This is a genomic window from Anoxybacillus sp. FSL W8-0382, from assembly GCF_038003845.1.
GTDB classification, from domain to species: domain Bacteria; phylum Bacillota; class Bacilli; order Bacillales; family Anoxybacillaceae; genus Anoxybacillus; species Anoxybacillus flavithermus_G.
Genome location: NZ_JBBOPX010000001.1, coordinates 225,001 through 340,343, shown reverse-complemented (window position 1 = coordinate 340,343; position 115,343 = coordinate 225,001). Strand labels below are relative to the sequence as shown.

Annotated in this window: 95 protein-coding genes, 2 tRNA genes, 2 rRNA genes, 13 pseudogenes and 2 riboswitches (2 of these 114 only partly in view); of the genes and pseudogenes, 34 read left to right on the top strand and 78 right to left on the bottom strand. The window is 41.8% G+C overall.

The genetic code is table 11. From position 1 onward, the window contains the following. Positions 1–10, bottom strand: the 5' portion of a protein-coding gene (locus tag NSS60_RS01830; protein WP_064214051.1) for an arginase family protein. Its footprint begins 707 nt before the window's first position; only the first 10 of its 717 coding nucleotides appear in the window; its start codon is at positions 8–10; the stop codon falls past the left edge of the window. Between the two features lie 162 nt (positions 11–172). On the opposite strand from NSS60_RS01830, the pseudogene NSS60_RS01825 reads away from it, so the two are divergent. Beyond that, positions 173–1,216, top strand: a pseudogene (locus NSS60_RS01825) (DsrE/DsrF/DrsH-like family protein); the annotation flags it as partial. A 128-nt stretch (positions 1,217–1,344) separates the two neighbouring features. On the opposite strand, the gene NSS60_RS01820 reads toward NSS60_RS01825, so the two are convergent. Next, positions 1,345–2,034, bottom strand: coding sequence for a TerC family protein (locus NSS60_RS01820; RefSeq protein ID WP_004888842.1), 690 nt, complete (start codon positions 2,032–2,034; stop codon positions 1,345–1,347). 225 nt (positions 2,035–2,259) lie between these two features. On the opposite strand from NSS60_RS01820, the pseudogene NSS60_RS01815 reads away from it, so the two are divergent. After that, positions 2,260–2,705: pseudogene (locus NSS60_RS01815) on the top strand (C40 family peptidase). 167 nt (positions 2,706–2,872) lie between these two features. Here NSS60_RS01815 and NSS60_RS01810 read toward each other — a convergent pair. Both NSS60_RS01810 and NSS60_RS01805 read right to left on the bottom strand, forming a co-directional pair. Next, entirely contained in the window at positions 2,873–4,354 is a 1,482-nt protein-coding gene (locus NSS60_RS01810) for a methyl-accepting chemotaxis protein (protein WP_340720599.1), read from the bottom strand. 106 nt (positions 4,355–4,460) lie between these two features. Beyond that, the gene (locus NSS60_RS01805) at positions 4,461–5,534 is read right to left on the bottom strand and encodes a nitric oxide synthase oxygenase (RefSeq protein WP_004888840.1); all 1,074 of its coding nucleotides are present in this window, start codon (positions 5,532–5,534) and stop codon (positions 4,461–4,463) included. Between the two features lie 227 nt (positions 5,535–5,761). On the opposite strand from NSS60_RS01805, the gene NSS60_RS01800 reads away from it, so the two are divergent. Next, entirely contained in the window at positions 5,762–6,013 is a 252-nt protein-coding gene (locus tag NSS60_RS01800; protein WP_128356909.1) for a hypothetical protein, read from the top strand. A 135-nt stretch (positions 6,014–6,148) separates the two neighbouring features. On the opposite strand, the gene NSS60_RS01795 is transcribed toward NSS60_RS01800, so the two are convergent. The 6 genes from NSS60_RS01795 to NSS60_RS01770 form a co-directional block, all read right to left on the bottom strand. Beyond that, positions 6,149–7,813, bottom strand: coding sequence for an L-lactate permease (locus NSS60_RS01795; RefSeq protein WP_004888838.1), 1,665 nt, complete (start codon positions 7,811–7,813; stop codon positions 6,149–6,151). A gap of 239 nt (positions 7,814–8,052) precedes the next feature. After that, complete coding sequence (locus NSS60_RS01790; protein WP_088223632.1) at positions 8,053–9,522, bottom strand: alanine/glycine:cation symporter family protein; 1,470 nt, start codon at positions 9,520–9,522, stop codon at positions 8,053–8,055. Positions 9,523–9,887: 365 nt separating this feature from the next. Further along, complete coding sequence (locus NSS60_RS01785) at positions 9,888–10,052, bottom strand: hypothetical protein (protein WP_015373875.1); 165 nt, start codon at positions 10,050–10,052, stop codon at positions 9,888–9,890. Between the two features lie 123 nt (positions 10,053–10,175). After that, positions 10,176–13,517, bottom strand: coding sequence for a DEAD/DEAH box helicase family protein (locus tag NSS60_RS01780; RefSeq protein ID WP_340720598.1), 3,342 nt, complete (start codon positions 13,515–13,517; stop codon positions 10,176–10,178). Between the two features lie 48 nt (positions 13,518–13,565). Continuing rightward, positions 13,566–14,738, bottom strand: coding sequence for a restriction endonuclease subunit S (locus tag NSS60_RS01775; protein WP_192948612.1), 1,173 nt, complete (start codon positions 14,736–14,738; stop codon positions 13,566–13,568). Positions 14,739–14,749: 11 nt separating this feature from the next. Next, on the bottom strand, positions 14,750–16,207 hold the full coding sequence (locus tag NSS60_RS01770) for a type I restriction-modification system subunit M (protein WP_340720597.1): 1,458 nt from the start codon (positions 16,205–16,207) through the stop codon (positions 14,750–14,752). A 133-nt stretch (positions 16,208–16,340) separates the two neighbouring features. Here NSS60_RS01770 and NSS60_RS01765 point away from each other — a divergent pair, with 133 nt between their 5' ends. Both NSS60_RS01765 and NSS60_RS01760 read left to right on the top strand, forming a co-directional pair. Then, positions 16,341–17,714, top strand: a complete 1,374-nt coding sequence (locus NSS60_RS01765) for an IS1380 family transposase (RefSeq protein ID WP_088223251.1) — start codon at positions 16,341–16,343, stop codon at positions 17,712–17,714. 491 nt (positions 17,715–18,205) lie between these two features. Beyond that, a pseudogene (locus NSS60_RS01760) lies at positions 18,206–18,643 on the top strand (IS66 family transposase); the annotation flags it as partial. 201 nt (positions 18,644–18,844) lie between these two features. Here NSS60_RS01760 and rlmD read toward each other — a convergent pair. From rlmD to NSS60_RS01730, 6 genes are all read right to left on the bottom strand, one after another. After that, positions 18,845–20,209 (bottom strand): 23S rRNA (uracil(1939)-C(5))-methyltransferase RlmD, encoded by a 1,365-nt coding sequence (gene rlmD / locus NSS60_RS01755; RefSeq protein ID WP_004888831.1) that lies wholly within the window; start codon positions 20,207–20,209, stop codon positions 18,845–18,847. A gap of 64 nt (positions 20,210–20,273) precedes the next feature. Beyond that, positions 20,274–20,471: a LiaF transmembrane domain-containing protein gene (locus tag NSS60_RS01750; RefSeq protein ID WP_035018405.1), complete on the bottom strand. Its 198-nt coding sequence runs from the start codon at positions 20,469–20,471 to the stop codon at positions 20,274–20,276. Further along, complete coding sequence (locus NSS60_RS01745; protein WP_340720596.1) at positions 20,468–21,538, bottom strand: hypothetical protein; 1,071 nt, start codon at positions 21,536–21,538, stop codon at positions 20,468–20,470. The genes NSS60_RS01750 and NSS60_RS01745 overlap by 4 nt, the downstream gene beginning before the upstream one ends. Then, complete coding sequence (locus NSS60_RS01740; RefSeq protein WP_064214461.1) at positions 21,535–21,987, bottom strand: hypothetical protein; 453 nt, start codon at positions 21,985–21,987, stop codon at positions 21,535–21,537. The genes NSS60_RS01745 and NSS60_RS01740 overlap by 4 nt, the downstream gene beginning before the upstream one ends. Further along, on the bottom strand, positions 21,984–22,547 hold the full coding sequence (locus tag NSS60_RS01735; RefSeq protein ID WP_004888828.1) for an RNA polymerase sigma factor: 564 nt from the start codon (positions 22,545–22,547) through the stop codon (positions 21,984–21,986). The genes NSS60_RS01740 and NSS60_RS01735 overlap by 4 nt, the downstream gene beginning before the upstream one ends. A 232-nt stretch (positions 22,548–22,779) precedes the next feature. After that, entirely contained in the window at positions 22,780–23,706 is a 927-nt protein-coding gene (locus NSS60_RS01730; RefSeq protein ID WP_340720595.1) for a diacylglycerol kinase, read from the bottom strand. Positions 23,707–23,998: 292 nt separating this feature from the next. Here NSS60_RS01730 and NSS60_RS01725 point away from each other — a divergent pair, with 292 nt between their 5' ends. From NSS60_RS01725 to NSS60_RS01710, 4 genes are all read left to right on the top strand, one after another. Next, positions 23,999–24,670: a response regulator transcription factor gene (locus tag NSS60_RS01725; RefSeq protein ID WP_064214464.1), complete on the top strand. Its 672-nt coding sequence runs from the start codon at positions 23,999–24,001 to the stop codon at positions 24,668–24,670. Further along, a complete protein-coding gene (locus NSS60_RS01720; RefSeq protein ID WP_064214465.1) occupies positions 24,660–26,033 on the top strand; it encodes a sensor histidine kinase in 1,374 nt (457 codons plus the stop codon). Before NSS60_RS01725 ends, NSS60_RS01720 begins: the two co-directional genes overlap by 11 nt. A gap of 87 nt (positions 26,034–26,120) precedes the next feature. After that, a complete protein-coding gene (locus NSS60_RS01715; protein ID WP_064214466.1) occupies positions 26,121–26,603 on the top strand; it encodes a hypothetical protein in 483 nt (160 codons plus the stop codon). After that, positions 26,604–27,236, top strand: coding sequence for a PspA/IM30 family protein (locus NSS60_RS01710; protein WP_088223619.1), 633 nt, complete (start codon positions 26,604–26,606; stop codon positions 27,234–27,236). It abuts the gene before it with no gap. A gap of 12 nt (positions 27,237–27,248) precedes the next feature. Here the strand turns inward: NSS60_RS01710 and NSS60_RS01705 are convergent, their stop codons facing one another. The 3 genes from NSS60_RS01705 to NSS60_RS01695 all read right to left on the bottom strand — a co-directional run bounded on the left by NSS60_RS01705 (position 27,249) and on the right by NSS60_RS01695 (position 29,948). Further along, positions 27,249–28,382 (bottom strand): IS4 family transposase, encoded by a 1,134-nt coding sequence (locus NSS60_RS01705; protein ID WP_064214037.1) that lies wholly within the window; start codon positions 28,380–28,382, stop codon positions 27,249–27,251. A gap of 688 nt (positions 28,383–29,070) precedes the next feature. Next, entirely contained in the window at positions 29,071–29,784 is a 714-nt protein-coding gene (locus NSS60_RS01700; protein ID WP_088223618.1) for a hypothetical protein, read from the bottom strand. A gap of 93 nt (positions 29,785–29,877) precedes the next feature. Then, positions 29,878–29,948, bottom strand: a tRNA-Cys gene (locus NSS60_RS01695). A 143-nt stretch (positions 29,949–30,091) separates the two neighbouring features. Between NSS60_RS01695 and NSS60_RS14950 the strand changes: the two are divergent. Then, a pseudogene (locus NSS60_RS14950) lies at positions 30,092–30,486 on the top strand (pre-toxin TG domain-containing protein); the annotation flags it as partial. A gap of 10 nt (positions 30,487–30,496) precedes the next feature. Then, positions 30,497–30,628: pseudogene (locus tag NSS60_RS01690) on the top strand (Imm70 family immunity protein); the annotation flags it as partial. A 70-nt stretch (positions 30,629–30,698) separates the two neighbouring features. On the opposite strand, the gene tnpC (NSS60_RS01685) reads toward NSS60_RS01690, so the two are convergent. Continuing rightward, positions 30,699–32,147, bottom strand: a complete 1,449-nt coding sequence (gene tnpC / locus NSS60_RS01685) for an IS66 family transposase (protein ID WP_088223283.1) — start codon at positions 32,145–32,147, stop codon at positions 30,699–30,701. A gap of 102 nt (positions 32,148–32,249) precedes the next feature. Between tnpC (NSS60_RS01685) and NSS60_RS01680 the strand changes: the two are divergent. After that, positions 32,250–32,534: pseudogene (locus NSS60_RS01680) on the top strand (Imm70 family immunity protein); the annotation flags it as partial. Between the two features lie 81 nt (positions 32,535–32,615). Further along, positions 32,616–32,800: pseudogene (locus NSS60_RS14945) on the top strand (pre-toxin TG domain-containing protein); the annotation flags it as partial. 481 nt (positions 32,801–33,281) lie between these two features. Here the strand turns inward: NSS60_RS14945 and NSS60_RS01675 are convergent. The 4 genes from NSS60_RS01675 to NSS60_RS01660 form a co-directional block, all read right to left on the bottom strand. Continuing rightward, positions 33,282–34,346: an anti-sigma factor gene (locus tag NSS60_RS01675; RefSeq protein ID WP_088223616.1), complete on the bottom strand. Its 1,065-nt coding sequence runs from the start codon at positions 34,344–34,346 to the stop codon at positions 33,282–33,284. Next, complete coding sequence (locus tag NSS60_RS01670; protein ID WP_232467173.1) at positions 34,343–34,867, bottom strand: sigma-70 family RNA polymerase sigma factor; 525 nt, start codon at positions 34,865–34,867, stop codon at positions 34,343–34,345. Before NSS60_RS01670 ends, NSS60_RS01675 begins: the two co-directional genes overlap by 4 nt. A 92-nt stretch (positions 34,868–34,959) precedes the next feature. Further along, the gene (locus NSS60_RS01665; protein WP_064214037.1) at positions 34,960–36,093 is read right to left on the bottom strand and encodes an IS4 family transposase; all 1,134 of its coding nucleotides are present in this window, start codon (positions 36,091–36,093) and stop codon (positions 34,960–34,962) included. Between the two features lie 372 nt (positions 36,094–36,465). Continuing rightward, complete coding sequence (locus tag NSS60_RS01660) at positions 36,466–37,275, bottom strand: dicarboxylate/amino acid:cation symporter (RefSeq protein WP_445290614.1); 810 nt, start codon at positions 37,273–37,275, stop codon at positions 36,466–36,468. 79 nt (positions 37,276–37,354) lie between these two features. Between NSS60_RS01660 and istA the strand changes: the two genes are divergently transcribed. Both istA and istB read left to right on the top strand, forming a co-directional pair. Further along, entirely contained in the window at positions 37,355–38,557 is a 1,203-nt protein-coding gene (istA, locus tag NSS60_RS01655) for an IS21 family transposase (RefSeq protein ID WP_088223614.1), read from the top strand. After that, complete coding sequence (gene istB / locus NSS60_RS01650; protein ID WP_088223613.1) at positions 38,554–39,306, top strand: IS21-like element IS5376 family helper ATPase IstB; 753 nt, start codon at positions 38,554–38,556, stop codon at positions 39,304–39,306. Before istA ends, istB begins: the two co-directional genes overlap by 4 nt. On the opposite strand, the gene NSS60_RS01645 is transcribed toward istB, so the two are convergent. Further along, a complete protein-coding gene (locus tag NSS60_RS01645; protein WP_192954241.1) occupies positions 39,265–39,846 on the bottom strand; it encodes a cation:dicarboxylate symporter family transporter in 582 nt (193 codons plus the stop codon). The two genes, istB and NSS60_RS01645, sit on opposite strands and share 42 nt — an antisense overlap. A 159-nt stretch (positions 39,847–40,005) precedes the next feature. On the opposite strand from NSS60_RS01645, the gene NSS60_RS01640 reads away from it, so the two are divergent. Further along, the gene (locus NSS60_RS01640; protein ID WP_340720942.1) at positions 40,006–41,172 is read left to right on the top strand and encodes an IS256 family transposase; all 1,167 of its coding nucleotides are present in this window, start codon (positions 40,006–40,008) and stop codon (positions 41,170–41,172) included. A gap of 245 nt (positions 41,173–41,417) precedes the next feature. On the opposite strand, the gene NSS60_RS01635 is transcribed toward NSS60_RS01640, so the two are convergent. Then, complete coding sequence (locus tag NSS60_RS01635; RefSeq protein WP_088223610.1) at positions 41,418–41,657, bottom strand: hypothetical protein; 240 nt, start codon at positions 41,655–41,657, stop codon at positions 41,418–41,420. A gap of 237 nt (positions 41,658–41,894) precedes the next feature. Here NSS60_RS01635 and NSS60_RS01630 point away from each other — a divergent pair, with 237 nt between their 5' ends. From NSS60_RS01630 to NSS60_RS01615, 4 genes are all read left to right on the top strand, one after another. Continuing rightward, positions 41,895–42,287: a hypothetical protein gene (locus NSS60_RS01630; protein WP_088223609.1), complete on the top strand. Its 393-nt coding sequence runs from the start codon at positions 41,895–41,897 to the stop codon at positions 42,285–42,287. Positions 42,288–42,541: 254 nt separating this feature from the next. After that, positions 42,542–44,464 carry a hypothetical protein gene (locus NSS60_RS01625; protein WP_340720594.1) on the top strand — a complete coding sequence of 641 codons (1,923 nt, stop codon included), beginning with the start codon at positions 42,542–42,544 and terminating at the stop codon, positions 44,462–44,464. Then, positions 44,445–45,308, top strand: coding sequence for an ABC transporter ATP-binding protein (locus NSS60_RS01620; RefSeq protein ID WP_088223607.1), 864 nt, complete (start codon positions 44,445–44,447; stop codon positions 45,306–45,308). Before NSS60_RS01625 ends, NSS60_RS01620 begins: the two co-directional genes overlap by 20 nt. Continuing rightward, on the top strand, positions 45,305–45,949 hold the full coding sequence (locus NSS60_RS01615) for a hypothetical protein (protein WP_088223606.1): 645 nt from the start codon (positions 45,305–45,307) through the stop codon (positions 45,947–45,949). The genes NSS60_RS01620 and NSS60_RS01615 overlap by 4 nt, the downstream gene beginning before the upstream one ends. A gap of 1,460 nt (positions 45,950–47,409) precedes the next feature. On the opposite strand, the gene NSS60_RS01610 is transcribed toward NSS60_RS01615, so the two are convergent. Together NSS60_RS01610 and NSS60_RS01605 are read right to left on the bottom strand one after the other, a co-directional pair. Further along, positions 47,410–48,123, bottom strand: coding sequence for a hypothetical protein (locus tag NSS60_RS01610; protein WP_088223605.1), 714 nt, complete (start codon positions 48,121–48,123; stop codon positions 47,410–47,412). Between the two features lie 94 nt (positions 48,124–48,217). Further along, a tRNA-Cys gene (locus NSS60_RS01605) sits at positions 48,218–48,288 on the bottom strand. A gap of 182 nt (positions 48,289–48,470) precedes the next feature. On the opposite strand from NSS60_RS01605, the gene NSS60_RS01600 reads away from it, so the two are divergent. Both NSS60_RS01600 and NSS60_RS01595 read left to right on the top strand, forming a co-directional pair. Then, positions 48,471–48,734: a transposase gene (locus tag NSS60_RS01600; RefSeq protein ID WP_222936946.1), complete on the top strand. Its 264-nt coding sequence runs from the start codon at positions 48,471–48,473 to the stop codon at positions 48,732–48,734. Positions 48,735–48,771: 37 nt separating this feature from the next. Beyond that, positions 48,772–49,653 carry an IS3 family transposase gene (locus tag NSS60_RS01595; RefSeq protein WP_157667404.1) on the top strand — a complete coding sequence of 294 codons (882 nt, stop codon included), beginning with the start codon at positions 48,772–48,774 and terminating at the stop codon, positions 49,651–49,653. 42 nt (positions 49,654–49,695) lie between these two features. On the opposite strand, the pseudogene NSS60_RS01585 reads toward NSS60_RS01595, so the two are convergent. The 6 genes and pseudogenes from NSS60_RS01585 to NSS60_RS01560 all read right to left on the bottom strand — a co-directional run. After that, positions 49,696–50,741 (bottom strand): annotated as a pseudogene (locus NSS60_RS01585) (transposase); the annotation flags it as partial. A 161-nt stretch (positions 50,742–50,902) separates the two neighbouring features. Then, positions 50,903–51,145 (bottom strand): hypothetical protein, encoded by a 243-nt coding sequence (locus NSS60_RS01580; RefSeq protein ID WP_088223604.1) that lies wholly within the window; start codon positions 51,143–51,145, stop codon positions 50,903–50,905. Between the two features lie 131 nt (positions 51,146–51,276). Then, positions 51,277–52,533, bottom strand: coding sequence for a group II intron reverse transcriptase/maturase (gene ltrA / locus NSS60_RS01575; protein WP_088223603.1), 1,257 nt, complete (start codon positions 52,531–52,533; stop codon positions 51,277–51,279). Between the two features lie 791 nt (positions 52,534–53,324). Then, on the bottom strand, positions 53,325–53,882 hold the full coding sequence (locus NSS60_RS01570) for a hypothetical protein (RefSeq protein ID WP_088223601.1): 558 nt from the start codon (positions 53,880–53,882) through the stop codon (positions 53,325–53,327). A gap of 105 nt (positions 53,883–53,987) precedes the next feature. Further along, the gene (tnpC, locus tag NSS60_RS01565) at positions 53,988–55,436 is read right to left on the bottom strand and encodes an IS66 family transposase (protein ID WP_340720593.1); all 1,449 of its coding nucleotides are present in this window, start codon (positions 55,434–55,436) and stop codon (positions 53,988–53,990) included. A gap of 430 nt (positions 55,437–55,866) precedes the next feature. Next, positions 55,867–57,096 (bottom strand): IS110 family transposase, encoded by a 1,230-nt coding sequence (locus NSS60_RS01560; protein ID WP_064214420.1) that lies wholly within the window; start codon positions 57,094–57,096, stop codon positions 55,867–55,869. Between the two features lie 432 nt (positions 57,097–57,528). On the opposite strand from NSS60_RS01560, the pseudogene NSS60_RS01555 reads away from it, so the two are divergent. Both NSS60_RS01555 and NSS60_RS01550 read left to right on the top strand, forming a co-directional pair. Then, positions 57,529–58,400, top strand: a pseudogene (locus tag NSS60_RS01555) (IS982 family transposase). Positions 58,401–58,617: 217 nt separating this feature from the next. Further along, complete coding sequence (locus NSS60_RS01550; protein ID WP_157667403.1) at positions 58,618–58,794, top strand: hypothetical protein; 177 nt, start codon at positions 58,618–58,620, stop codon at positions 58,792–58,794. Positions 58,795–59,123: 329 nt separating this feature from the next. On the opposite strand, the gene NSS60_RS01545 is transcribed toward NSS60_RS01550, so the two are convergent. The 5 genes and pseudogenes from NSS60_RS01545 to NSS60_RS01525 all read right to left on the bottom strand — a co-directional run. After that, positions 59,124–59,366, bottom strand: a complete 243-nt coding sequence (locus NSS60_RS01545; protein ID WP_064220778.1) for a glutaredoxin family protein — start codon at positions 59,364–59,366, stop codon at positions 59,124–59,126. A gap of 64 nt (positions 59,367–59,430) precedes the next feature. Further along, positions 59,431–59,670, bottom strand: a complete 240-nt coding sequence (locus tag NSS60_RS01540; RefSeq protein ID WP_064220777.1) for a helix-turn-helix domain-containing protein — start codon at positions 59,668–59,670, stop codon at positions 59,431–59,433. A gap of 10 nt (positions 59,671–59,680) precedes the next feature. Further along, positions 59,681–59,845, bottom strand: a complete 165-nt coding sequence (locus NSS60_RS01535; protein ID WP_088223598.1) for a YvrJ family protein — start codon at positions 59,843–59,845, stop codon at positions 59,681–59,683. Positions 59,846–59,848: 3 nt separating this feature from the next. Further along, entirely contained in the window at positions 59,849–60,463 is a 615-nt protein-coding gene (locus NSS60_RS01530) for a sigma-70 family RNA polymerase sigma factor (RefSeq protein ID WP_340720592.1), read from the bottom strand. A 413-nt stretch (positions 60,464–60,876) separates the two neighbouring features. Then, a pseudogene (locus NSS60_RS01525) lies at positions 60,877–61,755 on the bottom strand (S8 family peptidase); the annotation flags it as partial. A 125-nt stretch (positions 61,756–61,880) separates the two neighbouring features. Between NSS60_RS01525 and NSS60_RS14940 the strand changes: the two are divergent. From NSS60_RS14940 to NSS60_RS01515, 4 genes and pseudogenes are all read left to right on the top strand, one after another. Then, a pseudogene (locus NSS60_RS14940) lies at positions 61,881–62,048 on the top strand (helix-turn-helix domain-containing protein); the annotation flags it as partial. A 727-nt stretch (positions 62,049–62,775) separates the two neighbouring features. Then, positions 62,776–63,252 (top strand): helix-turn-helix domain-containing protein, encoded by a 477-nt coding sequence (locus tag NSS60_RS14935; protein WP_232467170.1) that lies wholly within the window; start codon positions 62,776–62,778, stop codon positions 63,250–63,252. Further along, on the top strand, positions 63,158–63,829 hold the full coding sequence (locus NSS60_RS14930; protein WP_232467168.1) for an IS630 family transposase: 672 nt from the start codon (positions 63,158–63,160) through the stop codon (positions 63,827–63,829). Before NSS60_RS14935 ends, NSS60_RS14930 begins: the two co-directional genes overlap by 95 nt. Positions 63,830–63,854: 25 nt before the next feature. Beyond that, complete coding sequence (locus NSS60_RS01515; protein ID WP_232467167.1) at positions 63,855–64,187, top strand: PspA/IM30 family protein; 333 nt, start codon at positions 63,855–63,857, stop codon at positions 64,185–64,187. A 269-nt stretch (positions 64,188–64,456) separates the two neighbouring features. Here NSS60_RS01515 and qoxD read toward each other — a convergent pair whose 3' ends face one another. From qoxD to NSS60_RS01465, 10 genes are all read right to left on the bottom strand, one after another. Then, positions 64,457–64,756, bottom strand: a complete 300-nt coding sequence (qoxD, locus tag NSS60_RS01510) for a cytochrome aa3 quinol oxidase subunit IV (RefSeq protein ID WP_004888823.1) — start codon at positions 64,754–64,756, stop codon at positions 64,457–64,459. After that, on the bottom strand, positions 64,757–65,362 hold the full coding sequence (qoxC, locus tag NSS60_RS01505; RefSeq protein WP_004888822.1) for a cytochrome aa3 quinol oxidase subunit III: 606 nt from the start codon (positions 65,360–65,362) through the stop codon (positions 64,757–64,759). Next, complete coding sequence (gene qoxB / locus NSS60_RS01500; protein WP_004888821.1) at positions 65,352–67,328, bottom strand: cytochrome aa3 quinol oxidase subunit I; 1,977 nt, start codon at positions 67,326–67,328, stop codon at positions 65,352–65,354. Before qoxB ends, qoxC begins: the two co-directional genes overlap by 11 nt. After that, positions 67,318–68,286, bottom strand: coding sequence for a cytochrome aa3 quinol oxidase subunit II (qoxA, locus tag NSS60_RS01495; protein WP_004888820.1), 969 nt, complete (start codon positions 68,284–68,286; stop codon positions 67,318–67,320). The genes qoxB and qoxA overlap by 11 nt, the downstream gene beginning before the upstream one ends. A gap of 657 nt (positions 68,287–68,943) precedes the next feature. Continuing rightward, the gene (locus tag NSS60_RS01490) at positions 68,944–70,068 is read right to left on the bottom strand and encodes an IS4 family transposase (RefSeq protein ID WP_064214406.1); all 1,125 of its coding nucleotides are present in this window, start codon (positions 70,066–70,068) and stop codon (positions 68,944–68,946) included. Positions 70,069–70,251: 183 nt separating this feature from the next. Beyond that, positions 70,252–70,554: an ArsR/SmtB family transcription factor gene (locus tag NSS60_RS01485; protein WP_003398862.1), complete on the bottom strand. Its 303-nt coding sequence runs from the start codon at positions 70,552–70,554 to the stop codon at positions 70,252–70,254. Positions 70,555–70,655: 101 nt separating this feature from the next. Continuing rightward, complete coding sequence (locus tag NSS60_RS01480; RefSeq protein ID WP_340720591.1) at positions 70,656–71,888, bottom strand: TIGR02679 family protein; 1,233 nt, start codon at positions 71,886–71,888, stop codon at positions 70,656–70,658. Beyond that, positions 71,885–76,024 carry a TIGR02680 family protein gene (locus NSS60_RS01475; protein WP_004888817.1) on the bottom strand — a complete coding sequence of 1,380 codons (4,140 nt, stop codon included), beginning with the start codon at positions 76,022–76,024 and terminating at the stop codon, positions 71,885–71,887. Before NSS60_RS01475 ends, NSS60_RS01480 begins: the two co-directional genes overlap by 4 nt. After that, on the bottom strand, positions 76,014–77,180 hold the full coding sequence (locus NSS60_RS01470; protein ID WP_004888816.1) for a TIGR02678 family protein: 1,167 nt from the start codon (positions 77,178–77,180) through the stop codon (positions 76,014–76,016). The genes NSS60_RS01475 and NSS60_RS01470 overlap by 11 nt, the downstream gene beginning before the upstream one ends. 11 nt (positions 77,181–77,191) lie before the next feature. Next, on the bottom strand, positions 77,192–78,673 hold the full coding sequence (locus NSS60_RS01465) for a TIGR02677 family protein (protein ID WP_004888815.1): 1,482 nt from the start codon (positions 78,671–78,673) through the stop codon (positions 77,192–77,194). 177 nt (positions 78,674–78,850) lie between these two features. Here NSS60_RS01465 and NSS60_RS01460 point away from each other — a divergent pair, with 177 nt between their 5' ends. After that, positions 78,851–79,312, top strand: a complete 462-nt coding sequence (locus NSS60_RS01460; protein ID WP_004888814.1) for a hypothetical protein — start codon at positions 78,851–78,853, stop codon at positions 79,310–79,312. A 40-nt stretch (positions 79,313–79,352) separates the two neighbouring features. Here the strand turns inward: NSS60_RS01460 and gatB are convergent, their stop codons facing one another. Genes gatB through gatC form a run of 3 tightly spaced genes read right to left on the bottom strand, consistent with a single transcriptional unit; the run spans position 79,353 to position 82,558 of the window. Beyond that, positions 79,353–80,783 carry an Asp-tRNA(Asn)/Glu-tRNA(Gln) amidotransferase subunit GatB gene (gene gatB / locus NSS60_RS01455; RefSeq protein WP_192948590.1) on the bottom strand — a complete coding sequence of 477 codons (1,431 nt, stop codon included), beginning with the start codon at positions 80,781–80,783 and terminating at the stop codon, positions 79,353–79,355. A 14-nt stretch (positions 80,784–80,797) separates the two neighbouring features. After that, a complete protein-coding gene (gatA, locus tag NSS60_RS01450; protein ID WP_004888804.1) occupies positions 80,798–82,255 on the bottom strand; it encodes an Asp-tRNA(Asn)/Glu-tRNA(Gln) amidotransferase subunit GatA in 1,458 nt (485 codons plus the stop codon). A 12-nt stretch (positions 82,256–82,267) separates the two neighbouring features. After that, positions 82,268–82,558, bottom strand: coding sequence for an Asp-tRNA(Asn)/Glu-tRNA(Gln) amidotransferase subunit GatC (gene gatC, locus NSS60_RS01445; RefSeq protein WP_004888803.1), 291 nt, complete (start codon positions 82,556–82,558; stop codon positions 82,268–82,270). A 283-nt stretch (positions 82,559–82,841) separates the two neighbouring features. Next, positions 82,842–82,943, top strand: a riboswitch (purine riboswitch). A 22-nt stretch (positions 82,944–82,965) separates the two neighbouring features. Between gatC and ade the strand changes: the two genes are divergently transcribed. Together ade and NSS60_RS01435 are read left to right on the top strand one after the other, a co-directional pair. Continuing rightward, on the top strand, positions 82,966–84,678 hold the full coding sequence (gene ade / locus NSS60_RS01440) for an adenine deaminase (RefSeq protein ID WP_004888801.1): 1,713 nt from the start codon (positions 82,966–82,968) through the stop codon (positions 84,676–84,678). A gap of 42 nt (positions 84,679–84,720) precedes the next feature. Then, positions 84,721–85,227 (top strand): hypothetical protein, encoded by a 507-nt coding sequence (locus tag NSS60_RS01435; RefSeq protein ID WP_004888800.1) that lies wholly within the window; start codon positions 84,721–84,723, stop codon positions 85,225–85,227. 82 nt (positions 85,228–85,309) lie between these two features. Here the strand turns inward: NSS60_RS01435 and NSS60_RS01430 are convergent, their stop codons facing one another. From NSS60_RS01430 to NSS60_RS01375, 12 genes and pseudogenes are all read right to left on the bottom strand, one after another. Beyond that, complete coding sequence (locus NSS60_RS01430; protein WP_340720590.1) at positions 85,310–85,615, bottom strand: hypothetical protein; 306 nt, start codon at positions 85,613–85,615, stop codon at positions 85,310–85,312. A gap of 11 nt (positions 85,616–85,626) precedes the next feature. Beyond that, positions 85,627–86,358, bottom strand: coding sequence for an HI0074 family nucleotidyltransferase substrate-binding subunit (locus NSS60_RS01425; RefSeq protein ID WP_035019098.1), 732 nt, complete (start codon positions 86,356–86,358; stop codon positions 85,627–85,629). Between the two features lie 114 nt (positions 86,359–86,472). Beyond that, positions 86,473–88,020 (bottom strand): L-glutamate gamma-semialdehyde dehydrogenase, encoded by a 1,548-nt coding sequence (gene pruA / locus NSS60_RS01420; RefSeq protein WP_004888785.1) that lies wholly within the window; start codon positions 88,018–88,020, stop codon positions 86,473–86,475. An 84-nt stretch (positions 88,021–88,104) separates the two neighbouring features. Continuing rightward, complete coding sequence (locus tag NSS60_RS01415; RefSeq protein ID WP_004888784.1) at positions 88,105–89,238, bottom strand: CamS family sex pheromone protein; 1,134 nt, start codon at positions 89,236–89,238, stop codon at positions 88,105–88,107. Positions 89,239–89,241: 3 nt separating this feature from the next. Continuing rightward, the gene (ligA, locus tag NSS60_RS01410; protein ID WP_035018398.1) at positions 89,242–91,260 is read right to left on the bottom strand and encodes an NAD-dependent DNA ligase LigA; all 2,019 of its coding nucleotides are present in this window, start codon (positions 91,258–91,260) and stop codon (positions 89,242–89,244) included. A 5-nt stretch (positions 91,261–91,265) separates the two neighbouring features. Further along, a pseudogene (locus NSS60_RS01405) lies at positions 91,266–91,400 on the bottom strand (hypothetical protein); the annotation flags it as partial. Positions 91,401–91,611: 211 nt separating this feature from the next. Continuing rightward, positions 91,612–92,985, bottom strand: a complete 1,374-nt coding sequence (locus tag NSS60_RS01400; RefSeq protein ID WP_088223330.1) for an IS1380 family transposase — start codon at positions 92,983–92,985, stop codon at positions 91,612–91,614. A 172-nt stretch (positions 92,986–93,157) separates the two neighbouring features. Beyond that, positions 93,158–95,113, bottom strand: a pseudogene (gene pcrA, locus NSS60_RS01395) (DNA helicase PcrA); the annotation flags it as partial. 43 nt (positions 95,114–95,156) lie between these two features. Further along, complete coding sequence (locus NSS60_RS01390) at positions 95,157–95,852, bottom strand: heptaprenylglyceryl phosphate synthase (RefSeq protein ID WP_004888781.1); 696 nt, start codon at positions 95,850–95,852, stop codon at positions 95,157–95,159. A gap of 62 nt (positions 95,853–95,914) precedes the next feature. Further along, on the bottom strand, positions 95,915–96,232 hold the full coding sequence (locus NSS60_RS01385) for a YerC/YecD family TrpR-related protein (protein ID WP_004888780.1): 318 nt from the start codon (positions 96,230–96,232) through the stop codon (positions 95,915–95,917). A gap of 10 nt (positions 96,233–96,242) precedes the next feature. Next, the gene (locus NSS60_RS01380; protein ID WP_064214580.1) at positions 96,243–97,265 is read right to left on the bottom strand and encodes a DUF3048 domain-containing protein; all 1,023 of its coding nucleotides are present in this window, start codon (positions 97,263–97,265) and stop codon (positions 96,243–96,245) included. A 34-nt stretch (positions 97,266–97,299) separates the two neighbouring features. Beyond that, complete coding sequence (locus tag NSS60_RS01375) at positions 97,300–99,042, bottom strand: adenine deaminase C-terminal domain-containing protein (protein ID WP_004888778.1); 1,743 nt, start codon at positions 99,040–99,042, stop codon at positions 97,300–97,302. 85 nt (positions 99,043–99,127) lie between these two features. Between NSS60_RS01375 and NSS60_RS01370 the strand changes: the two genes are divergently transcribed. After that, entirely contained in the window at positions 99,128–99,391 is a 264-nt protein-coding gene (locus NSS60_RS01370) for a YgaP family membrane protein (RefSeq protein ID WP_004888777.1), read from the top strand. 15 nt (positions 99,392–99,406) lie between these two features. After that, entirely contained in the window at positions 99,407–99,541 is a 135-nt protein-coding gene (locus NSS60_RS01365; RefSeq protein WP_329401973.1) for an EYxxD motif small membrane protein, read from the top strand. On the opposite strand, the gene purD is transcribed toward NSS60_RS01365, so the two are convergent. From purD to purE, 12 genes are all read right to left on the bottom strand, one after another. Beyond that, entirely contained in the window at positions 99,504–100,784 is a 1,281-nt protein-coding gene (gene purD, locus NSS60_RS01360) for a phosphoribosylamine--glycine ligase (RefSeq protein WP_004888775.1), read from the bottom strand. The two genes, NSS60_RS01365 and purD, sit on opposite strands and share 38 nt — an antisense overlap. 14 nt (positions 100,785–100,798) lie before the next feature. Further along, the gene (gene purH / locus NSS60_RS01355) at positions 100,799–102,334 is read right to left on the bottom strand and encodes a bifunctional phosphoribosylaminoimidazolecarboxamide formyltransferase/IMP cyclohydrolase (RefSeq protein ID WP_004888774.1); all 1,536 of its coding nucleotides are present in this window, start codon (positions 102,332–102,334) and stop codon (positions 100,799–100,801) included. Then, on the bottom strand, positions 102,312–102,914 hold the full coding sequence (gene purN, locus NSS60_RS01350; protein WP_064214578.1) for a phosphoribosylglycinamide formyltransferase: 603 nt from the start codon (positions 102,912–102,914) through the stop codon (positions 102,312–102,314). The genes purH and purN overlap by 23 nt, the downstream gene beginning before the upstream one ends. Further along, entirely contained in the window at positions 102,911–103,948 is a 1,038-nt protein-coding gene (gene purM / locus NSS60_RS01345; protein WP_004888772.1) for a phosphoribosylformylglycinamidine cyclo-ligase, read from the bottom strand. Before purM ends, purN begins: the two co-directional genes overlap by 4 nt. Then, positions 103,911–105,338, bottom strand: a complete 1,428-nt coding sequence (gene purF / locus NSS60_RS01340) for an amidophosphoribosyltransferase (RefSeq protein WP_004888771.1) — start codon at positions 105,336–105,338, stop codon at positions 103,911–103,913. The genes purM and purF overlap by 38 nt, the downstream gene beginning before the upstream one ends. Then, positions 105,314–107,536, bottom strand: a complete 2,223-nt coding sequence (gene purL / locus NSS60_RS01335; RefSeq protein WP_004888770.1) for a phosphoribosylformylglycinamidine synthase subunit PurL — start codon at positions 107,534–107,536, stop codon at positions 105,314–105,316. Before purL ends, purF begins: the two co-directional genes overlap by 25 nt. Beyond that, positions 107,520–108,206: a phosphoribosylformylglycinamidine synthase subunit PurQ gene (gene purQ / locus NSS60_RS01330; protein WP_004888769.1), complete on the bottom strand. Its 687-nt coding sequence runs from the start codon at positions 108,204–108,206 to the stop codon at positions 107,520–107,522. The genes purL and purQ overlap by 17 nt, the downstream gene beginning before the upstream one ends. Beyond that, on the bottom strand, positions 108,203–108,457 hold the full coding sequence (gene purS, locus NSS60_RS01325) for a phosphoribosylformylglycinamidine synthase subunit PurS (protein WP_003398656.1): 255 nt from the start codon (positions 108,455–108,457) through the stop codon (positions 108,203–108,205). Before purS ends, purQ begins: the two co-directional genes overlap by 4 nt. After that, positions 108,445–109,167: a phosphoribosylaminoimidazolesuccinocarboxamide synthase gene (gene purC, locus NSS60_RS01320; RefSeq protein ID WP_004888768.1), complete on the bottom strand. Its 723-nt coding sequence runs from the start codon at positions 109,165–109,167 to the stop codon at positions 108,445–108,447. Before purC ends, purS begins: the two co-directional genes overlap by 13 nt. A 65-nt stretch (positions 109,168–109,232) precedes the next feature. Further along, positions 109,233–110,528: an adenylosuccinate lyase gene (purB, locus tag NSS60_RS01315; RefSeq protein ID WP_004888767.1), complete on the bottom strand. Its 1,296-nt coding sequence runs from the start codon at positions 110,526–110,528 to the stop codon at positions 109,233–109,235. Beyond that, complete coding sequence (gene purK, locus NSS60_RS01310) at positions 110,525–111,673, bottom strand: 5-(carboxyamino)imidazole ribonucleotide synthase (protein WP_004888766.1); 1,149 nt, start codon at positions 111,671–111,673, stop codon at positions 110,525–110,527. Before purK ends, purB begins: the two co-directional genes overlap by 4 nt. Further along, positions 111,657–112,145 (bottom strand): 5-(carboxyamino)imidazole ribonucleotide mutase, encoded by a 489-nt coding sequence (purE, locus tag NSS60_RS01305; RefSeq protein ID WP_004888765.1) that lies wholly within the window; start codon positions 112,143–112,145, stop codon positions 111,657–111,659. Before purE ends, purK begins: the two co-directional genes overlap by 17 nt. Before the next feature lie 106 nt (positions 112,146–112,251). Beyond that, positions 112,252–112,353: riboswitch (purine riboswitch) on the bottom strand. 153 nt (positions 112,354–112,506) lie between these two features. Here purE and NSS60_RS01300 point away from each other — a divergent pair. Beyond that, entirely contained in the window at positions 112,507–112,896 is a 390-nt protein-coding gene (locus NSS60_RS01300) for an Hsp20/alpha crystallin family protein (RefSeq protein ID WP_004888764.1), read from the top strand. A 129-nt stretch (positions 112,897–113,025) separates the two neighbouring features. On the opposite strand, the gene rrf is transcribed toward NSS60_RS01300, so the two are convergent. Beyond that, positions 113,026–113,142: ribosomal RNA gene (rrf, locus tag NSS60_RS01295) — 5S ribosomal RNA — on the bottom strand. A 344-nt stretch (positions 113,143–113,486) separates the two neighbouring features. Beyond that, positions 113,487–115,343: ribosomal RNA gene (locus NSS60_RS01290) — 23S ribosomal RNA — on the bottom strand (it continues 1,069 nt past the right edge of the window).

Here is a 115,343-nt window from a genome sequence, read left to right as displayed (position 1 = left end):
TTGGATGCATATTTCTTCCCACCCTTGTGCAAGTTTTCTCTTCAACAAAATTATACAAACATCTTATCAATACATACAACGACGTTTTTGGAGAAAGTATTAACATATTCGTCACAAGTAAATACTAGTACCCCTTTATCTATTTAGTTACTTGTGATACAATTCACAACATGAATTAATCAAAAACGGGGCGTGTTTTGTGGATGTGCGTGAAGAAGTCGAACGCGATATGGGCTTCATTCCGGACTCAATCAACATCCCACTCGGACAATTGCGCAAACGACTTCATGAGCTTCCTAAAGATGAAACGATCTACGTTTATTGTCAAGTTGGATTACGCGGTTACTTAGCCGCACGCATATTGTCCCAACATGTCTTCCGTGTGAAAAACTTAGACGGTGGGTATAAAACATACGCAGCCGTTTATGGTGAACAACACGAACAGCAAAAGGAAGAAGAAAAACCATTGGAGAGTGGCGACGTCATGCATGTTCAAGCAACAACTACGCTAGATGCATGCGGACTACAATGTCCGGGACCAATTATGAAAGTATATCAAACAATGGAACAATTGAAAGACGGCGATGTATTACAGGTGAAAGCAACAGATCCAGGATTTGCTCGCGACATTCAATCATGGTGTAAAAAAACAGGCAACACGCTATTAAAAACGACGTTCGAAAATAAAATGTTTGTCGCCTACATTCGAAAAGGAACGGAAATAACTAACGGAACAGAAACGAAAAAAGATGGGGCAACAATCGTCGTTTTCAGCGGTGATTTAGATAAAGCAATCGCCTCGTTTATTATCGCATCTGGCGCTGCTGCAATGGGGAAAAAAGTGACAATGTTCTTTACGTTCTGGGGGCTAAATATTTTGCGAAGAAAAGACGCACCTCCTGTTCAAAAAGATATGCTTGAAAAAATGTTCGGCATGATGATGCCAAAAGGCGTTCATGATCTACCGTTATCAAAAATGAACATGGCAGGCATGGGACGAAAAATGATTCAATACGTCATGGAGAAAAAACATGTAGACGATATTGAAACATTAATGAAAAACGCCATGGCTGCAGGTGTAAAACTCGTCGCTTGCTCGATGTCGATGGACATTATGGGCATTAAAAAGGAAGAATTAATTGACGGAATCGAAATTGGTGGCGTCGCAACATATTTAGGAGATGCTGAAGAAGCAGGATTAAACTTGTTTATTTAAAAAAATCGGGCTATCTCGTCGTGGAGATAGCCCTTTCAAGTATATTCACAGGGGGATCGGGGGAATACACTTAGCATTATCCATTATGACCGTTATTTTTGATTTTATACGTGCATGCATGAAATTTTTTATGCTATTTTTCGCTTATCGATCTTTTTATTTTTCACATAGCCCGCTAGTAAAATCAATGCGGTGACAACAATAAGAAATACGAGCGATTGCGAACCATGTGAAACAGCGATCCATTTTTGTAACTGTTCATCCTTTAATAACATTTCCCCTGCTGTCCATGCTAAAATACCTGAGCCAACGTACGGAATCCACTTATATTTTTCCATCGCCAACACAATGGCCTTTGATCCGAAAATCATAATCGGAATGCTGATCGCGACACCAAAAGCAATCATGCCAATATGCCCACCAGATGCACCAGCAATCGCAACGACGTTATCTAAACTCATGATAGCATCGGCAACGATAATGGTCCAAACGGCTTTCCATAACCGATCTGCCGCTTGTACATTTGCTTCCTCTTCCTCGTTAATTAACACTTTATATGCAATCCAAAGCAACAATAATCCCCCGGCAAGATGGACGAACGGAATTTGTAATAACAATACAATGACTGCGGCAAATAATACGCGTAAAATAACCGCTCCAGCTGTACCAAATAAAATGGCTCGATTGCGTTGTTTTTCTGGCAACCGACGTGTAGCCATCGCAATCACAATGGCGTTATCCCCAGATAAAATAATATCGATCGCAATAATTTTTAACAAAGCGACAATCGCTTCTGACGAAATGATCCAATCACCCATTACAGTTCCCCTTTTTCAATGTACTTCTCCCCTATCTTATCGCGAAGCTCGTCTACATTCAACTTTTGTATTCCGACATATATGTTAAATTCTCTCTCTATTTTTACAAAAACTGATCGTTGTAATGTATTTGTAACATAATTTAATGGCTATGTAACAATTTTTCGACATCTTTTTTGCTATAATGTACTCGTCCATGGAACAAGTCTTTTGGAGGTTCAAGCAATGAAAAAAGTTCTGGTCACTACCGCTCTCTTCATGTTGCTATGTTTCACGTTTTTTGCAAACCCTTTCAAAACAGAAGCTGCCTTCTCAGCTAAAACGCTTATCGCTGAAGCACATAAAGTTATTGGCACACCGTATCGTACAGGAGGAACGACACCGAAAGGATTTGACTGCTCTGGTTTTGTTAGCTATACATATAAAAAATAGGTGTATCGCTTCCACGTTCTTCTGGCGCGATGTATACGAAAGGGCGTCCTGTTTCTCTGAACCAATTAGCACCGGGAGACTTACTATTTTTCAAAACATCGAAACATAAAGGAATCTCACACGTTGCCATTTATATTGGAAAAAATCGTATGATTCATGCTACGTCCAAAGGAGTTAAAGTAGACTCGATTCACCAATCTTACTGGAAACAACGTTTTGTTGGCGCTAAACGATTATAATGCGAAGGCGAGCACTTCATGCCGAACGTCTTTTCGACGCGGAGTGCTTGCTCTCGACAGTAAAGCAGGGAATGTTCCCTGCTTTTTTTCATGATTTTTTCATTTTCCCCCCGCATTTTTTCGATATATAATGTATGTAACATGGGGATGATGGAGGTGCTTTTTGTTTACATCATTTGTTGTTGAATGGCCGCGGCACGATGGGCTGTTTCTGTTACATACGCTGCCATTTGTTCATTCGCATCTTTTAAATGTTCTACTGTTGCACTCACCTCTTCAAGCGAAGCGCTTGATTGTTGAATGAAAACTGAAAAATCGCTGATGGAACGGTCCATTTTTTCTCCTTGTTTCTCTAACTTTTCGCTAATGATAAAAAAGTGTGATAGCTGCTCTTGTAAGTAAGTTAGCGATTGATATAGCTTTTCGAAGTAAGCGTTGACTTCACTTGTCAACGTCTCATTTTTTGTCAGTTGTTCGCTCGTTTCATCCATCCGCTCCAGCAACTCATTATTGCTTTCATTCACTTCTGACAAATTGTGAACGATTTGTTGTGTCGTCTCCTCCGTCAACACAGCTAGCTTGCGAATTTCTTCAGCGACAACCGCAAATCCTTTTCCATATTCCCCTGCGCGTGCTGCCTCGATTGTCGCATTTAATGCCAATAAGTTCGTCTGATTTGTAATTTGATTAATTTTTTTTGTTAACTCATTTGTACTCGCAATTTTGCTCGTTAACGCATTTAATGTTGCCCTTGTGGCATGAATGACTTCGCGAAACTTTTCTGTATGCATCAATAACAAATGCATTTTTTGTATGCCCGCTTGCGCCATCTCGCTCGATTGCGAGGAATGCTCCTTTAATTGTTTAGACGTTTCATAAATTTGCTCACCCATCGCTTTCGCTTCCGCTACTTCATTGTGTATATCGATGACTTGCTCGCTCTGCGCCTGACCCGCTACCGCAGCTTGACGAATCGCTTCTTTCATTTCTTCTTGCGCTTGCACATTTTGAAGTACTTTTTGGTGAATATGTTCGACGTTTTCAATAATATGCTTTACTTGTTGTTCGAGCTCATGTCTTCTTGCTGTTTGTTTTTCTTTTTCCTCGTGCGCCTGCCCAACGTGTTCAACAAGTTGATGAAATTGCTTACGGCTTAGATATAGCAGCACAGAAAGCGCGATACCGATCACCACATAAACAATAAAAACCGTATGTCCTGTCTTTTGAAATACTTGCTGAAAAGAAGATGGAACAAGTGCACCGACAACTAAAATGATAATGCCAAGCAGAAGTCCTGTTACAAACAACGTGCGATTCAAATGCAATACAGATAACACAACTAAACAAAAAGCGAGTGCGATCGTTCCTAAACTTCCCCCTGTCGTAAATAAACTACCTAATGTCGCAGAAAATAATATAAAAATAATAAAATATGGATAGATGTGTTCGTACTTTTTCATCTTTTTTAACGCCATATACACGAGGGCATTTAGAACAAGACTGCCACCATAAAAGGCAATCTTCTCAACTTTCTCTCCAATCAAAATAGGCCCGACTACACCTGTTACTGCACTAAGCGTGTAAATAAGAAACAAGAAAAAATTTTTCTTCCTCAGTTCTTCCATTTTGAGTTGCTCGATGAAATCCACACAACCTTCCCCCTTCTTCTTTTTTCTATAAATATATCAAAAAAATAAGAATATAGTAAGTATTATTCTGAAAATTAGGAATATGTCCATATAAAAAAACATCGCATCAATGACGGTGCCTTTCATAAGGACGTTCTTGGTAAAAATAATTCGGTTTTACAATTGTATTATCATAATATTGGTGAAAAATGTGCGTCGTCGCTGGGGATAGTGGTGGAATAAGCCAAGTCCAACTGCCCGTTACTTTCCTTCCTGCTTCTTGCTCTTGCTGTTCAAAACGTTTAAACTGCTGAGCCGCTGTATGATGATCGACAATACTTACCCCTGCTTTTTTATATGAGTATAGAACAGCGATATTTAACTCGACAAGCGCTTGATCTTTCCATAATGTACTATTTCTTGACGTATCAAGCCCCATGCATGAAGCAATTTTCGGAAGCATGTTGTATCGGTAATCGTCAGCGAAATTGCGCGCACCAATTTCTGTTCCCATATACCATCCGTTAAATGGAGCCGCTGTATAACGGATGCCGCCAATCTCCAAACACATATCTGAAATAATCGGCACAGCATACCATTTAAGCTGTAAATCACGAAACCACGAAAACGTCGGATGCTCAATCGGCACTTCCAGCACAATATCCTTTGGAATCGGAAATAACTTCGGCTCGCGACCATCGACTTGGATGACAAGCGGTAAAATATCAAAGTGCGTTCGATCCCCTCTCCATCCTAGCTGTTCACACGCTTTCGTGAATGAAATGGACGATGAATCACCGATCATTCCATGCTCTGTTTCGTAACCAGCATAGCGAATTAACTGATGATTCCAAATGCGCACTCGCTCAGGACGAAAAATCGTAATGGTCGGACGGATTTTCCCACCGTTTGTCGCAAATTCGATGTGATAAAACAGCCGCTCAACAACATCCTCTTCCCGCTCAATCGTACGCGCATCAAACACGTGAAGCGTTTGCCAAAATAGACGCCCGATACAACGATTGCTATTGCGCCATGCCATACGCGCTCCGTGCTCAAGTTCTTCGTACGTATGTTCATACGTCCCTGTTTGTTCAATTTCTCGCTTCACTTGTTGCAACCGCTCATATATTTCATCATCGTTTTTTCCTAGTTCTGTATAACATAACGTAATAAATTGTTCCGCCTCTTTCCATAACATATGCCATCACTCCATGTTCGTATCTTCTTATACAATACACCATGTATGAAGAAAATGAAAAGAAGGAGCATGTCGTTTCCTGTTTCGCTCTTCATTCTTATCATTTATAATAGTACTGGGGAACGGTCTTTATCTGTACTGCCACATCAAATAAAGCCTCTCTTCGACACACGACATGCCACACAGCTGTTTCCCTTTCTAATTTCCCACAAGAAAGGAGGAAAACGATGGAGCAAATGCTACAACGCATTTTGGACAAGCTTGAAAACATAGAAGCAGAACTCGCAGAAGTTAAAGCGAACATGGCAACAAAGCAAGACTTAGCGCTTGTCCAACAAGCAGTAATTGAAACAAATGAAATCGTTAAAAAAATAGAAAGTAGAAGCGACAACCATGAGAAACTATTGACTTTTCTTTCGCATCGCTCTCTTGAACATGAGGCGGCTATTTGTAGCAGTCGTTCCATTTTAACGAAATAAACGAGGGAAGCTCCCTCGTCTATTCAATATGATTTAAAACATATTCATCTCCTTTTCGAACGATAACGACATAAAAAGGAACTTCCGGTGCAGAGAAATATATATTCCTCTGCATCCGAATGTCCCTTCCATTCATTAAGGAACCATCCATGAAAGTACATTTGACTGTAAGAACGTTAAAATGCCAATTAAAATGATTAAGAAAATACTATGCTTCACAGTAAAGCGGAATAGATCGGATTCTTTGCCAGCTAATCCTACCGCAGCACAGGCAACTGCAATTGATTGTGGAGAAATCATTTTTCCGACAACCCCACCAGATGAGTTCGCTGCTACCGCAAGCACTGGATCCATGCCGAGCGACGTCGCTGTTACTTTTTGCAAGTTTCCAAACAACAAGTTTGATGATGTATCTGAGCCGGTAATAAATACACCAAGCCAACCTAAAAACGGCGAGAAGAAAGCAAAGAGAGAGCCTGTTTTCGCCAATGTCATCCCGAGTGTTGTGCTCATGCCAGAGGCGTTTGTCACATAGGCAAAGCCGACAACCGAAGCAATAGTGACAATCGGGAATCTTAATTCATTAAGCGTTTCACCAAACGTCGCAAACCATTCACGCCAAGAAATACGAACGATAAATTTCGTAACAATCGCTGCAAATAAAATTGCTGTTCCTGCTGCTCCAAGCAACTCTAGTTTATAAACAGCTAAAATCGGTTGGCCGCTCGCGTTCACAATTTTATTGCTTAATCCAGGCACTTCCGGCATAAATGTTAACGAAGAACCTAATGTATTAAGCGCTTTCAATAACGCGTTCGTTCCTTCGTAATGTCCTGTTAGCGCCGCTTTTACTTGTGGAATTCCCCAGATAGAGATAAACGCTGTTAATACTAAAAATGGAGACCACGCCTTAAATACTTCACCACTTGTATGTTTTGTTGATGTGGCGAATGTAGCACGCGTTTCACTCTCAAAACGATACACGCTTTTTGGCTTCCAAACTTTTAAAAACACAGCTAAGGCAACTAGTGAAACAAGTGCCGATAAAATATCTGGTAATTCTGGCCCTAAAAAGTTTGAGCTTGCATATTGAGTAAGCGCAAACGAGATACCAGATACTAAAACAGCTGGCAATACTTCGACTGTCTTTTTCCATCCAGCCATAATTAATACGAGATAAAACGGAATAAATAACGACAAAAATGGCAACTGGCGACCGACCATTTTCGAGATTTCCATCGCTGGAATGCCCGTCGGACCAGCAACAGCAGTAATCGGAATTCCAATGGCTCCAAACGCAACTGGCGCTGTATTAGCAATTAAACAAATACCAGCTGCATATAAGGGATTAAACCCTAATCCGACAAGCAATGCCGCAGAAATCGCGACCGGTGCCCCAAATCCAGCAGCTCCTTCCAAAAATGCCCCAAACGAAAAAGCAATCAACAACGCTTGCAATCGACGATCTTCCGTAATCGACAAGACCGAGTCGCGAATCGTATCAAACTGTCCTGTTTTCACAGTCAGTTTATATAAAAAGACAGATGTAATAATAATCCAACCGATTGGCAATAACCCGTATACTGCTCCTTGCGTTGCCGACATCACTGCCATACTAACCGGCATTTTGTAAGCGATTACAGCAATGACCAAAGCAACGGCTAGCGTCGTCACTCCCGCTATATGTCCTTTCATTCGCTTCACTGCCAACGCCCAAAAGAAATATAAAATCGGAATGAGCGCAACAACCGCTGACAGTGCCAATTGATCAGCAACCGGCGTAAAATCTTGCTTCCACATAAAAACCTCCCCTTTCTGTTTTCACCGATTTCTCCCATGATAAAACTGATTACTTAGTCGTCTGATGACCATATGACTGCTGTTGATTCAAATTATAGAAGCAACGCCTAAAAAAAACAAGACAAAAAAGAAATTTTTTCGAAATTTCTTTTAGCGAACAGTGCCAGGCACTATTCGCATCTCAAAAAAAGGGTGTCCCGCTGCATCCAGGACACCATCGACTCCAACCAATCAACCTGTTACAATGCCTTCTCTTTCTTTTCTTCCCATCTCTTATATCCATTTTCCCAGAATTCCGCGTTCTTGATTCCGTATTTCGACGCGTTGAACTCCGGATCTTTCCCTTGCTTCAGCTGTTCTTCGTAATCTTTCAAGGCCATATAGGCCGGTTTAAACAACAACAAGATCGCAATCAAGTTGAGCCACACCATGATACCAAGCCCGATGTCGCCCATCGCCCACGCCGTCGTCGCCGTTTTGACCGTTCCATAGAACGTGGCCGCCAAAAAGACGAGCTTCAAGGCAAAGAAGGCCGTTCCCCTCTTTTCACTGCGCACCAAATAGGCGAGGTTCGTCTCGGCAATATAGTAATACGCGTATATCGTCGTAAACGCGAAGAAGAACAGAGCGATCGCAATAAAGGCCGACCCGAATCCCGGGAAGAGCGTGTCCACCGCCGCCTGCGTATACCCTGCGCCTGGTTCCACCCCTTTCAAATTCTCGACAATCGTCTCTCCCGTTTTTTCATTGATCACATTGTATTGACCTGTAAACAAAATCATCAGCGCCGTCGCCGTCACGATCAAGAACACGTCCAAATAGATCGAAAATGCCTGCACAAGCCCCTGCTTCGCCGGGTGGGACACTTCCGCCGCCGCTGCCGGGTGGGCGCCCGTCCCTTGCCCCGCTTCATTCGCATAAAGGCCGCGTTTGACCCCCCACATCACCGCCGAACCAAGAATGCCGCCAAACACTTGATCAGCGCCAAACGCGCTTTTGAAAATCAAACCAAACACATCCGGGACTTTTTCAATATTGGCCGCAATAATGGCAATCGCGACCAACAAATAGCTAACTGCCATAAACGGCACGACAATTTCCGCCGTTTTCGCGATCCGCTTCACTCCGCCAAAAATCGTAAAGCCAAGAACGGCAATCACGAAAATTCCCGTCACCAATTTCGGAATGCCAAACGCATTCGAAAAGCTGTCGGCAATCGAGTTTGCTTGAATTCCCGGCATCAGCACCGCCATCGAGAGAATAATCGCCGCGGCGATCACCACCGCAAACCATTTCCAGCCAAGGCCTTTTTCAATGTAGAACGCCGGACCGCCGCGGTATTGTCCGTCTTGTTCCTCTTTATAAATTTGCGCTAGCGTCGACTCGACATACGCGGTCGCCGCTCCGATAAAGGTGATCACCCACATCCAAAAGACCGCGCCCGGCCCTCCATAAGCAATCCCCGTCGCCGTCCCGGCCACGTTCCCGACGCCAATGCGGCCGGACAACGACATCGTCAACGCCTGGAAAGAAGACACCCCGGCCTCAGAGCTTTTCCCCATCGTCACAAGCCGGATCATCTCTTTCACATGGCGGATTTGCAGGAAACGGGTGCGAATGCTAAAATACAAACCGCAACAAACAATGAATGCAATCAAAAAAGGACTCCATAGCCACCCGTTCACCGTTTCTACAAGCTTTTCAATCAACCCAACCCCTCCTATGCAAGCTGATTATTTTTGTTGTACAACACACAACTTGAATAATATTATAAATATTACACATTTCAGCTTCAATAATTTTTTCATATATCATTCTTTTTTGCATTTTCTTTATATTTCCTGCGCTTGTCCTCGTATAGAAAAATGAACGACTTTCTTCGCTTTTTTTAAAAATAACTTTGAAGCCCAAAAATGATAGATGAGGCAAGACAGAGAAATCCGCCTCGAACGGTCCCCTAATGCCAGTCCTTGAGGCCTTGAGCGCGAGCCCCATCTCCCCCAATGATCCCCATCTGAATCGCCGCAAACGCAAAGCCGAACATACAGAACAGCGTGTTCGTCTTTGGCTGTTGTTACATATAGCCGATGAGAAACACGACAAAACCCGCTAATCCGACCGATGCGACGAAGAGGCCAAAGGCGATCCGTTTCGCGGCTTTGCTCTTTTGGACAACACCATACACGAACAACACGATCGACATGACCAACAAAAGCAAAATGAGAGACGAAATGCTCACGTTCAGCGCTCCTCCTTATCGTGCACTGCCCCTAGGAAAGACAGCGTTTTTCCATCCGTGCCATCATGGCCGTGATTCATCCATCCCCAATAGAACCACTTCTCGGTTGATGACATCCACCGCTCACGCCCCCACAATATCTTCTGAATTTCTGTTAATCTCATCGATAATGCTAATGATCCTCCGCGCGTCGTCCATGTTGTCTTTAAAGAGTTCAACAATGCTGCCGACGGTTTTGAACGGTTCTTCCTGCAGCACCCGCTTGTCCATGACCCCGTTTTTCACAAAGTAATCGACGATCAATTTGACAAAACGGCTTTGTTGGATGTTCAACCGTTCGCTTGATAAAAATTCGGAAAACGCCTCGTTGGCGGCCTGCGGGTCAAGGCCGACAATTTGACGGACAAGCTTTGTAATCGGTGTGTCTCCGAATTCTCTTTTATAATCTTCCTGTGTGCCAAGCTCATTCCAAAGAATATGCTCCAACGTTTTTAAGTCTTGGACGGCTAGCTTTTTATTATTTCGCAACTTGTAAATGGCCATCTGGTCGCGGTGTTCGTGCAGATAATGTTCAACCTTTTTCCGATAATTTTTCAGATCATTGACATTAAACATCGGGCCGTTTTCTTTGACTTCTAAAACTTGGTCTTTAAAGTTCGTATAGTAAATTTTTTGCGTTTCTTTTTCAAGGAATTTGACTAAACCACGCAACGCTTCGCGAACGGCTTCCAATTCGAAAATATCGACTTCGCTCCAAAACTCTTCCGTCTGTACTTTTTCAATAATGTATTTTTGTTCCATCACTTGAGGAATCGAACCTAGTTTCGATAATGCCTCTGCAGTACGAATCACACTCCGAATCGGCTTTGTGGCATTTTTCGTTTGCAGTTTTGCCAACTCAATCGTGTACATGAGCAAATCAAAACGTTTCGCAAATTCATCATCATTCAACGGAACAATCAGCGGCGAAATATGTTCTTTAATTTCATTGACATCCATCGCTGTTAAGGAATCCCACTTGGCTCGATTTTTAAACTTATGCACATATTGAATATGTTGGCGTACACGGAAGTTTTCTTCGTTTAACTTATTGATTTCCGCCAGCACCTCGTCAATTAATTCATTGCGATGGGCAATATACTCTTCTTCTTGATATTGTAAATGCTGCAGTTCTTTAATGATTTCAATTTTGGCGTTAAATAGACGCTCCGTTAAGCTTTCCACCGCTTTTCCTTCGATTCCTTTTGGATTTTCGCGGAAAAACTCGAAGTTGCCGCAATAGTCAAAAATAAGGAAATGCGTTTTATCTTGTCCGACTCCGAATAAGTCTTTGCATAAACGGGTTCCGCGCCCGATCATTTGCCAAAACTTTGATTTGGATCGTACTTTCTTGAAGAACACAAGGTTGACGACTTCCGGAATATCGACTCCAGTATCGAGCATATCGACCGATACCGCAATTTGCGGCCATTTGTTGCGGTCGGAAAAATCATCGATTAATGTTTGGTAGTAGTTCACGCTGTAATCAATGACCCGTGCAAAGCCGCCCCTGTATTCAGGGAACAATTGATCAAAGCGCTCCACAATCCGTTCCGCATGGCGATGGTTTTTCGCAAAAATAATCGTTTTGCCGAGTTTGTCTCCTCCTTCGACGCGAATTCCTTTTTCCATTAAATCTCTGAGTACCGTATCAATCGTATCGTCATTAAACAGCCATTCATTTAACGCGGCACTGTCAATATCCTCGCCTACTTCCTCATCAAATGTTTCTTCATATCGTTCTTTTTCTTCATCCGATAACTCATCGTAATGAATGCCTTCTTCAAGAAATTTAAGCTTTGTTTCAATCGTCCGATAATCGACTAAATAGCCGTCCTGAACGGCTTGATCTAACTCATAGGCATAGGTCGGCACACCGTTTTCTAAATCAAACACTTCATACGTATTGCGGTCAATTTCGTCTTTTGGTGTGGCGGTAAGCCCAAGCAATATCGCGTCAAAATAGTCAAAAATTGCTCGGTACTTCTTATAAATACTGCGATGGGATTCATCGACGATAATTAAATCAAAATGCCCGACGGTAAAGAGGCGTTTGCCGTCTTTTCGTTTCGCTTCGTCAATCGCGTTCATCATTGTCGGATACGTCGAAAACACCATCCGGCTTTCCTCTGGATTATCTTTGTTATCGAGCAAATTGCAAAGCGTCAAATTCGGAAGCAAATGGCTAAAGCTATTTTTCGCTTGCGTTACCAGTGTTTTGCGGTCTGCTAAAAACAAAATATTTTTTACCCAATTGTGGCGAGTGAGAACATCGACAATCGAAATCGCCGTCCGGGTTTTGCCGCTCCCTGTTGCCATGACAAGCAACGCTTTGCGCCGTTTGTTCTCGAGCGCGTCGCAGACTGCTAACACCGCTTCTTTTTGGTAATAGCGGTTTGTAATGTTGTCATTGATTTGCACATTTTTTAGCGGCTTCTTCATCGTCCGACGATCAATAAGCAAGCTTAATTCTTCCTTATTGTAAAAGCCGGAAACTCTCCGCGCCGGATAGTTAAGGTCGTCCCAAATATACGTTTCAAAACCGTTTGTGTAAAAAATGATTGGACGTTGGCCGTGCATCTTCTCAATGCAGTCGGCGTATAGTTTGGCTTGTTGCTTTCCTTTGTTCGGATCAGCGGTTGTCCGTTTCGCTTCGATGACCGCCAACGGCTTCCCGTTGTCGCCAAAAAGGACGTAATCGACATAGCCGACTCCTTCTTGATTCGGCATGCCAACCACAGGATATTCCACAACAACATCCTTTTTAAATTCCCAACCCGCCAGCTTCAAATCTAAATCAATATATTTCTTTCTTGTTTCCCATTCGCTTAGTTCATCGACTTGGAAGTGATATTCTTTTGTATTCGCTTCCCGTTTGGCGGTGAGAAGAGCGCGGAGCTGTTCATTTTCTTTCATCATTTCCTCAAGACGCTTGTCTTTCGAACTTAGCCGTTCGTATAAATCTTTTAATTCTTCCGGACGCTCGCGCTTTTCCTCTCCGATTGGCAATAACGATTCATCAAAATCCATAGCCGTATATTCATCTGAATAACAATAATCAATCCAAGACACAAACTGATGAAGATGATGCAGGGAAAGAATCGCTTCTTCCCTCGTAATCATCGAGTTCGTATGAACGGCGACATTTCCCAGTTTGACAATGTAACGCAACAACGGCAATAAATCTTCATCAATAATGGACAAAAAGCCGTTGTCATGAATCAAACTGGAAAGATTATCTTGATACGGAACTTTCAAAGCGCTGTCAAAGCTGTACACCCACTTAACGGCAAGCTCCAGCGCACGGCGCGTCAAAATCGCGCACGTCGCCGGACTCACAACTAAACTTTTCTCCGCCTCTAAACACGCATTCGTAAAGTTCTCATAATGAGGTTTTCCTATTAGAAAACTAAAGTTGGATAACAACAAACACCCCTCCCCTGATCAAACCGATATGAATTTCCTTTACATGCATTAATCGTTGAATAATTCTCCCTTAAATGCACGTTGCATGAGGGAGTTGAAATTTTTTTCTAGCTCTCTCAAGCTTTTGTGAAGAATTGACTTCTGGGAATCAATTTTTTTTACTATTTCAGAAAATTTGTCTTGCAAATCTCTTGGCGGCAACGGAATTTCCATATTTCTTATATCCGTTAAAGACAAGAACTTTTGTGTTCCCCCACGTTTATTTTTATTGAGAATATAATCAAGATAATGTGAATCCAGTAAATATTTTAGGTATATATTGACCACAAGAGGATTATTAAATTTTATTAATGCTACATTCTTTATCGCAAAATTTGGCTGTTCATCAACAATAATTGGATTTCCGATTGTACCAATCATCGGCATAATAATATCTCCCACATCAACCTTAGACCTCTTATTAATATTTATAAAGTCTTCTTCCGAGATGTAGTTTACATTACTTAAATCTATTTTCCCGTTTTTAATATTTTTAGAAGTTACTAAAGGATAACCGTTTGGAACATACTTAGGCGAATCGTGTGTTCCATCCCTTACATCTGCAATATCTTTAAGTGGTCGTCTTTCCCATGTTTTATTGGCAACAGGATCGCCAAACATTTCCAAAAACACACTTTTTGTTAACTGATCTAACGCTTCAATTTGGGCTTTTCGTTTGTCAATGAGTTCTTGGGCTTTGTCTAAAACGTCAACAACTTTGAGTTGATAATCTATCGGAGGTATCTCAATTTGGAAGTCTGAAAATTGCCTTTTATTAATAATTGGAACTACAGGTGCATTTGCTATACGCTGAAGTTTTTTCCTATAATCCCATATTTTATAAGCTAAGTACTTTTCATTGACTATATTTTTATTAGGGACAATAGCATTTATTTGTTGATTAAATGCAGCTATTTCTTGTTTTAGTATACCAACTTTACCTATAATTCCAATACATGTAACTAACACGCTGCCTTGTGGCAAAATGCGAGCATGTTCAGCACCTTTATTAGATAAGTACTCTTTCGATTCGTTTAACATTGTTATTCTATCTATATACAAATCATCGGGTTTGATAAACATAACATCCTTTGAATCATAAAACTCACTATTACTTTTACTAGGTGTATTTCCTGTAATTACTTCACCTATATCTTTTAACTTATATGTTCTAAAATTCATAGAACTTCACACTACCCTCTAATCATCTTTTTCAACTCTTGTAATCCTTGCATAATCTCTTTTTCCAACGTCTCCACTTTTTCAAGTATCACACTTGGCGCTTCATACTGTACCTCTTCATACTCAATCTCTTTATATTTGTTAATCGAAAGGTCATAGTCGTTTTCACGAATTTCTTCCACCGGCACAAAGAACGATTGCTCTGTCCGTTTCCGATCTTTTTCTGCTTCACGGTTATGGAAGCGCGCAATGATGTCCGGAATATCGTTTTCTTCAACCGGGGTGCGCTTGTCGTCCAATGAGTAGCCATCGGCTTTCATGTCATAGAACCATACTTGATCCGTTCCGCCGACTCCTGTTTTCGTAAAAATCATAATCGCCGTTGAAACACCCGCGTATGGTTTAAACACACCGCTTGGCATGGAAATAATCGCTTCTAATTTATGATTTTCCACAATCTCTTTGCGGATATCTTTATGCGCTTTCGAGCTGCCGAACAATACCCCATCTGGCACGATGCAGGCACAGCGTCCGCCTGTTTTTAAGATGCGCAGGAATAAGGCCAAGAATAAAAGCTCTGTCTTCTTTGTTTTAACGACTCTTAATAAGTCGCTGGAAACGGCTTCGTAATCCAACGAGCCTTTAAACGGCGGATTGGCAAGGACAAGGGTGTATTTGTCTTTATCTTTGTTTTGCTCGGATAATGAATCACGATATTCGATATTTGGATTTTCAATGCCATGGAGCATCATGTTCATCGCGCCAATCCGCAACATCGTGCGGTCCATATCAAAGCCGTAGAACATATGGTTATTAAAATGTTCTTTTAAACTTTGCGCTAAAAATAAGTCACTGCGATGTTTGCGCAAATATTCGCCCGCTGCGACTAAAAACCCTGCGGAACCGGCGGCCGGATCAACAATAATATCTTCCGGTGTTGGTTTGACTAACTCGACCATCATCTTGATAATGTGACGCGGCGTGCGGAATTGACCATTTGTTCCCGCTGTCGCGATTTTGGATAGCAAATATTCATATAAATCTCCTTGTAAATCACGGTTCTTCATTGGGAGTTTATCAATGCCGTCCACAATTTTTGAAAGCATTTGCGGCGTAGGAATCATAAAAATCGCATCGCCCATATATTTGGCGTAGGCAGAATCTTTATTGTCATGAAGATTTTTAATAAATGGGAATACTTCATTAGAAACGATTTCGTACATTTGAGTAGCTTCTAAGTTTTTAAACTTGCTCCAGCGCAAGTGCTGCTTATCTTCAGGAAAGATTCGTTCAAAATCAATACCTAACAGAGCAGCCTCTTGTTCATTTTTCGTTTCCACTTCATCAAGACCTTTAATAAACAAAAGGTATGTAAACTGCTCAATAACCGTCAGCGGGTTCGTAATTCCGCCTGTCCAAAACGTTTCCCATATTTTATCGACTTTGTTCTTTAATTCTCCTGTAATCATATATCTGCCTCCTTATTATTTCCAAACTTAATTATACCTGAATCCGTGACAAAACATCTTTACAATGGATGCAAACCGTTGATACGATAAGGGAAAACGACGTTGACGATTCTTCATCAAGTAGGTGAATGTGATGAAAGATTTCCCGATTCGGTTTGTATTGACAGATGAAGCGATTACTCCAAGTGCTGGGCTTGCTCTCGTGGGCTACTTACTGCACCAAACGAAGCTGGATAAACGAGTAAACGCCCTTCGGCTCCCAACGGTTCGTCGAGATGTGCACATTTCCCATAGCGATGTCATTCGCTCGATGATTGGCTTGCTTGCCACAGGAAAAACGGATTTTGATCATATCGAAGCGTATCGTCAGGACGATATCTTTTCGACATCAATGGGCATTCGGCACGTACCTTCCTCCCCAACGTTGCGACAGCGTCTCGATCAGCTCGCTTGTCTTCCGATGATCGAAACCATCATTTGGGAGGAATCGATGCGTCTGTTGGTTCGACAACACGCTACCTTGTCCCCTTGTTGGGCGAAAGGGAAAACGACATGGCTTCCCCTTGATATAGATGCTTCCCCATTTGACAACTCCGATACGAAGAAAGAAGGAGTGAGTCGAACGTATAAAGGATTTGACGGTTTTACGCCGTTGTTTGCGTACGCAGGGAAGGAAGGGTATATCGTTCATGCCGAGCTGCGTCCAGGGAAACAACATGTACAAGACAACATGCCTTCGTTTTTAACTACCGCCATCCGTCGAGCTCGTCCGCTGACCTCGTCTCGTCTGCTTGTCCGCATGGATGCAGGAAACGATGCGGAAGCGAATGTGCACGTATGTCTAAAGGAAGACGTGGACTTTGTCATCAAGCGAAACTTACGCCGAGAATCGAAAGCGCTTTGGTTCCAGATCGCTTCGCAAAAGGGCAGACGCGTCGATGATGGACAAACAGAAGGAGTACAAACGTATGAGTTATGCCTTCCACAGACAGCAGCAATCGATGGACACACGTATACGTACGTTCAAGTCACCCAAGTGACGGAACGAACGATGGAACGAAATGGACAGCTGATGCTCGTTCCTGATTACGAAGTCGAAAGCTACTGGGTGCGCCTCGAAGGATACGAGCATGTTCGAATGAGTGATGTGCTCGCATTGTATCACGATCATGCGACATGCGAACAGTTTCATAGCGAACTGAAAAGCGACTTAGATTTAGAGCGACTTCCATCAGGGAAGATGAAAACGAATGCGCTCGTGTTAGTCATGGGAGCATTCGTGTACAACCTTCTTCGCCTGATTGGACAAGATCTATTAAGCGATCCGAGACATCCATTACATCATAAAGTGAAACGCCGCCGCATCAAGACGATCATTCAGACGGTGATCACGATGGCAGGTCGACTCGTCCGCCGATCACGACAGATCTGGATGAAACTGACGCGAAGGAGTGGGTACAGTATACTCCTACTGAATGTGTATCAAAAATGGAAAGAGGCAAGATAACAAACAGATGTTCGGGTACTCATATCCATCACTCCCCCCTGTACTTTTTTTGTCTCTTTTTTGGTTTGTATCTCCATAAAAGAGGATTTATCTCGTTTTCAAACATGAAAGTGGTGCAGGGAATCATCAAAAAAAGGGATGTATGGATCATATATCCATAGAACTAACACCAAAATCAAAGTTGATTTCCAACCATCACGGATTCAGGTTATACATAGTTTTATCGGAGTTAGAAACTTTGATTTCTCTGGATTCAATCAACTGTTAAAAAAGGGAAAATCTCTTTGTATGAAGGGTTATCCTTGTTTTCCTCACAATCACATGCCAAACCCGCCTCTTGATAGGCTTTCATCAGTATTTTGGATTGTTTCGATGTACGGCATGCCCTTTCAGCCCAATCCTTGTCTCTCGTTCTCTGCTACTCCCGCTCCCATTCTCCCTTACAATCAGGACATTGCCATCGAATGACCCGGTCTGCCTCCAGACCGGATATGCCGATTTTTCTGCTAGCCGCCAAGCAAGCCGTTGAAGCCCATCACGGTGCACTTTCCGAGGAAGAAGCGAGACGGTTGGAACGTGCGTATGATCGTATTCTAGAAAGAGCACAACACCGATTGGAAGCGAAGACGCCTCTTCCGAAAAAAGCACTCGCTTTTGTTCGACGCCTTCAAAAACGAAAGGAAGAAGCGCTGCGTTTCTTACGTGAAGTACATGTTCCCTTTGACAACAACCAAGCCGAACGCGATCTTCGCATGGTCAAAGTCAAAGAGAACATCTCGGGTACGTTTCGCGAAGAAACATTCGCCCAGTCTTTTTGTATCACAAGAAGCATCGTTTCCACACTGACGAAACACGAAAAAAATGTGTGGGATTCGTTATGTCTTCTGTTGACAGGTGACACGCTTGATCATGTTCTTTCTACCACTTAGGGCATTTTCTATTACGGGGATGCCCTATTTGTGTTGCGCTTCTTTACATACTACTATCGGAGTGAATAGTTACTCGAATCGAAATAAAAGAAGACGGTTCACCGAAAATTTATTATCGGTTTGCAAATGATTTTTTAAATGAATAAAGGATATAGGAAAAGCCCGTTTCATTGATTTTTAGAAACGAGCTTTTCCAAATATTTATTTTTTTATAAGCAACGCGCAACACTCCACATGATTCGTATGCGGAAACATGTCGACCGGCTGCACTTCGAGTGTCTTATACCCGCCGTCTTCGAGGATGCGCAAGTCACGAGCGAGTGTGGCCGGGTTGCAGGATACGTACACCACCCGCTTTGGCTTCATGGCGATAATCGTTTGCAATAACGATTCGTCGCAGCCTTTGCGCGGCGGGTCAACGACGATGCAGTCAGCTTCGATGCCTTGTTCGTACCATTTCGGAATGACGACTTCCGCTTCACCGACGGCAAATTCGGCGTTGTCGATGCCGTTCAGCTTCGCGTTGCGTTTAGCGTCCTCAATCGCTTCTGGAACGACTTCGACACCGTACACTTTTTTTGCTTTTTTCGCCAGGAAAAGAGAAATTGTTCCAATGCCGCAGTAAGCGTCAATGACGGTTTCTTCACCTGTTAACTCCGCATATTCGAGCGCCTTTTCATACAGCACTTTCGTCTGTTCCGGGTTCACTTGATAGAAGGAACGGGCCGAGATCGCGAATTGAATGTCACCGATGTAATCGTAAATGTATTCAGCTCCCCACAGTACTTTCGTCTCGTCACCCATAATGACATTTGTCCGTTTCGGATTGATGTTTTGAATAATGGACTTCACATTTGGTACCGTTTCAATAATTTCTTGAACGATTTTCTTTTTATGCGGCAACTCCTCGGTGCGTGTAATCAAAACGACCATCACTTCTTTCGTCGTTGCCCCGTAGCGAGCCATTATGTGACGGAGAGTACCTTTATGCGTTTGTTCGTTGTAGGCTGGGATGTTATACTTCTCACAAATTTGTTTGACCGTTTGCACGACGATATCGTTCATTTCTTGCTGGATCAAACAGGTGTCCATATCGATAATGTCGTGGCTTCTTTCTTTGTAAAAACCTGCGACAAGTCCGCCTTCGCGCTCACCGACGGGCACTTGCGCCTTATTGCGATAGCGCCACGGATTGCTCATGCCAAGCACAGGATGAACAATGACATCTTCAATTTTCCCGATGCGAGCAAGCACTTCTTTTACATGTTTATGTTTCGCTTTCAATTGCCCTTCATAGCTAAGGTGCTGCAGCTGGCAGCCCCCGCATTGCTTATAAACCGCACACGGTGCCTCTACGCGATCTGCGCTTGGCTCATATAATTCAATTAAACGACCGTAGCCGTAGCCTTTTTTTACTTTAATGACTTTAATTTTCGCTTTCTCTCCTGGGAGCCCGTTCGCGACAAAAATCGGAAAGCCATCGATTTTTGCCACGCCTGCACCGTCGTGTGTTAAGTCTTCAAATACGACATCGTAATATTCGTTTTTTGCCACTGGTGCTTCCATGTTTCTTTCTCCTTCCGCAAAATGCTGTCAAGATTTTAGCATAATCGAACAAAAAAGAACAGGATTACTCCCCTGCTCTCATTTGTTCTGCTTTTTCCTTTGGTACAAATACTTCAACGCCAAGCAACACTAAGAGAAACGGCCACCAGCTCGCAAAAATGTCTGCAGCTCCCATTCCTTCCCATTGAGAAATAAACAACACGATGCCAAGCAAAATAAGAGAGGCTCCCATTGACACCGTCCCAACGCGCCATTTTCTCATTTCGTCCCCTCCTTCTTCTCTTTACTGCCTAAAAGCAGCTTGAAGCCGCCACCAATTAACAAAATGCAAACGATCGTTGTTTGGAAAAATTGATTGTACCAGTAATAAATATCGATTTGTAATAGCTTTGATAGATGCGAAGCAAATGCTGGAAGCAGGATGCTGTCAAGCAAATAATAAAGACCTAACAACAATAATCCGAATCCAACCCATCTTTGATGATTGATAAAGTAGGAAACGATCGGCTGATCCTCAAGCTCTTCTTTGCCATACTTCGACGCCTTCTGCAATGCGTCAAAAAAGCTGTAAAACCAAATGAGCGGAATAAGGAAGAAAAAGGCAGACAGTCTTAACACATCCATCACATAAATCGCCAGCAAAAAGGCGGCCATTAACTGCAAGCCTCTGCGCTGTAATCCTAGGTACATATGACCCGCACCCGGAAAAATCGAAAGGAGAGTCGCAAGTGTTTTGCTTTTCCTTCCATCCTCGCGTTTCGCTTCAAAATCTTCGAAAATCGTTCGATCGACCAGTGACTCGCCGTTTTGTTTTCGATTGAGCTGTTGAACAACATCAAACATGTTGTAAATCCAAACGATCGGCAAAATTCCTAAAAAAACTAAGAAACTGCCTTCATGCAGCAATACCGTTACAAAAAATATCATGATCATAAGCCCAAAGAAGCTGATTAATAACGTTAACCCTCGGTTCATCAAGCCGAGCCGGAAATGCCCGAGCCCGGGAATGAAGGAAAGAAGAATCGTGTAAAACTTCTCGTTGTCCTGATTTGCCTGTAAAACCTCTCCTTGGACAAGTGTATGCTCCGGCTGTCTTTTGATGAGTGTAAGAATCATATCTAAAATACTGACCAACCAAATCAATAAAGAAAAGAGGACGATCGCCAACGGTTCACTACTATATGTCAGAAAGACAAGACCGACCGCGAGCACAATCGGCGCAAAAAAGGAAAAGCTATAAAACACTCCCCTTGCTTTTTTATTTAAATAAAAATGCCCAGCACCAGGGATAAATGATAAAAAGAACGCAACTAACGAATTTTTGTTCATCGATTATTCACTTCCTCCTTTTGATTTACCTTTAGCCAATCGAGAAATGATAATGTTTTATCCATCCATTGTTCCGTATAGGCCGGCCTGTTTTCTGATAAATCTGTTCCAACAACGCCGACATTTGTGACTAATTGAAAAATTCCCGAAGACATAAACCCAATCGTAATCGCAGCGGCAATTCCGTAATGAAGCAATTTTTGCTTCGTCTGTGTCTGCTTCGTACGCTTTGGCTTTTTATATTGTTCAACTTGTGCAAGGATGACATCGGCTGAAACAGCTTCATCGGAAGGATTCGGCAAGTCGGAAGCATTTTCTTCAATGAGCTCCATATATACCGCTAAGCATTGATCACAACTATAAAGGTGGCTCTCCATTTCCTCTCTTTTTTCCTCTGGCAGTACATCACAAATGAACTGCCGCCATTCTTCGTTCGTGTAATGACTCATTGAAAATCCTCCTCCCTCCAATGCTTTCTTAGCCAGCTGCGTGCTCTGTAAAGCTTTGTCTCGACCGTTTTCACTTCGACATTTTGTTCTTTCGCAATTTGTTGATACGATTTTTCATCTATGTAATAAGCGTAAATAACATCTCGATAGTTAGGCGGAATTTCCTCAAGACGTTGGCGGATTCGCTCTCGCTCCTCTTTTTTCATAACCGAAACTTCAACCCTTTCATCGGCTTCGGCCTCAATGGACTCCATTACTTCTTCACGCTGCCGCTGCATTTTCCGCTTGACATCAATCGCGTAGTTCACAGCAATGCGCGTCATCCATGTTTTAAAGCCTTGTGACTGATATCGGGGGAGTGAAAGATAAATCCGCACAAATACTTCCTGCGTAACATCCTCGGCATCTTTTTCGTTGCGAATAATCGAGTACACCGTTTTAAATAAATAATTGCGGTATTTCTCGATTAACAGGCGAAATGCATGCTCGTCTCCTTTCCTTGCTTTCGCGATTAATGCTTCGTCCTGAATCTCACTCTCCCCCTTTCTATCTGTCTTCACTTATATAGACGAAATCATTAGCCGTTTGCCCTACACTTTTTTGTAATTTTTTTCGTGTCAATTTTTGTGAAATAAAAAAACGCCTAGGAAACAGGCGCTCCATCTTTTTCTCCTTAAATCTTCAAAAGTGACGTCATAATATTCGTTTTTTGCCACTGGTGCTTCCATGTTTCTTTCTCCTTCCGCAAAATGCTGTCAAGATTGTAGCATAATCGAACAAAAAAGAACAGGATTACTCCCCTGTTCTCATTTGTTCAGCTTTTTCTTTCGGAACAAATACATTCATATGGCGATATAAGTTAACAAATTCGCCCGGAAGCATGCCGCCATACTCGCCGTCTAAATTGAGTTGCATATTTTCTTCCGTGTACACTTTGACGCGGTTTGCTTTCGTATAAATGATGTGCGGATCGTGAATATGCTCACCGCGTAGAGCCAGCGTCGCAATTTTAATAAATTCAGCTAAGTTCGTTTCTTTTAAAATAATTAAATCAAACATGCCATCATTTAATGATGAATCAGGTGCTAGTTTTTCAAAACCACCGACCGAGTTCGTCAGCGAAACGAGGAACAGCATGACAGCCCCTTCAAACATTTTTCCATCGTACTCGATTTTGACATGGACAGGGTGCAAGGAAGGAAGCATTTCAATTCCTTTTAAATAATAGGCCAGTTGACCAAGCATTGTTTTTAATTTGCTTGGCACTTCGTACGTTAACTCCGTCAAACGTCCGCCACCAGCAATGTTAACAAAATAATGCGTCTTTCCTTCGTTCGTTACCGCTCCAATATCAATTGGCACGGCTTCCCCGTTCACGATGACATCACATGCTCCTTCTATAGAGCGTGGCACACCGATCGCGCGGGCGAAGTCGTTCGTCGTTCCGACTGGAATAATGCCAAGGTTCGGGCGATATGACGCATCCGCTAACCCGTTGACGACTTCGTTAATCGTGCCATCTCCACCAGCAGCAATAACAAGATCAAATTCGCGTTCGACCGCTTTTCTCGCTGCCTCTGTCGCATCCCCTGCCCCTGTTGTCGCATGACATGACGTTTCATATCCTGCTTGTTCTAACCGAATGAGTACATCAGGCAAATGCTTTTTAAATACTTCCCTTCCCGACGTCGGATTATAAATAATACGTGCTCGTTTCATCCCCATCATCCTATTTATTTTATTTTTCCACCATTTAACATCATACCAAATTTTCACAACCATTGCAACGAACAAAAGAAAGCCGACTCAACGGAGCCAGCTTACTTGAACATTTCATACCAAATTTTTATCACAGTCGCTACGATTAATACAAGCAAAATGTATTCGAGCACTTTTGTATTTAAGTTTGTAGAAAATAATGACTCCTCGCTTTTCCTAATCACTTCTATTTTTCTATTTTCACTCATTTTTCATCAACATTTGATATCATGAAAGAAAAAAGGTGATGAGGATGAAAGTGTTGCTTGCTGAAGACGATATATATTTAGGTGAACTCATTGTCCATTTATTGAAGAAAAAAGGAGTCGAACATATTGACTGGGTGCAAGAAGGAGAGGACGCTTACGATTATGCCCTCGCTTCGTTTTATGATGTGATCATTTTAGATTGGATGTTGCCAAATAGCGATGGGGTGAGCGTATGTCAACGTTTAAGAAAACATGGTTATCACGGAGCGATTTTAATGTTAACCGCAAAAGATGCGGTTCAAGATCGCGTTGAAGGACTGGAAGCCGGAGCGGACGATTATTTAGTGAAACCGTTTGAAATCGACGAGCTTATGGCGCGGCTGAAAGCATTGTCTCGGCGCACGTTCGCACCGATTCAAGAAGAAATTGTTCGCTGGGGAGCGTTTGAAGTCAATCGTACAAGCCATACACTGTTGAAAGATGGTGAACAAATTATATTAACCCCACGTGAATTTCAACTACTTGATTTATTATTACAAAATAGAGGACGCGTTCTAACACGCGACATTATTCTTGATCGCATTTGGGGATACGATGCGGACGTATCGATGAAAACGATTGACGCAACCGTTAAGCTATTGCGTAAAAAAATTGGCGATGAACAACAACAACTCATTAAAACGGTACGCGGGGTGGGATATACCATTGAAAAATAGTATACGATCTTTGTTTCATCATTCCGATATGTTTCGCCGCACACAATCGCGATTAACTGCCACATATAGCGGTATTCTTATCGCTTTTTTAGCCATCTTTATCGCGGTTGTTTCTTTTCTTATTCATACCGTTATTACAAATGACCAAGAGCGACGCATTCGAACGCTCGCCGAACAAGAAGGCCAAACGATTGAAAACATGCTAAAAGAGCAATCGTTTATCGGGTGGTCTAGCGATCAAAACGTCATATTTTTAAGTGAAGATCAACTATTTTTTTACGTCATTGATACACGTGGACGATTGATGATGGGAGATGAAGTGAATAAAGGATTGCGACCGCTGCTCCTTTCGACGCTTCAACCGTGGACGCCAGAAAAAAACGAATTGAGATATGTCGAAGTCACGATCCCCCATCATCGCTATGAGTTAAAACGATTTCGTGCGGATGAATTAAAAATATTAACGGCTGCCCGACCAGTAATTGTTGACCGACAACTTATCGGCATTTTATACGTTGGGATGGATGCGACAAGCATGTTTCGCTTGCTCAAATGGTCGACATTTATTTTGCTTAGTCTAGGCGTCTTATTTATCGCTGTCGCTATTGCCTTTAGCTATTTCATGTCCAAACGAGCGCTCATCCCCATTCAAGATGCTTACAATCGGCAACGTCAATTTGTGGCAGATGCTTCCCATGAGTTGCGCACGCCGCTTAGCGTCATTTTTTCCTCTGTTGAAGCGTTAAAAATGGATACGTCATTAACATCCGATGAATTTAGCCGAAAAACGATCGAACGTCTAGGGGATGAAACGAAACGAATGACAAAGCTCATTAATAACCTTCTCACCCTTGCGCGTACAGACGATGCAAAGCTACAAATTGAAAGAAAACCGTTTGAACTACGTGCATGTGCAGAACGTACGTTACAGTCGTTACAAGAGCTTGCAAATAAAAAGAACATTACGCTTCAGTTTCATGCGTCTGAACAAATTGAATTTGTTGGAGACGAGGACAAATGTACACAACTGTTGTACATTTTGCTTGATAATGCCATCAAATATACACCTGAAGGCGGAACAGTTTCCCTATCGTTAGCTCAACACGTAATAAAACAACGAAAAGTAGTAACCATCTCTGTGGCTGATACAGGTATTGGAATTGCTCCTGAGCATCTTCCCCGCATTTTTGACCGATTTTATCGTGCAGACAAAGCGCGGACACGACAAATTGGCGGACACGGACTTGGGCTTTCTATCGCAAAATGGATTGTCGAAGCACATGAAGGAAACATTCAAGTACAGAGCGAAGTGGGAAAAGGAACGACATTCACGATCACTTTTCCAAATGATAAACGTGCATAAATATGTTGCACGTTTTTTTCTTTTTCACCTAATTTTCTCTTTTCTCTTGTACAATTCAAACTGTAAATAACGAAGGAGGTGATAGATGTGAAAAAACGAACGGTTTTCTTCTTGATCGGTGGACTAGTTGTCATCGCCGTATTCGCGCACATCGCTACTTATTTCATGCACATCGGTTGGAGCGGACGAATGCCAGCAGAACACATAATGGGAATGGGTAAACATCATCGCGCGTTCGGTCATCACGGTCCACAAATGATGCGACCACACGGTATGCCAATGTTCGGATGGATTCCTTTCCTTCTTCAGCTGGCATTAGTCATCATCGGATGGATTGTTTGGAAAACGACGCGCGGTGGTGGGAAGTGGATTGGCGGTGCGCTGATGGCAATTGGGCTCATTGCGCTTTTACCAAAAACGTTGCTCGCCGTCTTAGCGATCATTGCAGCGTACGTTTTACTAAAAAACAAAACAAAGCCGACACCTGAATTTGCACCATTTGTCTCACCAATTCAAAGCCATAGCTTTTTAGATGAATGGGAAAAAACAATACAAAAGGAGGAAAAATAAATGGGCATTTTGAAACGTGTCAAACATGTCGTCCTTGCTGACTTGCATGATATGATCGACAAATGCGAAGATCCAATTCGCATGACGAAACAGTACATTCGTGAACTAGAAGAACAGCTTGAACAAGCACAACAAGCATTGGCACAACAGTTTGTGCTAGAACAAAAATATGAGCGTCTCATCGCAGATGCAAAAGAAATGATCGAAAAACGGGCTCGCCAAGCAAAATTAGCTGTAGAAAAAAATGAAGAGCCGATCGCAAAGATGGCCCTTCAAGAAAAAATCGCCTATGAAAAAAAATTAGAGCTATATACGCAACAATACAACACATTAAAAGAAAAAACAACCGTTTTAACGGAAAAAGTGAAACAATTGTACGAAACGTACGAGCAATTAAAATTGAAACAAATGCAATTAATGACGCGCTTTTATGTCGCTGAAACGATGAAACAAATGGATGAGGCGATCACATCTTTCCGTTATGACCATGTCATAAAAGGCTTTGCACGCATGGAAGAAAAAGTGATGTTGCTTGAAGCAGAAGCAAAAGCTCGCTCAGCCATTCAAACGTTGCCCCCTCAATCATTTGATATAGAAGTCGAACAACAACTGAAACAATTAAAAGGTGAGTAACACGGCTGTTGATTATCCAAAATTAGGCATACTCCTCCCATATATTCGGGCATACTCAAATAAGACAGCTGCCATCTCGGATTTCCATTCGAGAGGAAGTTGCCCAGAGAAAAAACGACGGACAAACGAAAGAAAGGTAAGGGACGAGGTTGTCCGTTTTTCCGTTCGATGATATAGCCATCTCAGTAACACATAAGCGATAAATGCCGCAAAAAGTTGGTTGTATACCGCATGCTCGTTGTTGCCAAATAAGGTCGGAACGTTTAGATATTGCTTGATCCATCGGAAAAACACTTCCACTGTCCAACGTTCTTGATACATCTCGGCAATCTTTTCCGCCGATGCCTCTAAGACGTTCGTGACCACACGGATTTCATGCCCGTTCGCATCCTGAAAGATCACGACGCGATGGCGCTTTTTGGAACGACATTGTTTCGTTCCTAACTGGCAAGTAAAATCCGCCACAATAGAAGAAGAGGAGGAAGAAAGGCGCTTTAGGCTCTTTTTTTGATGGATCTCGACATTGTCTTTCATCCGAATCACAAACGGTTGCTTCTGTTCGACAAACCGATCGAGGCGTTCAATTTTAAAGTACGCTCGATCTTCGACAAGAACCGTTTGTACGTCTGTGAGCCGCTCTCCCACCGGTCCATCGTGGCGCAACCCTACGGTTTCTACGATGTCGCTCGGCATTTGTTGCTCAGGGGAATACGCGACGTGCATTTTCACTCCGGATCGTTCCCCATGATAGGGTGCCCATGTCAGGCGGTTTTTCCCCACGGTGACGGTCGTGGAGTCTACTATACGCAATGCTTTTGGAAAGCGAAGCGAACGGCGGGTTTGGCGATTGCACTTAGAAACAACCAAAGCAAATAAGCGCTTCATCACCTCGTACGGAACTTCTTTCGCTTTCTTAGAAACCGTCGAGTAATGAAACGTCGGCAATCCGTACATTTTCGCCACATCGGCACCATGACGGAAACTTTTCCATTCGTGAAGTGCCGCCAGCAGAAAAAAATCAACCAACGTGCGCACCGTAAACGTCCGCGAAGTGTCATGGTAGCCAACGGCTTCGGTAATCGACTGGAGATCTTCATCAGAAACAATTTTTTGCATCAAATTTGGGAGTGTGGTATGCTTGTGCATAGAGAGCACCTCCTAGGTTTGTTTGTGTTGTTACTTACATTCTACAGGAAAGGTGCTCTTTTTTCTATGTTTTTTATGGATATTATTGGTTAATCAACACGCCTGTTCCGAAATTAATGTTTTCATCACTTAATCCGAAGAGCCTTTAAAAGTAAGATCAGCTAGTTCATCCTCTTCAACAATCAGCTATTAGGTGCATACACTTACTTTTTTAGTTCAAGAAGTTGAAAAACTCTGCAGTATTTTTATTTTTTATTAAAAAAAGTCTACATGAAATATCGATGGTGAGAAACAGAATGCTCACAAACCACATAATTCAATTAATTTACTTGATAAAACTCTCATAAAATCCTTTATGAAAATTAAATCATCCTACTTTTTGTCCTCCCTTATTTTTAAATATTGTACCCGTTATTTTGTCTTAATTTAAGAATACATAGGTATATACAAAAGAATGGATATTCACAAAGATAACAAGTTTCTCAAACAAATCGACTTTAAATCATTTTAAAGAAGCACTGTTCCTTGAGGTGATAATAAAAACGAGGAAATACCACTTTTGGCTAGGACGTTGTGCTTGGGGCGTTTCATTTGTGGAAAGATTATCACTAAAATAAAAATGACCACCCCAAAAAAGGGTGGTCATTGATCATTGTTTTATATTTATTAGCATTAACAACTGATCATCTTAACAATTATCAGCATCTCCGCCAAACCACGCTACAATATCGATATATGCGCAATAATCAACCGATTTATTGCGTGTAACACAATCTACAAGCTCTTTATCGCAACAATCATCTCCCCAACCAAAATTAGCATAGCATCTGTCATGAGCCCGGCAACAACTATCAATTGCGTTGATTGGGGTTCCACCACCTTTTGACATACCATCTCCGCAACCCGGTCCGCAGTGTCTATAAGTGCCTGCACATTCAACTAAGCAAAAGCTAAATGGGAAATCTTCAGCTTCTACATCGTTTTCCCTATTCATCAACTGAACAGCATAATTTGTTTCTTTAAAGAAGGTTGGGTCGAATTCCGTTCTAAATAGTTGCTTTACTTCACCATTACCAGTTCTTAAGCCAAGGACTTCTGTATTTTCTGGATCTGATACATCTGCAGAATAGTACATGAAAACATTATTGTCTTTTTGTGATTCTAGGATGTACAGTTTTGCGTGCTTCTCTTTGTTAAAAAGTACAATGGATTTAAACTGAGCCTTTCCATCATCCCAAACAACTTCCCCTTTAATTGCTTCAATTACTTGGAGGCCCTGTGTTGAGGTTGGATATTGTTGTTCCATAGCCTCTTTTAATTTTTTAAATGTGTCATCTTGTTCCACCTTGTTTAATAAGTCAGTTTGTTCTTCTTTTGACAATAGGATGATATTTTGTAACATATTATTTCCTCCTTATTTATTATTGATTGTAAAACCGAAAATGTAGCTACATTTTCAAACAATACTTCCAACTAACGCGTTAAAAGGAAGTAAAGGTGGTACCCGGATTCGAACCGGGGACCAAGGTTTTGCAGACTTCTGCCTTACCTCTTGGCTATACCACCATATTTTTTACCCAAGATCCTTTAGTAACGATACAAATTTCATTTTTTATATCTTAATAAGCAACTTACATATCATAAAGAAATCGAGAACAAGAATTTTACAACTATTTAAATGAATATTTTTAGAGGATTTTTTTGTTACTAAGGGTACGGGTAATGCTAGACCGTCTTGGAGACAATCAGAAATTGACATAGGAAAAGAATATCCAGAATATAGTGCTCAAAAATCTTTCAAAAACGGAAAAGAAGTACCTTATGGGACAAAAGGAAGCTCAAGACCAGATTTTTATAGAGAAGGATTTAGTATAGAGGTAAAAAATTATAAAATTACTACCCCAAGTGGTAGAAGCAGATTAGTAAACAATATTTCTACCCAAGTTGAAAAACGATTAAGTGATTTGCCGAGAGGTACTAAACAAACTGTTATTATCGATATACGGGGACAAAACGTATCGGAAGAAATACTAGATGATTTGTATGATAGAATAATGAAAAAACAAATGGTAAAGTAAATATTAGTTTAAAAACTAATGAGTGAGGTGACAGAATTGGCTGTAGGTTTGAAAGTAAAATATTACTGGTATCCAATTGGTCATGGTGATTTTTTACATTCGTTTTTTTCAACAGTAAGCTATCATTTAGAGCCAAATGGTTGGGGAACAAAGTATCCTCTTTTAGTAACTATTCACTCCGATAGTAGTATGTAAAGAAGCGCAACACAAATAGGGCATCCCCGTAATAGAAAATGCCCTAAGTGGTAGAAAGAACGCGATCAAGCGTGTCACCCGTCAACAGAAGACATAACGAATCCCACACGTTTTTTTCGTGTTTCGTCAGTGTGGAAACGATGCTTCTTGTGATACAAAAAGACTGGGCGAATGTTTCTACGCGAAACGTACCCGAAATGTTCTCTTTGACTTTAACCATGCGAAGATCGCGTTCGGCTTGGTTGTTGTCAAAGGGAACATGTACTTCACGTAAGAAACGCAACGCTTCTTCCTTTCGTTTCTGAAGCCGTCGAACAAAAGCGAGTGCTTTTTTCGGAAGAGGTGTCATCGTTTCCAATCGATGTTGTGCTCTTTCTAGGATGCGATCATACACTCGTTCCCACCGTCTCGCTTCTTCTTCGGAAAGTGCACCGTGATGGGCTTCGACGGCTTGCTTGGCGGCTAACAGAAACGTGGTCATGCGCATCGCCCACGTATGCCCTTGTTCGATGAATCCTTTTAACTCACGCAAATGGTGGGCATGACAAAGGGCATGGGTGGCATGTGTGTATTTCGGATACGTACCGAACCCATCGTGCATCATCGTCCCTTTGTATTGTGGAAGAATCCCGATCTCATCCGTTGCTTTCTTTCCACGAGAAGCGTGAGAAGCCAAGTATGTATATCTCGATGTACACGCGACATGCACCCATGCGAGTTTCCCATTGATGCGCAAACTCGTTTCATCGACATGCAGGATGTTGGATTCAAGTAAGGCGTCTTCGATGATGTCCATATTTGATTCCAGCGCTTCGCGTCCTCGTTTCACCATATTGGCAAGGGTTCCTGTACTAATCGAGTGTTGATATAACGCTTCGATTGTATCACTTAAACGCTTGTACGGGATCAATTGGATATGATGTAAATAAACAACGAGCGCAGTAAGGCGTGGACCGTATTGCACATGATTCGTGACATGGGATGGGAATTCGGCTTGTTGCACGCATCGACAATGCGGACACGATTTCACTTCACGTTCATGTTGTGTCACCTCGATCGCCACAGGAGGGACATCAAACACTTGACGGATATCGACTTTGAACGGTTTGACGTCACGCAAAGAAACCCCACATCCTTGACACGTATGCACACGGTGGACGACACGATGATGTGGATGTTCCACTTGACGGAGCGTCGTTCCTTGATGTCCTTCTTGTCCGCCTGGCTTGTTGCCAGATGGTTGACGAGAAGAACGTGTGTTGGCAAAACGGTCAGAAGATGGGGGCAAATGGCTATTGGAGCTGTTTTTTTTCGTGCGTGCTTCCAGCTCTTGAACACGGTACTTCAGTTGTTCATTTTCTTTGCGTAGCTGTTTGTTTTCTTTCAACAGTTGCTCAATGACTTGTTGTTGGTGAGTAATGAGCTGCTTTTGTTGTTGGACTTTGCTGATTAAGCTTTCAACTGTAAATACAGCTTGTTGTACCGTCAACATGCGATTCACCTCCTTGTCTATCAATATTCACATCATAGACAGGAAAAGCAAAAAATATTCAGCTCACTTTATGATGTGGCTGAATAGTTACCTCTTTTATTAGACAAACTATATAATGGTAAACTTGAGTATAAATATATTAAAGATGTTATTAAAGAAATAGATGAAATTCAAGAAAGTTTGAAAAATTACAGTCCATCACAAGTCGTTTGGGATATCGAAGACCTTTCAAAAACACCTCCATGGGGAGATAATATAAGTGATGAAATTACAGACTTATCTAACTATTTTGTTACAAGTGATGGGGAAGATTTAATAACTATTTTAAAAAAAGCATTAAATAAAGCTTTAAAAATAAAGTCAGACATTGAAATAGAAAGTATTTAAGAAAGTTTAAACTATGATTTTTGATAACCTTGAATGGCTATAAGCCTTTCAAGGTTTTTTATTTTAAGGCTGATTATCTAAACGATACACTCGTTCAAGAAGCAATGAGAAGACCTTCTCGCCAGCGTTCCGTCTGTCCAATGGCAGCCGGCCTTGGCGGGAATTGGTCCAGAGCCCCGTATATGGATGAGCGGAGCCGAGAAAGAAGTAAAAGAACTACGATGAACATGATTGGCAAAACTAGGGGTGAGGTGGTTGGTAAGGGGTAATGAGGATGCATAAAATAAAAATTACCAGTGAGAAGAAAGAAATAGATGTAAAAGTGTTTTTTTGTATGTATTCGAAAGCTTAATTCTGTTAACTATCTTGATATTATTGATGTTGACATTATTTAAAATTACAAACATGAAAAAAAGCGTACATATATACTTATGCACGCTCATTTCCACAAAAAACTGTTTCTTATTTATAGTTAATGCCAATACCAATCCATATTATAATAAAATATGAAATAATGAGAATGAAATGTAGACTTCCCCCTAAATATGAATAGAATAAATCTCCTTTTTTCATTCCTAACAAGGATATGAAGACTCCAAATAATGAAATAAATAGGTAGCCAAAAGTGAAAACTGGTAAGTGGGCTATGAGTTGAACATTTAACAAAAGAAGGAGAAACAAAGCGACCAAGGTATTGATCAAATTAATATGAGATAACTTTATTTTCATTTATTTATCAACTCCCTGCTATGGTAAATTTATCTGTCCCAATCGAATAACTTTGACTTCCTTCATCTTTTCTAGGGACGAAATATCTTTAACGGTTCCTGTAATGGCAATTCCATAGATCTTCAATTCTTTATGTTTTTTCACCCATTTTAGTCGCTCGGCCATTTTTAAATCTTTATATTCTGTTAGTTCCGTTGCCCATTTTTCGTATTTGTTCAATAGCTCCAGCCCTTTGACTACTTCTTCGTAATCAGTAAACGAACGATTGAATACAGAATCTACATGCACTTTTTTGTATGGAAAACCAATTGCCGGTGTTTGGATAAAATCTAAATCATCCTTCATCTGTTCCTCTACACCTGTTTCTAACGCAAGCCATGTAATGTTATATCCTTTAAATTTTTCGTTTATTTCTTTTAAGGAGTAGGACTGATCCAAGGAAATATAGATTTCAAGCGGCCAATCACCCGGAAGAGACTGAATTTTTGTTCTTTCGTCTTGTAAATAGTATTTTGCTTTCGGATGAATAAAGTTGATTCCAATTTGATTAATGGAATATCCGATAGCTCGATAATTTGATTCTTTAGAAAAAATATCATTTAAGAACAGTTTGTAAGTATCCTTGCCTAAATAACTTCTTTTATCACCAAACATCTTATATTTGTCGGTTGTTACATTCATGGTAAACGGCTTAATTTCGTCGTCAACGGTATCGTAATCCACGTACACATTTGGGACCATCATTTCACTCGCAGTCCTAATCGTTCGTATAAATTCGTTTCCTTTGCTGTGGTCTCGCCCCCAACCGTAATAAATAACAGTAAACATCGTCAATAGCGGAACAATAACGAGTATAAAAGATAAAACGAGCAGCGTATTTCTAAAAAAGAATTTTTGTTGGGCCTTTTTCACCATTTTTGCGAGATCGGCTTCCTTCATCCCTTCATCATGAAGGGTTTCATTGAGAAATTCATTGTATACATCAAAACTTTCTAGAAGCTCCTCTATTTTCAGTTCTTCCTCTTTGCTTAGTGTGCCATTTTGATATTTCTGCAATAATTGTTTTAACTCGTCTTTTCTCATCCCTTCACCTCATTGCGTAATCGTTTTTCTAATTCCCGCCTTCCCCGGAACACAAGGCTTTTTAAATAAGGAATTTTCACGTTTAACATATCCGCCGCTTCTTTGTAGCTAAATCCTTTTATATCGACTAACGTAATGGCCTTTTGCTGCAGTTCTTTCATTGTGGCCAAATGTTTATAAATTAAATCCGCTTGATATTTCTGCAAAACCGCATTCTCCGTCTCCAGTGATGGATCTAGCTTCAACGACGTATAAAAATCATCAACCTGTACAGCCTTTATCTTTTTTGTTTTTCTGTAGTGGTCGATGAAGGTGTTATAGGCTATCCGGTAAAGCCATGATTTTATTTGTACTACCTCGTTCATGCTGCTTAAATGTAAATAAACCTTATAAAATGTTTCCTGCAGGAGATCCTCCGCTAAATGATAATCATTGGTTAATCCGTATAGATACTGAAAAAGGGATTTAGAATGTAGGCTCATAAGTATATCGAAATCAAACTTACTAGCAATCGTTTCCACCCCCCTTCCCATATAAAAGACGAGTATAGAAACAAAAAGTTTCTGTTTTTTTAAATTTTTTTATGAAAATTATACAATAACACGGCTGTTGATTATCCAAAATTAGGCATACTCCTCCCATATATTCGGGCATACTCAAATAAGACAGCTGCCATCTCGGATTTCCATTCGAGAGGAAGTTGCCCAGAGAAAAAACGACGGACAAACGAAAGAAAGGTAAGGGACGAGGTTGTCCGTTTTTCCGTTCGATGATATAGCCATCTCAGTAACACATAAGCGATAAATGCCGCAAAAAGTTGGTTGTATACCGCATGCTCGTTGTTGCCAAATAAGGTCGGAACGTTTAGATATTGCTTGATCCATCGGAAAAACACTTCCACTGTCCAACGTTCTTGATACATCTCGGCAATCTTTTCCGCCGATGCCTCTAAGACGTTCGTGACCACACGGATTTCATGCCCGTTCGCATCCTGAAAGATCACGACGCGATGGCGCTTTTTGGAACGACATTGTTTCGTTCCTAACTGGCAAGTAAAATCCGCCACAATAGAAGAAGAGGAGGAAGAAAGGCGCTTTAGGCTCTTTTTTTGATGGATCTCGACATTGTCTTTCATCCGAATCACAAACGGTTGCTTCTGTTCGACAAACCGATCGAGGCGTTCAATTTTAAAGTACGCTCGATCTTCGACAAGAACCGTTTGTACGTCTGTGAGCCGCTCTCCCACCGGTCCATCGTGGCGCAACCCTACGGTTTCTACGATGTCGCTCGGCATTTGTTGCTCAGGGGAATACGCGACGTGCATTTTCACTCCGGATCGTTCCCCATGATAGGGTGCCCATGTCAGGCGGTTTTTCCCCACGGTGACGGTCGTGGAGTCTACTATACGCAATGCTTTTGGAAAGCGAAGCGAACGGCGGGTTTGGCGATTGCACTTAGAAACAACCAAAGCAAATAAGCGCTTCATCACCTCGTACGGAACTTCTTTCGCTTTCTTAGAAACCGTCGAGTAATGAAACGTCGGCAATCCGTACATTTTCGCCACATCGGCACCATGACGGAAACTTTTCCATTCGTGAAGTGCCGCCAGCAGAAAAAAATCAACCAACGTGCGCACCGTAAACGTCCGCGAAGTGTCATGGTAGCCAACGGCTTCGGTAATCGACTGGAGATCTTCATCAGAAACAATTTTTTGCATCAAATTTGGGAGTGTGGTATGCTTGTGCATAGAGAGCACCTCCTAGGTTTGTTTGTGTTGTTACTTACATTCTACAGGAAAGGTGCTCTTTTTTCTATGTTTTTTATGGATATTATTGGTTAATCAACACGCCTGATACAATAAAAAAGAATGCAAAAATCATCCAACATCAACTATATACTTTGATTACTTACTATACGAAGTTATCTATAGACTCTAATGAGGAAGTGTGTAGCCTAATAATAAGGCGATGGTTTGTATTACACATCGACACATTGCTCCAATTGAAAGAAATTATTGTCACTCCATGTATATGTATCAGGTAAATAAAACTTGACTAAAAAATTGTTTTTATGTAAATAAAAAGAGGACAGCCTTAAATAAGGCCGCCCCCCTGTGTTTTTATATATCTTTTATTAAATCTAAATCTTTCGCGTTGTAGAATGTCTCTTCATCCAACTCTTTTTCAGATTTTGCAACGAGCAAGGATACAACAATATCCCCTGTTACATTTACAGTTGTTCTCGCCATATCCACTATGGCATCTACTCCTATAACTAAGGCTAAACCTTCTACTGGTAAACCCACACTAGATAACACAACTGTAGTCATAACAGATGCTGTTCCCGGAACTCCGGCCGTTCCTATAGTAGCAATTGTTGATATTGCAATAATTAATATATATTGGGTAATAGATAGATCAATTCCATAAATTGAACTAACAAAAACTGCAACAATTGCTGGATATAATCCTCCACAACCATCCATGTTGATTGTAGCCCCTAACGGAGCAACAAAATGTGCAATTTTTTCAGGTACTTTTAATCTTTGGATTATTACTTCAAGTGTTACAGGTAATGTTCCATAGCTACTTCTAGAAGTAAATGCAACTACCATCGCCGGGTACACTCTTTTAAAGAAAATAAAAGGATTTATCTTACCTATTAAAAAAACAAGACCACCATACGTAAATAAGAGATGTACAAGACAAGCAATATACACTGTCACTATAAAAGAACCTAAAGGTAGAAGTGTATCTAAACCATATTTAGCGGAAACATTAGCTATTAGTCCAAACACTCCATAAGGAGTTAATTTTAGAACCATTTTTGTTAGCCGAAACATAATTTTCGAAAAACCGTTAAAGAACTTTATAACATGTTCAACTTTGTCAGGATGTTTGCTGTTCTCTATATTTATGTTAAAGCCGATGATAAAATCCCCAATATAGCCGGAATAAAATTCCCCACTTACAATAGAACCATAGTGTCAATGAGAGGAGCTATGGTTCATGATCACGAGAGGGGAATTTTTTATGATCAAAGAGATGTATGAAAGGGGAATGAATATTTCCGATATTGCGAGGGAATTGGGGATCGATCGGAAAACCGTTCGAAAATATATTCACTCCCCCAATCCTCCTTCCAAATCTAAGCGGAAACAGAGAAAAAGCAAGTTAGATCCATTTAAAGACTACCTTCAAAAAAGAATGTTAGAGGATGGGGTGTTTAACAGCGAAAAATTGTTTTTCGAAATTCGACAACAAGGTTACACAGGAGGAAAAACAATTTTAAAGGACTATATAAAACCTTTCCGGGAGACGGCGAAAAAGAAATACACCGTTCGCTATGAAACACTCCCTGGCGAACAAATGCAAGTCGATTGGAAAGAAGTCGGGGAGGTCGTGATCGAAGGGAGAAAAGTCAAGTTATCGCTATTTGTGGCCACATTAGGCTATTCACGGATGAAATACGCGGTATTTACGACCAGCCAAGATCAGGAGCACTTAATGGAATGCCTGATTCAAAGTTTTAAGTACTTTGGCGGGGTTCCGAAGAAGGTGTTATTTGACAATATGAAAACCGTTACGGACGGACGGGAACAAGGAGTGGTGAAATGGAATCAACGTTTCTCTGAATTTGCGGGTTATTACGGATTTATTCCCAAAGCGTGCCGGCCTTACCGGGCCCAGACAAAAGGAAAAGTGGAACGAGCCATTCAGTATATCATGGACCACTTTTACGTGGGAACCGCATTTGAAAGTGTGGAAGAGCTCAATTCCCTGCTTCTTCGCTGGCTTGATCAAGTGGCGAATCGGAAGCCAAACGCCACTACCGGTATTCCCCCGCAAGAACGTTGGGCAGAGGAACAGCTCAAACCTCTCCCAGTGAAAGATTACGATACGAGCTATCTTTCCTATCGAAAAGTGCATTGGGATGGCAGTTTCTCTTATAAAGGGGAACAATGGCTCCTATCAGTGGAGTATGCGGGGAAAGAAATTCTGGTGAAAGAGCGATTGAATGGGGATATTCACTTGTTCTATCGAGGGGAGGAGATTTCTTACTTGGACCAACAGAAAAAAGCAATTTCATTCGCGGAAAAAATAAAAAAGAAACAGACGAAAATGGCGGCCACCATTTCGCCTGTTTCGGTGGAAGTGGCTACTCGCCCATTGTCCGTTTATGACGCGTTCCTGCGAGGGGAAAGCTCATGAAAGAACAAATACACGAGTATTGCCACCGTCTTCAATTGCCTGTCATGGCGGAGCGATGGCCCGCCATGGCAGAATACGCAGCTACTCATAATATACCATATTCGGAGTTTTTATTCCGTTTATTAGAGGCAGAAATCATCGAAAAACAGGAACGATCGATCCAAACGCTCATCAAACTGTCCAAGCTTCCGTATCGCAAGACCATTGATACGTTTGATTTTACCGCACTACCTTCAGTGGATGAGCGTCGAATTCGAGAGTTGCTTACGTTATCCTTTATTGATCGAAAAGAGAATATCCTTTTTCTCGGCCCACCGGGGATTGGAAAGACGCACTTGGCCATTTCGATTGGAATGGAGGCGATCGCAAGAGGGTATAAAACGTATTTTATTACCGCCCATGATTTGGTGACTCAGTTAAGAAGAGCCGACCAGGAAGGAAAGTTGGAAAAAAAGCTTCGTGTCTTTGTAAAGCCAACAATTCTGATTATTGATGAAATGGGATACTTAAAACTGGACCCAAACAGCGCTCATTACTTATTTCAAGTGATCGCCCGGCGATATGAACATGCCCCGATTATCCTCACCTCCAACAAAAGCTTTGGGGAATGGGGAGAAATCGTGGGAGACTCGGTGTTGGCGACAGCGATGTTAGATCGATTATTGCATCATTCCATCATTTTCAACCTAAAGGGGGAAAGCTACCGATTACGGGATAAGAGACTCCAAGAAGAAAAACGGAAGGATTGATGAGATCCTTCTGGGGAATTTTAAACCGACGATTTTGGGGAAAAAATAATCGGCCTTGACATTTAAAGCGATTCCTAATAATAAAGTAAAAATAACAATAGGAATCACTTCGCCATTTGCCATATGACCAATGGGATTAGAAGGGATAAAATTAACTAAAACTTCATTTATCGGAGGAATCTCTATTGGCTGAAAATCAACTCCATGACTTAATGTAACGTTTCTTCCCGGATTAAAAATTTTTGCGATAAGAAGACCTAAAAGACTTGCTAAAGCTGCGGTAACCAAAAACCATGATATTGTTTTCAAACCTATCCTTTTTAATCGAATATGTCCTTCTAAGGATATTAAGCTAGTAATTAGTGTAGTGAAAACTAATGGTACAACTAACATTTTGATTAAATGAACATATACTTGACCTATACTATCAAACACAATAACGGAGTCTTTAAAAACTATTCCAGCCAATACACCTAAAATCATTGATAAAAAAACAAACGTTCCAAAATTCAGATGTTTTTTTTGTAAATAATAAAACACCCCAAACACTACCAAGGTAATAAACAAACCTATAATTACATTATTCATTTCTTTCGATGATGTATAAAATTTTGTGTAACACATTTTGCTAGACCAAAAAAAAGGTAGGGTATTCTCTGATTGGACGAAAAACATTCCAGAGAAAGGAGAACCCTACCTATGTCTAAGAGTATATCGAATATCGACTGGGCAAATCAACTGGAAAATGCCATTCGTCAGTTTGTGAAAGAAAAATTAGAGCTGATTATGCGGGAAGAAATTAAAAATTTCCTCGAAATCGAACAAGCGGACACATCCAATATGAGAAACGGCTACTATCAACGAAATCTAGATACACAATATGGCCGGATTGAAGGGCTTTTGGTCCCAAGAGACCGAAATGGAGAATTTCAAACGCAACTGTTTGCCCCTTACCAACGACACACCGGCTGGCTGGAAGAAGCCATCATCAAGATGTATCAAAGCGGCATGAGTACACGGGAAATTGGCAAGTGGATCGAACGAATTCTAGGAAGTACCTATTCTCCTACGACGATCAGCCATATTACCGATGTCGTAAAGGAAGACATCGAAAAATGGCGCAACCGTCCACTGCACAAGCGTTATTCCGTCTTATATTTGGACGGTTTGTATGTGAAACTTCGCCGCGATACGGTAGAGAAAGAAGTCATTTATGTGGTGTTAGGAGTAAATGAAGAAGGATATCGCGAAATTCTCGATTTTTTCGTGGGAGGACAAGAAAGCGCCTATGGATGGCGGGGGATTCTCCAACAGCTCTACAAAAGAGGAGTCAAGGAAGTGCTTTTAGGCGTATTTGATGGTCTTCCGGGGCTGGAGGAAGCCTTTAAGGCGGTGTATCCGAAAGCCGATGTACAGTGCTGTGTCGTGCACAAAGTCCGCAACACCCTCAGCTGTGTTCGGAAAAAAGACCAATTCGAAGTGGCCGAGGATTTCAAGCTGATTTATCGCGCGCCGAATAAGGAGATGGCGTTACAAATGTTTCAACAGTTTGAGTCGAAATGGTCCAGCAAATATCCAAGAGAAGTTCAATCTTGGGCAAATGAGTTGGATGTCCTCCTTACATTTATGGATTATCCAAGCAGTATTCGAAATGTAATTTACACGACCAATGCCATCGAACGAACGATCAAGGAAATTCGGAAACGTCTCAAGCTGATGAACAGTTTGAGCAGTTTAGAAGCCGCGGAAAAAGTCGTGTATTTAACCATTCAAGATTTTAATGAGAAATGGGCGGGGCAAAAGTTGCGAGGATTTGCCGAAGCGCAGGAAGTCCCCCAGCGAATGTTTGAAGAACGTTACAATTAACCATATATTGTAAATGAGTGAGATAATGAGTGAGATAAGGGGATTCTCCCTTTCCACACAGGAGACTGAATATTAAGTCTCCTGTGTGGAGGAAACAGCCCCCTCTCTATTCTAAAATCCATTTCAGAGATACCCTATCCATCTTGCATTACACAAAATTCTTGACGGTACCTTTAGCTTCTACAAAATAGACATTGATTAAAAGCAAATATTGTGTTTTGTCTTCACTTGAATAAATGATATTTTTAAGGTTGTTGAAACCAACTATAGAAGATGAATGAATACCAACATATTAGAAAGATGAGCCATATAGTGTTTCCCCAAATACCAATTTTAATAAAAACATCTTCTGATTGATTTTTAGAAAATTTCCCCCAAATTAACCCTATTGCAGCAATTGGGATAACAATAAAAAAACCAAATCCTTGAAAAACAAAAAATAAAAAAAAGGAACTTAATAATAACAATAATGGAACTACATTCAAAAAAACTCCTCCCTTTCTCCTCTTCTTCAACAATTTATTTAATAAGATGATTATATTATATTTTTCCATATATGAAAATAAAACTAAAAATTGATTGTGAATATTTAAAAACAGGTTTCTTTATTAAAATGAATTAACACAGCGATAATAATCATTCAAAGTTTTAGTAATAAACATGTTTGATAGTATCGCTGTTGTTAATTCATATAAAAACAAAATAAATGGAGGGAAAAGAATATGTCAAAAAGAAAAAAATTGAACAAAATCTCTTTAGCAGTCTCATCTTTAGGTCTAACCTTGTTATTAGGTGCGAGTGCTCTAGCTGCATCTTCTATTGCGAGAATCGATGGGTCACATTTAGATGTTTCCGGGGCAACCATTACTGTTGGTGATGGGGTCCTTGATGAGATTACTTACCAAAATAATAGTCATATTGATTTCTATGCTATGGTTTCACGTGACGTAGTTGGGCTAGATCCAGAAGTATTTGATCGTAGAGTATTGGATTACGAAGAGGGTTCGATATATAATAGATCTGTTACAAATGGAAAATATTACCCTCGTTCCAAATGGTCTGGTGAAAGCGGAGCAGCTTATACGAACGCTTTAACGTATATTGAAAATAACTAAATGGGAATAAAGCAATATGAGGATGTAAAGCCTCATATTGCTTTACATATTTAGAAATGAGGTGTACCAAATGAAGGTTCTTAATTCCATGGACGTCATGTGGATCCTTTTTCGGAGAAATCCTCTTTTTTGGGTTTTATTAGTTTGTTTTCTTGCTTATGTATACTATGGTTTCCATTTTTATTCTACTGGATATAACTTTTCTCCCGGAGAAGCACTAGTAAGAATGAGTTTTGCAGTACAAGGGGGAATGCTTGCTTTTTTATTTTTTTGGAGTTTTATTTATTAGACTGGAAGAAAATAATCATTTACACGATATATTTTCATCGATCCCAAAAGGAAATTCCTATAAGTTTATGGGGAAATTCCTCTTTTTTTCTGTTTTTACGTTATTTGTTTGTTTATTTGTATTTTCCATATACGCATTTCTATTTTTCCGAAAAGGAATATCCTTTCTTTCTTTCTATTATGATGCGTTTCTTTATATTGTACTTTACTGGGGACTTTCCTTCTTATTATCTATGCTAATAGGAGCTTTGTTGGCATCTTGGTTTAAAGGAAAAATTATTTACCCTCTTATTCTTTTTGTTTGGGCGCTAATTGGACCGGCAAATTCTTATTTTTTTGGTACAGCTGCATCCAAATCTTTGTTCTCTGATTTTCTAGCATGGATCAATCTTGGAGAACCTAACCCCTTGGCGTTATTTAACGATTTATACGGATTTGAACTTTCTGTATATCATTGGATGAAAAAATTATTCATGCTGCTACTTATCAGTTTCCTTTTTCTTTTCACTCATTTTATAAGAAAACGAGGTAATATAGAGAAACGTTTTTATATGTATTTTGCATTGTGTTCAGTGAGTATAGGAGCTTTGATTTATTACTTTACTTTAGACAGACAAATCTATATTAGCAATTCTTTACTGACAGAGACAAGAGAACGCGTTGATGAAACTTACTATCATACTTTGTCTCATGAGTATTCTGAACCGCATCCAGATATTGCTATTACAAAGTATGACGTTAATATGAAGATAAAACGGTTAGTGGAGATCAATACTACTGTTACATTAGTGAACAATTATAAACAACCGTTAAACAATGTATCCTTGTCTTTGTATCATGGTTTTAAGGTCATAGACGTTTCGAGTAATCATAAAAAATTATCATTTGAACAAAAAAACGATCTTTTAAACATTCAATTGCCAAGCGAATTACGGCCTAAGCAAAGTTGCCAGATTTCCATTTCTTATGAAGGATTGAGTTCGCCGCTGTTCTTCGCAAATTCACGAGCAGTATATTTACCTTATTACTTTCCGTGGCTTCCATCAAACAATATAGAACCTGCTTTTCAATATACGAGGCTTGGTCTTATAAGAAATAATCATCAGTGGGGCAACGATGCCGAAATTGCCCTAACCTACGATGGGCCTAATCCTTTATATACGAATATAAAAAAGATTGGAAATAAGAAGTGGCATGGAAGATCTTCTTTTGGGTTATCAGTAGTGGTTGGTAATATAGCGGAAATGAATAGGAAGAACGGTGGCGCACAATTTGTGCAACCGATGACTTGGGGGAAGAATTTGTACCAATATCCTGAGTTTAAAGAACGAACTAATGAGATGATGAAAAATATTTCAAACAACTTTAATATCGAATACAAAGGATTTCCAGAGTTAATTATTTTTGTCCCTATTCTTTCTATCAGTGATTTCGTTGCAGAAGAGTATATTTGGTTTGCATCCGACCATTTAATTTACGGAACGGGATTACAGTATAATGCGACTATCCTTCCTTACAACGAGTCATATTATACTTATATGTTAGTCCCTGCTCTTACATGGAAATACAAAGGTATTCAAATAGATGATATTGAGTATTTAAATCTATTCGATTCCGTATACGCTTACGTTTATAATCAGCAACATGGTATTGAAGACGATGGTGGATTTTTACCTGATGTATATTACATGAAATCAGAAAAGGATAAAATAAAGAATAGCATTATTCAATGGGTAAAGAATGAGGAAAACATTGAAACTAAGAACAATTTTTGTAGAGAATGGTTCAAGTTAATCGAGAACGGAAGACAAGATTGGAACACGTTGAAAGAACTAACAAAACAGTATTTTTATGATAAGGAGGTTCAAGATGGATACACTAGAAATTAGAAATGTAAAAAAGAAATATAAAAACAAAATTGTATTAAATAATATTTCATTGAGTATAAAAGGCACTTATGGACTTCTTGGACCGAACGGAGCTGGAAAAACTACATTAATGAAAACAATAGCTACACTAATACCTTTAGAAGAAGGAACAATATCATTTGGAGATATTTCATGGGAAAACGACCAAAGTGTTAAACCATTAATCGGATATCTCCCTCAGTATTTTTCAGCATATAAAACAATGAAAGTTTACGAAGTGCTAAATCATTTTGCAGTTTTAAAAGGGATTACCAATAAAGAACGTAGGATGTCAGAGCTTGATAGTGTATTAGAAAATGTAAATCTTTATGAACAAAGAAATGAAAAAATCAAAAACCTCTCGGGGGGAATGATCAGAAGAGTTGGAATAGCACAAGCTCTATTAGGTGATCCCAAAATCCTTATTGTAGATGAACCAACTGCTGGATTAGATATTCAAGAAAGAGTAAGATTTCGAAATTTACTAAGGAAAATCGCAACAAATCGAACTATTATTATCTCTTCGCATATCGTAGAAGATTTAGAAACCATATGTGATCATGTTTCTATAATGAATAAAGGAAACATCCTTTTTGAAGGCACTAGGCAAGAAATTCTAAAAGTAGTCAATGGATTAATTTGGGAAAAAGAATTGCAACATAACGAATTAGCATTAATTCCAGAGGAACAAATTATTTCAATAAAAGAAGCTGGGAACCATTATATTGTTAGATTGTTATCGAAAGTTGACATAAAGGATGCTAAACTTGCCACTCCAACATTGGAGGATGCCTATCTTTATATGATGAAGGGGGATCACAATTGAAAAAGATAAACATTCTTTTTGAAATAAAATCTATGGGATGGTCTTTTTTTCTCCCCCCTGCTATCTTTTTGTTATTGATTTATCAATTGATTACTTATAATGGTTTTCCTGTATATATTTATAACACTCTAGAATTTTTGATTGCACCCTTAGCATGTTGGTGGATCATTTATTTATATTTTGAATACTTTGAAGGGGGATTACAAGAACTTATCCCCTGTTATCCATTATCGAGCTGGTATCACGGAATATATCGCGTATTAACCTTTATATCTATTTATCTATTGTTACTAATAGGTGGTTTATGGATTGTTCATTCTGTAATTGAAGAACAACGTTATGTACCTTTACTTATTTATTTTGGAACACTGAGCTTGTTATTTGCTACATTTGGATTTTTGTTAGTCTCCATTTGTAAAAATATTATAACCCCAATTGTAATTATCGCTATCTATGTAGTGACGGAGTATCTAACAAATGGGAAAATGATGCCTTGGTATCATGCTATGGCTTTTATTACGAATCCATTTTCTATTGAAGATGTAACTTTTAAGGGAATTACTAATATTTTAATATCTGTTTTCTTTTTATCATTAGGTCAAGTCATATTATCGTTCGACTTATATAAAAAATACACATAATATAAACAAAACTCCTACCTTTTTTTAACTCTGAGGTAGGAGTTTTGTCGTTTGATTCATCTTTTGATTGGCGGCCACTCGATCGAGCTATGTACAAACGGATTCATTTAATGTAAGGAAATAAGATCATGTTTTTCTGAAGGAAATTATCTTTCAATACTTTATAACACTTTCTAATTTCCCTTTTGTTTGTAAACATTTCAGCAAGCATGTTATTGTAACAATACTGTACTAGGAATATCTTTAAAGTAAACAACAGTGTATCTTATCGTTTACGATTTAAAGCTTCTCGAAGAAAACAACCCAATTCGCCGCACCATCTTATATTTGTTGAAGAAGATAGCTTTTATAAAGATCTAGTTTGATTGCTCTTTTTTTCTCATTAATTTTACTCTCTGGAGTCTAAATGACTTACCATCAAACCCTTGTTTCGTTGACAATCGGTGTTTGAGTCTAGTCTGTCTAATAATAACTCTCAAATCCGATGGTTTTCGACAACCAAGGTACTTCTCCCTGCTCTGCCTGTCATTAAATTTCCACTCTTACATAATCGGTATACACGTGTGATTAATTCTTCCTGTCGCTGGCCGGCCTGTTTCACTTCTTCTCATTTCTAGAAAATGGTTTTATGATGATCCTTCCTGTTCCGTTAAAGTGTTTATAGAACATTATGACTGACTTAGCACAGCCGCTGTACCCTTCAGACAGAACACACTTTACGTCAAATTTCCTTTTCCACGAGTTGTTTAGCTGCTGAAAAGATTACACAGGCGATTTATCTGTCTATGATTTATAAGATTCCTATTTTTGTAGAGGTGTCTCCCTTTCCTCGAAGTCGATGATTTTGCTTTTTGAAAAGGCCATATGTAGGAGCGAAGTTTGTGTTTCCGTAGTCATCATCTGTTGCTCTCATGCCAAAACGGCCGCCGGAAACACTTAGAGTGTGGATGAAACCATATTCTCATGTACAAGTAGTAAGCAGGGATGGGTTTACGGGATTACGTCAAGAGATTACCAATGTCAATACTTCCATTCTTTATTTGTATTATCGATGTGACTTAATAGCTAAATACGAAAAAACTGGATTTACTTCTCCCTCGTTCCCTCTATTTTGTCTAGCCGTTTTATTAATATCAAAATGCTCGGCGCTTACGCAGCAAAGTGACAAATTAATCGGTTGAAAAAACATCAAACGAAAGATGTATGGGTATGCAATCTTATAATTTCACGATTTCGAGTCAAATACGTTCTCAACTTATTCAAAATTACCTTGCAGAACGTTTCTTAAAAATATCTTCTCCTAAATAATGCTCATTTTTTTAATTTCATCATAATGTCTGTCAACGTATAATTAGGGAAAAGTTAAATTTCTTAAAACGTGCAAAACAGTAAAAAGCTCTTTGCCCTTAAAATGGGCAAAGAGCTTTTTGTACAAAAACTCTTATAATTATCACCAATAATTAGCAGTTAGCAGCCGTATGATGGAATACCCCATAAATTTCTACATATGCTACGTAATCAACAGACATATTACGTCTTACACAATCACAAATTTCTTTGTCGCAACACGGATCCCATTTACCAAAGTTATGCCAACAACGATCATGGGCACGACAACAAGAATCAATGGCATTAATTGCTGTTCCTCCACCTAACGGACCATAATCCCCACAACCGGGACCACAGTGATTATATCGACCAGCCGAAATAGTGGATAGACAGAATTGTCCATCTCCCCAGTTAGCGTTGGCTTCTACCTCTTGTTTCTTGAACGCTTCCAAAATATTAGTTTGGTTCATTAACTGGTTATTAAATGGGATAGTATATGGTGTTTCCTCTACACCATTTGTAATCCCAAATCCTTGCACGTTTGTTAGTTCAGAGTTTACAACTTCGCCGGATAATGCAAGATACTCACCGTTATTATTAAATTCTAAAATATAGATTCTTGAAAGGAAATTTTCACCATTTAAAATAAGTGTTCTAAAAGGAATTACCGTATTTTCATACAGCACTTCTCCCTTATATGCTTCAGCGATACTTAATTTATGGGTGGACTCAGCTTTTACAGATTCCATTTTTTCTTTCAATTTTAAAAAATCATTACTTGTTAGAGCTTTATTTAGCAATTCTTGTTGCTCTTTTTCACTTAAAACAACAACATTATTAAGCATTATTTTTCCCCCTTCATATTAATGTTCTGGTTATGGTGAAAATTGTAGCTACATTTTCACACCAACTTTCAGCAAACGCGTTTGAGAAAGTTAGAGGTGGCACTCGGATTCGAACCGAGGATCAAGGTTTTGCAGACCTTTGCCTTACCGCTTGGCTATACCACCCTAATGATCATGACAATATATAAAGAAAGGCAAAGTATGATTTATACAACCACATTCAAAAATAAAAAGAACTATTTTTCGTAAACCAAAAAAGGACAGTCCTGATAATCTGATATGATCCCCTTATAGTAGACAGAAAAAAGAAAGACAATTAATCTGTCTACTATGGAGGGGATTTTTCTATGGGGAAAATACGAAAAACATATGATGTAAAGTTTAAAAAGAAAGCAGTGGATTTATATTTGAAAGAGGGCATGGGCTACAAAACAGTGGCTAAAGAATTAGGGATTGATCATTCCATGGTACGTCGATGGGTCAAATACTATGAACAGGAGGGAATACAAAGTCTAGAGGGAAAACAAAGGCAAATGGACCAAGCAAAGGAAGACCGAGAACTCGTCCAGAAGATCCTGAAACGAAAATCAAGCGTCTTGAGGCGGAAGTAGAGATGCTAAAAAAGCTTTTAAAGATGTGAAGGGGCGAATGGAAGCCGTACCAGCTCACAAGAAATTCGCAATCATTCAAGAAACGGCTGGGTGTCATGGTTCGATTCAACAATTATGTGAGATAGCAGGAGTGTCTCGAAGTGGATACTACAAGTGGGTAAAACGACAGGAACGCCCTTCTCAGAAGCAATTGGAAGACGAGCATCTAAAGAAAAAAATCGAGGAGTGCCATGAAGAACTGAAAGGCATCTATGGGTATCGGAGAGTCAAAGTCTGGCTTAAGAGAAAATACAAACTGAATATCAACCATAAACGAGTACAAAGGTTGATGAGAGAGATGGGAATTTGTGCGGTGATTCGGAAGAAACGGCCTTATTACGGGAAGAAAGAGCCTTATGTCATTTCGGACAATCATCTAAACAGGGAGTTTCACGCGTCAAAGCCAAACGAGAAATGGGTGACAGATATTACATATTTGATTTTTAATGGGCAAAAACTCTATTTGTCCGCCATTAAAGACCTATACAATAATGAAATTGTGGCCTACCATATTAGTTCGAGAAATGACATCAAACTGGTGCTTGATACACTAAAAAAGGCCATAAAAAAACGGAATGTAAATGGACTCCTCCTACATAGCGATCAGGGGTTCCAGTATACATCCCGCCAATACAACAACTTACTTAAAAGATACAATATAAAGGCCAGTATGTCCAGAAAAGGAAACTGTTTAGACAATGCCTGCATGGAAAACTTTTTTAGCCATTTCAAGGCAGAGTGTTTCAATCTGTACTCTTTTCGCACAGCCGAAGAGGTGAAGGATGCCGTGCACAAGTATATTCGTTTTTATAACCACGAACGTTTCCAAAAGAAATTAAACAACCTGAGTCCTTATGAATATAAGACTCAGGCTGCTTAAATGTGCTTTTTTATTCCTGTCTACTTGACAGGGGTCACTTCAACTACCTTTGACATCAGGTTTATATTCATGATACCCCGATCGAGTAGATGTGGAATAGACAAATTTTACTCCACAAGGGCAAACATAGACGTCTTCTTTCACTAAACGGAATTGACTGGAACGGCATGTTGAATGTTCTTTTCGATGAAATCGGCGATAAGAAACATAGGCATGAATCCCTTTGTCTTCGAGTTCTCGCCCAAGACGTGCGTTATAACAGCCAGCATCTAACACGATATTTTCCGGTGTATAACCGACCCGTTGTTTGACTCGCTCGATGCGTTCAATGAGCACACGATGTCCTGGCACATTTGCCGATGTGACGTAGGCATCGAGAATGAAATTGTGTAGTGTGTCGACAATCCAATGATCATGGTAAGCGAATAATCCACGAGGATCATGTTTGACGGATAGCCCTGCATCGGGTCTGTGGTACTGCAAATCACTTCTTTCTCTACCTCTTTTGGTGACTTTGGATCTAAAGGTTTTTTGCCGTGTTGTAAGCGCTTTTTGTTTACAAGCTGTAACACGTACTCATCTTCCTTCTCTACCACTTTTCGAACCACTTTGACGCGTTTCCGTTTGTTCGCATTGGCTTTCAACTCGGTTTCATCTGCAGCCCATGTTTCTGGGGATAAGAAGCCTTCTTTTTTAATCTGTAAGAGTACATATTCAAATAAAGTTTCCCATACGTTTTGATCAACACGATGGCGCAAAAATTTTGAAACGCTGGAGTGACATGGGGCAGAATCGTCCATAGAAAGACCTAGAAACCATCGATACGTGAGATGTTGATCAATTTGTTTACAAGTGAAACGAACAGAACGAAACCCTTCAACATATTGAATGATCAAAATTTTTACTAACATCAAAGGATCAAGGGATGGACGACCTTTGTCCTCTGAATAAAACGGTTTTAATAAGGAGTACACGTAATCCCAATCCATCACTTTATCGATTTGAACAAGTAAATGACGTTTATCGTACATTTTTTCATACGCTTTTCTGTTCTTTTTCAATTCTGACTTGGAGAAAGGACGGTACATGCTTCTACTCCTCCTTCTTCATAGTTTTCCTTTAACATATTAACAAAAGAAAAACGATTTTGTCCTTGACAAAATCGTTTTTCAACAGTCTGAGACAGATGAAAATATTTCATCTGTCTGTTTACATACATAATGGCTTAATTTTTGAGTTTTAGGTACTATTAAGGTGAACTCCAGATTAACCCCACAATATATACCCATAAAACATATACTGTGACTGTCACTACATTTAGCCAAAATGCCAGTTTAACCAACCATCCTGATTCTTTTGCCTTTTTACCAATTAAAGCAAGAGTTGCACCCACGATCCATAAAAAGATTAGAAGGTATCCATTGGGATTTTTAGAAAACAAAATCATGGAAAAACTTAAAATCCATGACACCAATGACAAATACTTAAACAAAAACAGCCCTCCTTTTTATTACTATTAATGCAATATACACTAATAATAACAATCGAGTAGGAGGGAGCGATTAACTCCCGTCCTCTCACACCACCGTACGTACGGTTCCGTATACGGCGGTTCAATTAAGATCATTGACGCAAGTTTTCATAACGAGCTTCAAGACTTTTCAGCCCTTGGTTTCTCCAATAGGAGTTACCAAGGGTTCTGTGTAATATTGGACTATTTGAAATACGCCAATAACTCTTCCGAGTATTTCCCCATTCATACGCTTGCCATTGTGGTACGCCAAGTTGAATAAGGTTGCGTATCTTTGTTTTCGGTTTCTTCCAGTTCTTCCATAGGCACATTCGAAGTCTTCTACGAATCCATTTATCTAATTCAAGGAATATAGATTTGGTGTCTGCTAACGCAAAATATCCACACCATCCCATTAGATATTGATTCAGTTTCTGAATGCGGTATTCCATCGGGTAGGGCATCTTGCGTGATGTGATTTCACGAACTTTATTCTTCATTCGTTTAAGGCTTTCTTTTGCGATACGAACCTTTGGCTCTTTATGATAGGTAAAGCTAAATCCTAGAAACTTACGTTTCCATGGACGGTCGACCGCTGATTTCTTTTCATTTACTTTCAGTCGTAGTTTTCCTTCAATAAATCGCTGGATACTTGCCATTGTGCGAAGTCCTGCTCGTTTACTTTTCACGTAAATGTTACAGTCATCCGCATATCGAACGAATTTGTGTCCTCTTCTTTCCAATTCTTTATCTAGTTCATCTAGTACAATGTTAGATAGTAGCGGACTTAATGGTCCTCCTTGTGGAGTTCCTTCTAATGTGCTTGACCCCACACCATTAATCATGACTCCCGATTGTAAATACTTACGAATCAATTTCAGTAATGGTTTATCTTGGATTCTCTTCGCGAGTGTACCCATTAATCTGTCATGGTTGACCTTATCAAAGAATTTCTCCAAGTCCATATCTACAACCCATCGATGTCCATCTCTTATATATTCTTTCGCTTTCCTCACCGCATCATGGGCACTTCGGTTTGGTCTAAATCCGTAGCTGTTTTCAGAGAATGTAGGGTCATACACTTTTGAAAGTACTTGGGCGATTGCTTGTTGAATCAAACGGTCTGTTACGGTAGGGATTCCTAGTAAACGAACACCGCCGTCAGGTTTCGGGATTTCGACTCTGCGGACTGGCATTGGTTCATAAGTTCCCTTGAGAATTGCCTCCTTAATAGATAGCCAGTTTTCGACTATGTGCTGTCGTAGGTTTTGTACGGGCATCATATCTACTCCGTGGCTTCCTTTATTCTGTTCTACACGTTTTAGTGCTTGAAGCATGTTCTCCCGTGACAGGATTTGATTCAAAAGCATCGTTATTCTCCTTCCGTGAATAGCTGTTCTCTTTATGCCAGTGGTCACTCCACCCTCCAAGAGGTCCCCCACGGGATTCACCGCTTCCTTCCTCAAGTGAGGTACTACGTTTTCTGTGTTCATCATGACTCACTGAATGCCAAGGGCTATTCTCTCTTAATTGTTCGGTCCTTCTTAGTAGTTCTAAACCAACTAATACTATGACCTCTGCTGACTTCTGACGGTTCAGCTACTTATCACTAAGTAGGTTATGAAGCGTACTTCACATATCCGCCAGACCTCCCCGGGTAAGAATGTAATCTTTCCTTCCATCTATCTGCTTCATTTACTCTGTACCACCTTTGGCAGAAAGGACTTTGTTTTGTTTAGCAAACTCATCCAATGATACCTAGCCTTATATGAAGTTCGTGTTCCTCAGACCGGAAGTTTGCCGCTCGCTTCCTTCAGATTCCGCGTCACCACGGACACCCTTGCGTTAAGCTAACTGTTACTTCTGCCTTCACAGTTCAGGACTTACACCCTATAGATTACACCCATGCCAGGCGCACTAAAATAAAAAAAGATGCTGAAAAGTTCAGCATCTTTTTAATAATTAAATCGTTAACATAACCATCCGCGTGGTTCGAAGTAAGTGTTAATTTGAAGCCAACTCCAATAATCCTGATTTTGATATGGGTCAATACAATTAGCGAGTTCTTTATCGCAACATTTATCCCCTTCGCCAAAGTTATGCCAACAACGGTCATGAGCACGGCAACAACTGTCAATGCTATTAATTGGAGTTCCACCACCTAGTGACATACCATCTCCGCAACCGGGACCACAGTGTCTGTAAGTTCTACCGGCATCTTCATTTTCCAAGCATAATTTACCATCAATCCAATCCAAAGCCTGACCTCCAATTGTTTTGCCCGGAGAGTAATTAGGGTTATTCGGGAAGTCGTAAGTTTTGGTTCTGTTTCGAGTTCACCATTATATTCTTTAGTGAAAGTTGGTAAAACTTCTCCTAACTTCGCTTTAAATCCTTTATAAATTTGTTCTTGTACAACTTTACCCGTGAAAGATTCGTGAACTTGTTCAAAATCATCTACTTTAACATAAGAAATAGATACAGTTTTTTCAGGGTTTTTGAAGGTGACAGCCTTAACGTTTGTCAATTTTCCATCAAAATTAATTTGGTCCCCTTCTAAAGCAACAGATACTACTAAATTATCAACATTGAAGTCTTGATATTTTTGCAACTCTTGGACGATGAGGACAAAATCTTGCTTTTCCTTTAAACTCGCTAACAACTCTTTTTGTTCTTTAGCTTCTGTAATAATACGCCCATCTAAAAAACCTTTCTTCATTACTATTTTACCCCTTTCTATAATTTATTTTAGTAACTATTCATCCCGATAGTAGTATGTAAAGAAGCGCAACACAAATAGGACATCCCCGTAATAGAAAATGCCCTAAGTGGTAGAAAGAACACGATCGAGCGTGTCACCCGTCAACAGAAGACATAACGAATCCCACACGTTTTTTTCGTGTTTCGTCAGTGTGGAAACGATGCTTCTTGCGATGCAAAACGACTGCGCGAATGTTTCTTCGCGAAACGTACCCGAAATGTTCTCTTTGACTTTAACCATGCGAAGATCGCGTTCGGCTTGGTTGTTGTCAAAGGGAACATGTACTTCACGTAAGAAACGCAACGCTTCTTCCTTTCGTTTCTGAAGCCGTCGAACAAAAGCGAGTGCTTTTTTCGGAAGAGGTGTCATCGTTTCCAATCGATGTTGTGCTCTTTCTAGGATGCGATCATACACTCGTTCCCACCGTCTCGCTTCTTCTTCGGAAAGTGCACCGTGATGGGCTTCGACGGCTTGCTTGGCGGCTAACAGAAACGTGGTCATGCGCATCGCCCACGTATGCCCTTGTTCGATGAATCCTTTTAACTCACGCAAATGGTGGGCATGACAAAGGGCATGGGTGGCATGTGTGTATTTCGGATACGTACCGAACCCATCGTGCATCATCGTCCCTTTGTATTGTGGAAGAATCCCGATCTCATCCGTTGCTTTCTTTCCACGAGAAGCGTGAGAAGCCAAGTATGTATATCTCGATGTACACGCGACATGCACCCATGCGAGTTTCCCATTGATGCGCAAACTCGTTTCATCGACATGCAGGATGTTGGATTCAAGTAAGGCGTCTTCGATGATGTCCATATTTGATTCCAGCGCTTCGCGTCCTCGTTTCACCATATTGGCAAGGGTTCCTGTACTAATCGAGTGTTGATATAACGCTTCGATTGTATCACTTAAACGCTTGTACGGGATCAATTGGATATGATGTAAATAAACAACGAGCGCAGTAAGGCGTGGACCGTATTGCACATGATTCGTGACATGGGATGGGAATTCGGCTTGTTGCACGCATCGACAATGCGGACACGATTTCACTTCACGTTCATGTTGTGTCACCTCGATCGCCACAGGAGGGACATCAAACACTTGACGGATATCGACTTTGAACGGTTTGACGTCACGCAAAGAAACCCCACATCCTTGACACGTATGCACACGGTGGACGACACGATGATGTGGATGTTCCACTTGACGGAGCGTCGTTCCTTGATGTCCTTCTTGTCCGCCTGGCTTGTTGCCAGATGGTTGACGAGAAGAACGTGTGTTGGCAAAACGGTCAGAAGATGGGGGCAAATGGCTATTGGAGCTGTTTTTTTTCGTGCGTGCTTCCAGCTCTTGAACACGGTACTTCAGTTGTTCATTTTCTTTGCGTAGTTGTTTGTTTTCGTGACGCAAATGTTCATTTTCTTGAACGAGTTGATGAATGAGCTGTTTTTGTTGTTGAACTTTGCCGATTAAGCTCTCAACTGTAAATACAGCTTGTTGTACCGTCAACATGCGATTCACCTCCTTGTCTATCAATATTCACATCATAGACAAGGAAAGAAGAAAATATTCAGCTCACTTTATGATGTGGCTGAATAGTTACTTATTTTATTTGCTGAGCAAATTTGAAGAATACCCCTAGTTATTTGCTCAATATAGAAAGAAACATTAATTATGAATGTAACAACCACAAAGTATATTTTTTACCCGTGGTGCTAGATAAAATCAGACAAGCATAAAAAATAGCCCTTGCATGAGGAACTCCCTAAAATGAAAGTGCAACCAAACATCAAAAGTCCTGCAGTAATATGTCAAGGTGAAAAATCATCGAAATTGGAAATTCGATTGTCCGATGACCCGAAAAAAGGCAATACTTAAGAAGCCCAGTCTTGTCTTATGTCATTAACTGGGTTTTAATGCAAAATCAGTTAGATCGATACCCCTATCGATCTTCCCCCTTTCTTGGCGTGTAGATTTGACCGTTGCGTAGCAGCGCATCGATCACACGCACGAGTTTTCGAGCGGTGAGGACGAGGGCTCGTTTGTGTTGGTGCTTTGGTACTTCCTCATACTTCTTCCGGTAATAGGTGCGAAACGACGCATCATGCCGTTGTACCGAGTTGGCAGCCTCCACTAGGTAGTAACGGAGATAGCGATTGCCGGAACGAATGAGGGAAGTCTCCTCGGCTTGGAACCGACCGGACTGGTGCTTAGACCAAGTCAAACCTGCATACTTTGCTAAGGCGGCTTGGTTGTCAAAGCGCTCGATTTGTCCAATTTCGGCTAAGATGCCAGCGGCGTAGACCGGACCAATGCCGGGAATCGTTTGTAACGTATTTGGGATGCCTTCCAAATGGCGAGTAATCGCTTTATCTAGCTCTTTAATTTGCGCTTGAAGGCTACGGATGGATTGAATCGATAGCCCTAAAAGCAAGTCGATGGAATCCTCGACACATTTGGAAAGCCGATACGACGAACGAGCCGCCTTTTGAATGGACTTGGCGATGCATTCCGGATCGGCAAAGCGATTGCGTCCTTTTTGGCGCAAGAAGTCAGCGAGCTGTTGCACGTCCATCTGACTGATTTCGTCTAAGCTAAACGACTCGAGAAGAAGCTCTAAGATGGCATGTCCGAACACGGAGCTGTCCACCTCTTGGGTAAAGGAACTGCACTTGTAAAACAAGTGTTGGAGGAAGTACTGCTTTTCCCGAGTCAGCTGATGGACGAGATGATAGCGCATGCGCGTGAGCCGTTGAAGGGCGATAAACTGTTCTTGCATGACAGCTGTCACTTTCAAACGGCCAAAGCGAAGCCGATCGGCGATGATCCACGCATCGATGCCGTCCGTTTTATCCAAGTCAGTGTACGCTTCTTTAAATTTGCGAATGAGCTTTGGATTGATGGTAAACACCTTGACATTCCAAGACTTCAGCTCCTCCTGTTGGTGGAAAAACATCGCTGGATGCCAGCTGTAGACCGAAGTGGCTTCCATCCCGATGAGAATTTCGGATGGTTGGAGCTTGTTGGCCCACAGGAGGATTTGATCGCGAAGGAAGGTCGCGCCAAGGAGATGATTGTCCACCTTGAATTGGGCGCACGTGTTTCCTTCTTGATCCATGATACACGTGTATAAGTCCGTTGAGCTCACGTCAATCCCGACGTAGAGTTTCATGAGATCACCTCCAATCGTAGTAGGATCGTGGGGTTGGGACTCTTCGGGATGCCCCCGGACCGCGCCTGTTGACCAGTCACCCTCGCATATGAGAACTCACGTTGGGCCATGGGCTGCCTGGAAGCTGCTCCTTCCAGCATGGGAAACCAACGGGAACAGCCTGCGGGTTAGAAGTCCGAACAGGAGCCGGGGAGACAGACTTTCTAAGTAGTCAAAGCTACAGGAGAGAGAAGAGTGTCCCCGATGATCCTAAGACCATTATCCAAGAACATCGCGAAAAGTCCAACCCCGATGTAGTGCCATCCACGGGGGAGGGGCGCGCCCCTCCCCCGTGGGCAAATCACTTACACATATGCGATTGTCAAGGAGCATATCCAACTGGAAATTCGATTTAAAAATCTTTCTAAACATACTATACGAGGAGAGGTTCTCATGCAAGAGCACTTTCATTTTACAACATCAAACTTCAAAAACAATATGCATCGATTTTGCTTTTTGTATCGGCTCAACTATCGAGTATCCAGATTCCTCTTCAACGTCGAAATCGTCATTTGTTGAAACAGAAAGACGAAGTCATCATCACCATCCATGTCCTTGGAAAGTTGTTGGGCTTCACTTCCGAACGGGCTTGGCATCGGTTTGTGATTGGGAATTTGTTTCCCAAGGACTTATTCCCTGAGCGTTCTCGGTACAACCGTCGCTGCCGAGCGCTTAGCTTGGCGATCAAGTGGATTCGGCACCAGCTAGCCAAGCGTGGGCAACACCATGCGTATGCGGTCGTGGACAGCTTGCCGATCGAGCTGTGTCATTCAGCTCGAATGCATCGCGTCAAACGATTCCGTGGAATTGCCGATATTGGCTATTGTGCTTCCAAAAGGGTCACTTTCTATGGGTGGAAACTTCACCTGCAGGTCACCGACCAAGGGCTTCCGATGGGATATGTTGTCACCGAAGCGTCTTGTCACGACCGGGTGGCCGCTGAAACCGTCATGACGCAAATTCCACATCCGTATAACCTCGGTGACAAAGGGTATATCAGCCAAAAGCTGCAAAAGAAGCTGTACGAAGAGCATCGAGTCGCTTTTTGGACGCCCGTTCGAAAAAATCAGCGAATTCTCCAATCCGACGCATGGAAACAGTGGATGAAACGAAAACGCAAAGTGATTGAAACCGTGTTTTCGATTTTAGTCGATTCGTATCGGATCACCGAGATTCGAGCGAACTCGGTTTCTGGATTTGAAACGGCACTGGATGGTATTTTACTGGCTTACTCCCTTGTTGTTCTTGGGCTAGTTGAGCGTTAAGACTCAACTAGCACCACGGGTATATTTTTTATATAAATAGAGATCAATATTCCAACATATACAAACCTTTTTGATCGTTCTTTCAGTCGTCTTGAACGTCCTTGCTAATGTCAGTATTACAATCTGAAATTTATACAGTCTAAATGTAGAAATGGTTGTAAAATACCGATTTTAAGATTCTTTATTATATGAATTTACTTATAAGGAGGTTTAAAACATGAAAAACGGTAGCGAAAAAGATTTGAAAGAAAAAAATCAATCTTCTGAGGTTGAAGCTCAAATCGTAGTATATTGTGATAAACATCGTAGCTGCTGTGCTGACAACAAATATTGTGAAGGAACTTTTTATTCCTTTCCATCAGGAGATTCCGTACTACAACATTGTGGATGTTAGTTGAGTAAATAACTAAAAAGCGAAGATATTATTTTTAAGCAATATGAGTCATAACTCATATTGCTTTTTTATTTATTTTATCTGTAGAAAATTAGAAACTTGACCAAAATAAAAGAAGTCCCAGTTGCTGTGGACTTCTTATCTCTTTTATTTCATTTCTAGCGGTATAAAGGTGCAATTGTGATTTGCGGAGAATGATCCAGAACGATTCATCATATCATATTTGAAGTACACCATATCAATATAATCGAGGTATCAATTTTTTGTTAATGGTTAATTAATGATAAAAAAACAGAAACCGCCCAATAAACATTGGACGGGTTACCTGTCTATTTTGTTAATTTTTCTAATAACTTATTTTGATTAAATCCTAGAATTTTTGATACAATATTTCCGTTTTCTTTTATTATGGTAAATGGAGTACCGTAACCACCTAGATCTTTAAATTCTTGAAAGAATTCCTCGTTCTCATGAATATCCCTTTCTTCAAATGCGATTCCTTTTTCCGATAAAAAATCCTTTTGCTTTTTGCAATATATGCAATGTTTTGTAGAATACATGATAATTTCCATTGTAATACCCCCTATAAAGAATACATTACATAAAGAAAGACCACCCTGAAAAATAACAACCTCATCAACAAATTTTTTTGCCTTTTTGTATTTGTTCTTTTAACTCCCAAAAGCCGGGTATCGAATCAACATCATACCTTTTAATGTACATAATTAACCTGTACTTTAGCTCTTGCGCCAAATCTTCTCGTTCTCCTAATTTGGTAAGCGAGAGCGTTTTTTGTAATTTTGGTTCAAACATATTAATAATTTGTTCCAGCGCTTGATTATCTTCCTTCGATTCTTTAACTAATTCATAAAACATGACTTACATTTTACCCCTTTCTTGACTCTTTAATTACTTCACCTAATTGATGAATAACTAATTCTAGGCTCTCCAATTTCCGTTCAAATCGTAAAAACAAGTAAACAGTTATGGCTATAGGAAAACCAAAATTTCCAATAATGGTGACCCATTCAGGGAAATCACATACATTCATCTTTTAATCCTCCTTTTTTTCAATAAATTTACAAATACTTTTTAACGCTGCTTTGTGTATTTTGGATACAGCTTGTTGAGATTTGTTTAATACTTTGCTAATTTCCGTATCTGTAAGGCCTTTTACATATGCCAGACTGATCACTTCTTTTTGTTTTTCAGTTAGAGATTGAATAGCCTCATAAAGAACAGGATTAGTAATATAATCTTCGATATTATCGCTTCGCAAAATATCCTCTACTTGTATCTCCGTTTCTACATCGACAAGCATAGCATTGAAGGAAGTGTTTGATGTATCATTCTTTATAGGTTGATCAACAGTTAGAGGATGACGTTTTAGCATTTTGCGGTAGCGCTTATCGAAATTTATTGCATTAAAATATAAAACCATAGAGATATAGGAAGTAAATCTGATATCGAAGTAAAATTTTTTAAATTCATTATCAAGTAATTTTTGGTTTTCCTCCGTAGGATCACAAATGACTTCAACTAATAATTTTTGATTTTTTTTTTCCATTAGGAACGACTTTACAATAGGATTTTCCAAAAAATCTTTATTTTCTTCTTTAAATTCCTCTATTTTTTGTTTACAAAACGGGTCTAATTTTTCAAAATTCAAATTGTACTCCCCTTTCACTACAAAAGTGAACATACGTTCTGTTTTATAGGTGTAAAAAATGACCAATTAAGGTAATTAGTCGATTAGTCATAAGTTTATCGTATTGATTTCGTGGAACAGAGTATTCACAAATATATTATATATCATTTCCTTAAATCAATTCCACAAAATTCCAAAATTTTTTTAGAAGTCTTAGCATATTCTTTGACTAATTCTGCGATAAACTCTTTTTCTTCTTCTGTCGAATTTTCATCTAAGCATTTTGTGAAAAATGCTTGGGTTTTTCTAGCTTCACAGAAGCATTTGAGCAGCATTTCTTGATTGATTTTTTTGGTATTCTCGTTTTCATTTACACTTACGATTGGGTTCTTTTTTAAATTTAGTACATTAATCTTCGTATTTTCCATTGTGTTAATTGGTGTTGTATGTTCCATTAATAATTGAAAGATTTCCATTTCATTTAGTTCTTTTTTAAGCAACTTTTCATATTCCTCGATTAATAAAGCGATAGCTCCTGATACATGAGGTGTAGCCATTGAGGTACCAGTCAAGGTAGCATAGCTATTGTTTAAGTAAGAGGAATAAATTTTTTCTCCGGGTGCATAAAGATCGACAAACTCATTTGTATTGGAAAAAATAGAAATATTGTTATCTTTATTGATTGATCCAACTTCTATTACTTCCTCAAAAGCCCCCGGATACCGATACTCGTTTGTTTTTGTATCCCCATCGCCATCATTACCTGAAGCTGCTACCACTAAGATATTATGAGCCACTGCTCTTTTTATCGCGGCATGTAAATTAGGATCCGGTGTTTTAGTTCCCAATGACAGTGATATAACTCTTACCTTTTCATTCATTGGTCCTTTCCAATCAATCGCGTAATGAATTGCTTCGACTACCGAATTGATTGAACCGCTTCCATACTGATTCAGAGCTTTTAAAATAAGTAACTTTGCATCAGGCGCAACCCCTACTATTCCGGATCCATTTTTAGATCCCGCTATTATACCTGCTACATGAGTTCCGTGGCCATTTGTATCTTCGAAAATGGTAATGTCTCCACCATACTCTTCTGTAAAGTTATAACCACCTATAATATTTCTTTTAATATCTGGATGATTTATTGCACATCCTGTATCAATCACAGCAACTACTACTCCCTTACCCGTGTAACCTTTTTTCCATTTGTACTCTGCTCCAATTTCCATAACACTGGAGGAACGATTTTCTTCTGACTGTTCTAATTGAACAATCGGAATGAGTTTCACTTCATTTGTTTTCACAGTTATACCCCCAAAAAATTTTTCTTTCTTTTCTTAATAAAGAAACTTGTTAAAAATGATTTACAACCTTGACTGAAATTTTTTTTGATATACAGTCGAAATAAAATGATTCATTTAGAAAATTTTCGAAAAAAGTAAATTATAATTTTAGTAATTTGTCACAAATTGAAAGGGGTTCACAATTAAGAAGGCCACCAATTGATTTGTTAGAGTCCATTGCAAAGATATATGGAGTTGAAATATCTTATCTTTTTCGAATGATGAATCATGTACAAAAGGAAGGGATTTTAACAATATAATGGGGGAGAGGAAGGACTAACTCCATAGGATATCAAAAAGATTGTTGATGCTGTCCTCTCATTAAATAAAGAGTAAAATATACATCTAAAAACCTTTTTCAATGATTGTTTATAAATAATTTCAGTATCGTTTTAAGCGGTTTAACAAAAATGTTAACTCGAAAATAAACGAGATTAATTTTCATACTGCGTAGTGAAATAAACTTTTTTATTGATGACTATGTTAAACTTCGGTTTTAGTGTTTGTGCAAAAAGGGAGGGTGTTCCAAAAGTGATAGGATGCCCTCTTTTTTGCTTTTATAAGAATTTAGCTTCTATAAAAATGTAAGGAGAAGGGAAGCGTTCGTTCCAATCCTTCATATCTTTTTTTATTAATTGTAAGCGAATACAAATCGGAATGCTTATTCGAATGAAAATTGAGCGGTGTTACAATAAAAGTATAGTTAAACAATTCTTGTTTTCTTTTTTAGTGGTTTTCAAACTGAACTCGCAATATTTTTCGATTAACAATCTTTAAAAGTCAGGTTTCTACCCACATAACAAGTACAGAAAAGGAGTGTTTTTGAACATGCTACAAAGAATTTTAAAATCTGGCAGTAACACACTATTAGCAGCGTTATACCTTGTTCTATATACATGCACCTTAAAACCATGACTTCTGTATGAACACCTTTTTTCATGGCTATACTGCTCCTAAATATTTCTATACAAAAGGAGCGGAATTGGCATGAAACGTTTGAAAATCACAAATGATCACGGTTGGACGCCTCGAACCCTTCGGAAACAAGAACGGAAAATCAAAGATGCTTCCCTTCGCGTTCGGGTGACCGCTGTTCGTCTCGTCATGGAAGGTCATCTCGGTAAAGATGTGGCCAAAATGGTCAATCTGTGCCGTCAATCGGTTGCCATCTACGTTGCACGTTTTAATCAAGGTGGGCTCGATCATCTACTCGATCGTCGGTTGCCGCCTGGTCGCGTGCCATTTCTTACGGAAGAACAACAACAAGAAATTAGACAACTCGTGTTAACTACTACACCTGTGGATGCTGGCTGGGGCATCGCTTCGTCATGGAACACGCGCATTTTACAATCTTATATTCAACAAACCTATGGCGTTTCGATGTCACGGGAAGGGATTCGCAAGTTGTTGCATCGTTTGCGTTTGTCATGGACACGCCCGACGTATAGTCAAAGGAGACGCTAAGCGTCAAGCTGCTTTTCAAAGAGAACTTGAATTTATAAAAAAACTAATTACCGAGAATGTTACCATGTTTTATGTGGATGAGACACATGTTCGTGCTTATCAAGCGCTACGTACGACATGGGCAGAAGTAGGGAATCAAAAACAAGTGCCAAGCTACGGACACCATGACCACGTGTCCATCTTTGGTGCAGTTGATGTTCAACAAGGCGATGTGGTGTTTCATCGTGCATCGTCCGCCAATGCCGAAACGTTCCTTGACTTTTTGCGCCGATTGAAAGAGAAATATGCGGATCGATTCCTCGTGCTTGTGTTAGACAATTCGCGTATTCATCATGCCAAGATGGTACAAGCCTTTCTTGATGGCGAGGAAGGCGATGCTTTTCATTTCATCTTTTTGCCACCGTATTCCCCACAGTTGAACCCGATTGAACGGCTGTGGAAGTGGTTGAAAGATGAAGTGATTGCCAACGTTTTTCACAAGGATCAAAACGATATTGCCCAATCCATTACTCGTTTTGAACAGTACGTTCTACAACACCCGGATGAGGTGTTGCGTCGCATCGGGTGTACTGCGTAAATCAGAGGTTAAAATTTTAAATTGGATGTATATATATACGCAACAATACAGCACATTAAAAGAAAAAACAACCGTTTTAACGGAAAAAGTGAAACAATTGTACGAAACGTACGAGCAATTAAAATTGAAACAAATGCAATTAATGACGCGCTTTTATGTCGCTGAAACGATGAAACAAATGGATGAGGCGATCACATCTTTCCGTTACGATCATATCGTAAAAGGCTTCGCACGTATGGAAGAAAAAGTAATGTTACTTGAAGCAGAAGCAAAAGCTCGCTCAGCCATTCAAACGTTGCCCCCTCAATCGTTTGATATAGAAGTCGAACAACAACTGAAACAATTAAAAGGTGAGTAATACAAAAGGTGTCCCTATCCGGACACCTTTTGTATATGTTATGTCGTCCATTCGTCATGAATGATGCCGACAAGTTTCCATTGACCGTTTTCTTGTTCAAAAACAAGACGTAAAATGAATTGACTTGTTTTGCTTCGCTTTTTAATTGCTCAGCATCTAACTCACTCTTTCTTGTTTTCTTTCTTGCAAAAATGATGAAAATGCGGGAAGTACACATGTATATACATGTTTACAGGTATAAAAAACAACCGGCATATGACCGGTTGTTTTTAATGCCCCGCATGACCAGATGTTAACACCCAAATGGATCCTGCGACAATGACGATCGCAACAAACGCTGAATATGCCATATTAATAACGTTCGTTTTTCTGTCTTCGCCTTCCGTTACGTGCATAAACATAAATAGTTGCAGTCCGGCTTGAATGACCGCGAGTGAGCCAATGATCCACATCACAATTGTATATGATACGTTCATTTTCAACGCAACAAATACGGCGACAAACGTTAAAACTAACGAAAGCAAAAATCCAACAACGTGACTAACGGGATATTTACTTTTATGTTCCATTTACGCCACCATCCCTTTTAAATAGACGAACGTAAAAATAAAGATCCAAACGACATCAAGGAAATGCCAATATAAGCTAATAATAAACATTTTTCTCGCCGTAACTGGCGTCAATCCGCGTTGGAGCAACTGGATGATAAGCATGATTGCCCAAATGATCCCGAATGTAACGTGCGCTCCGTGTGTGCCAAGCAAAACGAAAAAGCTTGATAAGAACGCGCTCGTTTGCATCGTTGCTCCTTCGTGCACGTAACGAATAAACTCACGAATTTCCATAAATAAAAATCCTGCCCCTAATAAAAGGGTAATGACGAACCAAGTAAGCAGTTTTTTCATATCGCGTTGTCGCATGAAAAAGACTGCCAAACCGCATGTAAAACTACTCGTTAACAACAACAACGTTTGAATCAGCACATCGTTTAGCTTAAAAATATCGCTCGGCGTCGGGCCACCGGCATAGCGGTTACCTAACACACCATATACAGCAAACAACGTCGCAAATAATACAATTTCTGCGCCAAGGAAAATCCAAAATCCTAAAATGTTGAGACGGTTTTGTTCCGTCTGATATTCGAGCGGAAGCGAATGATTGACGTTAGCCGACATGGTTTTCCGTCCCCCCTTCTACATTTCTCCACGTGCGCTCTGTTTGTTTAATTTCATCGACGCTTACATAATAACCGTCATTGTAATCGAACGAACGGATAATAAGCCCAATAACAATCCCAATTGCCGCAACAGCTGCCGCGATATGCGCCTCAAAGACGAGGAAGAAACCTGTAATTCCAAACACAACCCCCATATAAAACGGCAATCCGGAGTTGCTCGGCATATGAATTTTCTTTATGTCGCTTTCTTTTAATGTGAGCGTTTCACCGCGCTTTTTCATATGCCAAAACGCGTCTAACTGTTTCACCTCTGGGACGACCGCAAAGTTATAAAACTGCACTGGTGATGCTGTCATCCACTCGAGCGTACGCGCATCCCACGGATCGTGGGAAACATTTCGTTTCGCATAACGGAAGCTCCAATAAATGTTATAACAAAATACCGCAAAACCGATCGCTAAAATGATTGAACCGATCGCAGATACGAGGAAAAGCGGCGCAAAGCCTGATTCTGCTGAATACGTATACGCACGACGAACCGCCCCTTTTAAACCAAGGAAAAACATCGGCATAAATGTGACGTTAAATCCGATCGTAAACAACCAGAAATGATATTTTCCAAGTTTCTCGTTTAACATAAAACCAAACATTTTTGGCCACCAATAATACAATCCTGCAAACACCGCAAACACGACACCTGGAATTAACACGTAATGGAAGTGTGCGACTAAAAACAATGTGTTGTGATACTGATAGTCTGCAGCTGCCATCGCCAACATGACCCCCGTCACGCCACCGATGACGAAGTTTGGCACAAAGGCAAGCGCCCATAACATCGCTGTTGTAAATTGAATGCGTCCTTTTCGCATCGTAAATAGCCAGTTGAAAATTTTCACTCCGGTTGGAACAGCAATTAACATCGTTGTAATCGAGAAGAACGAGTTTACCGCAGGACCTGCATCCATCGTGTAAAAATGGTGTACCCATACGAGCATACTTAAAAACGCAATACCAACGATCGAAATGACCATCGACGTATATCCGTACAACGTTTTTCGTGAAAATGTCGCAATGACTTCAGAGAAAATACCAAAAGCAGGCAAAATAACAATATATACTTCTGGATGACCCCAAAGCCAGAATAAGTTTGCCCAAAGCATATCACTTCCGCCTGAAGAAAGTGTAAAGAAATGTGTTCCATACAAGCGGTCAAACGTCATTAATGCTAAAGCGACTGTGAAAATTGGAAAAGCCGCTACGATAATGATTGACGTAATCAACGTCGTCCACGTAAACATCGGCATTTTCATTAACGTCATGCCCGGTGCACGCATTTTTAAAATCGTGACGATAAAATTAATACCAGTCATTAACGTCCCAAGACCTGCAATTTGTAACGCAATCGCATAGTAGTTATTCCCGATGCCTGGGCTAAATTCTTTTCCTGCAAGTGGGAAGTATGATGTCCACCCTGCATCTGGTGACCCTCCAACAACGAACGAAATGTTAAATAACATCGCCCCGCTAAAAAACAACCAAAAGCTAAGTGCGTTCAATTGTGGAAAGGCAACATCGCGCGCACCGATTTGCAACGGAACGACGACGTTCATTAAACCGATCAAAAACGGCATCGCCATAAACAAAATCATAATGACGCCATGGGTTGTAAAAATTTCATTGTAATGTTGGGCATCTAAAAAGTTCATTTCCGGCCGAGCCGTTTGCGCCTTCATTAACAACCCGTCCATGCCACCACGGAAAAACATCAATACACCTGATAAAATGTACATAATCCCGATCTTTTTATGGTCGACGGTCGTTAACCATTCACGCCATAACCAACCCCATTTTTTAAAGTACGTTAAGCCAACGACAATCGCAACGACAGTCAGTACAATCGCAATTTGTGAACCAACAAGAAGCGGGTCTCCCCCAACAAATATTTCATTCCACTTAATGCCCATGATGTTCACCTCCGCTATGGCTTTCAGAAGCTTGTTGCTCATCATCTGTCACATTTGATGTATGTCGATCATTTTCGTCAAAAATTTTTCCTTGGTATCCATGCCCACGATATAATTCTGGATTTGTGTACGTCTTTGAATGCGGATCAGCATGGTTTACCCATTGTAAATGTGTATCAACAAACGTCAATCGTCCTAAATGGGTTGGCAATAACAGCTCTTCATATTTTTCTTTCGTTAATTTCGGTGCCGTTTGTTTTACTTCTTGTACCCATTTGTCAAACTCTTTTGGCGTTTGCGCTAAAACTTCAAATTGCATATGCGCATACCCACGTCCATTAAAGTTTGTATTTCTTCCTTCGTACGAACCAGGACGTTCCGCAACAACGTACAATTCTGTCTCCATTTTGTTCATCGTATATTTTTGTCCCGCTAACGCAGGCACCCAAAATGACTGCATAGTCGATGCGGAAGTCATTTTAAATAGCACGAGACGATTGACAGGAATATTGACGTAGTTCACTGTTTCAATATTTTGCTCTGGGTAGCTAAAAATCCATTTCCAATCCGCTGATGTCACGTGAATAACAAGCGGATCTTGATCTTCGTACCCCTTCGGAGGCTTTTCTAAATCATATAATGTTCTCACAGTTGGGATCGTTAACGCAACAACGATTAAAATCGGAATTACCGTCCATACAATTTCAAGCACCGTACTTCCGTGTTCTTCAGGCGGCTCCTCCCCTTGACGCTCAGGTCGATCTCGATATTTCCACACAATATAAGCAAACAAAGCAAAGACAACGACAACAACAAGAAGCATCCACCAAATCGACCAGTTAATCAACTCCGTAATGCTTCGTGCCGCTGGTCCTTGCGGTTGAAACACAACCATCTCACAGCCTGCAAGAAGCGGAAGCAATCCGACTACCAGTAAGGAAAACAAGCGCTTCATCATTTTTCACCTCAACAAAATTGTGATTCATTGAACAAGTAAGTAAATACATAACGAACGAATTTAAATAACTTTGTGGTATTAGCACTATCAAAATGATTTTAACATGTATTGTAGAAATAATTGTGACGAAAAAAGTAAGGAAGAAACTGCATTGAGGGGAAAACAAAAAGAAAAATCATTGACAAAAAGAAAAATACTTTTCTCGACATCAAAAATCGTGCGAGAAAAGCGCTATCTTTTATATAATACATGGAAATAAAAAAAGAAATAGGTTGTCCATTTGAAATTTTGTCACATTTTCGTTAAATTTTTTTCGAAATTTGTTCAAATTTATTTCCAAAAACAAAAAATACCCATGAAAAACACTTTTTCATCTCAACAGCTTCCGCACCCATTTGAGCGCATTTGGAAAGTTTGGATAAAACGAACACTAAATGCAAGGAGTTTATTCGCCATCCCCGGAATAATGACGGTTTTATTGTTCATTACTCCTTTTTTTAAACGTTTAAAAACACTACCGTCGCATAAATGATGTCTGAATTTTCAGTTTTATTTTTTCTGGACTTTAGAGAAAAAACGAAAACACCTAAGCGAGGGTAGTATACATCCATTTTTTTACTATAACCTATGACTTGTGCAACAACGACTGGCAAACCTTTATGGGACGCTGTTTCCTTCGATTTTTCGTAACCAAATGTGAGCGGATTTCCACAAAGAAGCCTTCAAATAGCGACTAATTTGTAAGTAACTGCGTTCGCTATTCGTGTTCAACTGAGCTAAAACATTCAGACAGTACACTATCATGGCTACGTACACTTGATTATGTACAGCTTGTTCACTGTGACCAAAAAACTTTTTAATGTTCAGATGTTGTTTCATCCATTTGAAAAAAAGTTCGATTGCCCAACGTGATTGGTAGATTTCTGCAATTTCATCTGCGTCAATGTCAAACCGATTTGTCAGTAAATGAAGCTCATTTCCTTTTGTATCTTGCAATTTGAGTAAGCGAAACACGTTTTCAGAACGATTTTGTGGTGTTCCAATGACAACCATTTCATCAGAGAATACGGGTGAATCTTCTGGTAACGAAAAGGATTCTAACACTCGGACAACAGCGTTTTTACGCAAACGGGTCACAAAGAAATAGCCATCTTCCGTCATTTGATCAAAGCGCCTATAATCCAAGTAACCACGATCAAACACGTACATGCATTCTTTGTCATCCACGAATACTTCTAGTTGACCACGATCATGTTCGTTGGCATTCGTGAGTACGGCTTTATCTGGATAGGAGAGTCCTTTTTCCATAAAAACAAGTCGTAAGTGAAGCTTTACTCCTGATTTTGTCTTTCGAAACTCTGCCCACTTATGATTGGTCAAATTAAGCGGTAATGTACTCGAATCAATGATTTTCAAAGGCGTTGTCACTTTTCTTCTTGTTTGGAAATTGGTTTTCCGATGAATTTGTGCCACTAAATCGAGAAAAATCGTTTGAAAGAACTCAGTTGGGATGGTATTGATTCGTCTCCCTAACTGTGAAAAACTAATCGATTCCAATCCCGTTGCTCGTTGTAATTCTTCTAAAAAGACAGCGTCACTCAACGCCCGTAAACTCTCGGTTTCATGGAGTTGGGCATACAAAAGCAGTTTCATAAATGAAGCCATATAAAGTTTCTTGGTATAGTGATTTAATTGATGTGTTTTCACTAGGTCGTCAAATAATGGACGATTAATCGGTGAAAACCATTGTTCAAATGATGTTTTTCGTGTAAACTTATCCATGGTTTTGTCCTTTGTATTGGATTTGGATGGTTTACTACCACCCAACCATTATAAAGGATTTTTTTGTGTTTGGATTATATTTCAGAAAATTCGGTTTATTTAAAGGTGTTAAATTATTTTAATGCGACACTAGTGGTTTAAAAACTTAAATATATAAAATGAAAAATTTGGCCTTTAGCATATCTAAAGGCACTCCTTCTCAACAGCATGAATTAAATCTTTCAATAATTCAACAGCTTTTTCGATAGATAATACATAGTATCGCAATGTCCCTTTTTGTTCTACCGACACTAGTCCTTGGTCACGCAAAATTTTTAAATGGTGCGAAATCGCTGGACGCGATAAACTTGACCGTTCCGTAATTTCATTGACTGTTAGCTTATCGTGTTCCGCAAGCAGCAATACAATATCTTGGCGATGAGGATCGCTTAGCGCTTGAAATAATGGTATACACGATCGAAACACCTCGATCGCTTTTTGTCCCATTCCCCTCTTCCTTTCTTTTGTTTAAAAGTTTAAACATTTGATATCTTTATCTTATTCTTTTTCTTCACGCCTTTCAATGCATTATTCGAAAAATAGATCCTTTACCTTCCCTTCACCTCCCTCCTCAACTGTTCCACAAGCGCCTCTTGGTATCCTGCTTTTTTCCGCCGCAATATTTCTTGTTTTACTGGCTGCAAGTCATGAAGCGTCACCGATTGCAGTTTCGCCAAACGTTCATCGGATAGCGGGACGGTCGGTTTGGTCGCCAAATAATCAGAACAGTCGTAATGCCAAAGCCGAACAGATGAACCGTACCGCTCGACAAGGCGCTGCGCCATTTTTAGTCCTTCCGGGTCAAAATCGCCCGAATAATAAAAGGTAACCCCTTCTTTTACGAGTAAATCAAACAGCCACCTCGTCGCTAAATTCAATTGACCGTTTGTGCTAATGAGCGGTACGTTCGCATCTAACAGCGTCGAAAACACACCGGCATTTTCGACGACAAAGACGTTGTTTCCTACAGACGGATACGCCCGCACTAGCGGCATCACTTCCCGTAACGGCACATTTAGCGCCGTATTCGTTGCACATGCGGCAGCGAAAACAGGATGGCGGCCTTTCTCTGTTTCTGCCATCACGCCAGCGCACGTCACAAAGTTTAATACATCTTCCCGCAACAGCCGATACGACTGCAATAGTTCGTTCACGTCTTCGACCGCCGAAAGGTCGTACTCGGTGTCCGTATAAAATTCGAGCGCCGAAAGCAATAGCTTCCCTGCAAGTGTATGCAAATCAAACATATGCGGATCGTTCGCTACTTTTTGCGCAAAAACGGGCAAGCGAACGTAGGTGGACGGAAGCTGTTCGAGCGCGCGGCAAACAGCAGAAAGCGCCACCTCTAACGCGTGATGGTTTTGTTGATACGCTAATTGCACAAACCGCTGCTTTTCTACCGCCATCAACCAATCGCGCTGTGCTCGATACGTATTCATAAGCCGGGTAAAATAGGCTTCCTTTTCCCGCTCTATTTCTTGTTGTTGCTCTTTTTTCGTTACGAGCGGCTCGCCAAAATAGCATGACAGCAACTCCACGAGAGAAATGCCGGCAAACCTTGTATTCGCAAGCTGTTGTTCAAACGCCGCGAGCGACACGCGGCTCATTTCTTTGCCAAAAAACGACGCGATCGCTTCCTTTTCCTCCGCCGAAAAAGACGAAACGGAAATCGTGCCCCCTATGCGACCAAGCGATTCGTATTTCTTTTTCATTTCGCAAAAAAGGCGGTGAAACGAACGTTCACCGCGAAAAAATTGCACCGCTTCCTCTACCCGATTCAATGCGATCCCCCTCTCATCATTGCCGCTAACTTTTCATCCGTAACAAGCTGCTTTATTTTTCCGTTCCAATAATAGCGAATGACCGTCACGAACGAAGCATTTTTCGGACGAACGAGTTCGCAAATCGATAGCGCCGGAACGGTATCATAATCACCCCAGAGCGCTTGCGAGTTCATCACATAGTTAAACCCAAGCTGCTCGACAAGCCCGAACATATTGCGAATATTATTTTCGTCTACCCCCGCGAACGCTTCATCCAACGAAATAATGTACGGCGCATCGTCTGCTGCTTCTTGATAACGCGAATACGTCGCGGCAAACAACGGAATATACATCGCCATCGCTTTCTCCCCGCCGCTAAATTGATAGAACCGTTGGTTCGTCAACTCTCGTTTCGGTTCATTCGTTTTTTGGTAATAAAGGGTAAATGAAAACCATTTCCGATAGTCTAATACTTCTTTAATAATTTGGTGGAGCGTATTGCCTTGGCCGCGCTCTTCTAGCAATTCGCGCGCTCGATGAATTTTCGAGCGGAAATGTTTCGTCACTCGCTGCAAATCTTCCTCTTTTAATAGCCGCGAGTTCATCCGCAACAACTCGACAAGCTCTTTCGTATCCATCTCTTCTTCCGTTTCCGCGGTGCGCGGCTTCCATTGAATAAACAACACCAGCCCAGAAGACGTGTCGAGCTGTTGCATTAGTTCGTTCATATCTTTTACCCAACGCTCCGCCCGTTGAATGCGGCTGCGCAAAATTCGACCGATCGTTTTTAAAATAATTTCTTCATACAATTCGCGGTCTTGCTCTTTCATATATTCCCGCTGCAAGAAAATGTCGTGCTCGATTTCACGCAATACATAAAATGGTGATACGCGCTGCCCTTTATAATCAAGCAAAAGGACGATGCGGTCTTGCTTTTCTCTCCATCCGGATACTTTTAATTCCATTTCTTCATCTAGCTCGATATCCGTAAACAAATTGTCCTCCTCAGCTGCGACAGGCTCTTGGCTGAGCCGGTATTCCGTTAAATTCGCCGACTCTTGGAAAAAGACGCTATTTAATCGGTTCACAAGCGACGTTCGAGCTTCTTTCGCTAGCACCCCGTATTGCTGCATCGCTTCTTTTGCTTTTTCCAACCAATCAGAACCGTGAAGCTCTACAAGCTCAAGGGAAAGCTCTCGCGCAAACGACCGCTTCCACGCCTCCGCTAGCCGCTTTGCGAACGTTTCTTTCACCGAAAGCTGTTCGCATTTTTCACGAATGGCTTTCAGCTCATGCTCTAGCGCAATGCGCTCGTTCATTTTCGCTGGCATTTCTCGCTGCAAAAATGCCAACCGGTCGCGGACGCGCTGAATTTCCGCTTGAACTTCTTCTGCGCCCATTAGTTGCAGCGTCCGCTCGATTTCTTGTCGCTTCAGTTCGAGTTTTTGCTGCTCTTTTGCGAGCATATGCCGTTCGCCTTTCGTTTCATCGATTTCTTGTTGCAACGTTTCTAACTGCTCTGTCCGATGATGAATCATGTCGAGCAAATGGAGAAACTCCCGATGGGTCATTTGCAATTCATGAAGCCCACGCATATACGATTTCATAAAAACAAGCGCCTGTTCATAGCCGTCCTTGGAAAACTCTAAATCGAGCCCCTCGGTTTGCTCGCGCAACGTTTGTTTTGCTTGTTGCCAATCGCGGGCAAGCTGGGCTAACTTTTCGTTTTTCTTTTCCCATTCGCGTTGTTTGCTTATTATCATTCGCTTCGTTTTTTCTCGTTCTTCAAAGGCTGCGCGCATGTCGCGGTCGGTTGGAAAGGCACGAAACCAGCGGGTTATTTGCGCAATCGTCTGCTCGAGCTGTTTTAGCATGTCGGTTCCCTCATGAAGCTGGGTGCGAAGTTCGTGGAGTTCTGCTTCGAGTGCGGCGATCTTTTCTAGCCGCCAACGCTTGCGGGCAGTGCGTCCGATAAACAACGCTTTTTCCCGCGCCGGGGCATGCCCTTTGATTAAGCCGAGCGTATAACGCCCTTCTTCATGAAGCATAAACGTTCCGTCCATTTCTCTATCGGCAAGAACGATGCTTTGAAGTACTTCGTTAATGCGCGTTTTGGACACTTTGCATCCTTCATCTACATCTGGCTGCAAATAGTCTGCTAATGTATGCGCCAATTCGACAGGACGTGGAACAATCACTCGGTCACACGTTACTTCGACATCGGTTTCTGTAATTAACGCATCAAGTAGCCCTGCATGATACAATGCCGATTCAATCCGCTCCCGAAGCGGTTCTGGTACATGGTCTTGAAATTCCACCCCTGCATAAAACGGGACAAAAGCAATCCCTTTTTCGTCTAACTCCGCCCGCGCTGCGATCGTTTGTTCATCGCGCATGAGCTCGGGGTCTTTTTGCGTTTTCCATTGGTTCCATTCGGCTTCTTTTGAGGCGATTTTTTCCTCTAATAACGTGCACGTATGCTTTTGCTTCATTTTTTCTTCGTTTTTTCGATTGAGTGCTTCGTAATACGCTTCCGTAAACGGTTGCTTCATCTCATCGACGTGATACGTTTCGTATAGTTCGTGAAGACGCTGTAAAAATAGTTGGACAGAGGGTTCCGGTACGGAAACGTCTTGGCATTGTTCGAGCCAGCGAAATACTTCTTGTTGGAAACGCGCTTTTTCGTTTTCTAACAGTTCGAGCCATTTCGCTTCTTCATGGCGCAATTCGTCTACTTCCCGCTGCAGCTCCCCTGCCTCTTTACTCGTTTCTTCATAGCGCGCCTTCATTTCATCATGGCGGCGCCAAAGCGCAATCGTTTGTTCTAGTTTTTCAACGTATTCTTGTCCTTCTCGCTTCCAGACGGTAAAATCAAATTTCGTTTGGCGCTGTCGAGCAAAGTCCGCTTCGTTAAGAGCATGGGAAGAGAAGGAACTTTCCATCGCATCATGCCGTAAGTCTTCTACTTGCTGCGTGAGTTGCTTTTCTATCTGATACCGCCGGTCTTCGTCTTCTTCTAACTGGCGCTTATAGCGGCGTTCGAGCTGCTCTTTTTCATCGATTTGCCGCAATAGTTTTTGTTGCTTGTCATGAATGTCGCGTATTTCTTGTTGGACTCGCTCATATTCTTTCGCCGCTTGAAACACTTCGTGGCTCGCTAATTCTAATTCTCGTTGATGCAATACGTCCTGTTCGTTTGCAAGCGTTTGAATGTATTCGCTCAAAGCGACAAGGTGCGCTTGCTTTTCCTGTTCCTCCGCAAGCCATTGCTTTTCTTCTTCTGCTAGCCGCTTCACTTGTTTGTCAGCCTTTATCCATTCGCTTGCTTTTTCCGCAATCATATACTCGTTATACGCTCGATATTGCGCACAAAGCCGTTTTAGTGATTGCTCATCGCGCTCTAGCTGCTCGAGTTGTTGCTTTGTTTGATCCATATTTTCAATCGTTTCCGATAAATGGCGCAACTCGTCGTCTGTCAACGCGGGGAGCGAGCTTTCTAAAATCTCGTAAATGACCGTTGGCTTGAAATCTTTCGATAGCTTCGGGCTGCGCAATTGAATCAATAGCTCAATTAATTCTTGAAACGCCTCCATCGATTCAAAGCGGAAGACGTGCTTATTGACGAGCTCCATATATTCTTTTTGTGAATCCACGACCGTTCCGCCGTTGCCAAGTACATTCGCCAGTTCGCGTTTGGTGAGCGGGATTTTTTCCGTTCCATCCGCTGATTTTTCCGTTTTATATAAAAATAAATCGCGACCGATGCGGCGGTTATCAAAAATGACGAACCCCCAAAAATCCATATTTTTTTGTCGCTTTGCCCGCAACCCGATTCCCGTTGTCACATATTGGTCCGTCTGCTTTCGTTTATATTCTAAAAACAAATAACCTGTCCGCTCATCGCGATCGACAATTTCCTTTTCGCCAAGCAAGTAATCTTCCATTTTTCGTGCCCGTGAACCGAACGGATCAAGCCGGTCGGGCGTTTTTTTCCCGTCCAATAAGACTGGAAGCAAGCTTTGCATCGTTACTGACTTCCCAGAACCGTTCGTCCCACGAAGCAACAACTTCCCGTCAGCAAATTCGAAATATTGCTCGTCGTAATACCAAAAATTAATTAATCCCGCGCGATGAAGCACCCATTTATTCGTCATCATCGTCTCTTCCTTTCGTTGTAAAGTCGTCTGGATATTGACCGACAAGTCGTCCAAGCAGCGGATAAAGCACGACCATGCCCGTTTCCTGTTCATATTCTGCCATCTTCCATTCTTTTAAAGCAGAGAGCAGTTCAGAGGCGAGCTGTGCCGTCGTCATTTCCCGATACGTTTTGCTCCAGCCTTCGCCATACTGCTCGCTGCACCGGTGAAGCAACTGCCGAAAATCGGACATCGTCACGTGGATTTGCCCGTATTCATCCGGTGGATAGTTGTCCAAATGAGCGCGAACCACAGAGGCAAAATGAAGGATAATATCCGACGTTCCCTTTTGATCTGGAAATAACGTATACACATGTTGCCGTTCTGGAATCGTCAATAGTGCTGCGTTTTTATATAGCTCGTAGCGAAAATCGGTATGCGCCTCGATGTCATCGCGCAGTCGATGGCGGAAGTTGCGCAAATAATAAAAGTTTGGGTCGTCTTTTTGCCGGCGATATACGACAGGCGATAAAAAGAGCTGCCGATAAATAAAGTGGCGGCGGTAATCGTCGGGTGACATTTTCCACTCTTCCTCCAACAGTTGCTCGATCGTTTCATATTGAATGAAGTCTTTCGGATAGGACCGCATAAAATAGCGGGACAGTACAGGAACTTCATACAACGCTTCTTCGTCTTCTTGATTGGCAAACGCCTCAACTTCCCCGTCGACGTGATGTATAATCCCGATTTGCTCGGCTGTTTTTAAGACGCGAATTAACGCGCGACGATGTTGGTAGTTCGTCCAATCGAGCGCAGTTTCGCCTGGATACATCGCTTTTATTTCTTCGCATACATCAGACAATAAAAATTTTTCTTCGACTGCTTTTCCTTCTAAATATGCTAACAAGCAACAAAATAACGCGTAGTCGAGCGGTTCTTGAAACGACTCCATTCCCATCCACGCTTCTGGTTCGGCTGGTATTTTTTCGAGCTTAGCAAAATAGCGGTGGACAATGAGCCGATAGCCGAATTTCTCTTGCACATACCGCTTTAGCACTTTTTCACGTTCTCGTATTTTTTGAAAAAGTTCCGGCTCTTTTTCCCGAACAATCCAAAACTGTTCAAACAGCGCCGTTAACGCTTCTTTCGCTTTCTCATCGAACTCTTTTTCCATTCTCTCTTCTCCTAGTCTAGCAAATGGATTTCGTAATTTGGCATCATTAACGTACCATCTTCTGCTTTCAGTATAATCGTCCCTTCACGTTGAACTACTTTCACTTTCCATCCGTTTTCCGTTTGCACCGTCCGGTCTTCTCGCCCCATCGCTTTTGCAATCCACCCGAGCAGCGTTTTGCGAATATGCGGAGCAACGACCGGTAGCTCCTGAAGTACAATTTTTCCGTCGTTTATAAGCTGTGTGAGTTCTTCTTCCTCCTGTTGTTTCGCTGCTAAGTAGGCGGCCATCGTTTCCTCTTTTTCTTTCCGCAGATCAATCATTGCTTCTGGCTTTTTCTTTTCTCGGTAGTGGCGAACGCGCGGTTTTACGAGCCATTCTGCCGGCTGTTCCTCCCAAATATCGCGGTACATATTTTCCGTTGCATCGTTTTCGGCGACGATGTGCTTTGTATGAAAACAGCCGAACACAACCGCCGATAATTTATGCGCTTCTTCTATCGTTTCTAATGAAGAAAACCATTTCGCTAAATGCAAGTAATCTTTTTTTCGGCTGCGGAAGTGGTGATGACGTTCCCCTAAGCGCTGAACGACGCGCGTCATTCGCCGAATCGCTTCGTTTGTCTGCTTTTGTAAAAACGACAGTTCGCTTTCATGCCCGTTTCGTCCTAAAAACCATTCGCTTAAACTGCGCCACGTGTCTAATTTCTCTTCTACTAGCTGTTCACGCGAAAGAATCGCCCCTTCAAAGCGTGGAATGGCAAGCTGGTAAGCGACCACTTCCTCAATAAAACGGCGAACACCGTCCTCTGGCAAGTCTTCGAGCAGTTTTTCAATTTGCATCGACGTTTTTTGCAATGCGACGATAAAATCGCGCAAATAAGCGGTAAACTGTTCTTTATAGACGAGAAATGAATCAGACATCATCCGTTCTTCCATGTTTTCTCCGTTTAAATAGGCAATATAGTCGGCAGAATTTTGGATGATTTTTTTAAAATAATCAAACGTTTCTTCCCACACTTGATTCATTTCTTCCCTTTTTTCGGCAAATCCATCGTGGATAATCGATTCCATTCGGACAAGCGACGCATACAAGCGGTCAAACCGCGTTTTTTCGAGCGATCCACCGAACGTCTCCCCTAGCTGCTCAAGCGCGCGAATCATTCGTTCGATTTCAACCGTATATGGGCTGCATTGATAGCGAAACCGTTTCTTTTTAAATTCCTCAATCGTCCGAATATGACCCGTTTCTTGTCTAGCGATTAAGTTTCTCCATTTGACAAGCTGCTCTAAGTCTTGTTGCAGCTCTTCTTCTGTGTAATCTTGAAATTCATCGAATTGTTTTAAAAAAGCGTACACTTCTTCTGGAAACAAATATTGCCGCATTCGTTCGTGTTGCGTATAAAAATAGCGTAAAATCGCGCGGTACCGGTACGCGTTATCCACTACTAAATATTTCGCCTCCGTAATCGGCTTTAGCCACGACGTATCCATCTTTCGCTCCCCTTCTATCCTTCATCTACTATCATTGTAATCGATTCGCTATTCGTTCTCTACTAAAACGTCGTTGGGAAAATGTGCTCCTCAAGTAGCTTGCCTAAAAAATGAACATGTTCGCTAGTCATCCGCTGTCGATTCGTGTAAAATGGAAACGAAAAGGAGGTGAACGAAATGGTGGAACAGTTGCTTTATGAAATTCTTCATGAAGTCAAAGCAACCCGCGAAAAAGTCGAATCGCTAGAAAAACGAGTGGATGTGCTAGAAAAAGAAGTGTCTTCCTTACGCCAACAAGTACAAGCACTGGACGAGAAAGTTCAAGCGCTGGATGAGAAAGTTCAAACGCTCGATGGCAAAGTCCTAGCACTTGACGAAAAAGTGCAACTACTCGACGAAAGAACGCTCGAAACGAAGGCGATTTGTGAAGCGGTTCGTCATGGTCAAGAGGTGCTCGCCGCAAAATACGATGCACTCGCACTCGATGTCCACAACATGCAAGGAAACATCACCCGCTTAACTAACATACTCGAAGAGAAAGTACTCCCTGCCCTCACCGACCACGAATCGAGCATCCAAGTATTAAACAACCGTGTATTTAAAGTCGAAAGCACTTTACAAAAGCTTGTACACCTATAAAAATAAAGCGGCATTGTCCGATGGCAATGCCGCTTTGTTTTTATCGTTTATTAATTTCTTCAAGCAATAGCTTATTGACAAGCGGTGGGTTGGCTTGTCCTTTTGTTGCTTTCATAATTTGACCGACTAAGAATCCGATCGCACGGTCTTTTCCGTTTTTGAAGTCTTCGATCGATTGTGGATTCGCGTCGAGCACTTCTAACACAATTTTGCGCAACGTTGCTTCGTCAGAAATTTGCACAAGCCCTTGTTGTTTGACGATTTGCTCTGGATCGCCGCCTTTTTCCACAAGTTCTTTAAAGATTTTCTTCGCAATTTTTGACGAAATTGTACCGTTTTGAATAAGTTTAATCATGCTTGCAAGACTTTCTGGCGTTAACGCAATGTCATGTAATTCTTTTTGTTCTGCGTTTAAATAAGCAGATACTTCGACCATGAGCCAGTTTGAAGCAAGCTTTGGATCCGCACCATTTGCAACCGTTGCCTCAAAAAAGTCTGCCATTTCTTTTGTAAGCGTTAATACTTTCGCATCATACTCCGGCAAACCAAGCTCTTCGACATATCGCTTTTTCCGCGCATCCGGAAGTTCTGGAATGGACGCACGTACGCGCTCTTTCCACTCATCGTCAATATAAAGCATCACTAAATCTGGTTCTGGGAAGTAGCGATAGTCTTCCGAACCTTCTTTTGTACGCATTAAAATCGTTGTTTTCGTCGCTTCATCGAAACGGCGCGTTTCTTGCTGGATCACACCGCCAGACAATAAAATTTTCTCTTGGCGCTTCGCTTCGTATTCTAATCCTTGGCGAACGAAGTTAAATGAGTTTAAGTTTTTCAATTCCGTTTTCGTACCGAACTTGTCTGAACCGATTGGGCGAAGGGAAATGTTTGCGTCACAACGAAGCGAACCTTCTTCCATTTTGCAATCGGATACGCCTGTATATTGAATGATTGATTTTAATTTTTCTAAATACGCATACGCTTCTTCTGGTGAACGAATATCTGGCTCAGATACGATTTCAATAAGGGGCGTGCCTTGACGGTTAAAGTCAACTAGCGAATAGCCATCCCCTGTATGCGTCAGCTTTCCGGCATCTTCTTCTAAATGAATGCGCGTGATGCCGATTTTTTTCTTTTTGCCGTTCACTTCAATTTCGATCCAACCATTTTGTCCAATCGGTTGGTCGTATTGTGAAATTTGGTACGCTTTCGGGTTGTCTGGATAAAAATAGTTTTTCCGGTCAAACTTCGTTTCCGTCGCAATTTCGCAGTTTAATGCCATCGCTGCTTTCATCGCATATTCAACCGCTTGTTTATTCAGCACCGGAAGAACGCCCGGATACCCTAAGTCAATGACGCTCGTTTGTGTGTTTGGGGGCGCTCCGAATGCGTTTGGGCTACTTGAGAAAATTTTCGATTTCGTTTTCAGCTCGACGTGCACTTCAAGTCCGATGACAATTTCAAAATTCATCACTCATTCCCCCCTTACAACGTTGGTTTTTGTTTATGATAGTCTGTTGCTTGTTCGAACGCATGAGCGACGCGATAAATTGTGCTTTCATCGAAATGTTTGCCGATAATTTGCAAACCAACCGGAAGCCCGTCGACAAATCCGCATGGAATCGAAATACCTGGAACACCGGCAAGGTTTACTGGGATCGTTAAAATGTCGTTTGCGTACATTGTTAATGGATCGCTCGTTTTTTCACCAATTTTAAACGCTGGCGTTGGGGTTGTTGGTCCGATAATGACGTCGTATTTTTCAAAGACGTTTTCAAAGTCTTGTTTAATGAGCGTCCGCACTTTTTGCGCTTTTTTGTAATATGCGTCATAGTAGCCCGAGCTTAACGCAAACGTTCCGAGCATAATGCGGCGCTTCACTTCGTTGCCGAACCCTTCGCTGCGCGTTTGCTTGTACATCTCCATTAAGCTTTTTGCATTGTCTGTTCGGTAGCCGTAACGAACGCCGTCAAAGCGAGCAAGGTTAGCAGACGCCTCAGAAGATGCTAACAAGTAGTATGTCGCGAGCGCATATTTTGAGTGAGGAAGTGAAACTTCTTCCCACGTTGCGCCAAGGCTTTCTAAAACTTTTAGCGCTTGTAATACCGATTGGCGCACTTCGTCTGATACCCCTTCTCCTAAATATTCTTTCGGCACGGCAATTTTTAAACCTTGAATGTCACCTGTTAAGGCAGAAACATAGTCTGGTACGTCAACATTTGCGGATGTAGAATCCATCGGATCCAATCCAGAAATGACTTGTAGTAAGTATGCATTATCTTCAACGGTGCGCGTAATCGGACCAATTTGATCAAGCGAAGACGCAAACGCAACAAGCCCATAGCGCGATACGCGGCCGTACGTTGGTTTTAACCCAACAACCCCGCAAAACGCAGCTGGTTGGCGAATCGATCCACCTGTGTCTGATCCAAGCGCAAATGGCACTTCTCCTGCTGCCACTGCCGCTGCTGAACCGCCGCTAGAACCGCCTGGCACGCGCTCTAAATCCCACGGATTGCGCGTGAGTTGAAAGCCAGAGTTTTCTGTCGATGATCCCATCGCAAACTCGTCCATATTTAATTTTCCGATCGTCACTGCGTCAGCTTCGTTTAAACGCTCTACAACCGTTGCATCGTAAATCGGGTCGAAGTTGTACAAAATTTTGCTGGCACACGTTGTGCGTAGCCCTTTTGTCACAATGTTATCTTTAATGCCGATCGGCATTCCGAAAAGTAAACCAAATTCCTTTTCTGTTCCCAATTTTTCATCTAGCTCTTTTGCCTTCATGCGAGCTTGTTCTTCGTTTAACGTTAAAAACGCCTGTACTTTTTCTTCTACTTCGGCAATCCGTTTAAACGATTCATCCACTAAATCTGAAACGGAAATTTCTTTTTTATGTAATAAACTGTGCAGTTCAGATACACGATAATCAAACAATGACATATTCTTCCCTCCTTACTCTAAAATGGCTGGTACTCGGAATTGCCCGTCTTGATGGTCTGGTGCGTTTTTTAATACGTCTTCTAACGGAAGACCAGCTGTCGGTACATCTTCACGCATGACGTTTTTCATATTTAACACGTGCGACGTTGGCGGAACGTTTTCTGTATCCAGCTCATTTAACTGCTCCGCAAACGTAATAATGGCGTCTAATTGTTTCGCAAACATTGTCGCTTCTTCCTCTGTAATCGCTAAACGTGCTAAATGCGCGACGTGTTTTACTTGCTCGATTGAGATTCGTGACATATGTTTCACCTCCGATATTGTCGACCTTTCACAATACTATGATGATACCAAACTTTCGTGCAGTGAAGCAACATTTGCCATTCATTTTAGATGAACAAAAAAACGAGATGCCCAACTGGACATCTCGTTATCGTTGGGAAAACTGTTTCAATCGCTTCTTGTGTATAACCAGATCCAGGGTTTACCCCTTTTAAATTTTCGACAATGAAACAATATACATTTTTATCGTTTATTCGACATAAATCAAGCATTGACGAGAGAACAAATAACATTGTAGAATGAAAAAAATTTTTGAAAAACAACTCGTATAATTTCGGAAATATGGTCCGAAAGTTTCTACCAAACGACCGTAAATCGTTTGACTACGAGGATTGCTCCTCGTATCGAGTTGGGGAGGAGGAACATCTATGAAACAACTTGCAGTAGCTTCCAAAAGACAAATCGCTGATATTGTTGTGAAAAACGGAAAAATCGTCAATGTTTTTACCCACGATATCATCGAAGGAGACATTGCGATTACCGACGGAAAAATCGTCGGTATCGGTACATATGACGGGCATACGATCATTGATGCACAAGGAAAATACGTTTGCCCGGGTTTGATCGACGGACATGTTCATATTGAATCATCAATGGTTACCCCAAGCGAGTTTGCTCGCGTCATCGTTCCGCACGGCATCACAACCGCCATTACTGATCCGCATGAAATTGCGAACGTCTCGGGGACAAAAGGCATTGAATTTATGCTAAACGATTCGAATAACATTCCGCTCGATGTATATGTCATGCTGCCATCGTGCGTACCCGCCACCGATTTTGAACATGCTGGCGCGACATTGCACGCCGAACATTTAGCCCCATTCTTTTCCCATCCGCGCGTGCTCGGACTTGCAGAAGTGATGGATTATCCTTCACTTCTAGAAGGAAAGCAACCTATGCTTGCGAAACTAGCCGCTGCGATGGAAGCAAATAAACTGATCGACGGTCATCTAGCTGGACTGGATGAAACAGCTGTGAACGTATACCGAAGCGCCAATGTCCACACTGACCATGAATGTGTCACAATAGACGAAGCGATCGCCCGCATTCAACGAGGCATGTACGTACTAATTCGGGAAGGTTCGGTCGCAAAAGATTTAAACAAACTACTCCCTGCTGTCAATACGTATAACGCGCGCCGCTTTTTATTTTGCACAGATGATAAACATATTGATGAGCTTGTCACAGAAGGAAGTATCGATCATCATATTCGTCTAGCGATTCAAGCAGGCATGAATCCACTGACAGCTATTCAAATGGCGACATTAAATGCGGCAGAATGTTATCGCCTATATACGAAAGGCGCGATCGCTCCTGGGTATGATGCCGACTTTTTGTTTGTAGAAGATTTGCATGCATTTTCTATTACACACGTCTACAAAAAAGGGAAACTTGTTGCTCAAAACGGGCGAGCGACATTTTCGGTAGAAAAAACTAATTCAATCGACAAAGCCATTACGCAATCTATTCATGCGAAAGAAATAACGAAACAACATATACAAATCCCATTTCTTCATGGGAATAAAGCAAATGTCATTCAAATTATCCCAAATCATTTGCATACAAAACGGCTCATGACAGAAGTGGATGTTGAACACGGGGTCTTTCAACCATCGGTGGAGCGGGATCTGTTAAAGCTTGTCGTCGTTGAACGTCATCGTGGTCTTGGCGTTGGTGTTGGTATCGTCAACGGCTTTCAACTGAAAAAAGGGGCGATTGCGTCATCGATTGCTCATGATTCACATAACATCATCGCCACCGGAACGAACGATAACGACATCATCGTTGCAATTGAACATATAAAACATATAAACGGTGGACTTGCTGTTGTCGACAATGGACATGTGTTAGCAGACTTGCCGCTTGAAATCAGCGGTCTCATGACAGCGAAAAGGTTTGAAGACGTATTAGAACGACTGCAAAAGATACACGATGCTTTAATAACGATTGGAGCATCAGACGAATTCAATCCATTTATTACACTTGCCTTTCTAGCATTGCCAGTCATTCCAGAGCTGAAATTAACCGACCAAGGCTTATTTGACGTTTCATCGTTTCAATTTATAGACGTGGAAGCATAGGGGGATTTTTTATCCCTCTTTTTTGTCGAATGATGTTATAATATGGTTGTGTGCAAAGGAGGTGAGAAAATGAGCGAGCAATTATTGGAGAAAATTTTACTCGTCGTCACAGACATCCAAAAAGAGTTGCAGGACATTCGTGAAGAACAACAAGCCATTCGCGAAGAGCAGAAAACATTCCGTGAAGAAATAAACTCGTTGCGGGAGGAAATGAATGCATTCCGCAAAGAGCAGCAACTCATTCGCGAAGAGCAACAAGCATTAAAAAATGGACAAAAAGAGCTTTACGATCTTATGAACGCTCTTCTCCATCGTCAGGACGAAACGGACGCAAAGCTTGAAGCTTTAACAATGGATGTCCATCATATGCGCGGTGAAATGACAGCAATGAAACAAGAAATCCACGCACTAAACGAAAAAATTGACTCCCACTACAAACAATTCAACGAACGTCTCAACAACCTCCAACTTGACGTTGATTTCACCGTTCATAAAACAACGATGACGGAACGCGAACTTTTCAAAATGAGAAATCGGTTGTTTTCATAGAGAGGGCATTTCCCTCTCTATGAAATTCGATTTATATACTTCTTTCATTTAAAGGTAACATCACTTCCAGAAATGAATGAAATTACATGATTCTCCGCCCCACATAATATCCCAGTGCTCCCATATAAATCGGGGCTGCAAAGCCAAAAGGAGGATAAAAAGGAAGCGACGTAATCGTTGCGATCCCTAAAACAACAGCCCAATCCCATTTAAATCCCCATTTTTCATCGATAAAAAAAATGAGCGCCTCTGTTACCGCACATATAAACGGAACAGCTAGTACTGCAATTGGAAAAATGGCAATAAAGAAAGAAAAACCGCTAAATAATGAGAACGAAAGGGCAAACATGACAAACGACAACAAAACTCCTATTAAAAATTTTTTCACTCATTCTCCCCCTATTCTTCCAATTCACGAACTCGTTTTTTCATCTCTACTAATAATTGATCAAATAAATGAACGTATCGCTGGCGAATATGTTCATAAATTTCCATCGCTATTTGTTCATCGTATGTATGTGATGTCCTATTTCGATCTTCTAACATTTGAATCCACGCTTCTCCATCTTGAATAAGTCCTTCTTTAAATGCTTGTTTAATCGTTTTTCGCGGACTTGTCATTTCGTTGTTCCCGTTATATTCTAAGTAACTTTTCATCCATTTCCATGCTAGTTCGTACGCAAATTCAAATCGTTGAATTGTCGCGTCAAGAGCTAAGTCGTCTTTTTCCACATCACGCGCGATGCTTTGATGCAGTTTATTTAATGCTTTTTCAAAGTCAAATAGTTTATCCATGATTTTATTCATCGTCACAACGGCCTCCCCGCGTTCATTCGTTAAAAAAATTGTCTTTCCTTCGAGATCAATATACGATTTGAGCTTTTCATTGGTGATCTTTTCGTAATCAATAGCATCTACCGTATAAATGATATTTGCTTCCGCTAAATCGTCTTGAATGCGATACAGCTGCTCGTTATGGCTTCTAAACTTAATCGCAATATCGATGTCCGACGTTTCTTTATAATCGCCTCTCGCCCTTGATCCGAACAAAATCACTCTTTCAATGATGTCGGCATAATTTCGAAACACACAAATGAGGTTATAAAATGTTTGCTTTTTTAAGCCGTACATGTTTGTACTCAATCGCCCATCACCACCCACTTCTATATCATCTTTTATACCCTATCACTCTTATCTTACGTATTTGAAACCCCTCTTAGCATTTTCGCCAAGAGGGGTTTTCCATTAAAACATTTCGGATACCGTTTTTGCTTGCATATGAAGAAGTAAGTAGTCTGGACCGCCTGCTTTCGAGTCTGTTCCAGACATATTGAATCCACCAAACGGATGGTAGCCGACGATCGCACCTGTGCAACCGCGGTTAAAGTAAAGGTTGCCAACATGGAACTCCTCACGCGCTTTTTCAAGGTTAAAGCGGTTGTTTGAAATGACGGCACCTGTTAAGCCATATTCGGTATTGTTGGCAATTTCAAGCGCATGGTCGAAGTCTTTTGCTTTCGTGAACGCTACAACAGGTCCGAAAATTTCTTCTTGCATAATGCGCGCTTTCGGATCAACATCCGCAAATACCGTTGGCTGAATGAAGAAGCCTTTCGAATCGTCTCCTTCACCGCCTGTCATAAGCTTGCCTTCTTGTTTCCCAATTTCGATATATTCCATAATTTTGTTGTACGCCGATTGATCAATAACCGGTCCCATAAACGTGCTTTGTTCTTCTGGGTTGCCGACTTTTAGTTGCTTCGTTAACTCGACGACGCGGTTTAATACGTGGTCATACACTTCCTCAAGCGCCACAACACGCGAGCATGCCGAACATTTTTGACCAGAGAAGCCAAAAGCGGATGCCACGATCGATTGTGCAGCTAATTCTAAATCTGCTTCTTTGTCGACAACGATCGTGTCTTTTCCGCCCATTTCCGCAATGACGCGCTTGAGCCAAATTTGTCCTGGATGCACTTTAGCCGCACGTTCATAAATGCGAATACCGACATCGCGAGAACCTGTGAAGCTAATGAAACGTGTGCGCGGATGGTCAACTAAATAATCGCCTACTTCCGCACCGCTTCCTGGAATGTAGTTTAATACACCTGCTGGAAGGCCCGCCTCTTCTAACACTTCCACGAATTTATACGCCACGACTGGCGTTGCACTTGCTGGCTTTAAAAGCACCGTATTTCCTGTTACAAGCGCTGCAACCGTCGTTCCCGCCATAATCGCAAATGGGAAGTTCCACGGTGAAATGACGACGCCAACGCCAAGCGGAATGTAAAAGAAGCGATTTGTTTCTCCTGGACGGCTTTCGACAGGAATGCCATCTTTTAACTTCAACATTTGGCGAGCATAATATTCCATAAAGTCAATCGCTTCCGCAGTATCTGCATCTGCTTCTTTCCATGGTTTCCCTGCTTCTTTCACAAGCAATGCGGAAAACTCATGTTTGCGGCGACGCACAATCGCTGCCGCACGGAACAAAATATCTGCGCGCATTTCTGGCTTTGTTTTGCTCCACCATGTAAATGCCGCATCTGCTGTTTGCATCGCTTTTTCTGCTAAATCTTTATTCGCTTTCGCTACGCGACCAACCACTTCTGTTTTATTTGCTGGGTTGATCGAAACAATTTTATCTTCTGTCATGATGCGTTCGCCGCCAATCACAAGCGGATAATCTTGACCGAGATAGGCTTGCACCGTTTTTAACCCTTCTTCAAACGCTTTTTTGTTTGCTTCGACTGTAAAATCAGTAAATGGTTCATGTTTATAAGGTTGTACCATTTATAAGCCCCCTTCGTTGAGATTACAAAAGCGTTCCCACACACAATCCCATTCTAACGGATGGAGCATACATATTCAAATTTTTTATGGTTGATAGATGTGAACGAACGGCTCATTTTGATCTGGATTTTTTATAATGATGCTCTCCGGTCCACGCACCGAAGAAATGTAAACGGAAATCGGCATGTAATCAGGCATTTTCTCCATAAGAAGACCTGTGACATATTGCGTAAATCCGATGACTTCTGTCTTCCCGTAAAACTGCATCACAATATCAATTGTCAATTGTTGCAATTGGTCATCGCGATAAAACGCCCTGCCAATCACTCCAGTATAATTCGGGAAAAATTCTTCAATATCGGATTTTAAATTTAAAAATTTCACTAAATCATCGCGATGATTTTTTTCCGCTTCATCCGATGGAAACACATAATATTCTTCATTTATTTTTTCCCAATCTTGAATATCGTTACTTCCCTTATCAACATAACCAACCGCAAAAAAGTGTCCTGGAACGATAGACGATTTTGGTTGTTGCTCAAATAAACCAACAACAATTGGCACTTCCTTTAACCCATCGATTTGACGTAAGCGAGAAACAATTTCCGCCGCTGCTTTTTTCCCTTCCTTCTCCATATCGCTTTTTGAAATTTTTACTTCGCGTGGATATCCTTCTTCTGTTTCATAGTAATGAACAGAATTCATCGCAAGTCCGATGACAACCCCGCCTAATTTCACTTTATCGTTTCCCGTTTTCACTAAGTAGTTATGTTCTAAAATATGTGAAATGTAAAGGGGAGATTTTTTATTTTTTTCTGCATTTGTCCCTTCATTTCTTAGAGCAGGATTCAACCCTTCGCCATTTCCTTGTTTTCGTTTGAGCCACGACTCAATCGTCTTTCGATCTAAGTATTGTCCTTGTTGAAACAAATATTGTGACGGAGAAAACTTCGTTTGTGCAATGCGCATTAAACCAAGTTCAAATTCATCCATATCTAATCTTGTATTCACATTTTCAACGACAAGCCCGCGCGCCTCTCCAGGTTGAAAAGGTAAAATGGTGCGATAATACGAATTAGAAATGTTGTACTTTGGAATAATCGCCTTTTGTTTTTTATTATCTGTCTCTTGCACTACTTGCTCTTCTTGATTAAATTTTGGCGCGCATGCTGACAAAGTAAGAAGCATACAAGCAAGCAATATGATCCACTTTTTCATCGTTCACACCTGCTTTGATTGTTGTATTTCTTGAAGAAAACGCGCTTCATCCCAAATCGTAATACCAAGCTGTTTCGCCTTCTCTAATTTTGACCCAGCGTCTTCACCGACAACGATAACGTCTGTTTTTTTGCTGACGCTTCCTGTCACTTTTCCACCTAACGCCTCAATTGCTTCTTTTGCTTCACTCCGCGACATCGACTGCAACGTACCTGTTAAAACAAACGTCTTCCCAGCAAACGTGGAGCTTATATCGACTGTCTGTTTTGCTCCTTTATATGTCATATTGACACCATATGCCCGCAAACGTTCAAGCAACTGCTTCACTTCTTCTTTTGAAAAATACGTGACGATTGAATCCGCCATTTTTTCACCGATTTCGTGAATGGCCGTCAGCTCTTCTTTTGTCGCTTGTTGGAGTCGCTCCATCGTTTCAAAATGTTCCGCTAACGTTTTTGCCGCTTTTGCGCCAACATGGCGAATACCGAGACCAAACAATAAGCGCTCAAGTGAATTTTGTTTTGACGCTTCAATCGCTCGTAGTAAGTTTGTTGCTGATTTTTCACCCATTCGTTCTAATGCGACAAGCTCGTCTTTCGTTAATGTGTACAAATCTGCCACGCTGCGAACAAGACCATGCTCAAATAGTTGAGCAATGACTTTTTCACCTAGTCCGTCAATGTTCATCGCTTGACGTGAGACGAAATGAATCAGCCCTTCCCGAATTTGTGCCGGACATTGCGGATTCACGCAGCGGAGGGCCACTTCATCATCCAGTCGAACAAGCTCGCTTGCACATACTGGGCAATGGGTTGGCATATCGAATGGCTCTTCTTTTCCTGTCCGTCGCTCTGGTAACGAACGAACAACCTCTGGAATAATATCGCCTGCTTTTTTTATGATAACGTAATCGCCGAGACGAATATCTTTTTCACGAATGTAGTCTTCATTATGAAGTGATGCGCGTTGCACGATCGTTCCTGCCACACGTACCGGCTGCAAAATAGCTGTCGGTGTCACCACGCCTGTCCGACCGACACTTATCTCAATATCAACAAGTTGCGTGACAACTTCTTCAGCAGGAAATTTATATGCAATCGCCCAGCGCGGACTTTTTGCTGTCGCTCCAAGCTGCTTTTGCTGCGCAAATGCGTCTACTTTAATGACGATCCCGTCAATATCATACGGCAATGACGCACGCCGTTCATGCCACTGCTCGATGTAAGCAAGCACATCATCAATCGTTTCACATACTTGTCGCGCTGGATTTGTTTTAAATCCAAGCTCATCTAAATAATTAAGCGCTGCGCTATGTGACAAAATTCCGAGCTCTTCCGCGTTGACGACATGGTATGCAAATATGTCTAATTGACGAGAAGCAGCAACTTTCGGATCAAGTTGTCGAAGCGAGCCAGCTGCCGCGTTACGCGGATTCGCAAACAATTCCTCCCCGTTCATTTTTCTCTTTTCATTTAATTTTTCAAACGATTTTCGCGGCATATACGCTTCGCCACGCACCTCAATGGTCACTTGTTTCCGTAATCGAAGCGGCAACGAGCGAATCGTTTTTAAGTTTTCTGTAATATCTTCACCAGTCGTTCCATCGCCACGCGTCGCCCCTTGTACAAAATAACCGTCTTCATAGCGCAGCGACACCGCTAAACCATCAATTTTCAATTCACATACGTAACGCACATCGCCAACTTCTTGACGAACACGGCGATCAAAATCTCGCAAGTCTCCTTCATTGAAAGCGTTGCTTAAACTAAGCATCGGCACACGGTGGGTCACTTTTTGAAACGCTTCTAATGGGGCGCCACCAACACGCTGCGATGGAGAGTCCGGCGTTTTATATTGCGGATATTGCTCCTCTAACTCCATTAATTTCCTCATTAATTCATCATACTCAGCATCAGAAATAGACGGTTGATCTAACACGTAATATGCGTAATTATGTTTTTCAATTTGTTCACGCAATTCAGCAATTTGCTTTTCAACGTCGTGTTGTGCCACGTTTTTCATCCTTTCTACACTTTCGTAATCGGAGCAAATTTCGCCAATAGTCGCTTAATGCCAATTGGGCTTGAAAAAGCAACATCTAGTTCTTGATCGCCATCGTTTTCTTTTACACGAACGATTGTGCCAACTCCCCATACTTTATGACTTACCTGAATCCGTGATGGATTGACATCGACTTTGACTTTTTTGCTGGTTTTATGGATGTGTGATCCACCATTCCCTTTTTATGTTTAAAACAGATGTCATCTTCACTCTCAGAAATGAAATAAATATCTTTTTTAGGTATATAAACCAAAGAAAAAACAAAAAAGGACAGAGGGTTAGGATGAGTACAGAATTGCGAACAATCGTTCGTTATGCTCCTTCTCTCCATTTTATGTAAATGTTCAGTAGGGGCTCGCTATAGCCACTCCTTCGCGTCAGTTTCATCCAGATCTGTCGTGATCGGCGGACGAGTCGACCTGCCATCGTGATCACCGTCTGAATGATCGTCTTGATGCGGCGGCGTTTCACTTTATGATGTAATGGATGTCTCGGATCGCTTAATAGATCTTGTCCAATCAGGCGAAGAAGGTTGTACACGAATGCTCCCATGACTAACACGAGCGCATTCGTTTTCATCTTCCCTGATGGAAGTCGCTCTAAATCTAAGTCGCTTTTCAGTTCGCTATGAAACTGTTCGCATGTCGCATGATCGTGATACAATGCGAGCACATCACTCATTCGAACATGCTCGTATCCTTCGAGGCGCACCCAGTAGCTTTCGACTTCGTAATCAGGAACGAGCATCAGCTGTCCATTTCGTTCCATCGTTCGTTCCGTCACTTGGGTGACTTGAACGTACGTATACGTGTGTCCATCGATTGCTGCTGTCTGTGGAAGGCATAACTCATACGTTTGTACTCCTTCTGTTTGTCCATCATCGACGCGTCTGCCCTTTTGCGAAGCGATCTGGAACCAAAGCGCTTTCGATTCTCGGCGTAAGTTTCGCTTGATGACAAAGTCCACGTCTTCCTTTAGACATACGTGCACATTCGCTTCCGCATCGTTTCCTGCATCCATGCGGACAAGCAGACGAGACGAGGTCAGCGGACGAGCTCGACGGATAGCGGTAGTTAAAAACGAAGGCATGTTGTCTTGTACATGTTGTTTCCCTGGACGCAGCTCGGCATGAACGATATACCCTTCCTTCCCTGCGTACGCAAACAACGGCGTAAAACCGTCAAATCCTTTATACGTTCGACTCACTCCTTCTTTCTTCGTATCGGAGTTGTCAAATGGGGAAGCATCTATATCAAGGGGAAGCCATGTCGTTTTCCCTTTCGCCCAACAAGGGGACAAGGTAGCGTGTTGTCGAACCAACAGACGCATCGATTCCTCCCAAATGATTGCTTCGGTCATCGGAAGACAAGCGAGCTGATCGAGACGCTGTCGCAACGTTGGGGAGGAAGGCACGTGCTGAATCCCCATCGATGCCGAAAAGATATCGTCCTGACGATACGCTTCGATATGATCGAAATCCGTTTTTCCTGTGGCAAGCAAGCCAATCATCGAGCGAATGACATCGCTATGGGAAATGTGCACATCTCGACGAACCGTTGGGAGCCGAAGGGCGTTTACTCGTTTATCCAGCTTCGTTTGGTGCAGTAAGTAGCCCACGAGAGCAAGCCCAGCACTTGGAGTAATCGCTTCATCTGTCAATACAAACCGAATCGGGAAATCTTTCATCACATTCACCTACTTGATGAAGAATCGTCAACGTCGTTTTCCCTTATCGTATCAACGGTTTGCGACCATTGTAAAGATGTTTTGTCACGGATTCAGGACTTACTTTATCCCCCACGCGCCATTCCCCTTGCGAAGCAGTAGATGGACGCACGGATGCGGATGATTTTTTCACTCGTTTATGCGCATATTCAATCAATTCTTCAGGAATTTCATCAATAAAACGAGATGGGGCATTGACATGCGTTTGTCCAAATAACGTACGCATATGGGCGCGCGTTAAAAACAGTTCTTCTTCAGCACGAGTAATACCGACATACGCCAAACGACGCTCTTCTTCCATTTCATCTTCATCATTTAATGAACGGTTATGTGGGAAGATCCCTTCTTCCAGCCCGACTAAAAAGACGACAGGAAACTCTAATCCTTTAGCTGAATGGAGCGTCATTAAAACGACCGCATCATTTGTTTGTCCTTCGCTATTATTATCAAGCTGGTCGATATCTGCTACAAGCGCCAAGTCTGTCAAAAAGGCAACGAGCGATTTATCTTCGTTTACTTGTTCAAAATGTTGGGTGACAGATAAAAACTCATCAATGTTTTCAAGTCGGCTATGCGCTTCTAACGTTTTTTCTTCGCGAAGCATATCGCGGTAACCTGAACGATCGAGTACATCTTCAACAAGTTCGGTTACAGATAAATAATGCTGCATTTGGCTCCAATGATGAATTTGTTCGCGAAATTGTACGAGCGGTGCAGCGATGCGAGCGCTAATCCCCATTTCTTCAATGGAACCAAGCGCATCAAACATCGATATCCCTTGACTCGAAGCATATGCTGCAATTTTATCAATTGTCGATGCCCCTATGCCGCGTTTTGGAACGTTAATAATACGAGTTAAGCTAATGTCATCATTCGGATTCGCAATTAACCGTAAATACGCTAAAATGTCTTTAATTTCTTTTCGATCATAGAATTTTAACCCACCGACAATTTTATATGGAATGTTCGCCTTCAATAACATTTCTTCAAGCACGCGCGATTGCGCATTCGTACGATATAAAACCGCAAAATCTTTATACGTTCGTTTTCCGTCATCGACATATTCTTTAATTTTTCCAACGACAAATTGCGCTTCATCGACTTCCGTCATCGCTTCGTAATACACAAGCGCTTGCCCTTCGCTATTTTCTGTCCAAAGTTTTTTCGGTTTTCGTTGCGTATTATGTTCAATGACCGCATTCGCTGCCTGTAAAATCCGCTTCGTTGAACGGTAATTTTGTTCAAGCAAAATCACTTTTGCATTCGGATAGTCTTTTTCAAACGATAAAATGTTGCTAATGTCGGCACCGCGCCAACGATAAATGGACTGATCGGAATCCCCGACGACACATAAATTTTGAAAACGTTTTGCAAGCATGTTCACAAGCAAATATTGCGAACGGTTCGTATCTTGATATTCATCGACATGAATGTATTGAAACTTTCGTTGATAATATTCCAGCACTTCCGGAACGCGTTGAAATAATTGGATTGTCGTCATAATTAAATCATCAAAATCAAGCGCATGATTGCGCAACAATCGTTTTTGATATTCTTGATACACTTCCGCTACAAGCTTTTCATATGGGTTTGCTGCTTGTTCGGCATATTTTTCTGGTGTCACCAAATCGTTTTTCGCGCTGCTAATCGCACCTAAAAGCGCACGTGGATCATATTTTTTCGGATCAATATTGCGATCTTTTAAAATATGTTTTAACACCGATAATTGATCAGTCGGGTCTAAAATAGAAAAGTTCGCATGAATGCCAATGCGATCGATGTCACGTCGTAAAATGCGGACGCACATCGAATGAAACGTCGAAATCCATATATCTTCCGCTTGCTTTCCAACGATGCGCTCCACGCGTTCTTTCATTTCACGTGCGGCTTTGTTTGTAAACGTAATCGCTAAAATGTTCCACGGAGCAACGTCTTTTTCCGCCATTAAATAGGCGATGCGATGCGTTAATACGCGCGTTTTGCCACTTCCTGCTCCCGCCATGATTAGAAGCGGTCCTTCTGTCGTTTTTACCGCTTCTTTTTGCTTTTCATTTAATCCATCCAACAGCATATGTGCCGACATACTCATTTTTTTCACCACCAAAACATATGTTCTCTTTTTTATTCTCCATTTATGTTGATTTTCCTTTTACCGCTTCGACTGTTTGTAATGCCATTTGTAAATTTGTATAAATAGCGTTGCCAACAACAACTGTATCCGCCCACATCGCCATCTCTTTCGCTTGGGCTGGTGTATGAATGCCACCGCCATAAAACAAACGGGTGTGTTTTAGCGTCCGCTTTACTTTCTCGACAAGCCTTACATCTCCGTATCGCCCACTATATTCCATATAAAAGATAGGAAAATGATATATATGTTCCGCCATGCGAGCATAAGCGATGACATCTTCCGCTGTTACATTCGTTCTTGCACTCGTTAACGATGCCGCCTTACATTCCTCGTTTAAAATACAATACCCTTCAACAAACAGTTCTTCCCAATTGATTAAATCACCAAACTGTTTGACCGCTTCGTGATGTAAATCAATTAACCAAGTAAGATCGCGGCTATTGAGCACCATAGGAATGAAATAATAGTCAAATCCAGGTGTGACTGCCTCGATATTTGATACTTCTAGCGCACAAGGAACGGAAAAACGACGCACACGTGCAAGTAAGTCAATAACGTTTTCAAGCGTTACACCGTCTGTTCCACCGACGATAATCGCATCGGTACCTGATTCACATATTTGCTCTAACTGTTCGTCAGTAATGGCTTTGTTCGGATCTAATTTAAACACATGTCGCCATGTTGTCATCTCATTCATGTTTTTTCACCTCATCTCATTATAACAAAAATCATACCAAAACATCGTAAAAAGAAGCTGACTCACTGTGAGCCAGCCTCCTCCTTTTGTTCGTTATAAATGCGATCGAGTGCCATCGCATACGCATCATTTCCATAGTTTAAGCAGCGCTTTACGCGTGAAATCGTCGCTGTGCTTGCCCCTGTTTCTGTTTCAATTTTATGATACGTATATCCTTCACGCAACATGCGCGCTACTTCCAAACGTTGCGCAAGCGCTTGTATTTCATTCACTGTACATAAATCATCGAAAAAACGATAACATTCTTCTAAATCTTTTAATGACAAAATCGCTCGAAATAATTGGTCAAGCTCTCTGCCTCGCAATTTATTAATTTGCATATACGTCCCCCTATTCATATTGTACTTGTTTGAGATTTGGAACGACTTGAATCCATGTTTTACCTGGAACAAATCCGAGTGGAGCACCGCTTTTGTAAGGGAGAAGGCGCCCCTCAACATTTTTCCACTCTACTTCCTGTACTGTTCCTTTTTGGAATAAGTATCCTTTTCCACCTGATGTAAAGTCAATATCTCTCCGACCATAGTCATCAATAATTCGATGTGTTGCTTCAACAACAAACACATTTTCTACCGCAATAGGTGTATTCGTTTCCCGATCAACAGTCGGCTTGCCACCACTCGAACGAACATATTTCGTTCCATCATATGTATAATGAACGTGAGCATACGATCGTTTAGAATACACAACATCAATATTCGTCGCTTCTACAGCACGTGTCAAATCATTTGAGAAAAACGGCAATGGCTTCACTTCTTCTTCAAATGCATAGCCGTTTTTTTCAGCACCTTTTTTAATATGTTCAAAGGAAATGTACGAATTGTGCGGCGCTTTTCTCGTTCGATCTCGCCAAAATAACGTCCCATCGTAAAACAATCCATTGACGTGATCTACTGAACCAGACTGCAATAACCGTTGAGCCTCTGGACTCCATCCATGGCATACATATAACGCATGAAAGCCGTTGCTTAATTGAATAAAATAATCGCGCGCGCTCCGAACAGGTCCGATCACATCAGGCTGCTCACTTTGATAAATCGCTAACAGCCGCGTAATATCCCCTTCAGCAAGCGCCTCGTAGACGATATCTGCTTTATGTAACCCCGATTGCGGTCGGGCGGTAGGGTAGTTGTTAACCATAACCGCTACGACGCGTTGCATCGTTTTTTCACTCGCTGGCATACCCGTTAACGGGAACGTCCACATCGCTTCTTCTTTCCCTTGTTCATTCCCTTGTTCGATTGTTGTTGGAGGAGACCCCTTTTCTTTCATGTTTTGCTCTGCACGTTGACATCCAACACCAAACATAACCGCGAGCGTAATGAGCAACAAAAACAATAATCGCCGCAACATGAACCCAACCTTTCATTTTCGTCTCTTTTATATTTTAACGCATTATTGTCGGAAAGAGTACTGTTTTATGCATAACATCGTAAATTCCTTTCGGTGTAATGCGAATATACGGCAAATGTGTCGATGATAAAAAAAGCAAAGTGTAAATTGGATCCGCAAACGCATAACCGCGCGCTCGCAACAGTTCGCCGAGCGTTTTTTCTTCTTCCATTAACACTTCCATCGGTTTTGCCGACATTAATCCGCCTAAAGGAAGCGAAATTTCATGAATGATTTCTCCGTGTTCACAAAGGACAATACCGCCTCCGATTTGTTTCATACGTTCAAAAGCAAACAACAAATCACGTTTACTTTTCCCAATTAAAATAATGTCCCCTGTATTAGAGTACGAACTAACAAGTGCTTGCACATGTGTCGCAAACCCTTTTAATATAGTGTTTACACGCCATTTTCCGTTGCGATCAATAAGCATTAAAAAGCTTTCATCATGATCCGCTGATAGCTCATCAGCAGATGTATCAATCGAAATCGAATATGGCTTAATAATGACCGAGTTCTCCATATACATCCCTAACGGCATTGAAAACTGCAAATCATCCATCTGTAAATCCCAAGTCAGCGCAAGTGGCATAAGACCATGTGCATCCCATTCCATCGTTGAGAAAGCATGAACAGGAACGCCATCACGTTTGACCCATTGTCCGCTTGCTAAAACAGAAATCGGTGTCGGATTGGAAGCATGTTCAAGAATATTAATATGTGCAATACGCCCTGGTGTAATGCTTCCGTGCAAATGATCCATATTATAATAACGAGCGACATTCCACGTTGCCATGCTATATGCATCAATATCGCTTACTCCTTCTTGTAATGCAATGCGAATCATTTCGTCGATCATTCCATTTTCATAAAAAGCAGGGGTCGAACCGTCTGTCGTAAACATGCAATGATCGTAATGATGAATGCCGCATTGTTTCATCTCTTTAAGCAACGTCGGCAAATCAGGCCGAATGGATGAATGACGCAGCGATACGGTATACCCCTGCATCAACCGCTTATAGACGTCACTTCCGGTCATCGCTTCATGGTCAGCGTCCGCACCAAACAGTTTCATTTTCGTTAACGTGCGATCTGAAGCGCCCGGAAAATGACCTTCTACTTTTTTACCGAGCTTTTTCGCTTCCTGTATCCAATGGAGAATGAAATCGTCCCCTTCTAACAGCTTTGGCCATCCAGTTAATTCCCCAACTTGTAATACCGCATCATTTTCCAGCCAACTTTTCATGTTTTTATACGAAAAAAAATGCTCTTCTCCGTTCATTTCTGTCTGTGGATCCAGTCGGCACCACCAATACATCGTCACCGGTTGTTTTTCCATAGCGGACAAAAAAGAAAACGCTTTCTTTTTTGTTAACTGTAAAAAAAGGAATAGATTGTCATTAATAAGTGTTGTTGTACCGTGCTGTGCTGCATATTCCGCTAACGTATGGGGATTATATAACTGAAACGGATGAGCATGTGGCTCCATATAGCCAGCAACAAGCACTTGATTCGAGCAGTCCACTACTTCGCATGAATCGAGTTGCTTCGGTTTATTTGGACCGACATATACAATTCGGTCATCGCAAACCCAAACGTTTCCTTGTACCCATTGACGTACGTATGGATGTAAATACGTTGCGTTCATGAACACTTTTGTTGGCGCTTGCTTTCCGTCAACAACGGCAACGTGTCGGCGAATTTGTTCGTTTTTCCATCGATATCGTTTTTCCATCATGATCGCTTTCCTCCTAAATCGTACCATCGTCTATTCACATTTTAACGGATGAAAGCAAATTTCACAAACAAAAAGGAGGGAGAACATGAAACAAAACATCGGTATCATCAATGCGATGATTCGCATCACATGCGGATTTACGATGCTAGCTTGGGCAACTGCCAATTTTTCTCGCAAACCGTGGCGTGAATCGTATATTTGGGTCATGATGCTCGCTGCGATGAAAATCGCAGAAGGTATCGTTCGTTTTTGTCCTGTGATGGCTTTGTTTGAACGATATCAATGCCATTGTGACAGCAACAATGAGAATGAGAAAGCGATTCCGATTGAGCCAGTTAACCCTTCGTAACAATAACCCCCTTGTATGCATACAAGGGGGGAAAGGAGAGAAAGTATGATTGCCGAATATATAACAGATACATTCTTTATTCTTATTCTTTTAATTGGCAGCATCGTTGCCCTTAGTTTTGTATACGTTCGCAAGCGACGTGCGCGATAGCTTTATTGCCAATATCACGTCGATAAAAAAGTTGAGCACAGTCAATGTTCTGAATTTGTTCATACACAAGACGTTGTGCTTCTTTCAACGTATTCCCACTCGCCACAACAAGGAGCACTCGTCCCCCGTCTGTTACCCACTCATCGTCCACACGTTTTGTGCCAGCGTGAAAAACTTGTGCTTTCGTTATACGTTCTAGACCACGAATAACAGCACCTTTTTCATATTGTTCAGGATATCCTTTCGCCGCCAATACAACCCCAATCGTTGCTTCGTCACTCCAATGCAACGTAACAGGCTTATCTTCTAAAAGTGAGACGATGACTTCAACGAGATCATTTTGCAAACGCGGCAAAATGACTTGTGCTTCAGGGTCACCAAACCGTGCATTAAATTCGATGACTTTTGGTCCTTCTTCCGTCGCAATTAATCCTGCATATAAAAATCCAGTAAATGAACAGCCTTCTTTCGTTAATGCTTTCACCGTCGGTTTGACGATCGTTTCCATCGCATCGTGAACGATCTGTTCGCTTATTTGCGGCACAGGAGAATACGCCCCCATTCCTCCTGTATTTGGACCTTGATCATCATCGAACGCTCGCTTATGGTCTTGGGCGATAACCATTGGATATACACGTTCTCCATGTACAAATGTCATAAGCGAAAATTCTTCGCCTTGTAAATATTGCTCAATGACAACTTGTACCCCCGCTTCACCAAACTTTTTGGCAACCATAATGTCATACAAAGCATGGAGCGCCTCTTCAACTGTCATCGCCACCGTTACCCCTTTTCCTGCTGCAAGCCCATCCGCTTTAATGACAATCGGAGCCCCTTGTTCGTGCACATATTGTACAGCTTCATCATACTCTGTAAATGTCGCATAGCTCGCTGTCGGAATGTTATATTTTCTCATCAAATCTTTCGCAAATGCTTTACTTCCTTCAATTCGCGCCGCCTGCTGTTTTGGACCAAAAATGCGTAATCCTTCCCTTTCGAAACGATCAACTACTCCTTCCAACAGCGGTGCTTCCGGTCCAACAATCGTTAAATCAATCGCTTCTTTTTTCGCCCATTGCACAAGCGCTTCGACGTCAGCCTCTAAAATCGGAACGCGCGTAGCGATTGCATTCATTCCATCGTTTCCTGGCGCCACGTATATGTGGGTCACGAGCGGGCTTTGTGCTACTTTCCATGCAAGTGCATGCTCTCGGCCACCACGACCTATAATGAGCACTTTCATCCGTTGCTTCCCCCTTAATGTTTAAAATGGCGAACGCCTGTAAATACCATGGCTATTCCATATTCATTAGCTTTTTGAATCGAATCTTCATCGCGAATCGAACCGCCCGGTTGAATAATGGCTGTGACTCCCGCTTGAGCAGCCACTTCAACTGTATCGCTCATCGGGAAAAAGGCGTCGGAAGCTAATACCGCTCCTTTCGCTTTCTCTCCCGCCTGTTCAATCGCAATGCGAGCAGCTCCAACACGATTCATTTGTCCAGCGCCGACACCAATCGTCATCCCGTTTTTCGCGAGTACAATCGCATTCGATTTGACATGCTTCACCACACGCCAAGCGAACGTTAAATTCGACCATTCTTCTTCTGTCGGCTGTCTTTCAGTCACAACTTGAATGTTCGCATCATCAATTGTATACGTGTCTTCGTCTTGAACAAGTAGTCCCCCACGTACCGATACGACAAATGGTTCTTTTTTCCGCTCTGCTTCAAAATCGACCGTTAACAGACGAATGCTTTTCTTTCTCTTTAAAATTTCTAGCGCTTGTTCTGTAAATGAAGGGGCGATGACAATTTCTAAAAAAATGTCATGTAATTTCGCAGCCGTTTGTTCGTCAACTTCACGATTAAGCGCCACGATGCCGCCAAAAATGGACGTTGGGTCGGCTTCGTAAGCTTTTTGAAACGCTTCAGCGATCGTCTTGCCAACGCCGACTCCACACGGATTCATATGTTTCACCGCTACCGCCGCTGGTTCAGTGAATTCCCCTACAATTTGTAAAGCTGCATTGGCATCGTTAATATTGTTGTAAGACAGTTCTTTTCCATGTAATTGCTTCGCTTTTGTAATAGAAAATGGTAAACTGAGCGGTTTTTCGTAAAATGCAGCCGTTTGATGTGGATTTTCACCATATCGTAACGATTGTTTCTTCACAAACGTCATCGTCATCGTTTCCGGATACGTTTCTCCAACGACGTTTGTCAAATATTGTGCAATCATCGCATCATACGCTGCAGTATGGCGAAATACTTTTGCAGCTAACGCCCGTCTCGTCTCAAGCAATACTTCGCCATATTGTTTTAACTGTTCAATGACTACATCATAATCGGCAGGATCGACAACAGCTGTGACGTAAGCATGATTTTTCGCCGCCGCTCTAAGCATGGTCGGACCGCCAATATCGATCTGTTCAATCGCTTCCATCAACGTCACGCTTGGCTTTGCAATCGTTTCTTGAAATGGATATAAATTAACAACGACAAAATCGATCGGCGTGATGCCATGCTCTTGCAGTTGCTGTTTATGTGTTTCGTCATCTCGCACAGCTAACAGTCCACCGTGAATATTTGGGTGCAATGTTTTGACCCGTCCGTCTAAAATTTCTGGGAAGTTTGTCACATCAGAAATGCTTGTCACAGGAATTCCGTGTTCTGCTAATACACGCTTCGTGCCACCTGTTGAAATGATTTCCACTCCAAGCTCAGCTAGTTGCTTGGCGAATGTGACAATTCCTTTTTTATTTGACACGCTAATAATTGCTCGTCTTTTCATTCTTTGTACTCCCTTTCTCCGTCAACAATTGTTGAATGACTTGCGGATACAACACATGTTCAATTTCATGAATGCGGCGCTCAACGCTTTCTAATGGTTCTCCGTCATCAATATATAGTGCCCGTTGCGCAATAATTGGTCCCGTATCCATTCCTTCATCAACGTAATGCACTGTAACCCCTGTCACTTTCACACCGTAGCGATACGCTTGGCCAATCGCATCTTTTCCTGGAAACGCCGGCAGAAGAGAGGGATGAATGTTTACAATTCTGTTCGGATATGCCTGTAAAAGCGTTGGACCGATAAGCCGCATATAACCAGCAAGAACAACTAAGTCGATTTCTTTTTGTTGTAGTTGTTGTAAAATCTCACGTTCAAATTGTTGTTTCGTTTCATATTGTTTAGGGTTAAAAACAAATACCGGCACGTGTTCACGAATCGCTCGTTCAATCACTTTGGCATGCGGTCGATCACATACAAGAAGCGCCACTTCTGCTTGAATGTCTCCTTTTTTTACTGCGTCGACAATCGCTTGAAAATTCGTTCCGCTTCCTGATGCAAAAATAGCTATTCGCTTCATTCGATTTTTCCCCCAGCAAACGATACACCTACTCCTTCTTTTACCCGACCGATAATGTACGCCTCTTCTCCACACGATTCAAGCAACTGCACAACGTCTGGCACAACATCGCTATCGACAGCTAATACAAAACCGATTCCCATATTAAAAATATTAAACATTTCCGTTCGTTGTAGCTGTCCATGTTGCTGTAAAAAGTTAAAAATCGGCGGAATCGGCCATGAACCGTAGTCTATTTCGGCTTGTAATCCTTTTGGCAACATACGCGGAATGTTTTCGATAAAACCGCCCCCTGTAATATGTGCCATCCCTTTCACACGAAATTGTTTTAATGCTTCAAGTACCGCTCGAACGTAAATGCGTGTAGGCGTTAACAACTCCTCGCCAAGCGAGCGAGAAAACGGTTCATATATGTCATCTAATCGCAAGTCGGCATCTTTTATAATTTTTCTTACAAGCGAATAGCCGTTGCTATGAAGCCCGCTCGAAGCCAAACCGATCAGCACATCGCCTGGAACAATCGTATCCCCTGTGACTACTTTCGTTTTTTCAACAACTCCAACCGCAAATCCAGCTACATCATATTCATCTTCACCGTACATGCCCGGCATTTCTGCTGTCTCTCCGCCAATGAGCGCACAGCCTGCTTCGACACAACCGTCGGCCATCCCTTTGACAATGTGCTCAATTTTTTCTGGCACCGCTTTTCCACAGGCGATGTAGTCAAGGAAGAAAAGCGGCTCTGCCCCTTGTACGACAATATCGTTTACGCACATCGCTACGCAATCAATTCCGATCGTATCGTGCCGATCAAAAGCGAATGCAAGCATTAGTTTCGTCCCTACACCGTCTGTTCCAGATACAAGGACAGGTTGTTTATACCCGAGCGAAGAGAGGTCAAACATTCCTCCAAAACCACCTAAGCTTCCAAGTGCACCGATTCGGGCAGTTTTGGCGACATGTTTTTTCATCCGCTCTACCGCTTCATATCCAGCTTCAATGTTCACACCGGCTTGTTTGTACACATGTGCCAACATGCTCTCCTCCAATCTTCGTCGGATATTGTCCTGTAAAGCAAGCTAAACATTGCCCGCAGTTTGCTGAATCGTTTGGTCTTCCAATCGCTTGCAAAAGCCCTTCTGGACTTAAAAAAGCAAGAGAGTCCGCTTCAATGAGTTGTCGAATTTGTTCGATCGTATGTTTAGCCGCAATAAGCTCTTCTTTTGTTGATGTGTCGATGCCATAAAAACATGGGTGCGTAATCGGCGGGGAGCTAATGCGCACATGCACTTCTGTTGCTCCTGCCTCTCGAAGCATGCGTACGATACGCTTGCTCGTCGTTCCACGCACAATGGAGTCATCAACCATGACGACTCGCTTCCCAGCGACGACCCCTCGAACAGGCGACAATTTCATTTTTACTCCTTGTTCCCTAAGTGCTTGCGATGGTTGAATAAACGTCCGTCCAACATACCGATTTTTAATTAGCCCCAACTCGTACGGAATACCTGTCGCTTCCGCATAGCCGATCGCTACTGAAATGCTTGAATCCGGTACACCTGTCACCACATCCGCTGCAACAGGGGCTTCAACGGCTAACTGTTTTCCTAAATTTTTTCGTGCTGTATGAATGTTAATGCCATCAACGTTGCTATCCGGGCGAGCGAAATAAATATATTCCATACTGCAAATCGAGCGGGGAACTTTAGGGGCGAAACGCTCAGAACGAATGCCTTGTTTATTAATCATAATGAGCTCTCCCGGCTCCACTTCTCGCTCATATGTGGCACCAATGACATCAAACGCACACGTTTCCGACGCTACAACGTACGCCTCGCCTAAACGCCCAAGCGATAAAGGGCGAAATCCATGTGGATCAAGAGCGATATACATTTCTGTTTCCGTTAAAATTAAAAAGGCAAAAGCGCCACGTAAATGCGACAACGCTTCTTTAATCCGTTCTTTTAAAATCGGTTCGCCACTACGCTTAATTAAATGAGCAAGCACTTCCGTATCAGAAGTCGTTTGAAAAATACTTCCTTGTTGTTCTAAACGAAAGCGCAACTCATCGGCATTTACTAAATTTCCGTTATGTGCAAGCGCTAAACTGCCGCCTTGGGAACGGAACAAAAGCGGTTGAACATTCGCATACCCGCCTCCGCCGGCAGTTGAGTAACGGACGTGGCCGATCGCAGCCATGCCCGTTAATTGTTCTAGTTCACCGCGACTAAACACTTCTGTGACTAAACCAAGCCCCTTATGAAATTGTAACGTTCCGTTGCCTCCGACAACAATTCCTGCTCCTTCTTGACCACGATGTTGTAAACTATGCAGTCCGTAATATGTCAACGTCGCTGCTTCCTCATGTCCCCAAATGCCAAAAATTCCGCATTCTTCATTTAATCCTTTGATTTCAGCAAGCATGGAATAGCTCCTTTCCATACGTTTCGCATTGTTTCTACTGGAACGTGGATGATACTCGTATCCTCATTCACCACATGAAGCATTTCATCGTTCGTCACTTCCCCAATACATATCGCTTGAACGAGCTGTTCAAACGCTTGACGATGTTCCTTTTTTACAGAAACGATAAAGCGTGATTGTGTTTCACTAAATAGTTCTGAAACGACATCACCTTGAATTGTCACACGTGCACCTAAACCTTGTGCGGTCATTAGACATTCCGCAAGTGCAATCGCCAAGCCACCTTCCGATATGTCATGCGCTGATGCTACTACTCCAGCTCGAATCGCGGTGAGAAGCTGTTGTTGTCGCTCTGCTTCCACATGTAAATCAATCGTTGGCGCTTTTCCAAAAATGCGACCTGTTAGCCATTTTTGTAGCTCGCTCCCACCAAATTCTTGCTTAGCTTCCCCAATGACATAAATCAAGTCGCCAGGTTGTTTAAATGCTTGTGTCGTAATATGACTAATATGTTCAACGACACCGACCATGCCGACAATTGGTGTCGGATAAATGGCTTCGCCGTTCGTTTCATTATAAAGCGATACATTTCCGCTAATGACTGGTGTTTCTAGTACACGACACGCTTCGCTCATTCCTTCTACCGCTTTTTCAAGTTGCCAAAAAATTTCTGGTTTTTCCGGATTTCCAAAATTCAAACAATCGGTAACGGCAAGTGGCTGAGCACCGGAACATACGATGTTGCGTGCTGCTTCTGCGATCGCAATTTTCCCACCGACTTCTGGATCTAAATATACGTAGCGAGAATTACAATCGGTTGTCATCGCCAGCGCTTTATTTGTGCCACGAATGCGTAAAACAGCTGCATCAGACCCTGGAGCAACAACCGTATTTGTTCGCACCATATAATCGTATTGTTCATACACCCATTCTTTACTTGCAATCGTTGGCTGACTTAATAATGCAAGCAACGTTTCTTCATAATCGTTAATCGTCGGTACGTACTCAATCGTTTGAAACTCACGATAATATGCTGGTTCTTGCGACGGCTTATGATATACAGGGGCATCTTTGGCAAGCGCATCAACCGGAATTTCGGCAACGACTTCCCCGCGGTGATACAAACGTAACATTTGATCATTTGTTACGCGACCAATCGCTTTCGCCTCGAGCCCGTATTTAGCAAATACATCTATAATTTCTTGTTCACGACCCTTCTGAACAACAAGAAGCATGCGCTCTTGCGACTCAGACAACATCATTTCATACGGTGTCATTCCTGTTTCGCGTTGTGGTACAAGATCTAAATTCAGTTCGATCCCAGAGCCTGCCTTGCTCGCCATTTCCGCCGATGAGCTTGTTAAGCCGGCCGCCCCCATATCTTGCATCCCAACAAGCGCATCGGAATGAATGACCTCTAAACAAGCTTCAAGAAGCAATTTTTCCATAAATGGATCTCCGACTTGAACAGCTGGACGTTTTTGTTCAGATTGTTCCGTTAATTCTTCCGATGCAAACGTTGCTCCATGAATGCCGTCACGCCCCGTTTTCGCCCCGACATACATGACCGTATTTCCAACGCCTGCCGCGATTCCTTTTTGAATATCTTCATGTCGAATCACCCCGACGCACATCGCATTTACAAGCGGGTTTCCTTCGTATGCCGCATCAAATTGCACTTCACCACCAACAGTCGGAATACCGACACAATTTCCATATCCCGCAATCCCTGCGACGACGCGCTCAAATAAATATTTCACGCGCGGTGACGTTAATTCGCCAAAGCGAAGCGAGTTTAATAACGCAATTGGTCTTGCCCCCATCGAGAAGACATCGCGAATAATTCCCCCAACACCTGTGGCAGCCCCTTGATACGGCTCAATCGCAGATGGGTGGTTATGACTTTCAATTTTAAATGCTACCGCTAATCCATCTCCAATATCGACAATACCAGCGCCTTCTCCTGGTCCTTGGAGCACATGTCTCCCTTCAGTCGGAAACTTTTTTAATACAGGTTTCGAATTTTTATAGCTACAATGTTCTGACCACATGACAGAAAAAATGCCCGTTTCTGTATAATTAGGCAAACGTCCAAGAATACGCTCAATCATCGCAAACTCTTCATCTGTTAATCCCATATCACGATACATCTTCTGTTCTTTAATCATTGTTGGACTTGGCTCAAGTAATAACGACATGTGCGTCCCTCCAATATGTCACAATTGATTGAAACAGTTTTAAACCGTCTGCCCCTCCAAGCAACTCATGAACAGCTCGCTCAGGGTGTGGCATCATACCAAGTACGTTCCCTTTTTCGTTCACGATGCCTGCAATGTTGAATAAACTACCGTTTGGATTTTCTCCCTCATAACGAAAAACAATTTGGTTATTAGCGATAAGCTGTTGTAACGTTTGTTCATCACAATAATAGTTTCCTTCTCCGTGCGCAATGGGGATTGTAAGCACTTCTCCTTGCTCGTATTGCGATGTAAACATCGTTTCGTTATTTTCGACACGAAGCTTCACCGGACGGCAAATAAACGTTAACGTATTGTTGCGTCGCATCGCCCCCGGGAGAAGCCCCGCTTCTAGTAAAATTTGAAATCCGTTACATACACCTAAAATCGGTTTCCCTTCGTCTGCTGCTTTTTTTATCGCTTTCATGACGTTGGAAAAGCGCGCAATCGCTCCAGATCGTAAATAATCCCCGTATGAAAAACCACCTGGCAAAAGAATAGCATCAAACTCATCTAAACTTTCTACATCATGCCAAACGTATTCAACATCTTCCCTTAATTCATCTGCAATCGCATGATACATGTCGACATCACAGTTGGAACCCGGAAATACAATGACCGCAAATTTCACTGAACGACGACCTCCTCAATTTCATAGCGATAATCTTCAATGACCGTATTCGCCAACAACTTTTCACACATATCTTTCACGAGTGCATCTATGTCGCGGTCACTTTTTTCTACCGTTAACTCCATGAACTTTCCAATACGCACATCTTGCACCTCATGATAACTTAAGCTATGAAGCGCTCCTTTTACAGCATTTCCTTGTGGATCTAATACATTTTCACGCAATGTGACATACACTTTTACTTTGTACATGATAATCCTCCTAATCGTTGTAAAAGTTTCGTATATGTTTCTGTTAAGTCGCCTAAATCACGACGAAATACATCTTTATCAAATTTTTCTTTCGTGTGTACATCCCATAATCGACACGTATCTGGGGAAATTTCATCCGCCAACAGTACCGCTCCCGTTTCATCTTTTCCAAACTCTAATTTGAAGTCGACAAGCTGTAAGTCACATGAACGAAATAAGGAAGTTAAAATGTCGTTAATGCGTAACGCCGTCTGTTTCATGTGCAAAAGCTCATCATGAGTGGCAAGCTGTAACAAAGCGATATGATCTTCCGTTAATAGGGGATCGCCTAAATCGTCATTTTTGTAGTAAAATTCTACAAGTGGTTTTTCAAGTACCGTTCCTTCCTCAAGACCAGTACGCTTCGACAAACTCCCGGCGACAATATTGCGGACAACGACTTCAAGGGGTATGATCGTCACTTGACGCACAAGCTGTTCTGTATCGGATATTTTACGGATAAAATGATTATTTACACCTGCTTCATGCAACAAGGAAAATAGTAAACTCGTAATTTCGTTATTTAATCGTCCTTTTCCGCTAATCTTTGCTTTTTTTTCACCGTTAAATGCAGTTGCCTCATCTTTATATTCAATCCATAATACACCCTCTTCGTTCGTCGCATACACTTTCTTCGCCTTTCCTTCATACAGAAGGTGTTGCTTTTCCATGTTCTCTCCCCCAGTTATACAGAATATTAGGAAATTTTCGTGTAAAGGTAAGGACGGCGCCTTACCTACTGCAAGCCAAGTCGCTCGAAAATCGTGTCGACATGCTTTAAGTGATAGTTGTAGTCAAAGCAATCAGCAATTTGATCCTTCGTTAAACGACTTGTAATTACTTCGTCTGCTTCAATTAACGAGCGGAACGGCACTTGTTTTTCCCATGCTTCCATCGCCTTTGGTTGTACAAGATCATACGCTTCCTCACGCGTCATACCTGTGTCAATAAGCGCTAGCAATACGCGTTGTGAATAAATAAGTCCGAGCGTGCGATCCATATTCTTCTTCATATTTTCTGGGAATACGGTCAAGTTTTTCACGATATTTGTAAAGCGGTTGAGCATGTAGTCTAAAGCGATCGTTGCATCCGGTAAAATAATGCGCTCCGCTGACGAATGTGAAATGTCACGCTCATGCCAAAGCGGTACATTTTCATACGCCGTTAACATATACCCACGAATGACGCGAGCCATTCCTGTCATATTTTCTGAACCGATCGGATTCCGTTTATGCGGCATCGCAGACGAACCTTTTTGTCCCTTAGCGAAAAACTCCTCTACTTCCCGTGTTTCACTTTTTTGTAATCCACGAATTTCAACAGCAAATTTTTCAATCGATGTTGCAATTAAAGCGAGCGTCGCCATATAGTGGGCATGACGATCACGCTGTAACGTTTGCGTCGAAATAGGCGCAGGCTGTAAGCCAAGTTTTTCACATACGTACTGCTCAACAAACGGATCGATATTGGCATACGTACCAACAGCACCAGAAATTTTTCCAACGCGTACCGTTTCGGCTGCTTGCTTGAAACGTTCTAAATTTCGCTCCATTTCGGCATACCAAAGCGCCAATTTTAATCCAAATGTCGTTGGCTCAGCATGAACACCATGCGTTCGTCCCATCATGACCGTATATTTATGCTCAATCGCTTTTTCTTTTAATACAGCAATAAAGTTCTCTAAGTCACGCAATAAAATTTCATTTGCTTGTTTTAATAAGTATGATAATGCTGTATCAACCACATCCGTAGACGTAAGGCCGTAATGTACCCATTTTCGTTCTTCTCCTAGCGTTTCTGATACCGCGCGCGTAAAGGCAACAACATCATGGCGCGTCTCTTCTTCGATTTCTTTAATGCGCGCGATATCGAATGAGGCGTTTTGACGAATTTTTTCAACATCTTCTTTCGGGATAACACCTAACTCGGCCCATGCTTCACATGCTAAAATTTCGACTTCTAGCCAAGCACGAAAACGGTTTTCTTCCGTCCAGATTGCACCCATTTCTGGTCGTGTGTAACGTTCAATCATACGTTCATCCTCCGATCTGTCCAAATCGCAAATTCATCTATTTTTCGTTGGATCGCATCGACATCATCAGCTAACCATGTCACATGTCCCATCTTTCGCTTCAGCTTCGCTTCCTTTTTTCCATAAAAGTGGACGTGGGCGTCACGAAATTGGGCGATGTTTTGAATGACTGCATCCACATGTTCTCCTAAAATGTTGACCATAATTGTAGGTTTGAGCAACTCCGTACTGCCAAGCGGCCAATTACAAATGGCGCGAATATGTTGTTGAAATTGCGATGTGATACAACCGTTTATTGTATAATGACCTGAGTTGTGTGGTCTAGGGGCAAGTTCATTGACATATAACTGCCCATCTTCTGTTAAAAACATTTCAATAGCTAGTGTGCCGACAAGTTGAAAAGTTTCCGCTAATCGTCGAGCATACATCTCCGCCTGCGCAATGGTTTTCTGGCTAACTTGGGCTGGGGCAATCGTTTGATGCAAAATATTGTCGCGATGAATGTTCTCGACAACAGGAAACAGCTCTATTTCACCAGAAACGCTACGCACAACGATAATAGATAACTCTTTCACAAATGGAACCCATGCTTCCAATACACATTCACCGTAAGCGAGCAGCGAGCGCGCCTCGTGAATATCATCTAAACAACGAATGACCACTTGCCCTTTTCCATCATACCCTCCACGACATGTTTTCAATACAGCCGGAATGCCGATCTCCTCAATCGCCCGTTCCAATTGCTCTTCTTCCAGTATGAGACGATAAGGGGCAACAGGCAACCCGGCAGACTGAACTGCCCGTTTTTCTTTCCAACGATGCTGTGTAATAGAAAGCAGCTCGCTTCCTTGCGGCACATATCCCTTCTCTACTAATCGTTTCAACGCATCAGCATCAATATTTTCAAACTCATATGTCACAACATCGCTCACTTCGGCTAAATGACGTAACGCTTCTTCATCGCTATACGAAGCGACAATTTCAATGTCAGCCACTTGAGCACAAGGCGATTGCGGAGTAGGATCAAGAACCGCTACGAAAAACCCCATCTCTTTTGCAGCGATCGCCATCATTCTTCCTAGTTGTCCTCCGCCAATAATACCAATCGTTTGCCCCGGGACAATCGTTTTAATCAAGCTGATCACTACTTTCCATCACTTGTTTTCGAATCGCTTCACGCCGCATCCGCAATGCATCCATGTACGCCGGATCGTGCGTTCCGAGAATCGATACTGCAAGCAATGCCGCATTGACGGCACCTGCTTTTCCGATAGCCACTGTCGCTACTGGCACTCCTCCGGGCATTTGGACAATAGATAGTAACGAATCAAGACCATTTAGCGTTTTAGACATAACCGGAACACCAATAACAGGCAACGTTGTTTTAGCTGCTACCATTCCTGGCAAATGAGCAGCTCCCCCTGCTCCAGCGATAATGACTTTAATGCCGCGCTCTTCAGCTGTTTCAGCATACGTAAACATAAAGTCCGGTGTACGGTGAGCTGAAACAACTTTTTTTTCAAACGGAATATGCAATTCTTCTAATATATCACATGCATGACGCATCGTTTCCCAATCTGATTGACTTCCCATAATGACAGCTACAAGTGGCTGCATCCGTACTCACCTCTTTTTATAATCAGAAAAAAATCCAGAACAACGCCCCTCGACCATAAGGGAAAGCATCGTTCTGGACACATTTCGCCCATTGGGTGAAAAAAGCCAATAAGATCCTTTCCCTCATAGTCCAATAATTTACGGTTATTGGGTAGAGACTTTTGGGCCATATCCCCAAAATTATATGAGGGTTCAACAACGTATTCATTTATCTTCATCTTACCAGTCGTTTTTCAATCATGTCAACATAAAATCGAACATTTTTACACACAAAATAATTAATGTTCGGTTTTTACTTAAAAATCACCATTTCATCTTTTTCACCATATAGTAAAAAGAAAAAGAGAAAGGGGAGAAGCTTATGGATTGGACAAAGCAATGGGAAGCCTTTTTTACTCATCCATTTTGGAACTCATCAAATTCCTTTTCTTCCTATTCATCAGGCATCAATATGTATCGTCGTGATAATGAGCTACTTGTCGTCGCAGCGATCCCAGGGTTAGCACATGTACACGATGCAGAAGTGTACATTCATTATAATACATTAGAAATTAAAGCAAATGTTCAATTGCAGTTTGAAGGCTTTGAACTAATTGAAGAAGGAATTACACAAGAACCTTTTGAACGAGAGATACAACTTCCCTTTCCTGTAGGAGAAAAAGTGGAAGCTGTGTACGAGAACGGACTGCTATTTGTTCATCTTCATCGTCTCATCCCTGATCATATAAAAAGGAAGGTGGACATTAAATAAAAAATGAGCTAACCTATATCGGTTAGCTCTTTAACTATGGGGGAGAGGATTGTAAAAGCGTTAAACGCAAATACATGGACAAAAAAAGTTAGAGAACAAAACGGAGATGCCCTCTAACTTGCTATGTCCGCCCGGCAACGTCCTACTCTCGCAGGCGGTGTCCCGCCAACTACCATCGGCGCTGGAGAGCTTAACTTCCGTGTTCGGGATGGGAACGGGTGTGACCTCTCCGCCATCGTCACCGAGCAAACATGCTTTTTCGTTTCGCCTTTTTGGGCGTGAAGGATGATTCCTTCAAAACTAGATAACAGAACAGTCGCCTTCGCTTTTCGTGATGTCTAGCTTCGAACTAACATCCTCCTACGCCTTCGCTTTTTCCGTTCGACGTGCAAGCACGTCTTCGTCAAAAGCTCTCGGCTCCGTCGGACGTTTCCTTGGCTTCGCCAAGGACCGTTCTCAGCTTTTCTTGATGTCTAGCTGCGGCTCCTAGCCCCTCGAACCGCTTCAGTCCTGCTGTGGCGGCAACAGCCTCCTCGCAGGCCTTTCGCGCTCTTCGTGTCTGGACAGTCGCCTTCGCTTTTCGTATGTGCTTAGTTAAGTCCTCGATCGATTAGTATCCGTCAGCTGCACGTGTCGCCACGCTTCCACCTCGGACCTATCTACCTTGTCATCTTCAAGGGATCTTACTCGCTTGACGCGATGGGAAATCTCATCTTGAGGGGGGCTTCACGCTTAGATGCTTTCAGCGCTTATCCCTTCCGCACATAGCTACCCAGCTGTGCCCCTGGCGGGACAACTGGTACACCAGCGGTGCGTCCATCCCGGTCCTCTCGTACTAAGGACAGCTCCTCTCAAATTTCCTACGCCCGCGACGGATAGGGACCGAACTGTCTCACGACGTTCTGAACCCAGCTCGCGTACCGCTTTAATGGGCGAACAGCCCAACCCTTGGGACCGACTACAGCCCCAGGATGCGATGAGCCGACATCGAGGTGCCAAACCTCCCCGTCGATGTGGACTCTTGGGGGAGATAAGCCTGTTATCCCCGGGGTAGCTTTTATCCGTTGAGCGATGGCCCTTCCATTCGGAACCACCGGATCACTAAGCCCGACTTTCGTCCCTGCTCGACTTGTAGGTCTCGCAGTCAAGCTCCCTTCTGCCTTTACACTCTTCGAATGATTTCCAACCATTCTGAGGGAACCTTTGGGCGCCTCCGTTACGCTTTGGGAGGCGACCGCCCCAGTCAAACTGCCCACCTGACACTGTCTCCCACCCCGATCAGGGGTGCGGGTTAGAATCTCAGTACGACAAGGGTGGTATCCCAACGGCGACTCCACCTAGACTGGCGTCCAGGCTTCTCAGTCTCCCACCTATGCTGTACATGTCGCACCAACATTCAATATCAGGCTGCAGTAAAGCTCCACGGGGTCTTTCCGTCCTGTCGCGGGTAACCTGCATCTTCACAGGTACTATGATTTCACCGGGTCTCTCGTTGAGACAGTGCCCAAGTCGTTACACCTTTCGTGCGGGTCGGAACTTACCCGACAAGGAATTTCGCTACCTTAGGACCGTTATAGTTACGGCCGCCGTTTACTGGGGCTTCGGTTCGCACCTTCGCTTGCGCTAAGCGCTCCCCTTAACCTTCCAGCACCGGGCAGGTGTCAGCCCCTATACTTCGCCTTACGGCTTCGCAGAGACCTGTGTTTTTGATAAACAGTCGCTTGGGCCTTTTCACTGCGGCTCCCCTGGGCTATTCACCCGAGGGAGCACCCCTTCTCCCGAAGTTACGGGGTCATTTTGCCGAGTTCCTTAACGAGAGTTCTCCCGCGCACCTTAGGATTCTCTCCTCGCCTACCTGTGTCGGTTTGCGGTACGGGCACCTCTCACCTCGCTAGAGGCTTTTCTTGGCAGTGTGGAATCAGGCACTTCGGTACTTTATTTCCCTCGCCATCACAGCTCAGCCTACTCAAGCGGATTTGCCTACTTGAGGCGCCTAACTGCTTGGACGCGCACAACCAGTCGCGCGCTGACCCTATCCTCCTGCGTCCCCCCATTGCTCAAACGGTGAGGAGGTGGTACAGGAATATCAACCTGTTGTCCATCGCCTACGCCTTTCGGCCTCGGCTTAGGTCCCGACTAACCCTGAGCGGACGAGCCTTCCTCAGGAAACCTTAGGCTTTCGGTGCAGAGGATTCTCACCTCTGTTTTCGCTACTCACACCGGCATTCTCACTTCTAAGCGCTCCACTAGTCCTTCCGGTCTAGCTTCGACGCCCTTAGAACGCTCCCCTACCGACGACGTAAGTCGTCCCACAGCTTCGGTGGTACGTTTAGCCCCGGTACATTTTCGGCGCAGAGTCACTCGACCAGTGAGCTATTACGCACTCTTTAAATGGTGGCTGCTTCTAAGCCAACATCCTGGTTGTCTAAGCAACTCCACATCCTTTT

Excerpts from the sequence above, each read along its gene's own strand:
- pruA (WP_004888785.1), bottom strand. The coding sequence starts at position 88,020 with ATGGTACAACCTTATAAACATGAACCATTTACTGATTTTACAGTCGAA.
- NSS60_RS01400 (WP_088223330.1), bottom strand. The coding sequence starts at position 92,985 with ATGAAAGATTTCCCGATTCGGTTTGTATTGACAGATGAAGCGATTACT.
- purE (WP_004888765.1), bottom strand. The coding sequence starts at position 112,145 with ATGCAGCCACTTGTAGCTGTCATTATGGGAAGTCAATCAGATTGGGAA.
- gatC (WP_004888803.1), bottom strand. The coding sequence starts at position 82,558 with ATGTCACGAATCTCAATCGAGCAAGTAAAACACGTCGCGCATTTAGCA.
- tnpC (WP_088223283.1), bottom strand. The coding sequence starts at position 32,147 with ATGTTGACGGTACAACAAGCTGTATTTACAGTTGAAAGCTTAATCAGC.
- NSS60_RS01380 (WP_064214580.1), bottom strand. The coding sequence starts at position 97,265 with ATGTTGCGGCGATTATTGTTTTTGTTGCTCATTACGCTCGCGGTTATG.
- NSS60_RS01765 (WP_088223251.1), top strand. The coding sequence starts at position 16,341 with ATGAAAGATTTCCCGATTCGGTTTGTATTGACAGATGAAGCGATTACT.
- NSS60_RS01390 (WP_004888781.1), bottom strand. The coding sequence starts at position 95,852 with ATGAATGAGATGACAACATGGCGACATGTGTTTAAATTAGATCCGAAC.
- NSS60_RS01475 (WP_004888817.1), bottom strand. The coding sequence starts at position 76,024 with ATGACGAATAAATGGGTGCTTCATCGCGCGGGATTAATTAATTTTTGG.
- purN (WP_064214578.1), bottom strand. The coding sequence starts at position 102,914 with ATGAAGCGAATAGCTATTTTTGCATCAGGAAGCGGAACGAATTTTCAA.
- NSS60_RS01775 (WP_192948612.1), bottom strand. The coding sequence starts at position 14,738 with ATGAATTTTAGAACATATAAGTTAAAAGATATAGGTGAAGTAATTACA.
- NSS60_RS01425 (WP_035019098.1), bottom strand. The coding sequence starts at position 86,358 with ATGTACGGCTTAAAAAAGCAAACATTTTATAACCTCATTTGTGTGTTT.
- NSS60_RS01560 (WP_064214420.1), bottom strand. The coding sequence starts at position 57,096 with ATGAAACTCTACGTCGGGATTGACGTGAGCTCAACGGACTTATACACG.
- NSS60_RS01465 (WP_004888815.1), bottom strand. The coding sequence starts at position 78,673 with ATGGATACGTCGTGGCTAAAGCCGATTACGGAGGCGAAATATTTAGTA.
- NSS60_RS01460 (WP_004888814.1), top strand. The coding sequence starts at position 78,851 with ATGGTGGAACAGTTGCTTTATGAAATTCTTCATGAAGTCAAAGCAACC.
- NSS60_RS01490 (WP_064214406.1), bottom strand. The coding sequence starts at position 70,068 with ATGGATAAGTTTACACGAAAAACATCATTTGAACAATGGTTTTCACCG.
- NSS60_RS01725 (WP_064214464.1), top strand. The coding sequence starts at position 23,999 with ATGAAAGTGTTGCTTGCTGAAGACGATATATATTTAGGTGAACTCATT.
- NSS60_RS01470 (WP_004888816.1), bottom strand. The coding sequence starts at position 77,180 with ATGGAAAAAGAGTTCGATGAGAAAGCGAAAGAAGCGTTAACGGCGCTG.
- purH (WP_004888774.1), bottom strand. The coding sequence starts at position 102,334 with ATGAAAAGACGAGCAATTATTAGCGTGTCAAATAAAAAAGGAATTGTC.
- NSS60_RS01515 (WP_232467167.1), top strand. The coding sequence starts at position 63,855 with ATGTATATATATACGCAACAATACAGCACATTAAAAGAAAAAACAACC.
- NSS60_RS01800 (WP_128356909.1), top strand. The coding sequence starts at position 5,762 with ATGGAGCAAATGCTACAACGCATTTTGGACAAGCTTGAAAACATAGAA.
- rlmD (WP_004888831.1), bottom strand. The coding sequence starts at position 20,209 with ATGGAAGCACCAGTGGCAAAAAACGAATATTACGATGTCGTATTTGAA.
- NSS60_RS01750 (WP_035018405.1), bottom strand. The coding sequence starts at position 20,471 with ATGAGAAAATGGCGCGTTGGGACGGTGTCAATGGGAGCCTCTCTTATT.
- purD (WP_004888775.1), bottom strand. The coding sequence starts at position 100,784 with ATGAAAGTGCTCATTATAGGTCGTGGTGGCCGAGAGCATGCACTTGCA.
- qoxC (WP_004888822.1), bottom strand. The coding sequence starts at position 65,362 with ATGTCGGCTAACGTCAATCATTCGCTTCCGCTCGAATATCAGACGGAA.
- purB (WP_004888767.1), bottom strand. The coding sequence starts at position 110,528 with ATGATTGAACGTTACACACGACCAGAAATGGGTGCAATCTGGACGGAA.
- istB (WP_088223613.1), top strand. The coding sequence starts at position 38,554 with ATGAAAGAACAAATACACGAGTATTGCCACCGTCTTCAATTGCCTGTC.
- NSS60_RS01805 (WP_004888840.1), bottom strand. The coding sequence starts at position 5,534 with ATGTTATGGAAAGAGGCGGAACAATTTATTACGTTATGTTATACAGAA.
- NSS60_RS01540 (WP_064220777.1), bottom strand. The coding sequence starts at position 59,670 with ATGTTTTATGAATTAGTTAAAGAATCGAAGGAAGATAATCAAGCGCTG.
- NSS60_RS01630 (WP_088223609.1), top strand. The coding sequence starts at position 41,895 with ATGTCAAAAAGAAAAAAATTGAACAAAATCTCTTTAGCAGTCTCATCT.
- NSS60_RS01700 (WP_088223618.1), bottom strand. The coding sequence starts at position 29,784 with ATGTTACAAAATATCATCCTATTGTCAAAAGAAGAACAAACTGACTTA.
- purL (WP_004888770.1), bottom strand. The coding sequence starts at position 107,536 with ATGTCGTTATTACTTGAGCCAAGTCCAACAATGATTAAAGAACAGAAG.
- ltrA (WP_088223603.1), bottom strand. The coding sequence starts at position 52,533 with ATGCTTTTGAATCAAATCCTGTCACGGGAGAACATGCTTCAAGCACTA.
- qoxB (WP_004888821.1), bottom strand. The coding sequence starts at position 67,328 with ATGGGCATTAAGTGGAATGAAATATTTGTTGGGGGAGACCCGCTTCTT.
- gatB (WP_192948590.1), bottom strand. The coding sequence starts at position 80,783 with ATGAATTTTGAAATTGTCATCGGACTTGAAGTGCACGTCGAGCTGAAA.
- NSS60_RS01370 (WP_004888777.1), top strand. The coding sequence starts at position 99,128 with ATGAAACAAAACATCGGTATCATCAATGCGATGATTCGCATCACATGC.
- NSS60_RS01415 (WP_004888784.1), bottom strand. The coding sequence starts at position 89,238 with ATGAAAAAGTGGATCATATTGCTTGCTTGTATGCTTCTTACTTTGTCA.
- NSS60_RS14935 (WP_232467170.1), top strand. The coding sequence starts at position 62,776 with ATGAAACGTTTGAAAATCACAAATGATCACGGTTGGACGCCTCGAACC.
- NSS60_RS01745 (WP_340720596.1), bottom strand. The coding sequence starts at position 21,538 with ATGAACAAAAATTCGTTAGTTGCGTTCTTTTTATCATTTATCCCTGGT.
- NSS60_RS01375 (WP_004888778.1), bottom strand. The coding sequence starts at position 99,042 with ATGATGGAAAAACGATATCGATGGAAAAACGAACAAATTCGCCGACAC.
- NSS60_RS01485 (WP_003398862.1), bottom strand. The coding sequence starts at position 70,554 with ATGGGACAAAAAGCGATCGAGGTGTTTCGATCGTGTATACCATTATTT.
- NSS60_RS14930 (WP_232467168.1), top strand. The coding sequence starts at position 63,158 with ATGGCGTTTCGATGTCACGGGAAGGGATTCGCAAGTTGTTGCATCGTT.
- NSS60_RS01795 (WP_004888838.1), bottom strand. The coding sequence starts at position 7,813 with ATGTGGAAGCAAGATTTTACGCCGGTTGCTGATCAATTGGCACTGTCA.
- ligA (WP_035018398.1), bottom strand. The coding sequence starts at position 91,260 with ATGAAAAACGTGGCACAACACGACGTTGAAAAGCAAATTGCTGAATTG.
- purS (WP_003398656.1), bottom strand. The coding sequence starts at position 108,457 with ATGTACAAAGTAAAAGTGTATGTCACATTGCGTGAAAATGTATTAGAT.
- tnpC (WP_340720593.1), bottom strand. The coding sequence starts at position 55,436 with ATGTTGACGGTACAACAAGCTGTATTTACAGTTGAGAGCTTAATCGGC.
- NSS60_RS01550 (WP_157667403.1), top strand. The coding sequence starts at position 58,618 with ATGAAAAACGGTAGCGAAAAAGATTTGAAAGAAAAAAATCAATCTTCT.
- gatA (WP_004888804.1), bottom strand. The coding sequence starts at position 82,255 with ATGTCATTGTTTGATTATCGTGTATCTGAACTGCACAGTTTATTACAT.
- NSS60_RS01770 (WP_340720597.1), bottom strand. The coding sequence starts at position 16,207 with ATGATTACAGGAGAATTAAAGAACAAAGTCGATAAAATATGGGAAACG.
- NSS60_RS01365 (WP_329401973.1), top strand. The coding sequence starts at position 99,407 with ATGCATACAAGGGGGGAAAGGAGAGAAAGTATGATTGCCGAATATATA.
- NSS60_RS01665 (WP_064214037.1), bottom strand. The coding sequence starts at position 36,093 with ATGCACAAGCATACCACACTCCCAAATTTGATGCAAAAAATTGTTTCT.
- NSS60_RS01730 (WP_340720595.1), bottom strand. The coding sequence starts at position 23,706 with ATGAAACGAGCACGTATTATTTATAATCCGACGTCGGGAAGGGAAGTA.
- qoxA (WP_004888820.1), bottom strand. The coding sequence starts at position 68,286 with ATGATGAAGCGCTTGTTTTCCTTACTGGTAGTCGGATTGCTTCCGCTT.
- NSS60_RS01600 (WP_222936946.1), top strand. The coding sequence starts at position 48,471 with ATGGGGAAAATACGAAAAACATATGATGTAAAGTTTAAAAAGAAAGCA.
- NSS60_RS01620 (WP_088223607.1), top strand. The coding sequence starts at position 44,445 with ATGGATACACTAGAAATTAGAAATGTAAAAAAGAAATATAAAAACAAA.
- NSS60_RS01675 (WP_088223616.1), bottom strand. The coding sequence starts at position 34,346 with ATGAGAAAAGACGAGTTAAAACAATTATTGCAGAAATATCAAAATGGC.
- ade (WP_004888801.1), top strand. The coding sequence starts at position 82,966 with ATGAAACAACTTGCAGTAGCTTCCAAAAGACAAATCGCTGATATTGTT.
- qoxD (WP_004888823.1), bottom strand. The coding sequence starts at position 64,756 with ATGGAACATAAAAGTAAATATCCCGTTAGTCACGTTGTTGGATTTTTG.
- NSS60_RS01535 (WP_088223598.1), bottom strand. The coding sequence starts at position 59,845 with ATGAATGTATGTGATTTCCCTGAATGGGTCACCATTATTGGAAATTTT.
- NSS60_RS01710 (WP_088223619.1), top strand. The coding sequence starts at position 26,604 with ATGGGCATTTTGAAACGTGTCAAACATGTCGTCCTTGCTGACTTGCAT.
- NSS60_RS01820 (WP_004888842.1), bottom strand. The coding sequence starts at position 2,034 with ATGGGTGATTGGATCATTTCGTCAGAAGCGATTGTCGCTTTGTTAAAA.
- NSS60_RS01595 (WP_157667404.1), top strand. The coding sequence starts at position 48,772 with ATGGAAGCCGTACCAGCTCACAAGAAATTCGCAATCATTCAAGAAACG.
- purF (WP_004888771.1), bottom strand. The coding sequence starts at position 105,338 with ATGCTTGCTGAAATCAAAGGATTAAATGAAGAATGCGGAATTTTTGGC.
- NSS60_RS01545 (WP_064220778.1), bottom strand. The coding sequence starts at position 59,366 with ATGGAAATTATCATGTATTCTACAAAACATTGCATATATTGCAAAAAG.
- NSS60_RS01640 (WP_340720942.1), top strand. The coding sequence starts at position 40,006 with ATGTCTAAGAGTATATCGAATATCGACTGGGCAAATCAACTGGAAAAT.
- NSS60_RS01570 (WP_088223601.1), bottom strand. The coding sequence starts at position 53,882 with ATGAAGAAAGGTTTTTTAGATGGGCGTATTATTACAGAAGCTAAAGAA.
- NSS60_RS01740 (WP_064214461.1), bottom strand. The coding sequence starts at position 21,987 with ATGAGTCATTACACGAACGAAGAATGGCGGCAGTTCATTTGTGATGTA.
- NSS60_RS01610 (WP_088223605.1), bottom strand. The coding sequence starts at position 48,123 with ATGCTTAATAATGTTGTTGTTTTAAGTGAAAAAGAGCAACAAGAATTG.
- NSS60_RS01300 (WP_004888764.1), top strand. The coding sequence starts at position 112,507 with ATGGATTGGACAAAGCAATGGGAAGCCTTTTTTACTCATCCATTTTGG.
- istA (WP_088223614.1), top strand. The coding sequence starts at position 37,355 with ATGATCACGAGAGGGGAATTTTTTATGATCAAAGAGATGTATGAAAGG.
- NSS60_RS01435 (WP_004888800.1), top strand. The coding sequence starts at position 84,721 with ATGGTTGTGTGCAAAGGAGGTGAGAAAATGAGCGAGCAATTATTGGAG.
- purC (WP_004888768.1), bottom strand. The coding sequence starts at position 109,167 with ATGGAAAAGCAACACCTTCTGTATGAAGGAAAGGCGAAGAAAGTGTAT.
- NSS60_RS01705 (WP_064214037.1), bottom strand. The coding sequence starts at position 28,382 with ATGCACAAGCATACCACACTCCCAAATTTGATGCAAAAAATTGTTTCT.
- NSS60_RS01385 (WP_004888780.1), bottom strand. The coding sequence starts at position 96,232 with ATGCAAATTAATAAATTGCGAGGCAGAGAGCTTGACCAATTATTTCGA.